The sequence below is a fragment of the Ekhidna sp. genome, from assembly GCF_965228795.1.
Classification (GTDB): Bacteria; Bacteroidota; Bacteroidia; order Cytophagales; family Cyclobacteriaceae; genus Ekhidna.
Genome location: NZ_OZ245839.1, coordinates 2,304,818 through 2,420,160, shown reverse-complemented (window position 1 = coordinate 2,420,160; position 115,343 = coordinate 2,304,818). Strand labels below are relative to the sequence as shown.

The 115,343-nt window shown below is 39.8% G+C and carries 109 protein-coding genes and 1 tRNA gene (2 of these 110 running past the window's edge); 47 read left to right on the top strand and 63 right to left on the bottom strand.

The annotated features are described in order from the left end of the window. The 11 genes from ACQK2H_RS10795 to ACQK2H_RS10745 all read right to left on the bottom strand — a co-directional run. A protein-coding gene (locus tag ACQK2H_RS10795) for a nitrate- and nitrite sensing domain-containing protein (RefSeq protein ID WP_425391452.1) crosses the window boundary here: on the bottom strand, positions 1-904 show its 5' portion. The gene continues 1,703 nt to the left of window position 1, outside the view; 904 of the gene's 2,607 nt are visible here — the first part of the coding sequence; it begins with the start codon at positions 902-904; its stop codon lies off the left edge, out of view. Positions 905-919: 15 nt separating this feature from the next. Further along, positions 920-1,282, bottom strand: coding sequence for a response regulator (locus tag ACQK2H_RS10790; protein ID WP_348277838.1), 363 nt, complete (start codon positions 1,280-1,282; stop codon positions 920-922). A gap of 79 nt (positions 1,283-1,361) precedes the next feature. Then, positions 1,362-1,958 (bottom strand): hypothetical protein, encoded by a 597-nt coding sequence (locus ACQK2H_RS10785; protein ID WP_425391451.1) that lies wholly within the window; start codon positions 1,956-1,958, stop codon positions 1,362-1,364. Between the two features lie 77 nt (positions 1,959-2,035). Beyond that, positions 2,036-2,398: a response regulator gene (locus ACQK2H_RS10780; RefSeq protein WP_425391450.1), complete on the bottom strand. Its 363-nt coding sequence runs from the start codon at positions 2,396-2,398 to the stop codon at positions 2,036-2,038. A gap of 6 nt (positions 2,399-2,404) precedes the next feature. Then, a complete protein-coding gene (locus ACQK2H_RS10775; protein WP_425391449.1) occupies positions 2,405-3,220 on the bottom strand; it encodes a CheR family methyltransferase in 816 nt (271 codons plus the stop codon). 17 nt (positions 3,221-3,237) lie between these two features. Further along, positions 3,238-4,944, bottom strand: a complete 1,707-nt coding sequence (locus ACQK2H_RS10770; RefSeq protein WP_425391448.1) for a chemotaxis protein CheA — start codon at positions 4,942-4,944, stop codon at positions 3,238-3,240. After that, positions 4,945-5,979, bottom strand: coding sequence for a chemotaxis-specific protein-glutamate methyltransferase CheB (cheB, locus tag ACQK2H_RS10765; protein WP_425391447.1), 1,035 nt, complete (start codon positions 5,977-5,979; stop codon positions 4,945-4,947). Next, positions 5,980-6,786 (bottom strand): chemotaxis protein CheW, encoded by an 807-nt coding sequence (locus ACQK2H_RS10760; protein ID WP_425391446.1) that lies wholly within the window; start codon positions 6,784-6,786, stop codon positions 5,980-5,982. Between the two features lie 4 nt (positions 6,787-6,790). Then, a complete protein-coding gene (locus tag ACQK2H_RS10755) occupies positions 6,791-7,537 on the bottom strand; it encodes a ParA family protein (RefSeq protein ID WP_425391445.1) in 747 nt (248 codons plus the stop codon). A 2-nt stretch (positions 7,538-7,539) separates the two neighbouring features. Further along, positions 7,540-10,065: a methyl-accepting chemotaxis protein gene (locus tag ACQK2H_RS10750; protein WP_425391444.1), complete on the bottom strand. Its 2,526-nt coding sequence runs from the start codon at positions 10,063-10,065 to the stop codon at positions 7,540-7,542. Between the two features lie 36 nt (positions 10,066-10,101). Beyond that, positions 10,102-10,704 carry a chemotaxis protein CheW gene (locus ACQK2H_RS10745; protein WP_425391443.1) on the bottom strand — a complete coding sequence of 201 codons (603 nt, stop codon included), beginning with the start codon at positions 10,702-10,704 and terminating at the stop codon, positions 10,102-10,104. 190 nt (positions 10,705-10,894) lie between these two features. Here ACQK2H_RS10745 and ACQK2H_RS10740 point away from each other — a divergent pair, with 190 nt between their 5' ends. From ACQK2H_RS10740 to ACQK2H_RS10725, 4 genes are all read left to right on the top strand, one after another. After that, on the top strand, positions 10,895-11,311 hold the full coding sequence (locus tag ACQK2H_RS10740) for a DUF2061 domain-containing protein (protein WP_425391442.1): 417 nt from the start codon (positions 10,895-10,897) through the stop codon (positions 11,309-11,311). A gap of 92 nt (positions 11,312-11,403) precedes the next feature. Further along, on the top strand, positions 11,404-12,219 hold the full coding sequence (locus ACQK2H_RS10735) for a hypothetical protein (RefSeq protein ID WP_425391441.1): 816 nt from the start codon (positions 11,404-11,406) through the stop codon (positions 12,217-12,219). Positions 12,220-12,289: 70 nt separating this feature from the next. Then, entirely contained in the window at positions 12,290-15,481 is a 3,192-nt protein-coding gene (locus ACQK2H_RS10730; protein WP_425391440.1) for an ATP-binding cassette domain-containing protein, read from the top strand. After that, positions 15,478-15,858 (top strand): DoxX family protein, encoded by a 381-nt coding sequence (locus ACQK2H_RS10725; RefSeq protein WP_425391439.1) that lies wholly within the window; start codon positions 15,478-15,480, stop codon positions 15,856-15,858. The genes ACQK2H_RS10730 and ACQK2H_RS10725 overlap by 4 nt, the downstream gene beginning before the upstream one ends. Here ACQK2H_RS10725 and ACQK2H_RS10720 read toward each other — a convergent pair. From ACQK2H_RS10720 to ACQK2H_RS10710, 3 genes are read right to left on the bottom strand one after another with little or no spacing between them, the layout of a single operon-like run. Next, positions 15,844-16,437 (bottom strand): pseudouridine synthase, encoded by a 594-nt coding sequence (locus tag ACQK2H_RS10720; RefSeq protein WP_425391438.1) that lies wholly within the window; start codon positions 16,435-16,437, stop codon positions 15,844-15,846. The genes ACQK2H_RS10725 and ACQK2H_RS10720 overlap by 15 nt on opposite strands. After that, positions 16,430-16,795: a VanZ family protein gene (locus tag ACQK2H_RS10715; protein WP_425391437.1), complete on the bottom strand. Its 366-nt coding sequence runs from the start codon at positions 16,793-16,795 to the stop codon at positions 16,430-16,432. Before ACQK2H_RS10715 ends, ACQK2H_RS10720 begins: the two co-directional genes overlap by 8 nt. Continuing rightward, positions 16,795-17,526: an MBL fold metallo-hydrolase gene (locus ACQK2H_RS10710; protein ID WP_425391436.1), complete on the bottom strand. Its 732-nt coding sequence runs from the start codon at positions 17,524-17,526 to the stop codon at positions 16,795-16,797. The genes ACQK2H_RS10715 and ACQK2H_RS10710 overlap by 1 nt, the downstream gene beginning before the upstream one ends. A 41-nt stretch (positions 17,527-17,567) precedes the next feature. Between ACQK2H_RS10710 and ACQK2H_RS10705 the strand changes: the two genes are divergently transcribed. Further along, positions 17,568-18,227 carry an alpha/beta family hydrolase gene (locus ACQK2H_RS10705; RefSeq protein WP_425391435.1) on the top strand — a complete coding sequence of 220 codons (660 nt, stop codon included), beginning with the start codon at positions 17,568-17,570 and terminating at the stop codon, positions 18,225-18,227. Here the strand turns inward: ACQK2H_RS10705 and ACQK2H_RS10700 are convergent. The 6 genes from ACQK2H_RS10700 to rimK all read right to left on the bottom strand — a co-directional run bounded on the left by ACQK2H_RS10700 (position 18,224) and on the right by rimK (position 23,249). Further along, complete coding sequence (locus ACQK2H_RS10700; RefSeq protein ID WP_425391434.1) at positions 18,224-19,588, bottom strand: hypothetical protein; 1,365 nt, start codon at positions 19,586-19,588, stop codon at positions 18,224-18,226. The genes ACQK2H_RS10705 and ACQK2H_RS10700 overlap by 4 nt on opposite strands. Before the next feature lie 6 nt (positions 19,589-19,594). Continuing rightward, entirely contained in the window at positions 19,595-20,326 is a 732-nt protein-coding gene (locus ACQK2H_RS10695) for a TIGR04283 family arsenosugar biosynthesis glycosyltransferase (protein WP_425391433.1), read from the bottom strand. Positions 20,327-20,382: 56 nt separating this feature from the next. Next, positions 20,383-20,751, bottom strand: coding sequence for a hypothetical protein (locus ACQK2H_RS10690; protein ID WP_425391432.1), 369 nt, complete (start codon positions 20,749-20,751; stop codon positions 20,383-20,385). After that, positions 20,748-21,356, bottom strand: a complete 609-nt coding sequence (locus ACQK2H_RS10685) for a tetratricopeptide repeat protein (protein WP_425391431.1) — start codon at positions 21,354-21,356, stop codon at positions 20,748-20,750. The genes ACQK2H_RS10690 and ACQK2H_RS10685 overlap by 4 nt, the downstream gene beginning before the upstream one ends. A 3-nt stretch (positions 21,357-21,359) precedes the next feature. Next, a complete protein-coding gene (locus ACQK2H_RS10680; RefSeq protein ID WP_425391430.1) occupies positions 21,360-22,205 on the bottom strand; it encodes a Ku protein in 846 nt (281 codons plus the stop codon). Positions 22,206-22,364: 159 nt separating this feature from the next. After that, a complete protein-coding gene (gene rimK, locus ACQK2H_RS10675; RefSeq protein ID WP_425391429.1) occupies positions 22,365-23,249 on the bottom strand; it encodes a 30S ribosomal protein S6--L-glutamate ligase in 885 nt (294 codons plus the stop codon). Positions 23,250-23,427: 178 nt separating this feature from the next. Here rimK and tyrS point away from each other — a divergent pair, with 178 nt between their 5' ends. The 5 genes from tyrS (at position 23,428) to ACQK2H_RS10650 (ending at position 27,433) form a co-directional block, all read left to right on the top strand. Next, on the top strand, positions 23,428-24,705 hold the full coding sequence (gene tyrS, locus ACQK2H_RS10670) for a tyrosine--tRNA ligase (protein ID WP_425391428.1): 1,278 nt from the start codon (positions 23,428-23,430) through the stop codon (positions 24,703-24,705). A 190-nt stretch (positions 24,706-24,895) separates the two neighbouring features. Beyond that, complete coding sequence (locus ACQK2H_RS10665; RefSeq protein ID WP_425391427.1) at positions 24,896-25,414, top strand: hypothetical protein; 519 nt, start codon at positions 24,896-24,898, stop codon at positions 25,412-25,414. Positions 25,415-25,651: 237 nt separating this feature from the next. Next, a complete protein-coding gene (locus tag ACQK2H_RS10660; RefSeq protein WP_425391426.1) occupies positions 25,652-26,050 on the top strand; it encodes a hypothetical protein in 399 nt (132 codons plus the stop codon). Continuing rightward, the gene (locus ACQK2H_RS10655; protein WP_425391425.1) at positions 26,047-26,925 is read left to right on the top strand and encodes an exonuclease domain-containing protein; all 879 of its coding nucleotides are present in this window, start codon (positions 26,047-26,049) and stop codon (positions 26,923-26,925) included. Before ACQK2H_RS10660 ends, ACQK2H_RS10655 begins: the two co-directional genes overlap by 4 nt. Positions 26,926-27,133: 208 nt before the next feature. Next, the gene (locus ACQK2H_RS10650) at positions 27,134-27,433 is read left to right on the top strand and encodes a transposase (RefSeq protein ID WP_425391424.1); all 300 of its coding nucleotides are present in this window, start codon (positions 27,134-27,136) and stop codon (positions 27,431-27,433) included. 205 nt (positions 27,434-27,638) lie between these two features. On the opposite strand, the gene ACQK2H_RS10645 is transcribed toward ACQK2H_RS10650, so the two are convergent. Then, a complete protein-coding gene (locus ACQK2H_RS10645; protein WP_425391423.1) occupies positions 27,639-28,715 on the bottom strand; it encodes an AI-2E family transporter in 1,077 nt (358 codons plus the stop codon). A gap of 63 nt (positions 28,716-28,778) precedes the next feature. Here ACQK2H_RS10645 and ACQK2H_RS10640 point away from each other — a divergent pair, with 63 nt between their 5' ends. Then, positions 28,779-29,354, top strand: coding sequence for a hypothetical protein (locus tag ACQK2H_RS10640; RefSeq protein WP_425391422.1), 576 nt, complete (start codon positions 28,779-28,781; stop codon positions 29,352-29,354). Positions 29,355-29,471: 117 nt separating this feature from the next. On the opposite strand, the gene ACQK2H_RS10635 is transcribed toward ACQK2H_RS10640, so the two are convergent. Further along, positions 29,472-29,885 carry an OmpA family protein gene (locus ACQK2H_RS10635; RefSeq protein ID WP_425391421.1) on the bottom strand — a complete coding sequence of 138 codons (414 nt, stop codon included), beginning with the start codon at positions 29,883-29,885 and terminating at the stop codon, positions 29,472-29,474. A 138-nt stretch (positions 29,886-30,023) separates the two neighbouring features. On the opposite strand from ACQK2H_RS10635, the gene ACQK2H_RS10630 reads away from it, so the two are divergent. The 4 genes from ACQK2H_RS10630 to ACQK2H_RS10615 all read left to right on the top strand — a co-directional run bounded on the left by ACQK2H_RS10630 (position 30,024) and on the right by ACQK2H_RS10615 (position 37,926). After that, positions 30,024-33,260 carry a WD40/YVTN/BNR-like repeat-containing protein gene (locus ACQK2H_RS10630; protein ID WP_425391420.1) on the top strand — a complete coding sequence of 1,079 codons (3,237 nt, stop codon included), beginning with the start codon at positions 30,024-30,026 and terminating at the stop codon, positions 33,258-33,260. Between the two features lie 58 nt (positions 33,261-33,318). Further along, a complete protein-coding gene (locus ACQK2H_RS10625; RefSeq protein WP_425391419.1) occupies positions 33,319-35,679 on the top strand; it encodes a penicillin acylase family protein in 2,361 nt (786 codons plus the stop codon). 64 nt (positions 35,680-35,743) lie between these two features. After that, entirely contained in the window at positions 35,744-36,568 is an 825-nt protein-coding gene (locus ACQK2H_RS10620; RefSeq protein ID WP_425391418.1) for a prohibitin family protein, read from the top strand. Positions 36,569-36,639: 71 nt separating this feature from the next. Then, complete coding sequence (locus tag ACQK2H_RS10615; protein WP_425391417.1) at positions 36,640-37,926, top strand: citrate synthase; 1,287 nt, start codon at positions 36,640-36,642, stop codon at positions 37,924-37,926. A 74-nt stretch (positions 37,927-38,000) separates the two neighbouring features. Here ACQK2H_RS10615 and ACQK2H_RS10610 read toward each other — a convergent pair whose 3' ends face one another. Continuing rightward, the gene (locus ACQK2H_RS10610) at positions 38,001-38,486 is read right to left on the bottom strand and encodes a nuclear transport factor 2 family protein (protein WP_425391416.1); all 486 of its coding nucleotides are present in this window, start codon (positions 38,484-38,486) and stop codon (positions 38,001-38,003) included. Between the two features lie 94 nt (positions 38,487-38,580). Here ACQK2H_RS10610 and ACQK2H_RS10605 point away from each other — a divergent pair, with 94 nt between their 5' ends. Continuing rightward, positions 38,581-38,970 (top strand): cytidine deaminase, encoded by a 390-nt coding sequence (locus tag ACQK2H_RS10605; RefSeq protein ID WP_425391415.1) that lies wholly within the window; start codon positions 38,581-38,583, stop codon positions 38,968-38,970. Here ACQK2H_RS10605 and ACQK2H_RS10600 read toward each other — a convergent pair. After that, positions 38,967-39,467, bottom strand: coding sequence for a hypothetical protein (locus tag ACQK2H_RS10600; RefSeq protein ID WP_425391414.1), 501 nt, complete (start codon positions 39,465-39,467; stop codon positions 38,967-38,969). The two genes, ACQK2H_RS10605 and ACQK2H_RS10600, sit on opposite strands and share 4 nt — an antisense overlap. A gap of 50 nt (positions 39,468-39,517) precedes the next feature. Beyond that, positions 39,518-39,886, bottom strand: coding sequence for a response regulator (locus tag ACQK2H_RS10595; protein ID WP_425391413.1), 369 nt, complete (start codon positions 39,884-39,886; stop codon positions 39,518-39,520). A 297-nt stretch (positions 39,887-40,183) separates the two neighbouring features. Here ACQK2H_RS10595 and smc point away from each other — a divergent pair, with 297 nt between their 5' ends. From smc to ACQK2H_RS10580, 3 genes are read left to right on the top strand one after another with little or no spacing between them, the layout of a single operon-like run. Further along, positions 40,184-43,705: a chromosome segregation protein SMC gene (gene smc, locus ACQK2H_RS10590; protein WP_425391412.1), complete on the top strand. Its 3,522-nt coding sequence runs from the start codon at positions 40,184-40,186 to the stop codon at positions 43,703-43,705. A gap of 17 nt (positions 43,706-43,722) precedes the next feature. Next, positions 43,723-44,649 (top strand): hypothetical protein, encoded by a 927-nt coding sequence (locus ACQK2H_RS10585; protein WP_425391411.1) that lies wholly within the window; start codon positions 43,723-43,725, stop codon positions 44,647-44,649. 58 nt (positions 44,650-44,707) lie between these two features. Beyond that, positions 44,708-45,310 carry a DinB family protein gene (locus ACQK2H_RS10580; RefSeq protein WP_425391410.1) on the top strand — a complete coding sequence of 201 codons (603 nt, stop codon included), beginning with the start codon at positions 44,708-44,710 and terminating at the stop codon, positions 45,308-45,310. A gap of 297 nt (positions 45,311-45,607) precedes the next feature. Here the strand turns inward: ACQK2H_RS10580 and ACQK2H_RS10575 are convergent, their stop codons facing one another. The 7 genes from ACQK2H_RS10575 to ACQK2H_RS10545 all read right to left on the bottom strand — a co-directional run bounded on the left by ACQK2H_RS10575 (position 45,608) and on the right by ACQK2H_RS10545 (position 53,228). After that, positions 45,608-46,084, bottom strand: a complete 477-nt coding sequence (locus ACQK2H_RS10575; RefSeq protein ID WP_425391409.1) for a hypothetical protein — start codon at positions 46,082-46,084, stop codon at positions 45,608-45,610. Beyond that, a complete protein-coding gene (locus ACQK2H_RS10570; protein WP_425391408.1) occupies positions 46,081-49,212 on the bottom strand; it encodes a T9SS type A sorting domain-containing protein in 3,132 nt (1,043 codons plus the stop codon). Before ACQK2H_RS10570 ends, ACQK2H_RS10575 begins: the two co-directional genes overlap by 4 nt. A 25-nt stretch (positions 49,213-49,237) precedes the next feature. Next, positions 49,238-49,822, bottom strand: coding sequence for a uracil-DNA glycosylase family protein (locus ACQK2H_RS10565; RefSeq protein WP_425391407.1), 585 nt, complete (start codon positions 49,820-49,822; stop codon positions 49,238-49,240). A gap of 2 nt (positions 49,823-49,824) precedes the next feature. Further along, positions 49,825-50,928 carry a fatty acid desaturase family protein gene (locus ACQK2H_RS10560; protein ID WP_425391406.1) on the bottom strand — a complete coding sequence of 368 codons (1,104 nt, stop codon included), beginning with the start codon at positions 50,926-50,928 and terminating at the stop codon, positions 49,825-49,827. An 81-nt stretch (positions 50,929-51,009) separates the two neighbouring features. Then, on the bottom strand, positions 51,010-51,771 hold the full coding sequence (locus tag ACQK2H_RS10555; protein WP_425391405.1) for a LytR/AlgR family response regulator transcription factor: 762 nt from the start codon (positions 51,769-51,771) through the stop codon (positions 51,010-51,012). Then, positions 51,772-52,815 carry a sensor histidine kinase gene (locus ACQK2H_RS10550; protein ID WP_425391404.1) on the bottom strand — a complete coding sequence of 348 codons (1,044 nt, stop codon included), beginning with the start codon at positions 52,813-52,815 and terminating at the stop codon, positions 51,772-51,774. Then, on the bottom strand, positions 52,812-53,228 hold the full coding sequence (locus tag ACQK2H_RS10545; protein ID WP_425391403.1) for a DUF2141 domain-containing protein: 417 nt from the start codon (positions 53,226-53,228) through the stop codon (positions 52,812-52,814). Before ACQK2H_RS10545 ends, ACQK2H_RS10550 begins: the two co-directional genes overlap by 4 nt. A 228-nt stretch (positions 53,229-53,456) precedes the next feature. On the opposite strand from ACQK2H_RS10545, the gene ACQK2H_RS10540 reads away from it, so the two are divergent. The 3 genes from ACQK2H_RS10540 (at position 53,457) to ACQK2H_RS10530 (ending at position 58,283) form a co-directional block, all read left to right on the top strand. Beyond that, positions 53,457-55,265 (top strand): acyl-CoA dehydrogenase family protein, encoded by a 1,809-nt coding sequence (locus ACQK2H_RS10540; protein WP_425391402.1) that lies wholly within the window; start codon positions 53,457-53,459, stop codon positions 55,263-55,265. 115 nt (positions 55,266-55,380) lie between these two features. Beyond that, positions 55,381-56,811 carry a TonB-dependent receptor gene (locus tag ACQK2H_RS10535; protein ID WP_425391401.1) on the top strand — a complete coding sequence of 477 codons (1,431 nt, stop codon included), beginning with the start codon at positions 55,381-55,383 and terminating at the stop codon, positions 56,809-56,811. Positions 56,812-56,891: 80 nt separating this feature from the next. Then, complete coding sequence (locus ACQK2H_RS10530; RefSeq protein ID WP_425391400.1) at positions 56,892-58,283, top strand: sodium-dependent transporter; 1,392 nt, start codon at positions 56,892-56,894, stop codon at positions 58,281-58,283. Here the strand turns inward: ACQK2H_RS10530 and ACQK2H_RS10525 are convergent, their stop codons facing one another. Next, positions 58,284-59,093, bottom strand: a complete 810-nt coding sequence (locus tag ACQK2H_RS10525; RefSeq protein WP_425391399.1) for a hypothetical protein — start codon at positions 59,091-59,093, stop codon at positions 58,284-58,286. A gap of 231 nt (positions 59,094-59,324) precedes the next feature. On the opposite strand from ACQK2H_RS10525, the gene ACQK2H_RS10520 reads away from it, so the two are divergent. After that, positions 59,325-59,861 carry a DUF4136 domain-containing protein gene (locus ACQK2H_RS10520; RefSeq protein WP_425391398.1) on the top strand — a complete coding sequence of 179 codons (537 nt, stop codon included), beginning with the start codon at positions 59,325-59,327 and terminating at the stop codon, positions 59,859-59,861. A 10-nt stretch (positions 59,862-59,871) separates the two neighbouring features. Further along, complete coding sequence (locus tag ACQK2H_RS10515; protein WP_425391397.1) at positions 59,872-61,290, top strand: Na+/H+ antiporter NhaC family protein; 1,419 nt, start codon at positions 59,872-59,874, stop codon at positions 61,288-61,290. Between the two features lie 10 nt (positions 61,291-61,300). On the opposite strand, the gene ACQK2H_RS10510 is transcribed toward ACQK2H_RS10515, so the two are convergent. From ACQK2H_RS10510 to ACQK2H_RS10500, 3 genes are read right to left on the bottom strand one after another with little or no spacing between them, the layout of a single operon-like run. Then, complete coding sequence (locus ACQK2H_RS10510) at positions 61,301-61,891, bottom strand: tetratricopeptide repeat protein (protein ID WP_425391396.1); 591 nt, start codon at positions 61,889-61,891, stop codon at positions 61,301-61,303. A 32-nt stretch (positions 61,892-61,923) separates the two neighbouring features. Further along, entirely contained in the window at positions 61,924-62,712 is a 789-nt protein-coding gene (locus ACQK2H_RS10505; protein WP_425391395.1) for a DUF3108 domain-containing protein, read from the bottom strand. Between the two features lie 50 nt (positions 62,713-62,762). Continuing rightward, positions 62,763-63,575, bottom strand: a complete 813-nt coding sequence (locus ACQK2H_RS10500) for a 2,3,4,5-tetrahydropyridine-2,6-dicarboxylate N-succinyltransferase (protein WP_425391394.1) — start codon at positions 63,573-63,575, stop codon at positions 62,763-62,765. A 24-nt stretch (positions 63,576-63,599) separates the two neighbouring features. Here ACQK2H_RS10500 and ACQK2H_RS10495 point away from each other — a divergent pair, with 24 nt between their 5' ends. The 8 genes from ACQK2H_RS10495 (at position 63,600) to ACQK2H_RS10460 (ending at position 70,165) form a co-directional block, all read left to right on the top strand. Beyond that, entirely contained in the window at positions 63,600-64,703 is a 1,104-nt protein-coding gene (locus tag ACQK2H_RS10495) for a hypothetical protein (protein WP_425391393.1), read from the top strand. 90 nt (positions 64,704-64,793) lie between these two features. After that, positions 64,794-65,471 (top strand): metal-dependent transcriptional regulator, encoded by a 678-nt coding sequence (locus ACQK2H_RS10490; RefSeq protein WP_425391392.1) that lies wholly within the window; start codon positions 64,794-64,796, stop codon positions 65,469-65,471. After that, positions 65,468-66,376: a metal ABC transporter solute-binding protein, Zn/Mn family gene (locus tag ACQK2H_RS10485; protein ID WP_425391391.1), complete on the top strand. Its 909-nt coding sequence runs from the start codon at positions 65,468-65,470 to the stop codon at positions 66,374-66,376. Before ACQK2H_RS10490 ends, ACQK2H_RS10485 begins: the two co-directional genes overlap by 4 nt. Positions 66,377-66,400: 24 nt before the next feature. Then, positions 66,401-66,763 (top strand): four helix bundle protein, encoded by a 363-nt coding sequence (locus ACQK2H_RS10480; RefSeq protein ID WP_425391390.1) that lies wholly within the window; start codon positions 66,401-66,403, stop codon positions 66,761-66,763. After that, positions 66,753-67,556, top strand: a complete 804-nt coding sequence (locus ACQK2H_RS10475) for a metal ABC transporter ATP-binding protein (RefSeq protein WP_425391389.1) — start codon at positions 66,753-66,755, stop codon at positions 67,554-67,556. The genes ACQK2H_RS10480 and ACQK2H_RS10475 overlap by 11 nt, the downstream gene beginning before the upstream one ends. Further along, positions 67,556-68,848, top strand: a complete 1,293-nt coding sequence (locus ACQK2H_RS10470) for an iron chelate uptake ABC transporter family permease subunit (protein ID WP_425391388.1) — start codon at positions 67,556-67,558, stop codon at positions 68,846-68,848. Before ACQK2H_RS10475 ends, ACQK2H_RS10470 begins: the two co-directional genes overlap by 1 nt. A gap of 100 nt (positions 68,849-68,948) precedes the next feature. Next, complete coding sequence (locus ACQK2H_RS10465) at positions 68,949-69,788, top strand: metal ABC transporter permease (protein WP_425391387.1); 840 nt, start codon at positions 68,949-68,951, stop codon at positions 69,786-69,788. After that, positions 69,785-70,165: a hypothetical protein gene (locus tag ACQK2H_RS10460; protein ID WP_425391386.1), complete on the top strand. Its 381-nt coding sequence runs from the start codon at positions 69,785-69,787 to the stop codon at positions 70,163-70,165. Before ACQK2H_RS10465 ends, ACQK2H_RS10460 begins: the two co-directional genes overlap by 4 nt. Here the strand turns inward: ACQK2H_RS10460 and ACQK2H_RS10455 are convergent. After that, positions 70,151-70,681, bottom strand: coding sequence for an adenine phosphoribosyltransferase (locus tag ACQK2H_RS10455; protein WP_425391385.1), 531 nt, complete (start codon positions 70,679-70,681; stop codon positions 70,151-70,153). The two genes, ACQK2H_RS10460 and ACQK2H_RS10455, sit on opposite strands and share 15 nt — an antisense overlap. A gap of 131 nt (positions 70,682-70,812) precedes the next feature. On the opposite strand from ACQK2H_RS10455, the gene ACQK2H_RS10450 reads away from it, so the two are divergent. The 3 genes from ACQK2H_RS10450 to ACQK2H_RS10440 all read left to right on the top strand — a co-directional run bounded on the left by ACQK2H_RS10450 (position 70,813) and on the right by ACQK2H_RS10440 (position 74,249). After that, positions 70,813-71,196, top strand: coding sequence for a hypothetical protein (locus ACQK2H_RS10450; RefSeq protein ID WP_425391384.1), 384 nt, complete (start codon positions 70,813-70,815; stop codon positions 71,194-71,196). A gap of 67 nt (positions 71,197-71,263) precedes the next feature. Beyond that, the gene (locus ACQK2H_RS10445; protein ID WP_425391383.1) at positions 71,264-72,925 is read left to right on the top strand and encodes a hypothetical protein; all 1,662 of its coding nucleotides are present in this window, start codon (positions 71,264-71,266) and stop codon (positions 72,923-72,925) included. Between the two features lie 91 nt (positions 72,926-73,016). Beyond that, a complete protein-coding gene (locus tag ACQK2H_RS10440) occupies positions 73,017-74,249 on the top strand; it encodes a pyridoxal phosphate-dependent decarboxylase family protein (RefSeq protein WP_425391382.1) in 1,233 nt (410 codons plus the stop codon). Here ACQK2H_RS10440 and ACQK2H_RS10435 read toward each other — a convergent pair whose 3' ends face one another. Next, positions 74,250-75,488: an ABC transporter permease gene (locus tag ACQK2H_RS10435; protein WP_425391381.1), complete on the bottom strand. Its 1,239-nt coding sequence runs from the start codon at positions 75,486-75,488 to the stop codon at positions 74,250-74,252. Positions 75,489-75,548: 60 nt separating this feature from the next. Here ACQK2H_RS10435 and ACQK2H_RS10430 point away from each other — a divergent pair, with 60 nt between their 5' ends. Then, positions 75,549-76,805: an asparagine synthetase B gene (locus tag ACQK2H_RS10430; protein ID WP_425391380.1), complete on the top strand. Its 1,257-nt coding sequence runs from the start codon at positions 75,549-75,551 to the stop codon at positions 76,803-76,805. A gap of 207 nt (positions 76,806-77,012) precedes the next feature. Then, positions 77,013-77,552, top strand: a complete 540-nt coding sequence (locus tag ACQK2H_RS10425; RefSeq protein ID WP_425391379.1) for a hypothetical protein — start codon at positions 77,013-77,015, stop codon at positions 77,550-77,552. A gap of 32 nt (positions 77,553-77,584) precedes the next feature. Here ACQK2H_RS10425 and ACQK2H_RS10420 read toward each other — a convergent pair whose 3' ends face one another. Next, positions 77,585-78,184, bottom strand: a complete 600-nt coding sequence (locus ACQK2H_RS10420) for a tRNA-(ms[2]io[6]A)-hydroxylase (protein WP_425391378.1) — start codon at positions 78,182-78,184, stop codon at positions 77,585-77,587. Then, positions 78,184-80,037 carry a putative porin gene (locus ACQK2H_RS10415; RefSeq protein WP_425391377.1) on the bottom strand — a complete coding sequence of 618 codons (1,854 nt, stop codon included), beginning with the start codon at positions 80,035-80,037 and terminating at the stop codon, positions 78,184-78,186. Before ACQK2H_RS10415 ends, ACQK2H_RS10420 begins: the two co-directional genes overlap by 1 nt. Before the next feature lie 145 nt (positions 80,038-80,182). On the opposite strand from ACQK2H_RS10415, the gene ACQK2H_RS10410 reads away from it, so the two are divergent. Next, on the top strand, positions 80,183-81,277 hold the full coding sequence (locus ACQK2H_RS10410) for a Nif3-like dinuclear metal center hexameric protein (protein ID WP_425391376.1): 1,095 nt from the start codon (positions 80,183-80,185) through the stop codon (positions 81,275-81,277). A gap of 8 nt (positions 81,278-81,285) precedes the next feature. After that, complete coding sequence (locus ACQK2H_RS10405; RefSeq protein WP_425391375.1) at positions 81,286-82,083, top strand: zinc ribbon domain-containing protein; 798 nt, start codon at positions 81,286-81,288, stop codon at positions 82,081-82,083. A gap of 52 nt (positions 82,084-82,135) precedes the next feature. Here the strand turns inward: ACQK2H_RS10405 and ACQK2H_RS10400 are convergent, their stop codons facing one another. Genes ACQK2H_RS10400 through ACQK2H_RS10390 form a run of 3 tightly spaced genes read right to left on the bottom strand, consistent with a single transcriptional unit; the run spans position 82,136 to position 84,293 of the window. Beyond that, positions 82,136-82,696: a 1-acyl-sn-glycerol-3-phosphate acyltransferase gene (locus tag ACQK2H_RS10400; RefSeq protein ID WP_425391374.1), complete on the bottom strand. Its 561-nt coding sequence runs from the start codon at positions 82,694-82,696 to the stop codon at positions 82,136-82,138. After that, positions 82,693-83,346: a hypothetical protein gene (locus tag ACQK2H_RS10395; RefSeq protein ID WP_425391373.1), complete on the bottom strand. Its 654-nt coding sequence runs from the start codon at positions 83,344-83,346 to the stop codon at positions 82,693-82,695. Before ACQK2H_RS10395 ends, ACQK2H_RS10400 begins: the two co-directional genes overlap by 4 nt. 2 nt (positions 83,347-83,348) lie before the next feature. Further along, entirely contained in the window at positions 83,349-84,293 is a 945-nt protein-coding gene (locus tag ACQK2H_RS10390; protein ID WP_425391372.1) for an acetyl-CoA carboxylase carboxyltransferase subunit alpha, read from the bottom strand. Positions 84,294-84,423: 130 nt separating this feature from the next. Here ACQK2H_RS10390 and ACQK2H_RS10385 point away from each other — a divergent pair. Together ACQK2H_RS10385 and ACQK2H_RS10380 are read left to right on the top strand one after the other, a co-directional pair. Continuing rightward, positions 84,424-84,497, top strand: a tRNA-Asp gene (locus ACQK2H_RS10385). Between the two features lie 1,056 nt (positions 84,498-85,553). Continuing rightward, on the top strand, positions 85,554-91,853 hold the full coding sequence (locus tag ACQK2H_RS10380) for a T9SS type A sorting domain-containing protein (RefSeq protein WP_425391371.1): 6,300 nt from the start codon (positions 85,554-85,556) through the stop codon (positions 91,851-91,853). 370 nt (positions 91,854-92,223) lie between these two features. Here ACQK2H_RS10380 and rplT read toward each other — a convergent pair whose 3' ends face one another. The 16 genes from rplT to ACQK2H_RS10300 all read right to left on the bottom strand — a co-directional run bounded on the left by rplT (position 92,224) and on the right by ACQK2H_RS10300 (position 103,967). After that, a complete protein-coding gene (gene rplT / locus ACQK2H_RS10375; protein WP_425391370.1) occupies positions 92,224-92,565 on the bottom strand; it encodes a 50S ribosomal protein L20 in 342 nt (113 codons plus the stop codon). 139 nt (positions 92,566-92,704) lie between these two features. Next, entirely contained in the window at positions 92,705-92,899 is a 195-nt protein-coding gene (rpmI, locus tag ACQK2H_RS10370) for a 50S ribosomal protein L35 (RefSeq protein ID WP_349567321.1), read from the bottom strand. A gap of 26 nt (positions 92,900-92,925) precedes the next feature. Beyond that, positions 92,926-93,480: a translation initiation factor IF-3 gene (infC, locus tag ACQK2H_RS10365; RefSeq protein WP_425393136.1), complete on the bottom strand. Its 555-nt coding sequence runs from the start codon at positions 93,478-93,480 to the stop codon at positions 92,926-92,928. A 71-nt stretch (positions 93,481-93,551) separates the two neighbouring features. After that, positions 93,552-95,495 (bottom strand): threonine--tRNA ligase, encoded by a 1,944-nt coding sequence (thrS, locus tag ACQK2H_RS10360; protein ID WP_425391369.1) that lies wholly within the window; start codon positions 95,493-95,495, stop codon positions 93,552-93,554. Next, positions 95,495-96,562 (bottom strand): tetratricopeptide repeat protein, encoded by a 1,068-nt coding sequence (locus tag ACQK2H_RS10355; protein ID WP_425391368.1) that lies wholly within the window; start codon positions 96,560-96,562, stop codon positions 95,495-95,497. The genes thrS and ACQK2H_RS10355 overlap by 1 nt, the downstream gene beginning before the upstream one ends. Positions 96,563-96,599: 37 nt before the next feature. Continuing rightward, on the bottom strand, positions 96,600-97,379 hold the full coding sequence (locus ACQK2H_RS10350; protein ID WP_425391367.1) for a helix-turn-helix domain-containing protein: 780 nt from the start codon (positions 97,377-97,379) through the stop codon (positions 96,600-96,602). Continuing rightward, positions 97,379-97,663 (bottom strand): hypothetical protein, encoded by a 285-nt coding sequence (locus ACQK2H_RS10345; protein ID WP_425391366.1) that lies wholly within the window; start codon positions 97,661-97,663, stop codon positions 97,379-97,381. Before ACQK2H_RS10345 ends, ACQK2H_RS10350 begins: the two co-directional genes overlap by 1 nt. Before the next feature lie 61 nt (positions 97,664-97,724). Next, entirely contained in the window at positions 97,725-98,723 is a 999-nt protein-coding gene (locus ACQK2H_RS10340) for a glycosyltransferase (RefSeq protein WP_425391365.1), read from the bottom strand. Further along, complete coding sequence (locus ACQK2H_RS10335) at positions 98,710-99,504, bottom strand: hypothetical protein (protein ID WP_425391364.1); 795 nt, start codon at positions 99,502-99,504, stop codon at positions 98,710-98,712. The genes ACQK2H_RS10340 and ACQK2H_RS10335 overlap by 14 nt, the downstream gene beginning before the upstream one ends. A gap of 95 nt (positions 99,505-99,599) precedes the next feature. Beyond that, positions 99,600-100,220: an SGNH/GDSL hydrolase family protein gene (locus ACQK2H_RS10330; protein WP_425391363.1), complete on the bottom strand. Its 621-nt coding sequence runs from the start codon at positions 100,218-100,220 to the stop codon at positions 99,600-99,602. Between the two features lie 249 nt (positions 100,221-100,469). After that, complete coding sequence (locus ACQK2H_RS10325; RefSeq protein ID WP_425391362.1) at positions 100,470-101,276, bottom strand: energy transducer TonB; 807 nt, start codon at positions 101,274-101,276, stop codon at positions 100,470-100,472. 94 nt (positions 101,277-101,370) lie between these two features. Further along, entirely contained in the window at positions 101,371-101,649 is a 279-nt protein-coding gene (locus ACQK2H_RS10320) for a GNAT family N-acetyltransferase (RefSeq protein WP_425391361.1), read from the bottom strand. 5 nt (positions 101,650-101,654) lie between these two features. Beyond that, positions 101,655-102,014 (bottom strand): MmcQ/YjbR family DNA-binding protein, encoded by a 360-nt coding sequence (locus tag ACQK2H_RS10315; RefSeq protein WP_425391360.1) that lies wholly within the window; start codon positions 102,012-102,014, stop codon positions 101,655-101,657. A 66-nt stretch (positions 102,015-102,080) separates the two neighbouring features. Next, complete coding sequence (locus tag ACQK2H_RS10310) at positions 102,081-102,329, bottom strand: hypothetical protein (RefSeq protein WP_425391359.1); 249 nt, start codon at positions 102,327-102,329, stop codon at positions 102,081-102,083. Between the two features lie 107 nt (positions 102,330-102,436). Continuing rightward, positions 102,437-102,613, bottom strand: coding sequence for a histone H1 (locus ACQK2H_RS10305; protein WP_425391358.1), 177 nt, complete (start codon positions 102,611-102,613; stop codon positions 102,437-102,439). Between the two features lie 91 nt (positions 102,614-102,704). Then, the gene (locus ACQK2H_RS10300; protein ID WP_425391357.1) at positions 102,705-103,967 is read right to left on the bottom strand and encodes an aminotransferase class I/II-fold pyridoxal phosphate-dependent enzyme; all 1,263 of its coding nucleotides are present in this window, start codon (positions 103,965-103,967) and stop codon (positions 102,705-102,707) included. Between the two features lie 95 nt (positions 103,968-104,062). Between ACQK2H_RS10300 and accC the strand changes: the two genes are divergently transcribed. The 3 genes from accC to ACQK2H_RS10285 are packed head-to-tail and all read left to right on the top strand — an operon-like array spanning position 104,063 to position 107,415. After that, positions 104,063-105,553 carry an acetyl-CoA carboxylase biotin carboxylase subunit gene (gene accC, locus ACQK2H_RS10295; protein WP_425393135.1) on the top strand — a complete coding sequence of 497 codons (1,491 nt, stop codon included), beginning with the start codon at positions 104,063-104,065 and terminating at the stop codon, positions 105,551-105,553. A gap of 7 nt (positions 105,554-105,560) precedes the next feature. Beyond that, positions 105,561-106,865, top strand: a complete 1,305-nt coding sequence (locus ACQK2H_RS10290; RefSeq protein WP_425391356.1) for a DUF1015 domain-containing protein — start codon at positions 105,561-105,563, stop codon at positions 106,863-106,865. Further along, on the top strand, positions 106,849-107,415 hold the full coding sequence (locus ACQK2H_RS10285) for a Maf family protein (protein ID WP_425391355.1): 567 nt from the start codon (positions 106,849-106,851) through the stop codon (positions 107,413-107,415). Before ACQK2H_RS10290 ends, ACQK2H_RS10285 begins: the two co-directional genes overlap by 17 nt. Here the strand turns inward: ACQK2H_RS10285 and ACQK2H_RS10280 are convergent. Beyond that, positions 107,412-108,257 carry a hypothetical protein gene (locus ACQK2H_RS10280; protein WP_425391354.1) on the bottom strand — a complete coding sequence of 282 codons (846 nt, stop codon included), beginning with the start codon at positions 108,255-108,257 and terminating at the stop codon, positions 107,412-107,414. The two genes, ACQK2H_RS10285 and ACQK2H_RS10280, sit on opposite strands and share 4 nt — an antisense overlap. A 76-nt stretch (positions 108,258-108,333) precedes the next feature. Between ACQK2H_RS10280 and ACQK2H_RS10275 the strand changes: the two genes are divergently transcribed. Further along, the gene (locus ACQK2H_RS10275) at positions 108,334-108,909 is read left to right on the top strand and encodes a hypothetical protein (protein WP_425391353.1); all 576 of its coding nucleotides are present in this window, start codon (positions 108,334-108,336) and stop codon (positions 108,907-108,909) included. On the opposite strand, the gene ACQK2H_RS10270 is transcribed toward ACQK2H_RS10275, so the two are convergent. Beyond that, positions 108,897-110,417 (bottom strand): GH3 family domain-containing protein, encoded by a 1,521-nt coding sequence (locus ACQK2H_RS10270; protein WP_425391352.1) that lies wholly within the window; start codon positions 110,415-110,417, stop codon positions 108,897-108,899. The two genes, ACQK2H_RS10275 and ACQK2H_RS10270, sit on opposite strands and share 13 nt — an antisense overlap. Positions 110,418-110,471: 54 nt before the next feature. On the opposite strand from ACQK2H_RS10270, the gene ACQK2H_RS10265 reads away from it, so the two are divergent. Next, the gene (locus tag ACQK2H_RS10265) at positions 110,472-110,834 is read left to right on the top strand and encodes a DUF5615 family PIN-like protein (RefSeq protein ID WP_425391351.1); all 363 of its coding nucleotides are present in this window, start codon (positions 110,472-110,474) and stop codon (positions 110,832-110,834) included. Here ACQK2H_RS10265 and ACQK2H_RS10260 read toward each other — a convergent pair. After that, positions 110,831-112,753: an OmpA family protein gene (locus ACQK2H_RS10260; protein ID WP_425391350.1), complete on the bottom strand. Its 1,923-nt coding sequence runs from the start codon at positions 112,751-112,753 to the stop codon at positions 110,831-110,833. The genes ACQK2H_RS10265 and ACQK2H_RS10260 overlap by 4 nt on opposite strands. A gap of 102 nt (positions 112,754-112,855) precedes the next feature. Between ACQK2H_RS10260 and ACQK2H_RS10255 the strand changes: the two genes are divergently transcribed. Beyond that, positions 112,856-113,416 (top strand): hypothetical protein, encoded by a 561-nt coding sequence (locus tag ACQK2H_RS10255; RefSeq protein WP_425391349.1) that lies wholly within the window; start codon positions 112,856-112,858, stop codon positions 113,414-113,416. A gap of 195 nt (positions 113,417-113,611) precedes the next feature. On the opposite strand, the gene ACQK2H_RS10250 is transcribed toward ACQK2H_RS10255, so the two are convergent. Next, positions 113,612-115,343 carry the 3' portion of a M16 family metallopeptidase gene (locus ACQK2H_RS10250; RefSeq protein ID WP_425391348.1) on the bottom strand. 1,097 nt of this gene lie beyond the right edge of the window, so the window shows 1,732 of its 2,829 coding nt (coding positions 1,098-2,829); its start codon lies beyond the right edge, outside the window; it ends in the stop codon at positions 113,612-113,614.

Here is a 115,343-nt window from a genome sequence, read left to right as displayed (position 1 = left end):
CTATCACCTCTGTTCGTTTCTGAATGTTGTCAGACATGTAGTCTTCAACCTTTTTCAGCAAATTGATTTTGGCAGTACTGGCTTCATACCAATCGGCCGGATCTTCAGCCAGGGTATCATTAGCAAACACCACTTCTCTCATTCGAGCAACTTCCTGTACTTCATCACCCGATACGATTTGATTATAGTATGCAATTGATTCTTCATTAGCAATGATTGCAAATGCATCTGTATATGAGTCCTGCTTTGAAACAAGAGTGGTAAATCGATTATAAAGGTCAAAACCTATGTGATTGTGAGAAAAAGCCTGCGTGCCAATCGCCCGTTCAATACTGGCGTACTCTTTTGACTTTAGGAAATAAATGATTGCATGAATTTGCTGTGCAATTTCCTTATCTCTGGTCTCATCAATCAGTTTAATGACCGTATTGAGTGCCTGATTATTTATCTCAGAAAATCGATCTATAGATTCCTCTGAGCTAATTCTATGCTGATCAATATTCTTTCTGAGAGCAGTAAGCTTATCAAAGAAAGAATTTAATTGATCTAAATCGGTACGGTGAAGCTCCATTAATTCACCAAGCTCACCGCTTGACAATTCGCCATAATATTGCTGGAGTGTACTGTCAGTCTTTTGACGTTGCTTATTCAGCTTAACTCCGAAATTATCTCCTTCATTGGCCAGGAAACCTGAGGAAATACTTCTTTCTTTCTGGATTTCATGTACGACATGGTTGATTTCTATTCCTACAGTGATGGCCTTATTTAGCCGTACACTATCAGAATAGTCCAGATAATGGTATCTAACCTGTAAATAATCGAACGCCAGAATAATTACTATCAGCGGTATAATGATTACCGCGAATTTTTGGCGTATAGGTAAATTCGTTAATCTTTTAATCATGAAGGTAAAGGCACTTTAAGCAAGTACTTTTTCTACAACTTTGAGCAAATCTTCCTCTGTGAATGGTTTTACAATATATTCTGAAGCACCAAGTGACAACCCTTTATTGACTACAGTCTGCTGTCCTACGGCACTTACCATGATTACTTTTGATGGTACTTCTTCATCCTTCAAAACTTTTAGGATTTCAAAGCCCATCATATCAGGCAAAATATTGTCTAATGTTATCAGATCAGGTTGAAGCTGAACTGCCAGATCAATGGCACTTTCACCATTTTGAGCCTCACCCACTACTTCAAAACCTGCTCCTTCCATCGCAGTTTTGATTAATGATCGCATATAAATGGAATCATCTACTATTAATACTGTTTTACTCATTTTTTCTTTTTATTACGGTTTATCGCTTTAATTAAATGTCAACGCATTAGGGTGCGATTGTGGTGATAACGAGTAGTAACTATACCAGGTCCTTAATTTTATCTACAAACTTATTGTGAAATACCCATATAAAATCAGGGCATATATCTAGTTCTTTTCCTTTAAAAACTGCCTTGAAATGAATGATTGATTCGAACTCATTAGAATCCTTCACAATAAAGTCATTTAGCTCTGAAGCTTTTAATATCTTTAGTGATGGCACATTGCCATAAATTTCTACACCTAAAAAATTTGAAAATTCAGTAATCACAGCAGCTGAAACCATATTGTCAATTTCAGTTAGAAAGCCAAGTTTCATTATGGTGCTTTCATTCGATGTGTCTTTAACAACCTTCTCAGGTAGACATGCTTCATACATTTTCGCTACTTCCTTCTCAGAGAATATCAGATGGCTGGTTCCTTTTAATTCACCCATCAATTCTGTTTTGATTAAGTGAACATCTTTATCCGCACCGCCAAATCTGTCTGTCTCCAGCTCTGCATTTACATAATCTATTTTTTCAATAGAGACAGGGCTTTGTAAAATCATCTCCATCGAAGATTTTGCCATGGATAGTCCATCAAAAATCAATTTGGTGGCTACCTTCATTTCCGAATCATTCAAATCTGCAATCATCTTTTAGAGTTTATACTTAAGTTGGAGGCTCAAAATACGGCTTTATTCTATATCTCTGGAATTTTTTAGGCGAACAATTAGAATCCTTCATCGAGTTCCTTTAAAATACCGACTAATTCTGAATCATCAAACGGTTTTACAAGATAATGTTTAGCTCCATTTTCCTTTGCTTCTACAATCGCTGACTGCTGTCCCACTGCACTAATCATAATAACATATGAATTAAAGTCATCCGTATTGATGGTTTTCAATACATCCAGACCTGTCATATCCGGTAAAATGTTATCTAACGTGATCACATCCGGTTTTAACTCCAGTGCCAGATCGATTGCCATTTCACCGTTTTTAGCCTCTCCTACTACTTCATATCCATTCTCCTGCATCAGTGTGCGCAGACTGGAACGTATGTATGTAGAGTCATCTACAATTAGAACTCGCATAGGCTTTTAGTTTGGTTGAGAAATTTTTTTATAAATCCGTGTCCTGACATCATAAATACTAAACTTGGTTTTACCATAGTCAGGCATAATATCATAATATCCAATAATCAGATATCCATCGTCTTTCAAGCAACTATGTAATAAATCCAACACTCTTCGCTTTAGCGTATCGTCAAAGTATATCATTACATTCCTGCAGAAAATGATATCAAACTTTTCATTGATTGGCTCCATCACCAAATTGTGTCTCTTGAAACTCACATTGGTGGTGTATTTCGATTTGATGGTGGCATGCTTATCGTGGAAATCGAAATAGTCACTCATCTCCCGGTTAGGAAAGAATTTTAAGAAAGGAACCAGGTATTGTTTTAAGGTCACCAGGGAGTAATCACCCTTTTTCGCTTTTCCTAACGCTGTTTTACTTAAGTCCGTCGCTAATAGCTTTGACTTGTTAAGTAGGTTGAGCGTTTCCAACACAATATTCATTGTATAGACCTCTTCTCCCGTGGAACATCCTGCATGCCAAATTTTGAGTGATTTATTTTGAATTTCAGGTATTACGGTCTCACGGAGCTTAATCCAAACATCAGGATTCCTGAACAGCTCAGTCAGATTCACGAGTAAATCATCTATCGCTCCTTGAAAAAATTCATTGTCCTTGAGAACCAAAGACCATAGTTCAATGATTGATTCGAGGTTATGCTTTAGCATTAGCCGGACAATCCCACGCTTTAGTGAAGTACGCTCGTAATTAGTGAAATCCAAGCCATACCGATTGTTGATTGCTTGCATTAGAGCTGTAAGCTCCTCGTCACTGATCATATCGGTTGTTATCGTGCCTATGATTGTACGGTTTTAGTTGCTGATTGAAATAATATATCCATAATAGAAGCTACATCCAACACCGGGCATACATTGCCTGATCCCAGAATAGTCGTTCCACTTAAAATTCGACTGCTGTCCAGAGGTTTAGGCAGGTTCTTTTCTATGATTTCTTTTTGTCTTTGTAGTTTATCTACCACAAGCCCAAGCAACCTGCCTGAATGAGTAGTTACGATAACATTTAACTGTTCATCCTTACCAATGCTTTCTAAGGGTTTGGCACCAAGTTCATCCTGATCGAGACTCTCGGTGTTTTGAACATCAAGTAACCCTTTTAGAAATACGATCGGCAAAGAACGCTCCTGATAATCCACCATTAAGCTATCTCCCACCTGGTGGATCTCGTCCTTCCTTAGATAAGTAACAGAATGTATGTAAGCCAATGGTATCGCGAATTCCTGTCCTTTTACTTCGAACAATAGTGCTCCCTTAAGAGCCAGAGAAGATGGTAATACCAAATGTATTGAAGTGCCCATACCTACCTCTGTGTCAACCAGCACCTGTCCGCCTATTGACTCTACTGCCTTCTTCACAACATCCATTCCCACTCCTCGACCGGAAATCTCTGTTACCTTCTCCGCACTGGAGAATCCAGGCTCAAAAATGTAGCGTATGATTTCCGCATCTGTCAATCTATCCGCCACATCCTGAGAAACCATTTCCTGACGAATGATTTTTTCTTTGATCTTTTCTGTGTTTATACCCTTTCCATCATCAGAAATTGTAATAACCACACTGTCTTTCTCTAATCGAGCATCTAAAGTAACCGTGGCAACCGGGGGCTTGCCTGAATCTCTTCTTTCATCAGCTGACTCAATTCCATGGCCCACAGCATTTCGTACCAAGTGAACCATGGAGTCACTGATAATCTTTAGGATATTTCGATCGATTTCAACCTCAGTGCCCTTTAATACAAGCTCCACAGATTTCTTTTCTGTTGCTGCAGCATCACGTAAGACCCGGTGAAACTTATTGAATAAAAAGCCCATTTGAACCATGCGTACATTCATGATTCCATAATGAAGGTTGGAAGATATTCGCTTTATTCTTTCCAGTTCCAGCGTGCTTTTTCCTTCATCTGCAAATAGAGCAATCAATCGGTCTCTCTCTATCACAAGTTCCCCTACCATGTTCAGAAGCTCGTCCATCTTCTTGACCGGAATTTGCACTACATCGGCAAATTGAATGTTGGTGCTTCCTGCAGATGATTCTTCTTGTTGCTCAGGTTCTTCTTGTTCTTGCTTTTGGTTTACAGGTGGAGGATTATTTTCGCTATCTTCTCTTGCGTTTTTGAGATAGACAGACAGCTTAGTTTTTATACCTAAATAACTTACTCTCTCTCCTGAGGTAATAGCATTGATAAGTCCGCCCAGCTTATCATTTGCACGGAATAAGCTATCGACAAGCTCTGTATCAAGAGCTATTTCGCCATTTTTGACAGCTCCAAAAACATCTTCCATGGTATGGGCAAGGTCTGCAATCTTTTCATAGCCCATTCCCATCGCATTTCCCTTGAGGGTATGCACGATTCTGAAAATATTGGTTATTGCCTTCTTACTGGACAGGTCTTTTTCAAGATCAACAAATAGCTTATTGAGCTCTTCAAAGTTCTCAAGTGCCTCTGTCAGAAATAATTGGCGATATTCTTCTTCCTTAGATGCCACTTATAAATTATTAACTAAATAATTACCTATATCCTTGATATCCAATACAGCTTCAACTGCCCCGGCTTCATTCGCTGCTTTTGGCATGCCGTAAATCACACTACTTTCTCTATTCTGCGCAATTGTTTTACCTCCAGATTCGCTTATTGCCTTCATGCCTTTCACGCCATCTTTACCCATTCCGGTAAGAATAACTCCCACAGCTTTGCTGCCATAAGCAGATGCAACGCTGAGCATCATCGCATTAATACTGGGATTATTATACTCCTGGTAAACTTCATCCGTGAAATCAACCTCTACCTTTTTACCCTCTTTTTTCAATATGAGGTTGGCATGTCCCGGACAAAACATAACCACTCCCGGCGATGGTGTCATTCCCTTAGTGGCAGATACTACTTCCAAAGCTGTTAATGCCCCTAGCCTTTGCACAAATTGAGGTATGAATCCCTGTGGCATGTGCTGACATATCAATATCGGAATATCAAAGTCTTCCGGTAGAGAACAGATCACTCGTTCGATTGCAGTGGGACCCCCGGTTGATGCCCCGATGGCAATAAGGTCGTAATCGGTTTTTCTTTTTCTTTTCCGTGTTACTTTTTTAACGCTTGCTTTATTAACAGATACTTGCTTTGGTTTAGCTCTTGAAGTGCTCTTAATCTTTTGAACCAGCTCCTTTTGTAGCTCGCGCATTTTGGATTTATTCCGATCGGGCTTGTTGATGTAATCAACCGCTCCACTTTTGAGTGCTTCGAATACTGGTTGAAGGTCCGTGTTACCAACTGAACTCAAAATCAGAATTGGAGTCGGGTTGTTTTTCATAATGCCTTTTACAGCATATAGTCCATCATACTCCGCCATATTTAAATCCAGCAGCACGATATCAGGCTTCAATTCTGCGGTCTTTTCGATTGCATCACGGCCATTTGTTGCCGTGCCAATCACTTCAATTTCCCGATCTTCTGAAAGTAAATCAGTAATGAGCAACCGCATAAATGCAGAATCATCGACAACTAATATTTTGAGTTTTATAGCCATCTAGTTCTTCAATTCATCAGGGATTACAACTGCTTTATCGTTCTTCAGCATTTCAATAATATCGAGGTAGTAAACGAGTTTTTCTTCTAAATGAATAATGCCTTTAATGTATGACAAATCAAGCGTGGCATCTTCGATCATTTGTATTTCAGAGGAGATACTTTTCCCTTCGACTTTAAGAGTAGTAGGTAAAGCCTCTAGCACAAGGCTGGCTTTAATCTCTTGATGATTAAAGATCATCAGATAGTGTGGATCTGAAATGTTTTCTATTGCAAATCGAGCAGCCAAATCAAAGACTACATATGATGTGCCTCTCACGTTCGCAAGACCTTTTATATGTTTCGGAGTATTTGGAGTTTTGGATAACTCTGGAATCTTTACAATCTCCTTTATAATATGTATATCAACCGCATATACCTCATCATTAATGATAAAACTAACCAGTTGAATACTTTTACCTTTAATCTCAGCAATTTCATCGGCGTACTGCTTTCTTAGTCTTGTTTTTCGTTCCCTTAGCTCATTAGCTATGTAGTTTGAAAGTACAGGATCGAACTGATAAGCAGGTTCTTGTTTTTTTTCAGTTTGCTTTTTTGAAACTTGCTTTGATGATTTTGGAGTAGATGTCTTTCTTTTTGTTTTGGTTGAAGAGCTCTTTGTTTTGGATGTTTTTTTTGACGCTTTGGTAGGCTTTTTAGTAGAATCTTCTTTCTTGATCAATGACTTCTTTTTCACCTTTTTAGGCTCCTTCTTCTCAGATTCATCTGAGATCAACTTCTTTCGTTTTAGATTCTTTCCCAGTGCCATTTTCCTATGTGTTTAACTCTAAGATTTCATCTCCGAAATGCATATAGTCTACTGCTGCGTTGGATGTTGGTTTATAGCTAACCACACTTTTACCAAATGAGGGAGCTTCCGAAGCTTTTACATTACTTCGAATCATCGATTCGAAAATCCTAAGCTCATAGTTTTCAAGAATGTAATCTTTCACCTCTTGACTTAATTTTCTACGCTTATCAACCATTACAGGTAGCACTCCTTCAATTACCAACTCCTTGGAAAAGGTGGAAGAAACTTTTTGAATGGTCTGCATGATCTGATCAAGCCCCTGAAGGCTCAAAACCTCCATTTGCATGGGTATGATAACTTTATCAGAGGCCAATAACGCATTGACAGTCAAGGTAGAAAGTGACGGAGGGCAATCGATTAATACATAATCATATCCGCTGATTTCTTTTAGAATGGAATCAAGCGCGTGCTCATGTCCACCTGATATCGCGAGTGAAAGCTCAGCATCAGCCAGGTCATTGTCAGATGGTGCAATATCCAGCCCTTCGCTTGATTGTATGGTATCACGTATCGTAGATTCTCCGAGTAGCACATCTGCCATTGAATGCTCAAAATCGTTTACTCCAAGGGAATAACTGAGATTCCCCTGTGCGTCAAGATCGATCAATAAAACATCCTTTGCACGCCTATTTAATGCCGCACCCAGATTTATGGCTGTGGTGGTCTTTCCGGTCCCTCCTTTTTGATTTATAATGGAATATATCACCATTATTAATCATTTTTATGCGTCAGCTTAAACATACCTACCTTCTCCTTGAGGTTTCTTGCAATCTCAGTAACCTCTTCAGATTTCTGAGTGTAGCTCTCCATTCCTGCAGAAAGCTCTGTCGCTGAACTAGCTACTTGCTCTGTTCCTGCGGCAGTTTCTTCCGCTATTACAACAATTCCTTCCGTTATGCTCACTACATTTTTGATGCTATCCATTTGTTCTTTGGTAGCCTCCAGTATCTGCTTTGATATTTCAAGGTTTTGATTCGAAGATGAAGCAATTTCTCTGAATGCCTCTGATGCGTCATTTGATGCACTTTCACCACCCAGGATACTTTCGTTCATAACCTCAATCACTTTAGCAGCAGCAGCTGTGTCATTCTGAACATCGGTTATGAGCTTTTCGATTTCTCTTGCAGAATTTCTCGAATCTTCTGCGAGCTTTCTGATCTCCTCGGCAACCACAGCAAACCCTCTACCTGCATCTCCGGCTTGTGCTGCCTCAATAGCTGCATTTAATGCAAGCAAGTTTGTTTGTGAGGCAATATCAGTGATGATTCCAAGTACTCTCGTGATCTCTTTAGATCTTTCAGTCAATACCTGAATCGATTGATTGGTGTCATTAGCGAAGGCTTTAATGTCCTTCATGCTAAAACCAACTTTATTGACCATAGTAAGTCCTTTTTCAGAACTTTCAGAAACCTTATGTGCTGCAGCATTGATGCCTTCGGCTTGATCACTCATACTGGTAGCTGCTCGCTGAATGCTTTCAACAAGGTTAGATGATTCATCCACTTTACTTACCTGTGTTTGAGCTCCACTACTCATTTCTGCTATTGCTGAGGCAATCTCGCCGGTGTTAGTATTCATTTCTTCACTGGCAGAAAGCATCTCCATCGATGAATCCCCAATGACATTGGCATTTTTAACTATTCCATTGAGCAGCTCATCTAAATTTTCAAGTGCTTTATTTAGATTCTCAGCAAGGTTTAGAATATCTCCTTTAGCTTCTTCTGTATATCTAACAGTCAGGTCGCCTTCTGCCATTCTATTTGCGATTTCATTTAGTACCACAAATGGCTTAGAAACAGATTCCAAAAGGTTGTTTATCGATTCACTAAGTTCTCTCCATGCACCTGACTTACCTTCTGAATTCATTCGGGACGCTAAATCTCCTTCCCCTTCAGCATGTTTAACCACATCATTCGTTTCATCAATTACAGCTCGAAGGTTGTTTCTCATCATAATAAGTGAGGCCCCCAAAACATCATTTTCTCCTGAGATTTCAAAATCTGCATTCAAATTTCCTTCTCCTACCTGTCTGGAGAATTCTGCCTTTTTGCGCAATTCATCTAACAATGTATTTACCGACTGGGCAATTTCTCCCAACTCATCTTTGGTAATGTTTGTGATTTTAAGTGAGTTATCCAGAACCCCCCTGGAAAGATTTTTTAACAAGCTGTTTGACTGGTCTAACGAGTCTGTGATTTGGTTTGCGAGTTTCCAAATGGTATATGTAAGTAATATCAAACCAATCAATCCTATGAGTAAAGTGTACCTGAAGGTCGCATTAAATGGAGCAGTAATTTCTGATACAGGAACTACAAAAACAGTCCACCATAGCTCTCCTGAACGCCCAATTTCGATACTAGCGAAGGATACGTACACATCATCCTCTAGAGATTCATCATAAGCCCGATAGGAAAAGGACTCTGAGGAACTCATCTTTTCTTTAAAATCTATTGAGCTATCTTTTATAATACTCAAAGTATCCATTTTGGAATTGAATAGCCCGGCATTTTTGTGAGCAGTTATGGTTCCATTACCCGTAAGTAGTAGTGCATATGCATTTTGATAGAAATCCACCTCTGAAACTCCCTGAAAATCATCTACAGACATATCGGTTCCAACAACTCCTGCGAATTTGCCATCGACTTCTATTCTAACTGTTGGTGAAATACCTAGCAATGAATCTCTTTTATTTGATGAATAGTCGTAATCAAGGTACCAATAGGGTTCGCTTAGTAATTCAATCAGATCGTCCTCGGCTTTGAATCTTTCATAGATTGAACTGGCCTTACTTCCATCTAATTCAGCTAATTCCATGGATGACTTTACTTCATTACCATCCATGTAGGAATTGAATCTTTCACGGCCATAGCTTTCATTCCAGTTAGGATCAATAAACTCAAGCTGCCAACTCATCCATGTGGCATCATATTTAGGATAAAGTAGTAATACCTTGTCCAGAAAGGTCTTTCTTAGTTCATTTCTCTGGTTATCAGGAAGTAAAGTATACTCTTCCACAGCTGCAGCCATTATTCTGGAAACAGCCATGTCTTCATCAATGATCACTTTTACTTCATTTGCTTTCAGTTTGGCGTAAGAATCTGCGAGTTTTTCAGCTTCTGATATTGCATTATTCCGGAGGTTGTAGCTAATATATGCCAGTGTGACTACATAAATAATGACTGTGACCCCAAGGATAAACAGCATCATTTTTCTTCGTATGGTAAAGTTCTTGAACATCTTAAGTAATGGTTAACTATTCTGAAATCTAAGCATTTAGGTAACGACGGTGAATTTATCGCTAGAAATCATTCCTAATATATCTAATAGGATGATCATACGACCATCTTTTTTAATAATTCCTTTTAAGTATTTCTGTCCAATAGCTGATTTAAGGCGTGAGGAGGATAGTTTTTCAATCATATCCTCCGATACCATCAAGGTATTCGGCACTTCGGGTATGGCTATTGCCATTTGGTACAAATCATGGTCTATCACCAACAAATATTTATGATCGACATCTTGAGCTACTTTTTTCTTAAAGAAGCTATTAAGATCTAACACTCCGTAGATATTTCCTCTTACGTTAGTCATGCCTTGAATATATCCGGGCATCTGAGGAATAAACGCCAGAGGAGGATATGGCACAACCTCTCTAACCAGGTTTATAGAAATTGCATATTCCTCATTTCCTGCACTGAATACACAGTATTGGTCATATGTGACATTTGATTTTTCTTCTTCGCCTTCAATTACAGCCTCCTGGGTGGAGGGTTTTTTTACTTCCTTATCCGATTTTTCATTAGGGTTTTTCTCACCTAATTCTTTCGGTGGATGCTCGGTGGTTGCGGATTTTGAAAGATTTGTCCCTAATGCCATGGTTAGTGGTGTAAAAATGAGTGTTCTAAGAAACAAAATTCAAATGACTTTTACCTAAATCTATATCAGTAAAATGACCATTGCATACCTAGTAGTTAAACCATGTTCAAATAATCCTATTCAAAACCCCATTAATAATACACGATTGTAGCAAAAGTTAACATTGCAAACATATTTTTGTGATCAGCTTATGGATAGCAGAAAAAGACATATCGCCAAGACCATTACCTGGAGAATAATAGCCACCGGAACAACCTTTCTGTTGACTATTTTCTTCTTTCGTGAAGATCCAAACGCAACAGCTAAAGCCTCTTGGGTAGCGCTGATAGAGACCATTTTCAAAATGGCTCTTTATTACTATCATGAGCGCATCTGGTTTAAAACAAAGCTACAGATACGAAGCAGTCTTAGACATTTATTTAAAACCATAACATGGAGAGTAATTGCCTCGTTGACTACTTTCGTTATAGCTTTTCTTATCTTTAAAGAAGACCCATTGGCAGTTGAAAAGGCAACAAGTATAGCTCTCATTGAAAGTATTCTGAAAATGCTCTTTTATTATTTACATGAAAGAGCCTGGCATTCTACTAAATTTGGGCTTAAATAAGATAGTTAAGGTAAATTGGCATCATAACTGTTTGATGAATGTAATTATTAAACTAATCTTGAATTTGAATTGACGATAAACAAACCAATCTCATGAAAAAGAAACTAATACACTTAAGTCTTTTCTCAGTCGCTATTCTAATGTCTGCATGTGGCGGAGGCAATAAAGCCTCAGAAGAGTCTAGCGCAGAAAAAAAGGAAGAAATAAAAAGCTTTGTTGAGAAAGAATTTACATATCCACTGCCTACTGCCTTCGAAGTATCACAAATGCTTGGCAATGCAAACACTTCATATTCACCAGAAATTGTGAATGACCCTGCAAAGGTTGATGAGTACGTTGCAACCTGGCAAAAAGCTGCCAATCTGGGTGTTTACGGTGCTGACCTTAGCTATGCTGCTACTTTTGACAAGACCCAGGCAACCATTGACTTCCTTGATGTATCGAAAAAGTTAATAGATGACTTGAACATTACCTCTGCATTCAATGAGTCTATGGCTCAGCGAATTGAGAATAACATGGACAATATTGATTCACTAATTTTTATTGTTTCAGAGTCGTTTTATGACACATACAACTACCTCAATGCTAATGGCGAAGAGAAAACTTCCATCCTGGTAATTGCAGGAAGTGTTATCGAAGGCTTGCACATCACATGTCAACTTGTAAAAATGAGTGAGAACAAAGGAGAGCTGATGGCCGTTCTAGCAAATCAAAAGGCTCAGGTTGTAAAACTTGTGGAGCTCATGGAAGATCATCAGGATGATGAAAATGTAAGCAAAGTCCTTCCTAACCTCAGATATATTAATTTGGTTTATGATCAGCTTGGAGAAGCTACCGAGATGACTGAAGGCCAGTTTAATGACATTGCTAACAGTGTACAAGAGATGAGAGACCACATCGTTGGATAATCAAAATCGAAACTATATTTTTAGAGCCTCGACCAATAGTTGAGGCTTTTTTTATACTTTAACCTCCAATATGACCGAATCCATCATTAATGCTTTAGTACATCTTTTCGCCATCATAGAGAGCGCAAAAGAGGATACAGGAGTAGTTGATTCAGGTGAATTGGTCATTCGCCCCTACCTTCAAAAAAATCTCAACAACGAAACGCTCACCGCAGAGTACATCAAATTATTCTATGATTACTTAAACTTCTACAAAGACCAGCCCGGGGCAAAAGATGCTGAAGGAATAACCATCGATAGTACGAGCATCCTACAAATTGCCAAGATTTGTAATCAGTTAAATAAAGAACTGCTTAGGTCAGAAAGGCTTATTGTATTCATGCAGCTGATGGAGCTCATCCGGGCAGACGAAAAAGTAACTGCTAAAGAAGAAGAGTTCGCTGCGCTTGTTGCACTCAATTTCAATCTGGATCAAGAGGATGTATTAAATCTAAAGAGCTTCATCCTAAAACCTGATGATAAGGAAATCAATAAAAACAAAATCCTGATCATCGACAATAAACAGACGGAATGGCCGGAAGAAATGGCCTGGATTATCCGAAAAAAGAAAAAAACCAATGAAGTAAGACATCTCTTCGTTCAAAATCTCTTCGGAAAAATTACGGTTCTCTACTTAAAAAGTGTAGACACGTTCGTATTTCGATACGATGGCCCTCTCAACCTGTTTTTGGAAGGTATAAAGATCATACCGGCAAAATCATACATCTTGAAGCCGGGCTCTATCATCAAAGGACCAAACATTTCATCGATCTATGAATCCGAGGTAACTCGCAAATTCATTCAGGATGAAACCAGCACAAGAGTAGTTCTTGCAGGAGATAACATCGAGTTTAAATTCAAGAATAGCAGCAATGGTCTAAAACCCTTTTCATTCTCAGAAGACTCGGGCAGGCTGGTCGGGATAATGGGTGGTAGTGGCACAGGAAAGACCACCCTGATGAACATACTAAATGGAAAAATTCCATTAGATAGCGGACGCCTTCATATCAATGGGTTTTCTCTGGAGCAAGCGACAACAGAAGGTGTGATTGGTTATGTGCCACAAGACGACCTCCTTTTTGAAGAACTTACCGTATATCAAAACCTGTACTTCAACGCAAAGACTTGTTTCAGTGACTTCTCAGAAGACCTAATTGACAAGACAGTACATAAAGTGCTGGACGATCTGGACCTGGAGGATATCAAAGACCTGAAAGTTGGAGATCCTTTAAACAAAACAATCTCAGGAGGCCAGCGAAAGAGACTAAACATCGCACTGGAGCTGATGAGGGAGCCTTCGGTCCTATTTGTAGATGAGCCTACATCCGGACTTTCTTCCATGGATTCTGAGAAGATGATGTTGCTCCTGAAAAACCTCACCCGAAAGGGCAAATTGGTAGTTGCTATTATTCATCAACCTTCATCCGAAATCTTTAAGTTATTTGACAGGCTTTGGATTATGGATAAGGGAGGCTACCCGATTTACAATGGAAACCCGATCGATGCAGTGGTGTACTTCAAGACATTGAACACACAGGTAAACGCTGCAGAAAGCGAATGTCCGAGGTGTGGCAATGTAATCCCTGAACAAATACTCCAGATCATTGAAGCAAGGGAGATTGACGAACGAGGCAGGAGCACCAAGAAACGGCGAGTTAACCCGTCTGTTTGGTATTCCAAATACAAGGAGAACATCCTGCCAAAGTTGGTTCGGTTGAAATATGAGTCTGTGCTGCCTCCTACTAATTTCCGCATTCCGGATGGATGGAAACAGTTCAAAATATTTAGTAGACGAAATCTATTGTCCAAAATATCGAATCGTCAATATGTGATGATCAATATGCTGGAGGCGCCCCTATTAGCATTTATCCTCGGTTATTTTTCAAAGTATTCTCCAGAAAAATCATACGCATTTTCTGAAAATATCAATCTGCCGATTTACCTGTTCATGTCCATAGTGGTGTCCCTCTTTATGGGATTAACTGTCAGTGCGCAAGAAATCTATAAAGACCGTCAAATCCTGGAGCGGGAATCATTTCTAAACCTGTCCAGGTTGAGCTACATTAATTCTAAAGTAGTTTACCTCTTTCTTCTATCCGCCATTCAAACCTTGACATTTGTTTTAATTGGAAATTCAATTTTGGAAATTCATGGCATGACGCTGTACTACTGGGCAGTATTATTTACCGTTTCTTGCTTTGCCAACCTGATTGGATTGAATATTTCATCTGCGCTTAATTCTGTAATTAATATCTATATTCTCATACCATTTATTTTGGTACCACAGCTTTTATTGGGAGGTGCTATGATCAAGTTCGATGAACTTCACCACTCGATCAACAATCAGAAAAATGTGCCCATTGTGGGTGATATGATGGCTTCCAGGTGGGCGTATGAAGCGCTGGCAGTCGCTCAATTCAGATATAATAATTATGAAAAGCATTTCTTTGATGTAAACATGGAGATCAGTAAAAACTCTGCTTATCGATCATATATGGTTCCTGAGATGAAAGGCATCAGTATGAGAATTCTGCGTGATAGTGCCGACTGGAGCGACAAGGAAAGGGAGTTTAGAATTCTAAAACATGAAATAAAGCAACTTTCAGAGGTTCACGGTTTGAGAGCATTTCCATACATGGATCAAATTACTCCTGACTTTTACTCTACTTCAATAGCCAGAAGGTTAAATGATTATTTAGGATATGCTAAGCAGCACTTTGCTGACGCTTACCTGGAATCTCAAAAAAGGCGCGATGAAATCATTGAGGAATTAATGGATAAACTAGGCAAAGAAGGATTCATTGAACTTGAAGAAAAATACCACAATGAATTTTTGGCTGCTTTATTGATGAATAGGACCCATTTTGATAAAGTTTACGTCGGTGATGATCAATTGATCCAAAAGAAAGACCCTATTTACCTGCGACCCTACTCTAATATTGGAAGGGCCCATTTTTACGCTCCATTTAAAATATTGGGCAGTTTGGAAATTCCGACCTTTTACTTCAACATCGCCTTTATTTGGTTTATGACCATTTTGCTCTACTTGACATTATTGGATAACTCATTGAAGAAGCTCATCAAATTTTTCGAAGCACGCGAGAAAGATGAAAGCAGGCCGAATAATTGGGTGAAATTCTGGGATACATTTATGATTGTAATTAGCTCGCCTAAAGTCTACAGAAGGGCACTTAAAATTAAGAATAGAACGGATAACCAATGATTTACAACAACTTAGCTTCTTTAATTCTAAGAGTCAGTTTTGGTGGTATGATGCTCACCCATGGTTGGGGAAAGTTCAACCGGTTGATCTCCGGTAATCTCTCTTTTGCCGATCCTATTGGAATAGGAGAAGCTCCTAGTCTGGTCTTGGCAGTCATCGGAGAGTTTGTATGCCCTATCCTACTAATGGTCGGCTTTAAAACAAAATTCAATGCGATAGCACCTGCTATTACGATGCTTGTTGCAGCCTTGATTGTTCACGCAGATGATCCGTGGGGAAAGAAGGAATTCCCACTACTTTATTTCTTTGGATTCCTGGTGATCTTTCTCCTTGGGAGTGGCAAATATTCGCTAGACTGGAAACTAAGAAAGCCTTAGTTTCTTATAAAGAACCTTTTCACTAATCTGAGTGATCTCACCTGACTTTAATGGCTCCAACCGCAGACCTTCAATTGCTACTCGAATAAGCCGCAGCGTTGGATGCCCCACCTTAGCGGTCATTCTACGCACCTGTCGGTTTTTACCTTCCGTCAATTCAATTTCCAGCCATGTCCTATTAGGATGCTTTTGATAGTTCACAGGAGGGTTTCTTTCCGGAATATCTGGTTTTATGATGGCAATTTTCGCGGGTTTTGTTCGATGCGTTTTCCCGCTTACATTGATATCTACTCCTTTTTGAAGTTTGCCCAATGCCTCTTGATTGGGAACACCATCTACCTCTACCCAGTAGTTCCGCACATGTTCATGCTTAGGATTTAACAACTTATGATTCAATGACTTATCATTGGTCAAAATCAGCAACCCCTCACTATCCAGATCCAGCCTGCCTACCGGATATACATCCTTCGGAAGGTCTTTATAAACCTCACCTAAACCAATATTATTTCCTTCGTTCGAGAACTGGCTCAGTACTTTGTAGGGCTTATGGATAATAAAATAAAGCTTCTTTCTAGCCACGTTTGAAAAACTTGAATACACCAAAACCAATCAGAGTTCCTAATACATTGGCACCTGCATCAAACCATTCAAAAAATCGGTTTGGAAACACACTGTATTGAATAAGCTCCAGAAATAGTCCATATAATGCGGTTAGAAATAACAACCAATATGATCTACGTACTGATAGCTTGCCTGATTTATGGTAAGCAATCAATAAACTTAAAGTAAGAACGAAGTATGCAAAACAGTGCTCTATTTTATCTAAATGACCAACACCTTCCACCTGAATGGGTATTGCTAAAAAGGTAGATAATAAAAAGATCCCCAACGCCACTAATATTGGTGGCACAAACCATATGGTAGCTTGATTGAACATTAAAATGTAATCACTTGACCGTCGCTCAACCTGTTTAAGGAGAAATTTTCTGAGTTAATCACTTCATCTGCCATATGTGTTAGCCACAATTGTTTTGTATTGAAAAGGTCTTTTTTCTCTAAAAGTTCAGTATAGCCCAAGTGTCCAAAACTCACCTTGTCCAGAAAGTTACATTCGCAAATGAAAACATCAGATCCATCTGCCAATGGAATTAGATTGTCAGTCCAAGAGGTATCACCCGAGAATGCAATTACTTTTCCTCCCCACTCTACCCGAACGCTATGAGGAATGGATGGTGGACTATGTTCTACTTTCCAGGTCTTAATGGTTTTATTTCCAATTACAAGCGGTTCTCCTTCCCTGTACTCAAGGTATGTCAGATCCATGTCCAGCGTTTTAGCAGCACTTCCGGCATACATTGCTTCCTGCAGGTCATACACTCGTTTGGCAACTCCCTCCGGGCCCACTATCGTTAGCGGGCTTTTTCTTGGGTTTTCAAACATACTACTGATGAGGAAAAACGGAATTCCTCCAAAATGATCTCCATGAAAATGCGTAATGATAATTGTGGAAATAGATTCCAAATCAATTTTTTCATGCTTTAGACGTATTAAGGTACTAGCACCACAGTCTAACAAGATCCGCTCATTTCCATCTGTCACGAGGAAAGAGGTATTATTTCTTCCACCATTTCCAAAGGCATCACCACAACCCAATACAGTCAATTCCATTAAAATTCGATTCTTTTTTATGTGCCTTGTAAATTTACCCTATGGAGCTATTCTTAAATGACAAACTTGGAAAAATCAATGTAGAAGTTGAAAAAGCATCTCGTCCTCAGGCGGTTCTTATCATAGCGCATGGTGCAGGAGCCGGCATGCATCATCCCTTTATGGGAAATTTGGCAAAAGGATTAGCCAATAAAGACATCCATGCCATCCGATTTAATTTTCCGTATATGGAGCAAGGGAGGAAGTCCCCGGGCTCCCCAAAAGCAAATATTGAAACCTGGAGATTGGTTGTCGAGCATATATCTACTATTTACGAAGGGCTGGACATATTTATTTCCGGTAAATCATATGGCGGCCGTATGGCCTCCCACCTGATGGCGGAAAATCCTACCTATAAAGTAAAGGGAGTCATATACTATGGATTCCCACTTCATGCTCCGGGAAGAGACTCCATTGATCGTGCTTCTCATCTTTCAGAGGTGAAAGTGCCACAGCTATTCCTGCAAGGATCAAAGGATAAGCTTGCTAACATAGACTTGATTAACGAAGTTATCGGGGGGTTATCTAATGTGAAACTGGAAGTGATTCAGGACGGTGATCACTCTTTCAACGTTCCTAAGAAAAGTGGTAAGACTAAAGAGGAAGTGATGGAATTTTTGATTGCTCAATCTGCTGATTGGATTAAATCAAAACTGGACTAATTTGGATTATACCAAAAAGGGATACTCACAAATGGGCTAGGTTTTGATACGCCTAAAGAGTCGACGCGAACTTTTTTTACATCCAATCTATTTTCTCCTACCACAAATCCATCGGTAGGTATAGTAGCCAATATACCTTTTTGCTTTTTGTCAGGGTGTATGTAGAAATGAAAACTTGGGGATGCATATACCGAATCATTTACACTGATTTGATACATGGATTTTTGACACTCCAGCAGCTTTTGAAAATCTTCCTTAGAAAAATCCATTCCCGTAATGACGAAGTTTGATCCGGAACTTTTGATTCGCAACTTCCAATTTAATCCATCATCTTTAATTGGCTCAAAATCAGGGCAATTGTTTCTTAACAACTCATTATCCTCAGGATTGTATCTGATAAATACTTGAAAATGTGGTTTATCAACAAAACTGGAAGGAATGCTTATGGTTTTGATGTTTTCATCATCGGGGCGCTGATCATCATAGGCATTGGTTGGAGCGAAATATTCATTTCCTTCACCCTCCGGAAAGAATTGATACTGATCAAATGAAAAAAGGATGGTTACCAATACCATAGAACCTACAATGGAGTAAACGATTCGTATTCGCTTCTTCGAGAACTTACTTATGAGGTAATAGTAGATACTTCTACTTAATCCTGAGAGGGTAATTACATTGTAAAACCGATAGAACGGATAATACACTTTTGAGAACCACTTGATCTTCTTAAAGAAACCCAAAGTGAAATAATCAATCATGTATATCAACCCGGTGATTATCAAGGTTAAAAAAGTAATCACTGAAAAAATCAAAACGACCATTGATAAACCTCCTGATAAAGAATTAATCAACGAACTTAATCCTACTCCTGTCACAGCTAAAACGATCAGATACATTCCGAAGGCGATCAAAATGGAGATCACCAGGAACGAAAAGGCGAATATTACACTACATATTTCATCAAGTTGGATAACAAGCTTATCAAGGCTTACAACCTTTTTCTTCAATTTTTCAGAGAAAAATGATGTGTAATTTAGTTTTTCAAAATCTATACTGGATTGCACAGATCTTAATCCAATGGTACCTATCCAAAAACCGCGAAGCATCAAGTGAATGATCAAACTGATGGTCAATGCCATGATTGATCGCTGAATGAGTACCAAAAAAATGTATACGACAGAAAGCGCTGAATTATTGAAGTTATACTGATAAATTAAATCAGTTACGAATACATCATATTCTGAATTTGCTCCGATCAACAGAAAAATTGTGAATGCTGAAACGAGGAGTTCTAGCTGCCAGCTTTCACGCTCAAGCTTCTTCAGCCAGCTTTCTATTTGATCTTCAGAGATATCGCTCATTGGGAATTAATTACCTAAAAATAAATGATCCTGCTTATACTTCCCATCAAGTGCGCCACAGTAGTATTCTCTGATTTTCTCAGGGTCTTCTCCCCGCTTATACATTTTCATCGCTTTTAGATTGGCTATCTGCACCTTCAGGTAAGAATTCTCGTTGTATTTTCTGGCAGACACCTTGACGCTTTTAGGTAGCACATTGAAGGGTATGTTGTGTTTTTCTAGTCGATCGAGCATATCATAATCCTCCATGATCACATACCGCTCATTAAAACCACCAATTGTATCAAAATCTGCTTTGGAAATAAATAATGTTTGATCTCCACCTCTACACCATTTAAAAGGAAAGCGAGTAAAAAAACCATTGATGTGCAATAACGGATTTTTAGGATCTTTGAATTTGAACCGATAGCATCCACTTTTTATGCCTTGCTCAATGGAACTTTGAATGTCGTTTACAAACGAGTCTACCAGCTGCGTGTCTGCATGAACAAAGTAGAGTATGTCACCACTTGCTAACCTGGCACCTTCATTCATCTGATGTGCCCTCGATGCTTTGTCTGCTTCATGCAGGGTAACGTTAAATGTCTTGACTATTTCTTTGGTTTGGTCAATGCTTCCTCCATCGACCACTATCACTTCAAAATGTGATTGCTGCGGGTGTTTTTGTAGGAATTGAAGCAAATGACCGATGTACTGCTCCTCGTTAAGGGTTGGTATGATTATGCTGATAAACACCATTGGGTTTTCAGCTAGTTACGAAAAAAAGACGGAAGATGTATTTCTGAAATCAAGAATTACATGGCTTTCCGATCCTGGCCCTCTTTCTTGGAGCTTCCTTTCGCCTTCTCCATGGGCTTTTTCGCTTTCATGATCATGAATTTGGCCGCCAGATTCAATAGCTCCGGCTGACCGGAATAGCTATATCCAAGCTCTTGAAGTTCTTCAATGATTTTGCTGTATTCTTCAGCCTTGGACAAAGAAAAATTATCACTATTCTGCAGGTAAACAGCCTCAATCACACCAAGTGAATGCTTCAGCATTCGAAATAGTTTTTGATTCTTTGTCTCACGCTCTTCCTTGAAATGCTTGGCATATACATCAGGCATGAGTTCCTTCAACCTTTCAAAATGCTCGCTGAGTACTGGGTGCTTGTCTTTGGTCATTTGGCTATGGCGTTTAAGGTTTTAATTAGTTCATTAGCTGTCTGATGCTCCGAACTGGGAGATAATTCTACGAATTTATTGATGCTTTGGATGGCTTCTTTGTATTTTTTTAATGAGATCAATACCAATCCAAGGTTGTAGTAACTGTTAGGATACTCCGGTTCTATCTGGGTAGAGAGTTCATAATGAACTTTTGCAAGTTCAAGATTTCCTAAATCAGAATATACGTTTCCAAGATTGTAATGTGCCTCAAAGTGTCTTGGGTTCTTTTTCAGGCATTGAGTAAGATAATCAATCGCTTTACTCAAATCACCCTGGCCAGACTTTAGAATTCCTAAATTGCAATACGAATCCTCTATTGATTGATCATTTTCTATCGCCAGTAAGTAGTACTTTTCTGCCGTATCTTTCCCTTCCTCATCCAGTGTCAAAGCCTCTTCAAAAAACGATCCTGCTTTAGGAAGAGAAACAATTGGTGCATCTGGCAATTGATCAAAAATATTGAGCTGTCCATAATCCTCCAGATTAGGCCGTCTCCTTCTCCTGGCCTTTTTAGGCCCGAGTTTTTGAGGGGGATTAACCGGAAATTGAACAACCTTGGTCATTTGCTAGCTTGCTTTTCTCTTTACTTCTTTTTCTTCTTCCTTGTCCTTTTTGTCGGCTTTCTTCATCGGCTTTTTGGTCTCCTTAGCCTGCTCAATACTGGCCTTAAGTGCTGTCATAATATCAACAACTTCCGGCTCTTCTTCCACATAAGAAACAACCTCATTTCCTTTGATCTTGTTATCGATCATATCCCGAAGCGCATCATTGTATTTATCCTCCAGCTCAATCTTCTTGAATTTCTTCGTCATCGATTTGATGAGCATATTGGCAAGTTTCAATTGCTCTTCATCTGCTTCCTCTTCTATTCGAACGTTTGGAACGTCTTTGATGCTTCTTACTTCATTGGGATAACGAAGTTTATGAATCATAATACCCCGATCATGTGGTGTAAGTAAAACAGCGCTTTCACGATCTCTTAAGACTACCTTCCCGACACCAACTTTTCCTGACTCTCTTAGAGCCTGACTCAACAATGCATAAGTCTTACTCGCTACATCTCCATCCGGACCGGCAAAATAAGGAGAATCATAAAGCATCTCGTGTACTTCGCTGGCATCCACAAATCCTTCAATCTCGATTACTTTGGTGCTTTTGAGTTTCACCTTTTCAAAGTCCTCCGGCTCAATGATCACAAACTGTCCGGGCTCATACTGATATCCTTTGACAATATCTTCCTGGCGAAGTACTTCACCTGTAACCTTATCTCTTTTCTCGTACTTGACAGGGTTGTTAGTCTCCTTTGAAAGCAGATTGAATTGTACTTTCTGAGCAGTATCAATGGCATTGTAAATCCTGATGGGGATAGTTACCATTGAAAATCGAATATGTCCTTTCCAGATTGCCCGCATAAGTATGAATTTACTGATTTAGGCAGAAAATTAAAAATCTTTAACTTTTAATCAAAGTAAAGCATCATAAGTTATTGATAAACAATTATTTATAACTTAATTATTTACTCACTAACCTTTTGCCTTATTACTTATAATCAACTATTAATCAAAGAGTTATCAATCTTCGTAATCAGCATTACGCTCTATGTATTTGATGATCTCACCTGCAATATCTTTCCCTGTTGCAGCTTCGATTCCCTCCAAACCGGGGGATGAATTGACTTCCAGAATTAATGGCCCCCTACTAGCCTGAAGCATATCGACACCTGCTACACCAAGACCCATTGCCTTTGCCGCTTTCAGGGCTGCACGTTCTTCAGCATCCGATAACTCAATGATTTCAGCAGATCCACCTCTGTGAAGGTTAGAGCGGAATTCGCCTTCTTTACCCTGACGTTTCATTGCTCCTACTACCCGATCACCGATGACAAACACCCGAATATCAGCACCGCCTGCCTCTTTGATAAACTCCTGAACAATCACTCGGGCTTTCAACCCATTGAATGCCTCAAGCACTGATTCTGCTGCTTTCTTTGTTTCTGCCAGTACCACACCAAGCCCCTGTGTGCCTTCGAGTAACTTGATAACACATGGAGCACCACCTACAGCATTAATTGGAGTTTCCACATCTTTCGAGTAATTAGTGAAAACCGTTTTAGGTAGACCCAGACCCGCTCGTGCTAATATTTGCAGACTTCTCAGTTTGTCTCTTGACCTGACAAGAGCGACGGATTCAGTAGTGGAAAACACATTCATCATTTCGAACTGCCGAACAACCGCAGTACCAAAAAATGTTACTGACGCTCCAATACGAGGAATAATAGCATGTACATCCTTGATTTGCTCTCCCTTAAAGTAAACCTTGGGCTTCTTCTTCTCAATTTCAATATTACACCTGGAGTGGTCTATTACGAGCATCTCATGCCCTTTCTGCTCGCCTGCCTCCACAAGCCTTTTGGTTGAGTAAAGATTCTGATTCCGTGATAATACAGCTATTCGCATGTGTAATAAATTCAATATTATGTACTTGACTCGGACAAATATATGAGGTCATAGTTGTGAATACCTTAGAAATAGACGCCTACTTTAAATTAATCTCAGTCAAAACGAACATATTCGGTCACTACGGTTGATCAGAATGCAGGAGCCGTCTATTTTTGCCGCCACATAAATGAACACAATGAAGGATTTTGTAGAAGAGCTAAAATGGAGAGGTATGGTTCACGACATCATGCCGGGAACGCAGGACGAACTGAACAAAGGCATGACAGCAGCCTACATTGGTTTTGATCCTACTGCAGACTCCCTTCATATTGGAAACATGGTCCAGATCATGACACTCGTTCATTTTCAAAAATGCGGACATAAACCCATCGCGTTAGTAGGTGGTGCCACCGGCATGGTAGGCGATCCTTCAGGAAAGTCATCGGAGCGTAATTTACTTGATGAAGACACGCTTAATCACAACCTATCATGCGTTAAAAAACAGCTTGAAAACTTCCTTTCATTCGAAGGAGACAATGCTGCAGAAGTGGTAAATAACTACGATTGGTTCAAAGATTTCAACTTCCTGGATTTTATCAGAGATGTAGGCAAGCACATCACTGTCAATTACATGATGGCTAAAGACTCTGTCAAATCCCGATTAGAAACCGGTTTATCATTCACCGAATTTTCATACCAGCTCGTTCAGGGGTATGACTTCTATTACTTATGGAAACATAAAGGAGCAAAACTGCAGTTGGGCGGTTCTGATCAGTGGGGGAACATTGTTACGGGTACTGAGCTGATCAGGCGAAAAGATCAAGGTGAAGCATTTGCAATGACAACACCCCTGATAACAAAAGCAGACGGATCCAAGTTTGGAAAGTCTGAAGGCGGCAATATCTGGTTGGATGCTGAGAAAACGTCTCCCTATAAATTCTACCAATACTGGATCAATTCTTCGGATGAGGATGTAGAAAAATACATCAAGATATTTAGCCTTAAAGGGCGTGAAGAAATTGAAGCATTGATTGCTGAGCATCAGGAAGCGCCACATCAACGATTACTTCAGCGGACGCTTGCGGAGGAATTAACCGAGCGTGTACATTCAAAAGCAGATCTGGATACCGCCATCAAAGCAAGCTCAATCCTGTTTGGTAAGTCCACAACTGAAGATCTTGCCAGTCTGGATGAAAAGACATTGTTGCAAGTATTTGAAGGAGTCCCGCAGACAGAAGTGAATCAAGGTGAATTAAAAGGTAGTGATGTAACTACGTTCCTGAGTGAGACTACAAAAAACATCATCTTTAAATCAAAAGGAGAAGCCCGTAAAATGATCCAGGGCGGTGGTGTAAGCATCAATAAAACAAAAATCACCGCACCGGACCAATCGATTGACTTTGAGCTTTTACAGGATAAGTATCTACTGGCGCAGCGAGGGAAAAAGAATTACTACCTGATCAGGGTGGTGTAAAGCTAAAGCATCTCCCCTCCTAATCTTACAGCTGACCCACTCAATTCCGATTCTAAAAATGTAAATCGTAAAAGCGATTAGGAGATTCCTATTATCACTCCTATTTGGATATAAACGTTCACTTTACGTTATTTGAAAGGTAGATAACAGGAATATTCCTGTTATTATGATGTTACATAGCATCTCAGCAATGATTAAAATCTGGCTAACAATAACAACTGTAGTTTTTTCTGCACAACTTAGTTGGGCTCAGTGTCTGAACAACAAAGACCAATTTTCTCTTAATATGGTCGACTTCAACAGTAGCTTACTTGAATTGAAAGAACTTTTTGGAAAACCAGAACTCGCAGTTTTTGAACAACCACCAAAGGGTGACACAACGATAACTGTATTTGGTCTCAAAAAGGAGAAGAGAAAGGGCAAAAAGAACTTCAAGTTTAAATATCCTAAGCTGATCGTAACTAGCTTATCAACCGAAATCCTCACACTTCAACTAATTGGGTATTCATGCAAAGAAGATCTGAACTTCTGTAGCCTAACTTTAGGAACGAACAAACAAGAGATGATAGACAAACTAGGAGAACCTGAAAGTTTTCAAGATGCGAACGAACTGGATGGCGTTTCCTACCAATATTTGAAAGGCCAAATATCCATTCTAGTTGGAGAGGATGAAATTAGAAGCATCAGAATTCGAAAGTACGCTATGTAACAGTTGCTAGCACGAATGCGCCAGCATGCTTTCTGCAAGTTTCATCTGATCTTTACCTCTCCGCTACCCATTCTGCAAGTTTCATCTCTCCTAGCATCTGTGGTGGTTCTGGATTTTGTCTTTCTAATTGCAGTGTTTCATAGAAGCCGTTGTAGGTGTTGGGCAGCTGCGCTATCTTAGTGTCTTTCTGCCAAGCTCGGGGCGCACTCCTGCTAGCGTGGCGTTAGCGAGAATATCATGACGGAGATACAGATACGAAATAAAGCAACTCAACTGGCTCTTGGTTACGCAGACGAGAGCGACATTCCAACTCGCTTCAAGAAACGAACGAACAAAAAATATGACCCAGATTCTAACATTGAAATTAGATTTCAGGAACAGATAGATAGATGGGAAGAAGTGGTGAACAGCATTCTAAATCATGTTGCTGATCCAGATCAGGCTCTAAGATTTATCAACTCCAACCCGATCATTGAAGATGGAACCCAGAGCGTAACTATGAACAAAGACTTTCTAGATTTTTTGGATTTTCTGATTCAACGAAGAAACATTAACGAATGTGGTAGTTCAGAACTAGGTAGCCTTTGTATGCTCCACGGTACAATGCAAAAGAAAATTGAGACAGAAATCAGATGAGCCACTACTTTGCCATTGACATTGAGACTTGCAACTGGTATGAACCAAGTATCTGCCAAGTAGGATTGGTTGAATTTAATGATGGTGAGGAAGTATCGAGATTCGGAACTCTCGTTAATCCTGAGTGCGAGTTTCATGACTACACAATCAAAATCCATGGAATATTACCGGAAGATGTTGTTGACGCTCCGATTTTCCCAGAAGTAATTCAAACCATCAAGGACAAAGTAGGTGACACGTTTTTGATTCATCACACTAACAAAGAACCTCATGACATCTATTGGATGTCGGAACGATACGGATTAAGCAAACCAAATTTCAAATATTTGGACTCTGCCAAGATTGCTAGAAGATCCTGGACTGAATGTGCGTATTCAGGATATAACCTCAAAGACCTAGCATCAAAATTTGGAATCATCTACAAAGCTCATGATGCGGTTGAGGATGCATACGCAGCTGGAATGATTGTACACCATGCAATAGTAGATCATGGATTATCATTGGACGAGTGGACTGAGATTGTATCCAAGAGATTGAACCATCTTCATAAAGTTGGTAACGATCTCGAACTAGTTACCCATGAAGGAAATCCAGAAGGTGATTTCTACGGAGAGCAAGTCGTTCTAACAGGTGATTTCAGTATGCGAAAGGCCGAAATTGAAGCTCTTGCCATTCCGCTTGGATTCAGTTTCAAGAAATCGGTTTCAAAAAAAACAACGATTCTTGTTTATGGTAAACAAGATGTCAGGAAATTCAAAGAGGGAGAAACAAAAAGCGAAAAATTCAGGAAGGCAGAAAATCTAGCAAACAAAGGACATAAGGTTCTCATACTTAATGAAAATGATTTCTTTGAGTACGCAGGACTGAACATCTAAACTCCTAAACCGCATCCGAAAAACATCTCGCTAACAGACGCTCATCCGCCATGTGTTTTAGTGCTATTTGAAACTGTATCGGGACTCGCCCGCTTCACCGCCCATTCTGGAAGTTCATCTCCTGCTCCTCTCTAGCGCGGAAGTTACCCCTCTCTAGCACGGAAGTTACTTCCGTGTATTCATGAATGTAAAACGTTACATTTGATACATGAGCGAAAAATATAAGATCAGAGATCAGGAACGGCTATATTTTGTCACGTTTTGCGTCGTTCAATGGTTCAATGTTTTTACACGACCAGTTTATAAAGATCTGCTTGTTGAAAGCTTCAAATATTGTCAAGAGAACAAAGGACTGAATATTTTCGCTTGGTGTATTATGACTAATCATATACACTTAATTATTGGTCGAAACTCAGAAAATAAAATTGAGGATATCTTTCGTGATTTTAAAAAGTACTCCCTGCTGGCGCGGAAGTTACTCCAATTGAGTTATCAAGCAATGATTTGATGCAGCAAAGGCTGGATTATATTCACAGCAATCCAATCGAGGAAGGAATTGTTCGAGACCCTCAAGATTATGTTTATAGTAGTGCAATTGATTATGCTGGAGGCAAAGGACTATTAAAAATCAATTTTATTGAATAATTGCACGGAAGTAACTTCCGCGCTAGGTCAAGTGGTGCCATCTACAAGCCCTCACATACCACTCCACATTACCTCTTCACTAAATGCTTCTTATCCATCAGCCTGACCACTACCCCGGCATCCGACATGTTCTCAAGAATAACCTTAAATAGGAAAGTCAATGGTACAGCAAGGAGCATTCCGGCAGTCCCCCACAGAAAAGCCCAGAATACAAATCCGAAAAGAACAGAAACAGTGTTCATTGAAAAGTTATCACCCATAAGTTTCGGTTCCACCACATTGCCCATGATCAGCTGCACGCCCTCCAGACAAACAAAAATCACCAGCACCTGAGATACAGAACTAGAATCTATGATGCCCAAAACCAACGGAGGAATAATGGCAATAAGCGATCCGATATACGGAATATAGTTCAACACAAACGCAAGGAATCCCCATAGAAGCGCATATTCGATTCCAAAAAACCAGCAGATTAAGCCAATGGCCGTACCCGTCATGATACTGACCAGTGTTTTTACCTTGATATAAGAACCCACCGAATCCTTTATTCGATTGAATACCTTCAGCGACTTTTCTTTGTTGCGATTATCATTCCCCACGATGTATGAGACCGTTTGATCATATTGAGTGATTGCTCCCAGTAATCCGGCGAAATAGAGTATTGTCATCAGAAGCTCAGCAGCCATTCCACTAATGGTATTGATGAATGAACCTGAAGCGGACCAGAACTGCCCCGTCTGTATCATTTCCACAATTAAGTCTCGTAATTCACCTTTTTTGAAGGTAATCCCAAGATAGACCGTGTAATCATTAATAAAAGGTCGCAAATCATTGGAAATACTATCCAGGATTGTTTCACTATTCTGTATCAATGCCTGAATCACATTATAAATACCGTATCCAATGAAGAAGAATATCGTCATCGTAAATAGCGTGGTTAGTGCTATACTTAAGGAAATAGGTAAAAACCGCTCAAATAAATGAACCAGCGGTTGAAAAAGAATCGCGAAAAAGAGTGCGAAAAATAGCGGCACCAAAAGATTCGATAACTCACGCATTAGGTACAGCGTTGCTATTCCTAAAAAAATCATCAGAATGATTTTAATGTGCCTCAGCGAGCGTTCCATTTCCATTTGTGAACTCATAGCTGCAAAATAATTGAATTCAATCAGGAAACATTTATCTTTAATGAGACAAATGACAGAACCATGAAAAACCTCACTTCACTTACCTCACTTTTTTTCATTTTGCTTAGCTGCACCGGTCAGGAAATTCCTAACAAAGGTTATCAATTGGAAACTGCGGTACTTGCCGCACCCGAACATCAACGGGCGGAAGCAACTGTAATGGGCTTCAATCAAGAAGGAGAAATGGTAAAGTTGAAAGAGGGCACCAATGATTTCATTTGCATAGCTGACGACCCGAATAAAGAAGGCTTTAGTGTGGCAGCCTACCACAAAAGTCTGGAGCCATTTATGGCAAGAGGCAGAGAATTGAAGGCACAAGGACTTGATTTCAAGCAAGTATTTGACAAACGTGAAGAAGAGGTAAAAGCTGGTTCACTGGAAATGCCGGACAAAGCAACACTGTATGTAACGACCGGGGAACCAAATGAAGAAACAGGAGAGATTGATAATCTATATACCAGATACGTCATTTATATTCCATACGCTACCGAAGAAAGTACAGGTATGCCTCTTAGCCCTCCTGCACCGGGCGCACCATGGATCATGGATCCGGGAACACACCGCGCGCATATCATGATTAATCCTCCGAAGAAGTAACACTGTTTAAAATTTAAAAAAATATCCCCTTGAGGGCGGTCCGACGATTCGGGATTATAGGGGTGTTTTTTTAAAAAACCTTCGAAGGATGCTAATTCCTTTTAAAACCCCATACAGCTACATCACCACCGGCCAGAAAATAATATCCACCCTTCTGTTTTTACGTCTGCCCTCCCATGTTTCATTGTCGTACACTGGGTTAAATTGACCAAAATCACGCTTCTCTATTTGGTTGGATTTAAAATTCAGAAAGAGGAGTTTACGAATGACCGCATCTCCACGCATCTCCGACAGCCATTCATTGTAGGCTGCACCACCGATATTATCGGTATGACTATGAATGGTGATGGTATAATCCCGAATATCTTCCACCGAATCGACCAGCAGTTTTAACTCCTCAAACTGATATTCATCCACGTAATAACTACCCCCACCAAAGTATATACTCTTCAGAATATACGCTTCCGGTTGATCCTGAGCATGTGAATGAGAGACCAGCGCTACTAAACAAATGACATAGATAAATCGCACGATAAGAAATAAACGAGCTTTACGGCACCTTGTTTCGCAATCTTATATCGTCTTTCTGCCACTCATCAATTTCAATCCCTGCCATCTGCTGGATACTTTTTAAATTACTGGCTAGCTAAAAATTCAAACCTAAACGATATGAAGTACAAATTACTCACTATGCTTCTCGCATTCAGTAGCGTCGCAATGGCGCAAAAGCTGGACATGGAAGCATTTGAAAACATGGCCCCACGAAATATTGGCCCTGCAGGAATGTCCGGAAGGGTTACAGCCATCGATGTTGTAACTGACGAACCGGATGTTATGTATGTTGGAACTGCCTCCGGTGGTGTATGGAAATCAACCAGTGGCGGAATCGACTGGAAACCAATCTTCAATGATCAAACGACTGCATCCATTGGAGCAGTCGCCATTCAGCAATCAAACCCATCAGTCGTATGGGTAGGAACGGGAGAAGGAAACCCAAGAAACTCGCTGAACGGTGGCGATGGTATTTACAGGACGCTGGACGGTGGTAAGACCTGGAAAAAGATGGGACTTGAAAAGACCCGTCACATCCACCGAATCATCATCCACCCGGATGATCCGAATACCATTTATGTAGGAGCAATCGGTTCCCCATGGGGTGAGCATGAAGAACGTGGTATATACAAAACCACGGATGGTGGTAAAACCTGGGATAGAATACTATTCACAAATATTCGATCTGGTGCGGCAGAGCTTGTAATGGATCCAACAAACCCAAACAAGTTGATTGCTGCTATGTGGGAACATAAGAGAGATCCTTGGTTTTTCAAATCAGGAGGTCCGGGATCCGGTCTTTATGTCACTTTTGATGGAGGCGAAACCTGGGAACAGCGAACGGATGAAGACGGATTACCGAAAGGAGAGCTAGGCAGAATTGGATTAGCCATTGCCCCTTCCCGACCGAACGTTATTTATGCATTAATCGAATCAAAAAAGAATGCACTTTACCGATCAGACGATGGTGGATTTAACTGGAAAAAGATCAATGATAATAGCGATATTGGAAATCGCCCATTCTACTATCATGAAATTTATGTTGACCCAATCAATGAAAATCGCGTTTACAGCATCTTCACATATGTAAACGTATCGGTCGATGGAGGTAAGTCATTCAACCAATTAATGGGCGCATATGGAGTGGACAATGGTGTTCACCCGGATCACCACGCATGGTATATCCACCCGAAAGATCCGAACTTCATGATGGATGGAAATGATGGCGGTCTCAATATCACCAGAGACAGGGGCGAAACGTGGAGATTTGTTGAGAATTTGCCGGTAGGCCAATTCTACCACATTGCCGTTGACAATGAGACACCTTACAATGTGTACGGTGGCATGCAGGACAATGGCTCTTGGGCGGGTCCTGCGTATGTATGGAAAGCTCAGGGAATAAGAAATCACTATTGGCAGGAAGTTTCTTTCGGTGATGGTTTCGACGTGTTGCCTGACCCACGAAATAGCAGGTATGGAATCTCTACCGCTCAGCAAGGTTACGCTTCCATCTACGATCGTAAAACCGGTTATAATGAGACGGTAAGACCAACGTATCCGGATGGTGATGTAGAGCTTCGTTTTAACTGGAATGTTGGGATGGCCAGGGATCCTCAAAACCCTTCAACCATCTACTTCGGCAGTCAGTTTGTTCACAAAAGCACAGACGGAGGCCAAAACTGGGAAATCATCTCCCCTGACCTAACGACCGACGATCCTGAAAAACAAAAACAAGGAGAAAGTGGTGGTTTAACTATGGATGCGACAGGTGCTGAAAACTACTGTACCGTAATTGTCATCGAGCCTTCTCCACTAAATTCTGAATTGCTTTGGGTAGGTACAGACGATGGAAATGTACAAATCACCCGAAATGGTGGAGACACCTGGACCAATGTTGGCAATAGATTGCCGGGTTTACCGAAAGGCACATGGGTTACGCAGATCAAAGCTTCAAACAAAAATGAAGGAGAAGCATTGCTTGTAGCCAATGATTACCGAAGGTTCAATTATACCCCTTACGCTTACCGTACGAGAGAATATGGACAGACCTGGGAACGAATTGTAGATAGCAACGATGTGGTTAGCTACACGCTATCCATCGTAGAAGATCCGGAAGAGTCAAGACTATTATTTCTTGGAACAGATGATGGACTTTACGTTTCTATTGACGCAGGCGCCAATTGGACCAAATGGGACGCTGAAGGTTTCCCTACCACAAACGCTTATGACTTAGTGATTCATCCTGAAGAGCATGATTTGGTAATTGGAACATTTGGTCGAGCTATTTGGGTGATGGATGATATCCGTCCGCTCAGAGAGATTGCTAAAAATGGGAGGTCTACCTTGGATAAGACACTCAATGTGTATGACCCTCCTGTTGCTTATGTTGCTTCCAACCAGCAGCCTAAAGGGTCTCGATTTGGAGGAGATGCACTTTATAACGGCGAAAACAGACCGTATGGAGCAATGCTGACCTACTCTATCAATCGCCCGGAAGAGAAAAAAGAAGAAGCAGAAGATGATAAAAAAGGGAAGAAAGGCAAGAAAAATCAGGAGCCGGATGAGACTGAAAAGAAAGATGAGGAGAAGGTGTCCTATGACTCACTTACCATTGAAATAATCAATGGAGATGAAGTTATTCGTACCCTTAAATCCAAAGCTCCAAAAGAGAATGGCATTCACCGTACATTCTGGTATATGGATGAAAAAGGTGTTGGCTTTATGAGCAGAAGAGATCGAAGAGGAAATCGAGAGCCGGGTGGCTCCACAGTACTCCCGGGATCATACAAAGTCAGATTCACTTTTGGTGATCAAAAAGATTCCACAAACATTGAGGTTAGATACGACCCACGCATAGAAATGTCCGATGCAGCCATCCGTGCTCAGTATAATGCGCTGAAAGACATGGAAAGTAAGTATGATTTGGGTATTCAGGCAGTGGATCGATTGAAAGAGAGCATAGACATTGCTAAAAGTATCCAGAGTGACCTGAAGGAGAAAGACAAAGAAGGATACAAGGAGCAGATCGAATTATGCAAAACAACGATCGATACTTTAAATAGTATGTTGGATGTATTCCTCGGAGAAGAGGATGATCGTCAAGGAATTACCCGAGGTACTCCTAACAGTGTTAACAATTCATACTTCTCTGCCAGAAGGTACACTTCCAATGCACTGCATGCACCGGGAGAGACTGAGCAAAAGCTGATTGACAAATTTGAAAAAGATCTGTCTGAAGCTATGGATATGGTAAATGGCTATTACAATGAGAAATGGCCGGAGTTTAGAGAGGCTGTAGAAAGCTTAGACACCTCTCCTTTTAAAGACTATGAAGAAATAAAAGAAGAAGAGTAATCTTAAAGCCGTCCTAAATTGGGGCGGCTTTTTTATTTTGCCCAAAATTCGTTGATACATGAAACTCATTAAAATAATAGGTGGTATCCTACTTGTGCTCATTCTCGCGATTGCAGGATATTATTTCTATCTAAAATCCACGCTTACACCCTCCTATTCAGGAAACGAAGTTCTGTCAGGATTAACAGGCGAAGCGGAAGTTTACTTCACAGCACATGGAATCCCACATGTTTATGCCGAATCAGATGGAGATGCATACCGGGCATTGGGTTACATTCATGCCAAGGAACGATTGTGGCAGATGGACCTGCTAAGACATGTTGGAAGTGGCACACTATCCGAGCTGTTTGGGTCTGACATGATTGAAAACGACAAATTCCTGAGAACGATGGGATTAAGCAAGTATGCTAGGGAGTCTGCATCTGAATATACCCAAAGGAATCATGAGAGTCTTCCACTCGTAAAAGCCTATCTGGAAGGCATCAACGACTATATAGCGAATAATCCCAAGCCCCTTGAACATACCATACTTGGTTTGGAAATCAAGCCTTTTGAGATTCAGAATATCTTTGAGATTCTGACCTATATGTCGTTCAGTTTTTCTAATGCGCACATTACCGATCCTGTATTGACAGAGCTTAATCAAAAGCTTGACTCTACCTACTTAAACGATTTAAATATCTACCACTATAGCGGAGAATCAACGCTCCCTTCCTTTGATGAGCGATACAGCATTCAATCTGAAAAAACGGTATCCGTCCTTCAATCGATTGGTGTTCCTGAATTTATTGGTAGTAATAGCTGGGTCCTATCTCCAACTAAATCAGCGTCGAGTAAGGTCTTACTATCAAACGACCCACACATTGCTTTTTCACAACCATCTGTGTGGTATGAGTCTCACATAATTGCTCCAAGCAAGGAATATTATGGGTACCATATTCCCGGAGCTCCATTCCCCTTACTCATGCATGCAACAGATCATGCAACCGGGCTGACAATGTTTGAAAATGATGACATGGACTTCTACGTGGAAGAAATCCATCCGGAAGATTCAATGAAATACATGCATAAAGGAGAATGGAAGCAAATTGGACTAAATGAGGAATTAATTCATGTAAAAGGAGAAGAACCAGTCACATTTAACATCAGGTACACTACACACGGTCCCATAGTGTCTGACATTCTAAAAGATGAACCACTGGATGATATCGTCAGCATGTATTGGGTCACCACTAACTTCCCAAACTACATGATGGAAGCCGTATATGGACTGACCTATGGAGCAAACCCGGAGGAGATTGAAATGGCTGCATCTCAGATTCACGGACCAGGATTAAATATCATGTATGGAGACTCATCTGGCAATATTGCCTGGTGGGCTGTAGGTAAACTTCTTAAAAGAAAAGATGAGCGTACAAGCAAAACATTCTATGATGGCTCATCCGGACACTATGATCCTGATAGTGTTTATGCATTTGAAAAAAATCCTCATGCCATTAACCCGCCCTGGGGCTATGTGCACAGCGCTAATAATCAACCGGATACCGTAGATGGTGTGCTATATTCAGGCTATTACCTCCCGGATGATCGAGGTGAACGAATCACACAGCTGCTTGATGACAATAACTCCGTCTCTGTCAATGATGTCAAATCCATGCTAATGGATGATCAATCCGTGATGATGACTGAAGTAAAAGGCATCATGCTTCACGCCATCAAAGACACAGAACAAGGAGAGGTTTTGAGGGATTTACTTAAGTGGGAAGGTAATTTCGACAGAGATGACTTTAGGCCACTCATTTTTCAAAAATGGGTGAATGAAACGTTAAAAGCAGCACAGCTAGATGAAATCGGTACAGATTTATGGCCCATGTACAAACGAACGCATACTTACAAGGTAGCTGCTGAGCATTTAATTAAAAATAAAAACTCCAAGTGGTGGGACATTGATTCTACGTCGGTAATTGAATCCCGAGGTGATATCATTCGAATGGCATTTGAAAAGACTATGGAAGATTTGACAAATCAATGGGGTAATGATTATACACTATGGAATTGGGGCGCTGCTCATTCCTTACGCCATAACCATGCCATGGGTGAAGTCATTAGTTTCTTAAATGTGGGTGATTTTCCGGTTTCCGGTGGAAATGAAGTACTCAATAACATGGGCTACACATACGAAGAGGACAAAAAGCAAACGATCCGTTTTGGGCCATCTACTCGGAGGATTGTAGACTTTTCAGACATTCGGAATAATAGTTGGAGCATCCTCCCTACCGGACAATCCGGAAACTATTTCAGTCCATATTATGATGATCAGGCAGAAATGTTTGCTAACGGAGAATTCCGGAAAATGATGATGGATCACGACGAAATAAAGCGGTCAGAAAATAAAATCGTTTTGACACCAGCTAATTGAACCGAGGGCAGAATTAGCATGTTACCTTTGTGTCACATCTGAAAGTAAACCTTAATCAATACATATGGACAACAGAAAATACTTACCGTTTTTAATTACGGGTATCATTGCCATCATCATTCTCTTCTCGGCAGCCAACAGAATCTTCTTTAGGATTGAGGCCTCAGAGCGAGCAGTACTTTTCAAAACGCTGAGCGGAACTCTTGAAAAGGATAATATCATTGGACCTGGGTGGAATGTAAAAGCCCCATGGAATGAAGTCTACATCTATGAAGTTTCTGAAAACAAAATCGAGGAAACAATGGATGTACTTGATAAGAATGGGTTGAATATTAGCGTAGACGTAACCGTTCGTTTTCATCCAAAATATGATGCCATCGGTACTATCCAGGAAAACTTTCGAGGAGACTATATTCAACGATTAGTGATTCCGGAAGCAAGATCTATTGTAAGACAAGTGATGGGTCGATACACTGCAGAAGAGATTTTCTCTACAAAACGACCTGAAGTTGAGGCTTCTATCAAGGAAGAAACCCGAGAGGTACTTGGAGCTCCTGGCAATGAAGTAGAAATGAAAAGCTTACTTATTCGATCCATTAAGCTACCAGATCAAATCAAACAAGCAATTGAAAACAAACTGAAGCAAGAACAAGAGGCGCTTGCGTATGAGTTTAGGCTGGATAGAGAGAAAAGTGAAGCTGAGCGAAAAAGAATCGCAGCTGAAGGAGAAGCTCAGGCAAATAAAATTATAAACAGTAGTTTGACTCCTGAGTTATTAAGAATGAGAGGAATTGAAGCGACAATGGAAATTGCCAATTCACCTAACTCGAAAGTGATTGTAATTGGAGGTGGAGATGATGGATTGCCTCTTATTCTGAATGGGAACTAACCCTTCAAAATCTGAATTATAATCATTAATTTCGAGGAAATTTTAAATCAGCAAAGAAGAATATTATAAACATGTCAAAAACCGCCCAAATAACCATTGATGGACAAACATATGAGCTGCCGGTTACAGAAGGTAGTGAGCAAGAGAAAGCCATTGATATCAGTTCATTCAGAGGTCAATCCGGAGTTATCACGCTAGACAGAGGATTCAAAAATACCGGCTCTTGTGAAAGTGCAATCACTTTCCTGGACGGTGAAAAGGGAATCTTAAGATATCGTGGATATCCGATCGAACAACTGGCGGATAAATCGACGTTTTTAGAAGTAGCCTATTTGTTGATTCACGGTGAACTGCCTAACAAGCAAACGTTTGAGAAATTTGCCGGAGATATCACTCACCACACATTAGTCAATGAGGATATCAAGAAAATATTGGATGGATTTCCATCTGTAGCCCACCCTATGGGAGTGCTTTCTTCTTTGATCACAGCTCAAACAGCCTTTTACCCAAGCAGTCTTGATCCAAACAGATCAAAAGAAGAAACGGAACTAAGCATCATTCGCCTATTAGCGAAAATGCCAACATTCGCTGCATGGGCTTATAAGAAAAAAGTAGGTCATCCGGTAATCTATCCAAACAACAAAATGGATTACTGTGGCAACTTCCTGAATATGATGTTTGCCCTTCCTGCTGAAGAATACGAAGTAGATCCGGTTGTTGCAAAAGCACTGGATAAACTATTAATTCTACACGCTGACCATGAGCAAAACTGTTCTGCTTCTACTGTACGTATTGTAGGTTCTTCACAAGCGAGTCTTTGGGCTTCTATCTCTGCCGGTATCAATGCGCTTTGGGGTCCGCTACACGGCGGTGCAAACCAGGCAGTAATTGAGATGCTCGAGAATATCAAGGCTGATGGTGGAGACACGAAGAAGTGGATGGCGAAAGCGAAAGACAAAGACGATCCATTTAGATTGATGGGCTTTGGTCACCGGGTTTATAAAAACTTTGATCCTAGAGCTAAGATCATTAAAAAAGCTGCTGACGATGTACTCGAGAAGCTTGGAGTACACGATCCGGTACTTGATATCGCAAAAGGTCTTGAAGAAGAAGCATTAAAAGATCAGTATTTCGTAGATCGTAAGCTTTATCCAAACGTAGACTTCTACTCAGGTATTATCTACAGAGCACTTGGAATTCCTACCGACATGTTCACGGTAATGTTCGCTCTAGGTAGACTGCCTGGATGGATTGCTCAGTGGAAAGAAATGAGAGAGATGGGTGAGCCAATTGGACGACCAAGACAGGTTTATACCGGAGAAAACGAAAGAGATTACGTAGAAGTGTCTGATAGATAATAGCAGTCAAAATATCAAAAAACCCTGACTTGATCACAAGTCAGGTTTTTTTATGTCCTAAGCTTTCTAATCAATTACTGTTCGGGAGCCATAGGAAATGTTTCTTCTTTCACACCACTAACATGGCTGCTAATTGCCTTCCATTGCCCATTTTCTTTTACCAATACATTACTCGATTTATACGTGGTGATATATGCTTCACCACCCTCAACTCCTTTCATAGTACCTGTTCCTGAAATCACGGCAGTGCCATTGTCAAATAAATCTAACCTGGTGATCTCATAGTTAAATTCATCATGACTAGGCGCATAATTGCTGATATAGTCTAATTCATCAGCTTTTGTAAAGCTGTCCCCATTATCGTCCATCATTTCAAACTTTGCATGCAGCAATTGATTCAATAAAGCAGTATCCTGCTCATTATAGGCTTTTGGCCACAGCACTGTTTTAAATTCACGCAATGTCTCTTCATCCTGATCTGTGATTACTACCGGGTTGGTAGATGGAGTGGTGCACTGTACCATTAGGAGCACCAGGCAAACAATAGAAAAGTACTTCATATTAACTATTTGAATTTTGATTTTTACGTAAGCTAATAAAAATAGCTTCAGCAGAAGAGGGATCAAATTATTTAGGATTTCATTAACATTGAGTATGTCAGAAAATATACTGAAGGAAAAAGCCAGGGAAGCTGCCTCAAGAGCCTATGCCCCTTATAGCAACTTTAAGGTAGGGTGTGCATTGCTCACTAAATCAGGCAATGTTTATACCGGATGCAATGTTGAAAACGCATCGTACGGACTTACGGTTTGCGCCGAAAGAAATGCAATTGCCAATGCTATTAATGCAGAGGGAGCTATTGAAATAGCTAAAATTGTTGTTTATACTCCTACATCTGAACCTACTCCACCATGTGGTGCCTGTAGGCAGGTTATACATGAGTTTGGTGATCCTGAGGTAATGAGTTATTGCGAAGAAGATCAATCCAATAAACACAAATTGAATGACCTCTTGCCTTATGCTTTTAAATTAAAAAGGGATTAATACTTCCTATTGAGTATTTCACTATAAATAACAGCCTTCTTTGCTTCAGTAGAATTAAGACCATCCCTGATTTCATCTGCAATCGTCCATTCCTCGTCCTCTTCCTCATGTTTGGATCCTTTAAAAAGGCTTGGACTATGGAAATTCTCATCCGGCTTAAATTCTAAATCAGCACCTTCAGCCATTTTTATTGACTCCTCGTAAATCTTCTTGCTTTCCTCATCCGCAAATGATCTTCTTTCGCCCTCTAGTCGAATGTTTTCTTCTTCTATATCCTTTTTCACAACCATCGGTTCCTGCTTCACAGGAGGTTGCTCTTCCTCAGTCCTTCCTTCGGTAATTTCCCTGAGTAAATCTTCAAAAGATTTTGGCTGACTTGGTTTTGGAGGATTATTCTCTGATCCCGGACGAGATGGTTGTTCCTTCTTTTTCTTACCTCTTGTAAGAAAATAGATTACTGCTGCTATGATATACCACCAAAAACTAAAATCGTCCATGAGGCTAATTTATAGCATAGCAATTATAAGACCGGCAGGTTTTGTAAGGTTTATTCGTTGATAGTGGATTTCAACGTAGTAATGATGTTCTCTTTATCAAAAGGCTTACTGAAGTAGCCCACAATGAGGTTTTGATCGATAGCATCCACTACTTCCTGTGCTCCACCGTATCCGGTTAGCAGGAAGCATGGCAAATCCTCTTTGGTTTCCTTTACCTTGGTAATGAATTCAATGCCATCCATTTCCGGCATTCGCACATCACTAACAATTGCTTTGATTTCTTCGTGATTCTGAATTAACTCCAGCGCCTCTGAACCAGAAGTAGCGTTTAGGATTTCAAACTCATTCTTAAAGTTGAATTCAAACAATGTGATATTGAATTGGTCATCATCTACGTAAAGAATGGTGGGTTTCTCCATATTGTTTTACTTGCTATCTGGTATATTAAAAATACAGGACTTTTATCAAAAAGTTAAGCTTCACTCCCATTTGCTTTTGGGATGTTACAATAATGCAACTAAGAATTGAAATTCCCTTAATTCATTCGATTAATCTTCTAAATAATTACATGAAAAATCAAACTTTGCATATTTAATACGAATCTGGGGATAAAAGGTGGATAAATCATTCAAACAAATTGCTTTTTAGAACTAGCAGTTGCCACTTAATCTTATATTTTTGTCGGCTTCCACCTTAATGAATCGATAGATTTATTCATGCAATTAACCAAGTTAGAGATAAAGGGCTTTAAAAGTTTCGCCGACCGGGTTGTCATCAATTTTAATGATGGCATTACGGGTATTGTAGGTCCCAATGGATGTGGGAAATCCAACGTGGTGGACTCTATTAGATGGGTGCTGGGTGAGCAAAAGTCACGAGTATTACGCTCCGATAAAATGGAGAACGTAATTTTCAATGGTACTAAAGCAAGAAAGCCCACTCAGCTTGCTGAAGTCTCTCTAACGTTTGACAACACAAAGAACCTCATTCCAACCGAATATTCTCAAGTTACCATTACCAGGAGATACTATCGTTCCGGTGAAAGCGAGTACCTGCTAAATGGTGTAACCTGTCGGTTGAAAGATATAACCAACCTGTTTTTAGATACCGGAATTGCCTCAAATAGTTATGCCATCATTGAGCTAAAGATGGTCGATGATATTCTAAACGATAAAGACAACTCGAGGAGGGCATTGTTCGAAGAAGCCGCGGGTATATCCAAATTTAAGATTCGTAAGAAAGAAACGCTCAAAAAACTAAGTGATACAGATGCGGATTTAGAGCGTGTGGAAGATCTGCTTTTTGAAATAGAGAAGAACCTAAAATCTCTCGAAAGGCAAGCTACTCAGGCTAAGAAATATTATGAGCTTAAGGATGATTATAAAAACTCTAGCATTGCCCTTGCTAAAAAAGCGATGGACAATCAGCAAAAACACTTTGATACCATCCAGACGCAGATAAAAGAAGAAAATGACAAGAGACTAGCTCTTAATTCTTTAGTAAGTGAAAAGGAAGCGGCGATTGAAAAAGCAAAAGCTGATCTAATTACTAAAGAAAAACTGTTATCCTCCAGACAAAAGACACTTAATGAGCACGTAAGTAAAATCAGACAGTACGAAAGCGACAAGAAGATTAAAAACGAGCGTCAGAAATTTCTTCATGATAAAATTGACTCTCTCAAGGAGCAAATCAGCCAGGATAAACAAAGCAGTGAGCGAGCCGCAGTATCATTGGAAGGCTTGAGAAATGAAGCCAGGGAGGCAGAAAAAGAAGTAACCACACTCCTCTCTAAAGTTGAGTCATTAAAAACTGACTATGAATCCCAGAAAGGGCTTACCACTGAGGCTCAGGAAAAACTTAACTCACTAAACGCGTATCTCTCAGAAAAGAAGGAAAAAAGATTTCAATTAAGTAAAGAGATTGAAATCAAAGACATTCAGCTCAAATCAATGATGCATGAGCTGAGCAAAACCAGTGAAGATACCAGTGAGAAAAGTGCCAACCTGGAGGAGTTCAAGCAACGACTTGAGGAGATAGCAAAAGAAAAGAATGAAAAGCAAGTTCAATATGATCGGCTAAAAGAAAGTGAAGAAGCATTAAAGGATCAAATTGCTGAGGCAGAAGAACAGCTTTCAAAAACCCGAGAAGAGCTTACGAACGTGAACCGAACGCTGGACGCTCGGCAAAATGAATTTAGCCTCACAAAATCACTGGTTGATAATTTAGAGGGTTTTCCTGAGGCTATTAAGTTTCTGAAAAAGAATCCACAGTGGAAAGACGCCCCACTCCTTTCTGATGTATTGAGCTGTCCGGAAGAATATCGGGTAGCTATCGAAAATTTCCTTGAGCCCTTTATGAACTACTACATTGTAGATAATAAAGAAGATGCACTCAAGGCAGTCAATCTATTAAGTGAATCTACTCGCGGAAAGGCTAATTTCTTTATCCTGGATCAACTGAAGAGCGTTTCTTCGGAAAGTGTAGCAGCACCTGCAGGCACAAAGCATGCACTGGAACTGATTGATTATGATTCCAGGTATGAAAACCTGATTAAACATCTGCTTTGGAATGTTTTCATAACACCAAACCCTAGCTATGAAGGCAATGAAAATGTAGTGCTTCTTGATAAAGAAGGTAAAGTCACTTTCAGAAAATATAGCATATCCGGTGGTTCTATCGGTCTTTTTGAAGGCAAGCGAATTGGACGTGCAAAAAACCTTGAAAAGCTTGAAAAAGAAATAAAGGAGCTTAAAAAGAAACAGGCAGAGTTTGAGAAGAAAATCGGAACTCATCAAAGCAAGCTGGAGGAGTTAAAGCAGTCTTCTAAAACACCACAACTTGAAGAAGTGAAAGAGGAGCTCGCGAAGATCAAAGAAATGGAGGTTTCTGTACTGACGAAGCAGGAACAGTTCATTGAGCTTCTCACTTCAAACAAAAACAGAAGAGAAGACATACAGCTTCAGATCAAAGAACTGGAAGAGTCCCTCCAATCACTCAGACCTCAGGCAGAAAAAGAGCAAAATGAGCTATCGGAACTTGAAAACAGCGTAGAAGCTAAAAAGGAAGAAACGCTTGAGCTACAGGAGGCTTTAGACCTAAAATCGGCAGCATACAATGAAGAGAATGTAGTCTTTCATCAAAAGCAAAATAAACTCAATAGTATACTGCAAGAGATTTCTTTCAAAGAAGAATCATATGAAGCCTCATTAGAGAGAATTGAGAAAAATCGTGAAGAGCTGGAAAATGCCACTGCCAACCTCAACGAACTGGTAAAAAAGAGCACTGCAAGTGATGACGAGCTAGTTTCAATGTATGAGGAAAAGGAAACGCTTGAATCAGGGGTAAATGAAGCCGAGAAAGAATACTATGAGGCTAGAGGTATTATTGATGAGGAAGAAAAGAATTTAAGAGAAACACAACGCAAACGAGAAGGGATTGATCATGCATTAATGGAGTGGCAAAACAAACTCAACGATGCTAAAATGGGGCTCAATTCAGTAAAAGATCGCTTGTCTGTAGAGTTCAACATAAACCTCGAAAACATCAAGGATGAGGATGTTGAAGACTACAAAAAATTCACTGAAGATGAGCTAAGAAACAAGGTTGATAAACTTCGAAACAGGCTCGATAACATGGGGCCGATAAACCCTATGGCAATGGAAGCGTTCGAAGAAATACAAGAAAGACACACCTTTATTACCGAGCAAAAAGAAGATCTTTTAAATGCAAAAGAATCATTGCTTACCACAATAGGCGAAATAGATGAGGTTGCAAAAGAAACCTTTATGAATGCCTTCCATGAGATTAAGGATAATTTCATAAAAGTTTTCCGCACACTATTTACCGAGGAAGATGACTGTGATTTGATCCTTACCAATCCGGATCAGCCGCTTGAAAGCTCAATCGATATCATTGCTAAACCAAAAGGTAAAAGACCACTAACCATTAATCAGTTGTCAGGAGGAGAAAAAACACTTACTGCCACCTCCCTCCTTTTCTCTATCTATCTATTGAAACCTGCTCCATTCTGTATATTTGATGAGGTAGATGCTCCACTAGATGATGCAAACATTGATAAATTCAATGAAATAATTCGTAAATTTTCAGAGGAGTCACAATTCATCATTGTTACACATAATAAGAGAACAATGGCTAGTACTGATGTAATATATGGTGTAACAATGCAGGAACAAGGAGTTTCTAAGGTGGTTCCAGTAGATTTGCGTGAGCTTGCTTAAAATAGGAATATAGAGATATGAAAATCTTCTCAAAAGCTGTCATTATTCTCATTGTACTGGTTGTCGCCTCCTGTGAAACACAAAAAGCGAATAACCAAACCCAGAGGCCTGCAGCAGAGAGTTCTATTACAAACAGTATCCGAGTCTTCGATTATCAACCCGAGAAACCTCAAAATGGTGAATTAAATGCCGTTATTGAGGTAGGCTCTTTAGGGCTTAACTATTTCATTATTGAAATTGATGATGAAGCACGCTGGGTCTTAAAAAAGCAAGAATTCGGAAGAAGTAACATCATTTATGGAGCAAATTCCACCACAGAAATTGAATCAAACATTAAAAAATACAAGCAGGATATTACAGCCTTTGGTGTTAGTCCTAAGAACATTTATTGTGTAGTAAGTTCAAGTGTTATTAAAGAAAATATCAATGACCTGACCTCCAGAATTTCTAATTTGGATATTACAACTGTTACGATGACACCAGAGAACGAAGCTAAATATGCGATGATCTCAACAATACCAAGGGAGTTTATGGAAGAGTCATTTATGGTAGATGTAGGCTCTGGAAACACAAAACTTGCATGGGTTAATAGTGCAGACACCTCAACAATTGAAATACATGGATCCAAATATTTTCTAGGAGACGTTCGGGATACTACCGTATTTCGGGAAGTAAGAGACGCACTACTTGAAGTGCCCAAAGAGAATAGGAACCTCTGTTTTATTCTGGGTGGTATCATTTATGAGTTCGCAAAAGAAAAAATCGACAATGAGGACCGTCGCTATTATGTACTTGAATCTCCAGGCGATTATCCAACCAACAACGAGAAACTGAAAGCAGGAAATGTGATTTACAGTGCGCTGTATTTAGAACCTACCTATTCTTACATATTTGATAGTGAATCTAATTTCTCAATTGGCTACCTGGTAAGTTTAAAAAAATAACTTTCTATTCCCGTCCAATTTTTCTTTTTCATTCGTCTTGCTAAAAACGAATGTAATTATGAAGAAAATCACAATCCCATTACTATGCTTGATTTGGAGCATTAGCTGTTTAGGACAAAATCCCATCAGTTCTGAGGAACGTAAATCAGCAATTAATCACCTTAAAACTTCACAAAATGAGTTACTTAACCTACTTGATGGGTTGAGCGAAGAACAAATCAACTACCGACCAGGTAACGGTGAATGGACTATCTATGAGTGTTTAGAGCATATAGCTATCTCCGAAAAGAACCTTATGGGTATGGTACAAATGAGTCTTAAAGAAAATCCAGACCCAAGAAAGCAAGACGATGTAGCAATGAGCGACGAACAGCTTTTAGCATTGATTACAAGCAGAGATCAAAAGGTTAAGACACGCGAGGAGTTTGAGCCTACCGATAGTTTTGGAGGCTTTAATGAAACACTGAAAACGTTTAAAGACCGGAGGAAAGCGAATATAAAGTTCGTAAAATCAACGGATAAAAGCCTCAGAAATTATTATATGCAATTCCCTTTCGGCATAATTGATTCATATCAGGGAGTTCTGTTTATGTCCGGACATACTCAAAGACATGCAGGACAAATAAAAGAGATAATTGAAAGTGAGGGCTTTCCGGGGTAAATCACTTAAAAATAGGCTCAGTTATGAAATCTGAGCCTATAGCTTATTAACCTTATTTCTTAATTTTTCAATTCCCTTTCTAGAAATTAAGTCACTGGATTCAGGTGAATTCAAATGAATCTCAGCTAATTCAAGAAGTACTCTTGAAATTTTGCTCTTGTTAAAGGTTTGAGACTTGTCGGTTCTGTAAGATGGTAGAATAGATAGGTTCATAGCAAATCGATTATTAATTGCTAATCTCACTGCTTTGAAAGTGAATATCAATACCAGTTTTTTGGTATTTTAAGTACCCTAATTCTATTCTTCAATTGAAAATCGTGCTTCCAGCTTAGTCGCTGAAGACTCATCTCCCTTCACTACATAAAGCACCCGAAATAGACCTGATGAAGCCTCATTCCTTTGAGTGATCATTCCATTATCAGAAGACACGCATTTTTCTAGCATTCTATCCCATGAAAAAATAAAAGAACCATTTTTTTCAATTGACCTCTCAGTTGGAGGCGCTGGACAAGGAGCACCACAATCACAATAAAGTAACTCTAGCTTTTCCCAGTTTTCTCCAGTCCACTTCTCAATAACCGGCTCAAGTGGCTTCAACAGAACAATTTCTCCATCACTTACATTCTTAAATTTGATTAATACTTCCTCGTCAGAAATATTCCGCTCTGCCTCAACTAGCAAATTTTGCTTGCTTATTTCTTCAGGTGCATTCACCGCTGATGTAGTGGCTTTGCACCCAAATAAAAGAGCTATAGATATTAGCAAGTATCTCATTTCTTAATTATTGTCTTAGTTATTTGCTGGCCCTGAACGTTCATGCTAACCATGTAAACACCGGTTGGTAGTGTGGAGATGTCAAACTTCACTTTTCCAGAAGTAAGCTCCGGCTCTAAATCAATTCTCTGCCCTGATACATTCACAATCTCAATAGTTGAATGAGAATCAATTCCTTCCAGTGTAAATTGGTTTGTTACAGGATTTGGATAAAGCCTTATTTCAGGGCTATCTATAGCCAACGGATCCAATGTAACCGTCCCTGCATCTGAATAGTCCGAAAGGCCGGCACTGTTTCTAGCAGCAACACGATAATAATAAGTACCGCTTAGTCTGTTAATAACTGTAATACTTAAATCAGATACGATTCGAGTTTGATATCCGGGTACAAAAGAGGTAAAGTCACTGTCTTCAGAAATATCTAACACAAACTGCTCTACCTCATCATCCACGGACCAGTTTATGGTAAACTGACTAGATGATACGTCTGTAGGATCTTCTAAGGTAGGTATACCGGGTAAACTCAGTAAGTCATATTCAACTACTCGAGAATCTCCTTTGATAAGGGAAGTAGCATAGACTCTATAAAATATCCTGGCATTTGTAGCTGGATTAGCATCAACAAATGATGTTGCGTCAGCTTCAAGTGTAGCGATCACAGAAAAAGAAGAATTATCACCAACCGATCGTTCTACAATGTAATTTTCCTCTGCTACGCTGTTATCAGTCCAAGTAAGGTTGATCACCTCTCCTTCTTGTTCAGCAATTAAACCTGAAGGAGTGGCCAGCCCATCGAATACATTAGAAGTGTAAACTCCTCGACCATGTGTCGCAACCACAACAAGCTTATCGCTTGATCTATATTGGAGCATATCGCAACGTACATTGGCCAGGTTATCTGAAGATTGTTCCCAACCCGGCTCATCGGCGGAAATGCTACTTGTAGACCAAACACCTAATTCAGTAGCTAGCAGAACTTCTTCAGTATTCTCAGGATTAAACAACGCCCATCTTACTGGCATATCAGGCAGACTACCGTCTGCATCCTTATCTTGCCATGTTTCACCACCATCAGTCGTATACCAAACGGACGAAACACCATAATTTGAGAAAGTAACAATCAATTCATCATCTGTAGATCCAATATCTATGCTTGACACATAGCCTGCAGTTGATATCCCTGAAGAAATAAGTGTTACTGATGCCATATCATGTGCTTCATCCACTCTATAAACTCCGCCATTTCCGGTTCCAATGAATATTCTATTTTCCTCTATTGCATCCGCTCTTATTGCAGATATAATTTCAGCATTTAGACTTAAAGAAACAGTCTCTTGAGCTTCAGGTGTTCCGGTTACATTAAGTACTCTTTTTAATTCATCCTCGTCTCCGGCTGAATAGAGAATATCAGCTGTATTATCATAGTCGGCAGGGTTAATAAACCTTCCTGAACTACTACTAGCCAAGGTTCCTATTTGTCCCCCAGATCCATTAAGTAAGTAATAATTATTTCTGATATATGAGGAAATCTGAAAGTTTGGATCATCTTGATCTATAAAGCAGAAAGCCCCATCACCACCGGTAACCTCTACAGTGGAAAGCCCACCTGAATTGCTGAATCTTTGCGTACCATTATCTTGAGCTCCTGCCAAATAATAGTTCTCATCAGCTTCATTTTTTGCTGCCACCGCGTAAAACTGTGTGACATTGTAATCTTTGTTCCGATCTTCAAAGGAAGGATTTGTGGAGATTCCTAAATCCGCTGTATAACTTACTCCTCCATCACTACCAATTACTGCCTGATTAGGATTTCCAGGTCTGAATACGATATTATGGATATCTGCATGAACATAAGGACCACATGAGTTACCCGGACCAGTCCAATACGAGACTTCAGACATATTTTCTCCTCCGTCTCCAGTTCGCAACACATTAATACCTCCTGCTGCCACTACATCAGGATTAGTTGGACTCACTGCTAAGGCTAAATCGTACCATGCCTGACCTCTAGTGAAATCATTGCCACTTTCAGAGCAATCCTGACCTCTATATTGTGGGACTGTTAAATCAGTCCAATTGCTTCCACCATCTTCAGATTTCTTAAACCAGGAAATATTGCTACCATTGGTTGCCACGGCATATAAAACCGTAGAAGATGTTTCGCTACTAGCAGAAGCTGCAACAGCAACCTCCACTCGCTCTTGACTCTCCCCTGTTGGTGAAATATCAGTCCAGGTATTTCCATCATCAATTGATCTGTAGATTCCTCCGGAAGAAAACAGACCAAGTGTTGCATAAATATCTCCATTCGAAGCGATATCAAGATCATTGGCCCTCGAACTCGACCCATTGCTGGTAGATGAGCTTAAAACTTCTGACCATGAAGAACCACCATCAATTGATCTTTGCACTCCGCCATCTCTAGTTGAAGCCAGTATCGTCCCATCAGCAGTCACTACTATTCGTTGGACATAATTGAATACGGAATTGCTGGTTGCTTCTAATTGGGTCCAGGTGTCTCCACCATCAGTGGATTTAAAAATACCTGCACCTCTTACCGCGTCACCATTAAAATACCCCTCTCCGGTTCCCGCATAAAAAGTCTCTGTATTTGTGGGATCATATGCTAGAGTAGTCACAGCCAAATTGGCCATGAAGTCATCTACATTTTGCCAGGATGAATTTTCGTCGATCACATCTTCATTAAACCAAATACCGCCAGCAACACCTGCTGCCCAAAGTTTTTTGTTTTCTGAATCATTTGGATCCCACATCAATGCCCTGGTTCTACCTCCGACATTATTAGGACCTCTTTCTGTCCAATTGACTCCTGGTATAGCTCCTCTCCCTCTATCTGCCTTCTGGAGTTTCATTTTATTAAATGCATTAACTAGCTTCTGAACAGGGACGGTTCTTGTTTTTGGATCCACTGTCATTAAGAAGTTTTGTTGCATGGCTAGATCAGGACGATCTTTTTTAGCTATTCCCTCCCATTCATCCATTTGCATTGGTGAATTATATGGATGGTTTTTAAGGAAATCAGAAAATGATTCTTGGGTAGAAGAATACTTGTTAATAGTAAGGCCCACGATTACAGCAAGGCCAGTAAGGATTAATGTTTTTCTCATAATAAATAATAAACCGCCAAGATAATCAACTTGATATATTGAGTTTTAAATTTTCGATGCGTCCTTTTAAACTTGGGAGTAAATCTCGCTCAAACCAAGGATTTTTCTTGATCCACAGTCGGTTTCTAGGTGAAGGATGAGGCAATGGTAAGTATCTAGGCAGGTATTCATCAAATGCTGTTACTGTTTTGGTGAGGTTTTCCTTCATTGCTTTACCTAGATAATACTTCTGGGCATACTGACCTACTAACAGCGTAAGTGATACTGATGAACATTCTTCAAGTATTCTATCATGCCAGAGTGGAGCACATTCAGGCCTGGGTGGTAAATCTCCTGATTTTCCTGAACCCGGATAACAAAAACCCATAGGGATCAAGGCTACCTTGTTTGAATCGTAAAACTCCTCTTTAGAGAGGCCCAACCAGGATCTCAAATTATTACCGCTTGCATCATCCCATGGAATACCGGAATCATGCACCTTTCTACCGGGAGCTTGACCTATTATAACTAATCGTGAGGATGGTGATGCTTGAACTATCGGGCGAGGATTATGAACAAAAAAGGAGCTACACACTGTGCAGCTCCTTATTTCTTCTAAAAGTTTTTTCATCCTTATCTTCCTAGCGAGTACAGCATTCTTCCATGAGAGACCAACGCTGACATAAAGGTTGGGTAAGATCGATATGGAACATTGTATTCCTCTGCTGTCTTTCTGACAATCTTTGATATTTTCCTATAGTGCACATGGCAAATATTCGGGAAAAGATGATGTTCAATTTGATAATTTAATCCTCCAACAAACCATGAGAGTGCTTTATTTCTTTGAGCAAAGTTGCATGTGGTTTTTAGCTGATGCACTGCCCAGTTCTCCTCTACTACATCTGTATTTTCTACATTTTCGAATGTATGATCCTCCATTACATGAGCAGGCTGGAAAATAATTGCTAAAGTAAACCCGGCAACATAGTGCATTAGGAAGAACCCTAAAACAATGTGATACCAAGCAATTGAAGTTAATAATATTGGTAAAGCAAGGATATACGTATAGTAAAATACCTTGGTAAGAATCAACCAAACCCATGCTCGTGAAATACTCTTAGTTTGCTTTTTCAACATTCCATCTTTTGTGTACTGAGAAAGTTGAATAATATCTTTAACAATGATCCAGCTCATTGTCATTAGACCGTATAGGAACCACGCATAAATATGTTGCCACTTATGATGCTTCTTAATCGGTGTATTGGGATCAAATCGAAGGATACCTCCTTTTGGAGCAATATCTTCGTCCATTCCTGTCACATTGGTGTATGTATGATGCTTCACATTATGCTGAATTTTCCAATTCGTCGCATTTCCACCTACAATATTTAATGAATATCCAACAAGGTTATTCACCCATTTCTTTCGTGAATATGCTCCGTGATTAGCGTCATGCATCACAGATAATCCAATTCCTGCCTTTCCTAGACCCATTAAAAACATCATCAGGTAATACACCCAGACACTTTGAACGATACCAAATAAAAACAGGAAGTACGGTACGAAATAAAGTAAAAACATGAAGATGGTCTTAGTGACCATTTCCATGTTGGCATACCTGCCATATTTAGAATTTTTGAAATACTGATTTACCCTACGGTTTAACGTCTTGTTAAACTCTTCGTGTAAATTATTTTTGAACCTCACTACTTTCTGGCTCATTGTAACTACTGACATTTATTATTATCTATAATTGATTATCTCAAAGATAAATAAGAAACGCTGGAAAAACGGAAATAATTTGACCAATGGCAGTAATTATCGGTCGAGCCAGGATTTAAAGTCTCCTACTCTTTCACGAGCAACAATGATTTGATCATCATCGAAATGGTCTATAACTATCTCAAGACGAGAGTTTGTAAAGGCAATAATGTCTTTTATGTAATGTATGCTCACAATAAACTTTCTCGATATTCTGAAAAACTGCTGAGGGTTCATTAGTTCTTCTACCTTATCTAAGGTATAATCCACCAAAAATCGCTTACCAGTTTTTGTAAATAAATAAGTCCCTTTATCCTGACTGTATATAAGCTGAATATCCGGAGTTTCAACCGTCTTAAGATGCTCACCTACTTTGACAACAAATCGTTCCTTACCGCTAGGCTGCAGCGCCTTCATTAGTTTATCTAAATCATTTGATATTGGTGCTGAAGTAGTTTTTGGTTTTTGGAAATTTGATTCAAACTTTTTTACTGCGCTGGCTAATTCCTCCTCTGCAATTGGTTTGAGTAAATAATCAACACTATTCGTTTTAAAAGCCTTTAATGCAAATTCATCATAAGCAGTAGTGAAAATAATTGGCTTTTGAATATCAATCTGGTCGAAAATGTCGAAAGACAATCCGTCTGCCAGTTGAATATCCATAAACAACAGATCATAGTTTAATGCAGGCAAGGAAATAGATGCAGACTCAACTGAATCAAATTTGGCAACAAACTCATAGTCAGATCGGATATCTTCTATTAAGGTTCTCAGCCTTTTAGCTGCCAGCTGTTCATCTTCAATTATTATATATCTCATTTACTCAATTGTTAGTAGCGGTAATTTCACTTTAAAAAAATCATCACCTTTTTCAACTTCGACTGGTGTATCTGTCAAATACTTATAACGCTCCACCAGATTATTTAATCCGATCCCTGTGGAATCCTTCACCTTTTTTTCTTTGAGGTTATTCCAAATTGTACAGCTATCCATGTCGAAATCAATTTTTACAGTAAGAGGATCTTTCTCACTAACCACATTGTGTTTAATGGCATTTTCAGCTAAGATTTGAATAGCTAATGGAGGTACGAACTTGTTGCTCTGGATTTCTCCAATTTTAAAATTCAAATTATCACCAAATCGAATCTTTTGTAGAAAGGCAAAATTCTGTACGAAATCCATTTCCTTCTGTATAGGAACTACCTCCTCATCCTTGCTCTCCAGTACGTAGCGATAAACTTGTGACAACTTTCTAATAAACTCAACTGCTTTATCCTGATTGTCATACACTAGCGTACTAAGTACATTAAGGGAATTAAATAAAAAGTGAGGATTCACCTGATTTTTAAGGCTGTTATACTGAGAGGCAACCTGCTCTGTTTTAAGACGCTCATTATCGATTGCTGATTGACGCCATGATAGCAAAAAAGCTCTGCCATGCATAAACACGTTGATACCCAAAGTGATCCATAACGTAGACCAAAAAGGCGCTCCAGTATCTTTAATCGTGTCTTCCCAGGATTTTTCAAGTACGATTAAATCGAAAAACAGGTCTAGACCCCATACTACCAGATAAACAAAAACTACTATTGAAAATAAGCTGAGAATAAAGCGCTTAATAGGTGCTTTAATCCATGGGATTTTACTATCCCAAAAATCAACCATCAGCTCGCTTCCTTTCCAAAAAGAAACCCAGGCTACCCCACTATAGGTAAAACTCAACCAGAAATTGTCAGAGAATAAAAAAGGCTCATCAAGACAATTATTACATAAAAATACCATGTTGATAGTGCCTCCCAGTGGTACTATCAGCAGACTACTGATTAAATGATACTTCCAGTGTTTTTTCCAGTAAGTACTCACAGTGATATAATTATTTGCTTAGCTCCTTCTTTTATTTCAAACTGGCAATCCTGAAAACTTGGTGGACCAAACATCCCCTTTGCATTATTGGAGAAAGCATATGGTTCGGAAGGAATACCCATGAAATTGGCATCCAGCTTACCGTTATCATTTTCATCCTGATAAATGGAAACAGCATAGGTTCCTTGCCCTAACCCTTTAAAAGAGAATTCCATGGTACTGGAATCAATAAGTTTTCCATCACTCATTACCTCCTTCGAAAGGAAATGATCCTCATGATTATAAAGGGCAACCTTCAAAGATCCTTTTACTTTTTTGATGTTTTCAATCTTGACTACCAGTTCACATTGATCTTGTGAGTAGGCTGATATAGCAACAAAACATGCTACAGATAAAAAGAGTAGTTTTTTCATTTTTAGTTTTTCTTTCAAAGCTGAACCCTGCACTGCTCAACATCAACTTAGTGTTACTCAACTGTCAATTTTATAGGCTGAATTGTCAATACTATTTGAGAGAGCAATAATAGTAAATACCATCCTTTAAATATTTTTTAAAATGTTATGCATGCAGAGTATTTTTTGGTATATTTGTTATGCATGCAGAGTATTTTTAATTAAAACAAAGAAAATAGATATCAACAAATGGAAGCAGTAGCAGAAAAAACCGCATTAAAAGGCGGTGAATTTTTGATCAAAGAAACTCACGCTCAGGATGTATTCATTCCTGAAGAATTCTCAGAAGAGCAAAAAATGATGGCAGCCGCCACATTAGACTTTATTGATAAAGAAATAAATCCTAATACCGAGAGGATTGAAAGTATGGAAGAAGGCCTGATGCCTTCTCTTATGGACAAAGCTGGTGAACTTGGCCTTTTAGGTGTCACTATCCCGGAAGAGTATGGTGGATTAGGGATGAGTTTTAATACAGGTATGTTGATTGCCGACATGATGGCTTCAGCGGGTTCATTCTCAACCGCATACGGTGCGCACACAGGAATTGGCACCTTACCTATCCTCTATTATGGAACAGAAGAACAAAAGAAAAAATATCTTCCAAAATTAGCATCAGGTGAGTGGAAAGCGTGCTACTGTCTTACCGAGCCGGATGCAGGGTCTGATGCAAACTCAGGAAAAACCAAAGCAGTGCTATCTGATGATGGTAAGCATTATGTGATCAATGGACAGAAGATGTGGATTTCCAATGCCGGTTTTGCTGACTTACTAATCGTATTTGCAAAAATCGATGATGATAAAAAGCTGTCAGCATTTATTGCAGAAAGAACCTGGGATGGTATCAGCATGAATGATGAGGAAAAGAAGCTTGGTATCAAAGGATCTTCTACACGTCAGGTATTCTTTAATGATCTCAAAGTACCTGTTGAGAATCTATTATCAGAAAGAGAGAACGGTTTCAAAATAGCTGTAAATGTGCTAAATGTTGGCCGTATAAAGCTTGGAGCTGGTTGTATCAATGGCTGTAAAGATGTTGCTACACAATCAACACAATATGCGAATGAAAGAAAGCAGTTTGGTGTGCCAATTTCAAGCTTTGGTGCCATTAAGCAAAAACTTGCCAAAATGGCTACCAAAACATATGCTACCGAGTCTGCTTCATATCGTGCGGGTCAGAATATTGAGGACTTAATCGCAAAGCTACAATCTGACGGACTTGATCCAATCAAGGCCAAGCTTAAAGGTGTAGAGCAATATGCCATTGAGTGTGCAATGATTAAGATTCACGGGTCAGAAATACTTGATTTCTGTGTAGATGAAGGTGTGCAAGTGTATGGTGGTATGGGATTCTCAGAAGAAGCGCCTATGGCCAGAGCATACAGAGATGCAAGAATCACGCGAATTTATGAGGGGACCAACGAGATTAACCGAATGCTCATTGTTGGCATGATGTTCAAGAAAGCCATGAAAGGTGAAATTGATTTACTTGGACCTGCTACGGAAGTAGGAAAAGAGTTGACCGGAGTTCCTTCATTTGAAACGCCTGACCTATCAGTTCCTTTGGCAAAAGAAAAAGAAGTAATTAAAAACCTTAAGAAAGCAGTATTGATGGCAGCCGGTAAAGCTGCAGAGAAATTTGGGCCGAAGCTAGATCAGGAGCAAGAAGTATTAATGAGTCTTGCTGACATGTTGATTGAAGTTTACGTAGCAGAGTCTACCCTATTGAGAACAGAGAAGCTAATGGAAAAATATGGTGATGAGGGAAGCTCACTATACCAAAACATGGCTAAACTTTATCTGAATGAAGCAGTGATTAAAATCAAAAACGCAGGAGATGAGGCGGTTGCATGCTTTGCAGAAGGTGACGAACTCCGCGTCATGTTGATGGGAATGAAACGATTTACAAAATTGGATCCAATCAACACCAAGGAATTAAGACAAGCTGTTGCTGATGTAATGATTAAGGAAAATAGGTTTCCATATTCATTATACAACTAAGCAAACTCATTCTACGTAACTAACAAAACCGGCCTTTGGTCGGTTTTTTTGTTTACAAGTTTGTTTTAGACACAATTCAAAATAGCTTTGTAATGGACGCAAGAGCATCCAACACATGGAAGAATTCGACAAGAAGTTAACCACGAAAGAGAAAGCTTTACAGCTGAATCTTGATACCCGAATTTACGGCACAGTTGCTGAGATTGGTGGAGGACAGGAAGTAGCCGCATACTTCTTTAAAGCCGGAGCTGCATCCGGCACCATTGCTAAAACCATGTCTGCTTATGACATGACATTTAGTGATGCCATTTATGGAAAATGTGACAGGTACGTCTCCCAGGAAAAACTCCTGCGTATGCTCGATCGTGAGTACTCTTTGCTCGATCAGCGGTTGACACAGCGAGCTAAGAAGAGTAACTTCTTCGCATTTGCCAATACTGTAGAGACAATTAACTACAATCGAAGCAATGTTGGACATGGGTGGCTAGGCATCAGGTTTCAAAAGCATGCAATGACCAAACCCAATGAGTGTATCATTCATGTTACGTTAAAGGATCGTGATGCAGAATGGCAGCAGCAGGTTTTAGGAATCGTAGGTGTCAATCTTATTCATTCGTGTTATACATTCAATACACCAGAAGAAATCATTGACTCTCTAGTTGACAATGTCAGAAAAGACAGATTAGAGATCGACATGTTTAGTATCTCAGGCCCTGACTTTCACCATGTTGATAACCGATTGATGACTCTCAAGCTTGTCAAAAATGGATTGACCAAGGTGGCAATGTTTGGTCCGGATAAGAATGTCATTCTTCCTTCGGATATTATTTACAGGAAAAACGCAATTGTCCTAAGGGGAAGGTTCAGACCCGTTACTCACGTTAACGTAGACATGATGATTACCGGAATGAGAGCTTTCAAAAAAGAATTGGGACATGCCAAGGACATTGTGTCGGTAGTAGAAATCACGCTTAAAGACCTCACCCTTGCAGGAGAACTTGATGAACAAGACTATCTGGATCGAGTAGATCTTCTCTGCTCCCTTGGACAGAATGTGATGATATCAAACTATCAAGAGCACTACAAGCTGGCAGGATACTTATCACAGTTTATAAAGGATAAGACCTTAGGTATCATCATCGGATTAAATAACCTTAGTCAGATATTTGACGAGAAATATTATAAGAGTCTGGATGGTGGTATTCTTGAATCCTTTGCCCGCTTATTTGGTAGCAACGTTAAGTTATTCGTCTACCCTATCATCGACTCCAAGTCTGGTGAAATAAGGACAGGAAATGATTTTGAGCCTGAAAGACACCTACAGAGCTTATTCTACTATTTCATAGAAAATCAAAAAATCCTCAGCATTCCTGATGCTAAAACTGACAATCTTCATATCATCTCTGATCAGGTGTTAGAAATGATTCAAAATGATGAGGATGGTTGGGAAGATCATGTTCCAAACAGAGTGGCTGAATCAATAAAAGCGAACCATCTATTCAACTATCCTTATGAGATAGAAGTGGATGAAGAAGATATGATGTAGCCGAATATATAAATGCCCTTTGTGGGTACCTTCCTTTTGCTATATTTGGCGCTTTAACCTAAATCTTAAGCATCATATATATGAGTTCTCGAGGAAACTTTTCCAGCAAACTTGGTTTCATTCTGGCAGCTGCCGGATCTGCCGTAGGTCTTGGTAATATTTGGAAATTCCCTTTTGAAGTTGCAGATGGTGGTGGTGCCGCCTTCGTTCTCATATATCTTGCATTTGCTTTTATCCTATGCTTCCCCGTAATGGTAACTGAAATTGCCATTGGTAGAAAAACTCAGAAAAACCCGGTAGGTGCTTACGCTGCTTTGGGTTTTAAAAACTGGAAGTTTCTGGGTCTAATGGGTATTTTAAGTGGGGTCCTTATCCTTTCCTTTTACAATGTAGTGGCCGGTTGGGCATTTGGTTACTTTCTTGAAATGGTGAAAGGAAATTTTGGCATTGGCCAGAATTTTTCTCAATTCACCAATGATGTAATCAACGTAGGCTTGTATGGACTTGTTTTTATGGCCATAACAGCATTTATCGTTTCTAAAGGAATTTCCGGAGGAATTGAAAAAGCAGCCAAGTTCTTAATGCCTTCGCTTGTAATTATGATTCTATTGCTAACATTCTATGCTTCTTCGCTACCGAATGCTATGAAAGGAATTTCATATTACCTGATCCCTGAATTTAGTGAGGTTACACCGGAAGTTATTTACAATGCACTCGGTCAAGCATTCTTTTCTCTTTCACTCGGAATGGGAGCGTTGATTACTTATGGCAGTTACATCTCAAGAGGAGATAATATCGTATCATCAGCCGCATATATCACATTAACAGATGTTGGCATAGCTTTTCTGGCAGGATTGATGATGTTTCCATTTGTTGCCTACCTGACCGATGGAACCATGGAAGGATTTTCAGGGGGTCCCGGACTTATATTCGTGACACTTCCGGGCGTTTTTGAGTCCTTAGGTTCTACATTGGGAATAGTAGTTGGTGCTTTGTTCTTCCTCCTACTTTCATTCGCGGCGTTGACGTCTACAGTGTCCTTACTCGAGGTACCAGTCACCTATGTGGTTGACGAATTTAAAGCCTCCAGAAAAACATCTGTTTGGTTAATCGCCACATTAATATTTTTACTGGGTATACCGTCTCTTGTCTCTAACGGATATTCTGAATTGTTTACCAGTTTTATCACATATGTTGGGGCATCATCCCCTGCTAGCTTTATGACGTTTGTTGAGCATGTTGGATCAGACACCCTGCTGCCATTAGGCGGAGTTTTGATCACAATTTTTGCTGCTTATGTGTGGAAAAAGCATAATTTAATTGAAGAATTGAGAGTGGGTAACCCGAATTTGGAAGGTACTTGGAAAGAGAAATACATTGATTTTGCAGTAAGCTATCTGTGTCCTATCCTATTGACACTTGTATTCATCTTTACTTTTCTAGGGCGATTCTTCGGAGTAAACTTCTTTTAGTCATTCTTTTATAAACGTACCGGGATCTTTTCCATTGAAATAGATCACGTATGTTCCTGCACGAAGGACGGTTACGTCGATTTCATTTCCTTGTCCCTCATGCACCAGTCTGCGGGCCTGATCATAGATTTCGTAGTGAGTAGACCGTGATAAGTACAGTCTTGTCTTCGCTGATTTTGGTTTGAACTCAACAGGCTCTGGATAGAAATCGAAATCTACCTCTCTTGAATAGAGATACCTTGTTCGGCTTCCACGTGGGAAAATGTATTTAATACGATATTTATTTGCTCCTTCTTCAAGATTAGGAAAATAGGTGTATCGCGCACCCTCATACCTCCCTCTTGAAGGCATGCTTTCCTTTTCTATCCATATTCCATTGTTCAAACGTTCTATTTCGAATGTTCCAACTCCGGTCTCTCCTTTGGTTTCCCAAACCAAAGCTGAATCTGTCAATGAAATTTCTGAAAACCTGAATATCGTATGAAAGAGAATTGCCTCAGGATTTATAATCACCGGCACGCAAAGTGTGTCTCTGTGCTCTAGCCTGATTTTTACAGGGGTATACATATCAAACCCGTCAAAATCAATTTTAAGTGCACTCAGCCTGTAATTAAGATTCAACCTTCTTTCGTTCACATACACAGACTCAACGCAAAACTCTTTGCTTTGCTTATCATATGGGTTTTGAACGAAAAGCGTCTTTCCCTGGTAAACTCCAGCAAGTTTTGTTTCAGTCTTAACAGGTTCTTGAGCTAGAACTGAGCAAAAACCAACAAGGGTAAGTGTGAAGTAAAATAGTCTTTTCGCCATGACAGGTTTTTGATACCCAATATCAAACATGATGCTATCACTATGAAAAGTATAAATAATTTCGATGAGTACACGTAATAACCCCTTTAAAAATATAATTAATTGAATAAATCGAAGAATTATTATGGCTATTTGCCAAATAAAGGGATGATTATGCTTAGGAAGTCAATTAAATATTGAGATAAATAAATTAAACTTTTAAGTCACCCTAAATTGATAATTTAGCCGCTAATGAAAAAGTGGCTTTTATTAATACTGATAGCCTCGACTGCCTGCAGTCCGAAAATTGTTTCCTATCTAAATGATCAGGCACCCTTTCAAACCTATGAAACCTATCGGCTAGTCAGTGCCCGGTCAGATTCTAAAAACGTAACACCTGAGAATACATTGATTTTTGATCTTATAAAGGAGAACATTCATCAGGAAATGAAAGAAAGATCATATGTGCAATCAAACATTTCTCCTGACCTGACGCTACGATATGAGGTGTCATCAAATACCCGCACGGAAACGAATGCCAGTCGAGATCTCTTTTATCCAATAATGCGTGTCAACACTCGAACCATCTATGAGTCTATTATTCTCCTTGAAATAAAAGATGATAGAAAGAAGCTCGTATGGCAAGGGAGCTTTGATATGAGACAAGAGAGAAAAGAAAAGAGAGCTACTAAGGCAATCGAAAAGGCCATTAGCTACATATTTACATCGTACCCCTATCATGCAATGTCTGCTGAACCAGATGAATCATTAACAAAAGTTAAAAAATAACCTACGATACATGACTGATTATGGATTTTGGTCCCTTATACCTCCTATTCTAGCTATTGGATTAGCCATACGTACCAAACAGGTGGTTTTTTCCCTTTCCCTGGGGATATTTGTTGGTTACCTTATTATTCAAGAAGGCAACCTTTTTGAAGGTATGCTCGCTACCATCACAGCTTTTGTAGATGTATTCCAAAGCAAAGGCAACACTCGAACCATCATCCTTACACTTATCATTGGAGCGTTGATTCAGCTGATTAAATACTCAGGCGGTATCAACGGATTTATTGGGTGGGTGCAGAAAAGGTTAGCAGGACAAAGCAACTTCAAAGGTAAGATTCAAGCTACCTCAGCTCTTACAGGCTTCCTAATCTTTGTTGAATCCAACATTTCAATCTTAACAGTAGGCACCATCTTCAGACCTCTATTTGATAAGCATAAAATACCTAGAGAAAAGCTCGCATACTTGGCTGATTCAAGTTCAGCTCCTTCGTGTGTTTTGTTCCCGTTAAATGCGTGGGGAGCATATGTCATGGGTTTGTTATTGGCGTTTCCCAACGTAGATCCATTCACTACCCTCATCTACTCTATTCCATTCAACTTTTATGCGATTCTGACACTTGCCTTTGTATTCTGGCTTTCGCTATCAGGAAAAGAATACGGGGAGATGAAGCGTGTTACAGAATTGAAGGCTGAAGCTGATGAGGAAAAAATCGAGGAATCTTCAGAAAAAACATCCTCTCCGCTTAACATGGTCATTCCAATCGCAATGATGGTGCTAACCATGCCCTTTTTCTTAATCTACGGCGGATGGGATGCTACACTTGAAGGAGCGTTTACTGATAAAGTTTGGAGTAGTATTAGCAATGGGTCAGGGTCAGAAGCTGTTTTGAATGCGTGCTTTGCTGGATTCTTAACGGCTGCCATTATGTATGGATTTCAAAAAATGATTACGATCAAGTCCTTCATTGAGGAATCATTTAAAGGAATGAATGATATGGTAGTAATGGCTGTATTGATGGTGCTGGCATTCGCAATCGGAAATCTTTGTAACGAGCTAGGCACTGGAATCTACGTTTCAAGGGTAACTTCTTCGTGGTTGATCCCTGAAGTTGCTCCCGCACTCATATTCCTCATCAGTAGCTTTATTGCATTTGCAACAGGTACATCATGGGGCACTTTTGCGATAATGATTTCAATAGGCGTTCCGCTAAGTTTTGCGGTGGATGCCAACCTATACTTAGTGATAGCTGCTGTACTGGGTGGCGGAGTTTTCGGAGATCATTGTTCACCTATATCAGATACAACACTGATTGCTTCGGTGGCTTCAGGCTGTGACCATATTGATCATGTAAGAACTCAATTACCCTATGCCCTCTTTACAGGTGGGCTAGCAATCATCTGCTACCTGATATTCGGATTTATTATGTGATTTATACTGATTACTTACAGTATTCGTCGATGGCATTATCTGCTTCTGCTACGTTCAAGGACTTTGCGAATTTAAAGTCTTCACATGCAGAGTTTATACGTTCTTTACCAACTTTGACGGCCCCTCGGTATAAATAGGCTTCACCAAAATCCCTATTAATAGAGATGGCGTTGTTGTAGGATTCGAGGGCCTGATCTAAATACCCAAGTTGATGCTCTGCTCTTCCTGCCAGGAAATGAGCCTGAGCTAGGTTTTCATTCAAATCAATCACTGATCCGGTATAGATCAACACTTTGTTGAAGTCTTTGTTGTTATATGAAATCTTTGCAAGGCTTAAATAAGAAGAAACATGCTTGGGATCAATTTCAATGATTTTTTCAAAATCTTCAATCGCCTTGTCTATTTCACCTATCTCCTCATAAGATCTACCTCTGTTGTATAGACTTTTTACATGATCCGGGTGAGTAGCTAAGTAAGATGTATAAGCTTCAGCTGCCTTACGATATTCACCATCATCAAAGTAATCATCTCCACTGATCGAGTCTTGACTATTACATGCAATCAATAGCGATGCAAGAAAAATTTGGAGTACGTGTTTCATGAAATTTCTTAAAGTCCGCAAAAGTAGACCTATTATTGAAAATCGATACCGCTTTTTACGTTTTTGTATCCGGTGAGTTCACAATAAGCCGTACCAAACTTCATATTAGCAGAAACCTTGAGAGGTAAACGATTGGCATCTGCAGATACCCAGAAGGTTACAGCGTCTCTCCCTACAAACACACTATTCTTCTCCATGATCGGGACTACTTTGTGACAATTGATCTCTCCTACTTTTGATTTGATCATTTCTATACCATGATAGATCATTTTGAAATCGTAAAACTTTTTGTCAAAAAATGCATCTAGCTGTACTGTATCGCCTTTATTGAGTTTTCTGTAATCAATACTTCTGGCATACATTAAGCCTCCCATCATATCGAATACGCCTTCTTCTTCAATATCAAAATATCGGGTTGGACGAGGTTGCTCCTCGTTGGCAGATTCCTGTTCAAACTGAATGTGCATCGAGTCATAATCGAAATACACCTCTTCTTCCAGCTCGTAATCACCCTCAGAAAGGTCTCTGTAAGAATAATAGGGTAAAAACGAATCACTATCAATCAATGCTCCCCATCTATCATCAACCCTTGAAAATACACCAGCCAGTCCAGCGGTTTTTCCCTCGACATCAATTTTCAGACATTTCTTTCCATCCCTCATCACATAGTCGTCAGAGACTTTAAACGAGCCTCTACCTATTGTAAACCAGCCATAAGCCAATCTGAATTGAAGCACTTCACCTTTACTCACAGGCTTTTCCTTCATCATTGGTTGTGCTTGTGTCAGCACTCCCAAAAGCATGAACATTAGGATTTTCATAGTCTTTAAAGTTGGTACGCCCATAGTAGCTACAACTAAAATGCCATGAATTAAACGGAAACGTTATTTTCTCTTAAAGCTTCGTTCAATGAGGTCTTTTTATCGGTACTTTCCTTTCTTTGACCGATAATCAAGGCGCAGGGTACTTGAAACTCTCCTGCAGGGAATTTTTTGGGAATTGTACCTGGTATCACCACAGAACGTGGTGGGACAAATCCTTTATATTCTTTTGGTTCAGATCCTGTGACATCAATGATCTTTGAGCTAGCAGTCAATACCACATTAGCGCCAAGAACGGCTTCTTTACCTATTCTTACCCCTTCCACAACTATACATCTGGAGCCAATGAATGCATTATTTTCTATAATAACAGGAGCTGCTTGTACAGGTTCTAAGACACCACCAATACCAACACCTCCGCTTAAATGTACGTTCTTACCTATTTGAGCACAACTACCTACAGTCGCCCAGGTATCAACCATGGTACCCTCATCTACATATGCCCCGATATTTACATAGCTTGGCATTAGTACGGTATTCTTTTGAATAAATGCGCCGTATCTTGCAATCGCATGAGGAACCACACGAACACCCAATTGATCGTAATTTGATTTTAGTTTTATTTTATCATGAAACTGAAACGGTCCTACTTCTATGAGCTGCATCTTCATTAACGGAAAATATAAGATGACTGCCTTTTTAAGCCACTCATTAACGATCCATTCATCTCCTGATGGCTCTGCAATGCGCCGTTTGCCATTATCAAGCTCTTCAATCACTGTTTTAATAGCAACAGCAACGTCCTTTTTGTTTACCAGAGATCGATCTTCCCAGGCCGCCTCTATGAGGTTTTTTAATTCCATGTAATATTCAATATTTACAGTGATATGAAGAAAAGGATTGTGATTGCATCAATATTAAAACCTGCAGATGATGTGCGGGCATATTGGAAACTCTCCCAATCAATTGCGAAAACAAATAAATATGAAGTTAATATCATAGGAAATGCTCCGAAAAAAGATATTAGTGACAAGAATATTCATTTACATCCTCACCAGGTCAATAGAAACCAATGGCTGAAACGTCTGATCATCCGTGAGAAAATCTTATTTCAAACCCTCAAATTAAATCCCTCAATTCTAATAATAACAACGCATGAATTATTAAATGTCGCCTTAATTGTAAAGCTGATTACCCGTTGTAAGATCATATATGATGTACAAGAAAACTATTATGCCAATCTCAATTCTATAAACACATCATTTTTCAAGCGTATATATGCATCATTGATCAGATTTAAAGAAACCTTCTCAAGACATTTTATAGATGAGTATTGGCTCGCCGAATCATGCTATCAGAATGAGCTTTCTTTTGTGAAAACAAAATGTGTTGTCTTAGAAAACAAGGCTTCCTTCCACCCTATTTCGGAAAGACAAACTAGACCAGTCCGTATGTTATTTTCCGGAACACTATCCTATTATTCTGGGATTGATATAGCTCTGGCATGCTATCATTCCGTTCAGTCGAATTTTCCCGATTCTTCTCTGCATATAATTGGTCAGATTCACGATGATGAATTAAAAAAGAAACTGAAATCGGAAGCTAAAATGCATCAGGGAATAACATTAAGAATCTCAAAATATCCAATACCTCACCGGGAGATATTGGATGCGATAATGAATTCAAATCTTGGACTGATTACCTATTCTCCGACTGATGTAAATCAAGATAAAATCCCAACTAAACTATATGAATACTCCAGGTATCAGCTGCCTTATATTGTTCAGGAAAACACTAAATGGAGTAGTGTTGGCGAGCAGCTTGGCGGAGCTATTTCTGTCGATTTTTCCAATTTAGATGTTCAGGTTATTACTAAGACACTTCAAAATCCGAGTTACCTATTCCCAGATGAATATCCAGATGAAGCAACTTGGGAATATGAAAGTAGTAAAATTAAGGATTCATTAAATAGATTAGTTAATAAGCAATAACATATCTGATTAATAAATACTTATAATTTTCATTAATTGTATTTCTAAATTAATTTTTAGATTAATCTAAATTAATTCTACCTTTGCTCTATGGTTTCAGAATTAAGTTTTACTGAAGAAAACTACCTTAAGGCAATTTATCATTTGTCTGAAGAAGGTGGCTCTAATGTGAATACCAATTCACTTGCTGAAAGCATGAGCACCACTCCTGCATCAGCCAATGATATGGTGAAAAGGTTGTCACAAAAAAAATTGATCGGTTATCAGAAATATAAAGGTGCTACTCTCCTATCCAAAGGAAAAAAAGTTGCGCTAACCATCATTAGAAAGCACCGTCTTTGGGAAGTGTTTCTTGTAGAGAAGCTGGGATTCAAATGGGATGAAGTTCATGAAATCGCAGAACAATTAGAGCACATAAAATCACCAGCTTTAATTAAACGACTGGATAAATTTTTAGGGTATCCGACCATGGATCCTCATGGTGACCCAATCCCTAACGAAGATGGTGTCATGAAAGAAACAGTCAGAGCTTCCATATCCAATGTATCTGTAGATTCAAGAGGAATAGTAGTTGCTGTAAACAATGACGACACCCTCCTATTGCAGCACCTTGACTCCCTTGGGATCAAGTTAGGGTCTCGCATACACGTTCAGGAAAGAATGGATTTTGATGGGTCTGTCTCAATCACCATAGACGATGGCCCCAAACAGTTTATCTCAAAAGCTGTAGCTGAGAATTTAATGATCACACTAACAGAAACGAAATGAGATTACTGAGTCTTTTTATTATATCATCCATCATTTTACTTGGCTGTAAAAAGCAAGAAAAACCAAATGGAAAGCCTCATGTGGTGGCAACAACCGGAATGCTATATGATGCTGTGGTCAATATTGCAGGTGATAAAGTAACTGCGGAAGCAATCATGGGGCCCGGTGTAGATCCACACCTCTATAAAGCCACCCAAGGCGATTTGGCCAAATTCAATAAAGCAAATCTTATCGTCTACAATGGCATTTTGCTGGAAGGAAAAATGAGTGAAATACTCAAGAAGTTAGGAAGGCAGAAACCTGTGGTTGCCGCAGCAGAGTCAGTTCCAAAGGAAATGTTAAAATCAGCGATTGGTTATGAAGATGCCTTTGACCCTCACATTTGGTTTGATGTAAAACGCTGGAAGTATGCGGTTAAGGCTATTTCGCATGCGCTTATTAAGTTGGATTCTAGCAACCAGCAATTTTATGAGAAAAACACTCAATCTTATTTCAATAAGCTTGATAGTCTGGATGCATATGTAAAAAGCAGAATAAGTGAGATACCGGAAAAACAGCGCATTTTGGTAACTGCACATGATGCGTTTGTCTACTTCGGAGATGCATATGACATTCAGGTCGAAGCGCTTCAAGGCATTTCAACAGTAGCTGATTTTGGATTGAAGGATATTGCTGAAATCATTGATTTGATAATTGAGAATGATGTCAAGGCAATTTTTGTTGAAACCAGTGTTTCTGAAAAATCAATCAATGCAGTTGTAACTGGATGTAAGGAAAAAGGTCACGATGTGAAAATCGGTGGATACCTTTATTCTGATGCCATGGGAGAGCTGGGCACTGAAGAAGGAACCTACATTGGAATGTTCAGAAGCAATGTAGAAACGATCGTAAATGCATTAAAGTAGCTTTTGGCTATTTAGCTGTTAAATATGAGAGATTTTAAAAATTTAGAAGTTTGGAAAGAAGCCCATCAAATAGCTTTAGATTGCTATAGGGTATCCTCATACTTCCCGTCAGACGAAAAATTTGGCTTAACGAGCCAGTTAAGACGAAGTGCATTATCAATACCAACCAATTTAGCGGAGGGATGTGGAAGAGGCAGCCAAAAAGACCTGAAAAGATTCTGCGACATTGCTATGGGTTCAGCTTCAGAAGTAGAATACCTACTTTTTTTCATAAATGAAATAGGCATTCTCCAAAATGGAGATTACGAATCATTAAGTGGGTCACTAGTCAGGATGAAAAAGAGACTTAATGCATTCATCCAAAAACTAAAGTCCAATGTCCAATAGCTATATAAAACAAGTAGAAAATCCGGTTCTGGAAATACATGACCTGACAGTCAGCTATGATAAAAAGCCGGTTTTATGGGGCATAGACCTCTCACTTCCAAAGGGTGCACTTTGTGGAATCATTGGCCCAAATGGCGCGGGGAAATCAACGCTGATAAAAGCCATCATGGATCTGGTAGAAATGAATTCCGGATATGTCAAACTTTTTGATCAGGAGCTGGACGAGGTAAGAAAACGAGTAAGTTATGTTCCCCAGAGAGAATCGGTAGATTGGGACTTCCCTGCTTCCGTATTGGATGTAGTATTAATGGGCCGCTATGCAAGCCTTGGGCTTTTTAAGAACCCTAGAAAAGCCGACAAAGAGGCCGCTTTAAAAGCCCTTGAAATGGTCGGCATGGAAAAATATTCCAAGCGTCAGATTTCTCAACTTTCAGGAGGACAACAACAACGGGTATTTCTTGCACGAGCACTTACTCAAAATGCGGATATTTATTTTCTGGATGAGCCATTTGCAGGAGTGGATGCTGCCACTGAAAAAGCCATTTTCAAAATACTTCAGGATCTTTCAAAAGAGGGTAAAACAATCATTGTTGTACATCATGATCTGCAATCTGTTGAGACGTATTTTGAATGGGTGATACTTTTGAATTTACGATTAGTGGCCTCAGGACCCACAAAGCAGGTGTTTACGCCACAACTTCTGGAAGAAACATACGGTGGTAAGCTAACACTATTGACAGAAGTCGGAGAACTGGTTCAAAAAGGAGAATTTAAAGCAAGAGAAAAGCAATAATGGAAACATTGATTGAATTCTTTTCTTTCAAGTATCCTAACATCAAATATGTGGTGTTTGGCACCATCCTGCTTTCTATAAGTTCCGCTGTAGTAGGCTGCTTCACTTTTATCAAAAAGAAATCACTCGTCGGGGATGTGATTTCCCATGCGGTATTACCAGGGATATGTATTGCGTTTATTGCATCCGGAAGTAAGGATCCATTTCTATTAATCATTGGTGCTTTTATATCCGGATGGATTTCCAATATCGTAATGGATGGAATCACTCAAAACACCAAAATCAAAGAAGATGCAGCGACCGGATTATCATTATCGGTCTTTTTCGGAGTGGGTATTTTACTAATGACTTATATCCAACATTCAGGCAATGCCTCGCAAAGTGGGCTGGATACTTTCCTGTTTGGAAAAGCAGCAGCACTGGTCGGTAAAGACTTGATGGCCTTTAGCATCATTGCTGTAATTGTCTTACTGACTGTATTCTTGTTCTACAAAGAATTTAAACTGATCAGTTTCGACCCTCAATTTGCCAAAGTAATAGGGCTTCCTATCAAACGACTGGAAATGATCCTAACATCTATCACGGTTTTGGCCGTAGTTACAGGCATCCAAGCAGTCGGAGTTGTACTTATGGCAGCCATGTTAATTACTCCGGCGGCTGCATCCAGGTATTGGACAAACAGACTATCCAGAATGATCTTACTGGCTTCCATATTTGGAGCTTTTTCAGGTATTAGCGGAGCTTTTATCTCTTACAGTGCGCCCTCCATGCCTACCGGACCTTGGATGGTGATGATCCTATCCATAATCGCGTTGATTTCGTTCTTTTTCGCACCCAGCAAAGGAATTGTTATCAGACAGTGGCGAAGATTTTCTATTAGAAAACAACTGCTAGAAGAGAACCTGCTAAAAGCATTCTACCGAATAGGTGAAAACAGTGGTGATCATTTCAGCAAAGTAGCTGTAAATGATCTTCAATTAATACGGAACTTCTCTCCCGCCCAGCTAGCCAAAGGATTACGAAAACTTCGTGTAAACGGATATGTTGAGAGAAACAATGGCACCTGGTTTCTTACCAATGAGGGCTTTGAGAAAGGAAAACGCATCACCAGGCTACATAGACTATGGGAACTTTACCTTACGAAGTATCTAAGAATAGCACCAGATCATGTGCATGAAGATGCAGACACCATCGAACATGTGATTACCCCTGAACTGGAAGCAAGATTGGAAAAACTGTTAGAGTATCCAACCTCCGACCCTCATGAATCAAAGATTCCAAGAAACAATTAGCAATGATGAATACAATAACCAATAGGCATTGGGCAGTAATCAATAGGCAATGGGTAGTAACCAATTGCCTAATGCCTATTACTAATTGTCTACTGAAATAATGGACGCTTTTTGGATCATATTGACCGGATCACTCGTGGCAGTTAGTTGTGCCATTCTAGGCTCTTTCCTGGTGCTGAGAAAGATGTCTATGGTGGGTGATGCTATTTCACATTCGGTGCTTCCAGGGATCGTTATTGCGTTTTTAATTGCAGGAAGTATGCAATCTATATGGATGTTGGTCGGTGCAGGAATATTAGGTGTACTTACCACCTTTCTGATTGAATTTTTCCACGAAAAAGGCAAACTACAAACCGATGCATCTATTGGAGTTACTTTCACCTGGCTATTTGCTTTGGGAGTAATTCTGGTTACCTACTACGCAGGAAATGCTCATATTGATCAGGACTGTATTCTTCATGGTGAGATTGCGTACGTACCAATTGACCTTATTTACGACAGTAGCGGCAATCCTATTGGCCCTAAAGCAGTCATTATACTTTCATTTGTCCTATCGATAATCTTACTATTCGTCACACTTTTCTATAAGGAGCTATTTATTACAACATTTGATGCGTCTTTTGCAACTGCTATTGGAATGTCTACCTCAAAATGGCATTATGCGCTGATGGGACTAGTATCTCTAACCACTGTAGCATCTTTTGAGTCTGTAGGAGCTATTCTGGTAGTTGCTCTACTTATTGCGCCAGCTGCGGCCGCTTATCTTATAACCAATCAGCTCAAAACGATGTTAATACTAAGCTCCCTTTTTGGAGTGATCAGTTCCTTCTTAGGCTATTGGCTTAGCTATGTGTTAGATGGATCCATTGCAGGTGCTATGGTGACTGTTTCAGGCTTTATATTCGCGACCTGTTACGTAATCGTTAGATTAAAAAAATGAAGAAATTCTATTTTGTCGTTCTCTTATTCTCGCTGAGTTCATGCTACAAGGACTTGTCACTTGATGGATTTGATAAGGATCAGTGGGAAGCTGCTATTGAAAATTGTAGTAATTACAGACTTGACATTGTTGATCTCATCATTGAAAATGAGGATGTCATACTCGAAGGGACACAAAACGAAGTGGAGAGTTTATTAGGAAAAGCAAGAGAGCACGAATTATACGAACGAAATCAGAAGTTTTTTCATTATAGACTGACTCCACCAGCATCATGCGGAGAAGCGGAAACTGTCAAATATCTATCTGTTCGTTTCAATGCTATAGGTCGTGCTAATTTGGTACAAGTCATGCTTCGAGAATCTTCAGTAGCTGACTAACGAATGAATGTTTTCGCTGAATTTATCCAAAGCTTCTATTCCATTCAAAAACCGCAGCTCCACTAGAAATGAAAATCCAACCACATTTCCGCCAGCCATTTTGATCAGCTCTGCTGCAGCTATTGCGGTTCCTCCTGTAGCCAGGAGATCGTCATGAATCAGTACATTATGACCTTTGATGATGGCATCCTTATGTAGCTCTACTTCTGCACTTCCATACTCCAGGTCGTATTCGTAAGAATACGTATCTGCGGGAAGCTTTCCTTTCTTTCGTACAGGAACAAATGGAATTCCCATTTTCTGTGCCAGTGAATTACCCCATATGAATCCCCTGGACTCTATTCCCACCACCACATCAATACCTTGATTAATCCATCTTTCTGCAAAAGCATCTGTAATATCCGCACTTAGCGTAACATCCATCAGAAGAGGTGTAATGTCTTTAAAAATGATGCCTGGCTTAGGAAAATCAGGTATATCTCTGATGCTGTCGACGATTCGTTTTTGAAGATTCATGTATCAATGGATGTAGTGAATGCAATTAAGGCACAGTATTTGAATTTGACACTAAAAAACTCAATGCAAACGAGACGAGCAAAGATTTAAGGCTTGAATGATCCAAGCTCGCTCACTAAAAGACTATAACTATGAAAAAGCTGATTTTACTTGTAACCATAGGACTTATATCCTTTTCTTCTATTGCTCAGAAACCTTCTAAAATAGAGCGGATTCTTAATACCAAGCAAAAGTGGACAGCCATTGATGTAAAAAGTAAACGCCCCTATTTTGAAGTTGGCGAGACCTTTACAATTCGAATTGACCGTTCGTTTTACCATGATCGGAATAATTATGCAAAAATGGGCGGCAACTGGACACTTGATGGTAAACGATTGATTTTGACGTACGATTCATTTACTGAAGAACGTAGAAGAATTCCATATATCTACAAAATCAAAAAATGGGGTAAGAATGGATTTAAGCTGACTTATCGAAATAAATACAATAAAAAAGAAAAAGTATTCTTTAAATAATTCAATTCCTTTTAGGGGTTTTAATTTCGCGCGTGACATCTATACGTACGTACTTATTTAACCATTTATGAACTTAAGATCAGCTATTCTTCTGATGATGCTAATTTCGGCACCATTCCTTCAAACCTATGCGCAAGAAACATCTGACGAATATTCGGATTATTCTTATTTATGGGAAGAGGATGATAAAAAGAAGAAGAAAAAGAAAAAACGCAAAAAGAAAGAGCAGCCTGTATTAGCTGACTCTTCCATCCTTGCTAGTGATTCTCTACTCTTACACACTGATAGTCTTCAGCAAGAGACACTTCTTCAGTTAGACACCTTGAGACCAGATACCGCAGTTAATGCAACTGTAGCAGTCGATACATTGAAGGAAGAAAGCCTTAAAAATGAGCCCAAACAGAAAAGAGAAAAAGCAGAACGCCCCCCTATCAGTGATTTTAGAGAGCCAATGGTGCTGCCCAATGAAGATGGAAGTATCAACGGAGGTATGACGTATACCCAAATTGATGGGAAGGATTATGTAGGTCTGGTATTATCCCCAGAATTTAAGATAGGAAAAGTAGGCGTTGGACTGAACGTACCCATACTTTATGGGTTGGATGATCAATCCATTCGAACTGAAATTTTTGAAGATGGAGTAGGTGTGGCCAGGCTTATTCGATATGTTAGGTACGGTGTACAGCGAAAGGATCCATTCTATATCAAAGCTGGTGAAATGTCAGGGATGATGCTTGGATATGGTAGTTTAATGAATAATTACACTAACTCCACCAGCTACGAAAAACGTAAAGTAGGAATCCATACGGATTTCAATTACGACAGATTTATGGGGTTAGAGCTATTCTACAGTGACTTAAACCCTCAATCATTCAATTTATTTGGTGCCAGGCCTTACATACGTCCGTTATCTTCTTTTCCAATTCCAATATTAAACACCTTAGAAGTTGGTGCTTCGTATTTGCTTGATAAAGACCAAACGGATATTATCACAAGTGATTCAACCAGCACGACCTATGCTTTCACCAAATCAGGTGCTAAAGCTTTTGGAATAGATATGGGTGTAACGCTTTTGAGCTCCCCATTTATCCAAATTGACATGTTTGGTTCATACTCCAGGTTGAACATAGCAAGCGACACATTAACTCAACTTGCAAATGCTATCGGAGAAAATGATTTCAAAACCGGATCAGGAGCTTCTTTTGGCATGAATTTCAGAATGCACTTCATTGCTGATGTATTTAGCACAGACGTGCGTATCGAGCGACTCAACAACTCTGATCATTACATCCCGCAATTCTTTAACGCATCTTATGAGATCAATAAAGATGCTCGAATTGCTTCTTTGATTACTACTGAAGGCAAGAATGGAATTTACGGATCGCTGAGAGGCCACATTTTGAAAAAGGTTTCTTTAGGTGGTAGCTTGATGATTCCGGATGATATTTCGGCATCCTCACCTGCTTTTGTAGAGCTAACTGCTGAAATGGAGCGACTAGCCAATAAATTCTCATTTTATGGAAACTACGTAAAGGGCGACCTGGATGATTTGGGAGACACTTTCAAGTTTGATGAACGATCACTAGCCAAGATGCGATTCATTTATCACATGAATAAATTCCTCGCTACCGGAGTAGATTACTATTGGTTATTTACTCCAACTGCCGAAGGGGGTTATGAAGCTACCAAATATGTGATGCCATACTTTGGGGTAAGTATCTCAATTTAAAATATTGAAAGAGCTCGGCGAAAGTCGAGCTTTTATTCAATCATTTTTATTTAGTTGCATAAACAACTAATTTTGCGGAAAAATTAAGAATATGTACTGGGAATCATATAATCATTCAAAGATCAAAGAAGTAATATTCAATGCATTGGAGCAAAACCTGGATTATAGAAATAAGCCTGTTCTTGGTTTACCTGCCTCCTACCTTGACACTGAGGTATTCTATCATGATGCACCGTTTTTAAAGGATGCTCCCTTCCTTTCAGCAATGATTGCAAACCCTAATCATATTGGATGCCATACGCTAAATGAATCAGAAGCTGCATTTGAGGGAACCCAGAGAATAGAAGCTGAACTAATTAATATTTGTGCCAAAGAGATTTTTAATGGACAGGATGATCATTATGATGGCTATGTAGCTTCAGGTGGTACGGAAGCGAATATCCAGGCAATTTGGATTTTGAAAAAATACTATGAGAAAGAATTCAATGCCAACCCGGAAGAAATTGCGCTTGTTTACACAGAAGACGCTCACTATTCAATGCCAAAAGCGGGTTCTCTTTTAAGTCTTGACAGAATAGTGCTCCCAGTAGATCAGGGAACCAGAGCCATATCTTCTAAAAGTATTGAAATACTTAAAAAGGCTAAGGCAACCGGTAAGAAGTATTTCATCGTGGTTCTGAATATGGGAACTACCATGTTTGGTTCAGTTGATGAGGTAGATGTTGTGTGCCAATGGATGGATGAACTTGAAATTCATTATAAAGTACATATTGACGGTGCTTTTGGTGGATACATTTACCCTTTTGCTAATCCAACATCAAGCATGACTTTTCAGCATCCTAAAATCAACTCTTTTACCCTGGATGGTCATAAAATGCTGCAATCACCATATGGAACGGGTATATACATTACCCGGGAAGGGTTTATGGAGTATGGCCTCACTGAGGAAGCCAATTACGTGAAAGGCAAAGACTACACGCTTATTGGAAGCAGATCAGGTGCTAATGCGATCGCAGTTTGGATGATCATGCGAACGTATGGTTCTGAGGGATGGAAAATGAAAATCAACAGGCTATTAGATAAAACACAGCGACTATGTGATCAGCTTGACGAGATGGACATATCCTATTATCGTAACCCATCGATGAATATTGTAACTATAAAGGCAGCATACATAGATCCACAAATTGCAAAGGACTACATGTTAGTGCCAGACACGCATGATGGTCATCCTAATTGGTATAAAATCGTAGTGATGGATCACGTGACCCAGGGATTACTCGATCGATTTATTATGGATATTAGACCTGCAGTTGAGGTTTGATTATTCAAACCTCAATGATTCAATTGGATCTAGTTTGGATGCTTTATAAGCAGGAATATAACCGGATATCAGTCCTACTACAATTCCAATAACCACTGCTACAATCATCCACAGCCATGGCACCACAAAACCGGAATCAAAGATTAGTTGGGACGTTAGGTTACCAATGGTCATTCCCAGAACGATTCCTCCGATTCCTCCCATCTGACAAATCACGATGGCCTCAATAAGAAACTGTTGTCTGATCTTTAATGGCGTAGCTCCAAGTGCTTTTCTAACCCCGATCTCACGTGTACGCTCAGTTACTGAAACAAGCATAATATTCATCAGTCCAATAGATGCGCCTATCAATGTTACAAAGCCAATGGTAAATCCTCCGGCACGCAAATAGCCCGTAATCTCCCCCATCCGTTCGGCTAAAGATTTACTGGCGGAAAGCTCAAACGAATCTTCCTCCCCTGGTCTGTCACCACGAATGGCTCGCATCAACCCCCTGGCAATTCCCATGGCATTTTCCATCTGCGTTGGATCAGTTACTGCCACAGCTACCTCATATCCAAAATTCCTTTCGGGTGCTATGATCCTGGCTGTTTGCATCGGGATAATGATGGTTCTGTCAATATTAGAGTTACCACTGGCACCCCCTTGCTCTGCTATTGTACCAACGATTCTGAATTTTGACCCCATCAAGCTTATTTTTTTCCCAACAGGACTTTCATTCTCATCAAACAAGTCTTTGATTACATCATTACCTACCAAAGCCACATAACTTCCGTTAACACTCTCGTTTACTGAAAAAGGCCTCCCCTTATCTACATCGTATCCATCTACAGTCAGGTAGTTTTCATCTCCACCCCTTACGATTTGATTGGGATTTGTCACCTTGGAGCCATATTTTACTTCAGCTTGCCCGGTAATAACTGTGTATATTGACACTACACCTGGGCCTTCATACTTCTCTTTGAACATCATAAGGTCATGATAGGTAACCTTCGGGTAGGTTTTAGCTTTCTTCCCATCAGATGATCCCCGATCTCTGCGCTTATCTTCAATATCAAACGTATTGGCCCCTAAACTGGAGAAGCTACTATTGATCGAATTTTGAATTCCGTCTATGGCCGTGAGTATTCCCACCAATGATGTAATTCCAATGGAAATAATTGCAGCAGTAAGGAATGTTCTCAGCTTATTGGCTTTGATGGACTTGACGCCCTCTTTGATGTTTTCGCGAATGTTCATCGATTGGCTTTAGTAAAACACAAGGTTTTGATTAACGTTGTATATACAAAAGTGATGCATATGAGGGGAATATTGTTACTAATTTTCTTAAATGTCTGCATAGCCAGCCAGGCGGCATATATCCTTATCCCAATGGATAAGACCCAGTCCAATCACCTGAAGGCATACGGCATTGCCTATTGGATACTTACGAAGGAAGTGGAGGTGGATTGGATGCTCAATTATAAAGGTGGCAGCTTTATGGTCAAACACCTGCAGGTATTTGAAAATGAATGCATTATTAGGGGTGTTTCTTATCAAGTCATTTCCGATGCTGAAGCCAACGACATTCTTAATACTATAGCCAGTCCGTCTTCCAACATGGACGTGATGAAATTAGAAAAGTATCCTAAGATTGCGGTCTACTCTCCAAAAAGTAAGCAACCCTGGGATGATGCCGTAACACTGGTTCTGACCTATGCGGAAATTCCCTATGATGTCATTTTTGATGATGAAATCATGGGCGATGAGCTCCCGAAATATGATTGGCTTCATTTGCACCATGAAGATTTTACCGGTCAATACGGAAAATTTTATCGAGCATACCATCACTTTCCGTGGTACCAACAGCAGCAGCGGGAATATGAAGAATCTGCCAGAAAGCACGGTTTTGCTAAAGTATCTCAATTAAAACTTGCCACCGTCCAAAGGATCAAATCGTATGTGGCAAGTGGTGGGTTCCTGTTTGCCATGTGCTCTGCTACTGATACGTATGATATAGCCCTTGCTGCCGAGGGAATAGACATTGTAGAAAGTATTTATGATGGTGATCCGGCAGACCCACGTGCTCAATCTAAGTTGGATTATTCTAAAACAATGGCTTTTGAGAATTTCACCATTGAGCGTGATCCGATGCGGTATGAATACTCCAACATTGATAATCAAGCGAATGAGCGTGGATTAGTTGAGAAGAATGATTATTTCACTTTGTTTGAGTTTTCTGCTAAATGGGATCCTATTCCTACCATGCTTACACAAAATCATCAACAGATCATTCATGGATTTATGGGGCAGACGACAGGATTTAAAAAGCAATTGGTAAAAGGTGATGTAATTGTAATGGGACAAACGCCCAGTATAAGTGAAGCTAAGTACATCCATGGCATTTTAGGTAGAGGGTTTTGGACCTTTTACGGAGGGCATGATCCTGAAGATTATCAGCATTTTGTAAATGAGCCTCCAACAGACCTGAACCTTCACCCAAATTCTCCGGGATATCGGCTAATCTTGAATAACATCTTATTTCCGGCAGCCAAAAAGAAGAAACAGAAGACTTAAAAGAGATTTAATCTGTTAGGGTTATCAACCCCAACAGAGCTATGCGGTTTTTAATGCATCCTATCTGCTCTTTGCTTGAGGTCTTTCATTATTTTGATCAACAGAATATTACCATTAAATCAATATTAAGTGTTTAATAAAAATACCCTTAACAAGGTATTGATAATACTTGCTTTTCTGAGTTCCTTTACCAGAAAATTATCACTAATGAAAAACTTACTATCCCTAGCACTTATCCTTTCCATCGCATTACTATTTAGTTGTGGCGATGATGACGGACCATCTGTTAACTCTGAAGGGCAGTTATCATTTGATGGAGAAACTGCTGCTCTTACTCATGCATACATTGAAGACTATGGTGAGAATGACAATGGATCATTTGATGTGGATATTACACTTACATCAAAAGCAGTGGATTTAGGATCAGAGAGTATTAGCAATGTAAGTGTAGTCTACCTGGATCTAAACACTTCCATTCAAAATGTTCTAGAAGCTGGCACTTATACATATACAGATGGGGACCGTGATGAGTTTAAGATGGTAGATGGGTTTGTTGCTATTAATGCGTCATTTGATAGCGAGGGCAACACATCTGGCAAGATCTTCGAAGTTACAGGAGGAACTGTGACAGTAACTAGATCATCTGGTGTCTATAACATTTCGTTTACCTTAACTGGGGATAATGACGAAAGAGCAACCGGATCATACAATGGAGCACTTACTCCATATGAAGATACTGATGACTAATTAAACTAAATGCATTGATTGAATAAATTCAATCAATGCATTCTATCTGCTCTAGGCTTCAAGTCTTTCATGATCTTAGCCTCTTCTTTTAAAAATGCTTTCCATCGCTCCTCTACTCTATCCTCTGGCAAATATTCCTTTGCCAATTCAATGAAGTTGTGATAATGCCCTGCCTCCGAAACCATTAGGTCATAATAAAATCGCTGCAGTTCCTCATCCCCAATATTTTTGCATAAAAGCTTAAACCGCTCACAGCTGCGTGCTTCTATTAAAGCGTTCATTAAGAGTCGTTCTACGAGTTGTTCATCTCGGGTTCCTCCCTTTTTCATGATCCCGTTTAATCGAGATACATACTCATCCTTTCTAGGCTTCCCTAGTTTAAATCCACGCTTCTTCAGGTGCTCGATGACTAATTCAAAATGTGCCCATTCTTCCGCAACTACCGGTGTTAATACATCTACCACCTTTTCTTTTTCAGGAAACATGATGATTAGAGAGATACAGGAAGAAGCTGCTTTCTGCTCACAAAAGGCATGATCCACTAAAATATCTTCAATGTTTTTTTCCGCAATATTTACCCAGCGTGGATCGGTAGGTAACTCAAGTCCTAGTGTTGTTTTATTTGGTTCCATCAATCAAAAAACATCCATCTAATAATCAAATCAATCGCTTTTGGCTGTCCCGGATAATTAGGGGTCACAAAATACCCATCATTGCGAGGCTGGTTTAAGTGTGTCCACTTCAGTGAAAAGAAAAACTTATCCACTTTCATATTAACAAAAAGATCTGCTGCCATATAACCAAAGATCTCCTGATCATCCTGTAAATAGAACTGTTGAATTTCAGGCGCGTACCCATTAGCGAAATATGAAGTACGTGCATGAGCATCTATACCTACTTCTACCGGCACCAAATCATTAAACCAATTTCCTCGCCAAAAGTATCTGCCATTATACCAGATATCCGGTATCCTAATGAAGGTGGCGGCATTGCCGGAAACATTAGTAGCTAATACTTCATTCTGTATATGCCACCCTTCCTTTTTGTTATTTAGAAAACGTAAGTTAAAATCCCCTCCAATGGAAGAAATAACCGCATCTGAAGCCTGAACAGGCTCGATGTTTTGATCGAAGTAAATGAAATTATTGTAGGCAGTCAGGCTTGCTTTCGGCCTTAATTCTAAAACTTTAAAATTCAAATTCAGGCTTCCTTCTAATCTATTAGCAAAGACTGATTCAAAACTGTTGTGCCATTCATGATGATTTCCGAAATAGTTTGAAAAAACAAACGGCACATTGTACTTCATCGATTTGTAACTCACATTTAAAAGGTCACTTGAAAGTGATCCTCCAATCTGATATTGCCCACCGACAAGAAACTCTGCATTAGCCGTCACAGCAAATTTTTCCTTCCAATTGAAACGTGCATATCCTCCTAAGTACTTTTCTACTGTCTTTTTATTGGGATCATAAAACAGATATTGCCAATCCAATGATCTTAATCTCGCATAAAAACGATAAAAAACGGATGATAGATCTCCCTTTAGACCAACCTCGTTTGATAAAGTTGTGAGGGTGGAACGTTCATGCGTGGAGTCAGCATCTATTAAGAACTGACCATAAAAATCAGTGTATGGGTTATAACCACCAACTCCATCAGTATCAGCATTGTCCAGATAAATATTAGTTTCCTTGCGATGATTAAAGATGTGGTATAGTTGAAATTGATCAGCAACCTGATAATCTTGATACAAATGCCATTGAGTCGTTTTTACGATGCTCTGAGCCTCTTCAAGTCTTGTAAGCGCATTATCAAAAAGGAAAAAATCCGTACGTAAAGAATCACCTGTTGGTCTGGCTCCTCCCAGCTCAAAAGCATTATGGTTCATACTTGAGTAATTTGCCAGCACCTGGTATGGTGCTGTTGCATGCTTATAGTGCGTATATCCTGTAAATGATGATCCAACTACCTGACGATCCGTCTGGTTCTCAGGAGCTAATTGTTTATTGGCAGTGATTTTCCTAAGGTCAAATCCCAAATTCCAATTCTCATTTACATTTCTGGAAAACCTCAGATCAACAATATTGCGGTTCCCACCGCCCAGGTACGCAAACACCTCTATATAGGGCGATTTGGTGTCATAGTATTTCACATCTTCCGGTTGATAAGCGTAAGGTTGATAAGCATTAAAACCAGAAGTGCGACCAATTATACCCGGAGGAGCATAGAATATTGGGAAAAGTGCGGTTCCAAAATTTCCAAGATTCTGAAATGTTCTGCCAGAAGCATCGACAAACGATTGTCTTTCAAATAAGTAAATAGAAGTATCGACTCGTTGATACGCTTCGATATTATTTAAAATATTTGCTTCAGTGGTGTATTCGGTGGTTTTTGGCCCATACACCAGCTTGGTAGAATCATCAACTATCTGAGCCTTGAGGGCTAGAGTTAATAATACCGCTATAAGAAATAAATAATTCCGCACGCGCAAATTTAATGATTGATAAACAGGGATAAATGTCAAAAGTGGACGATTTACAAAAAGCGTTCCGAATAATTGATATATTTTGTCTTTATCAGAAAAAGCATCTTTAAGTTTAGCTCTATTATTGCATAAAGGAGTATTATCAATGCGAATAAAAGATATTACAAACTACCTGGAATCCTGGGCCCCATCGACACTACAAGAATCATATGATAACTCAGGGTTATTACTAGGAGAAAGGGATGAAGAGATAAACCAAGTCCTGATCTCCCTTGATATTACCGAGGAGGTATTAGACGAAGCGATCGAAACAAAATCAGATTTCATTATCGCACATCATCCTTTCATTTTTAAAGGCATCAAACGCATCGGAAATTCACATTGGATTGATAGATGCATACGCAAGGCGATAAAGCATGATATTGCAATTTATGCCATCCATACAAATCTGGATAATGTTCAAACGGGCGTCAATAAGAAAATTGCTGAGAAGATCGAACTATTGAATACTTCTATTCTGGAACCCAAGCCTAATACCCTTTCTAAGTTGACGGTATTTGCACCTACTGAAAACAAGGATGAGGTATTACAAGCTATGTATCATGCTGGAGCAGGAAATATTGGCAACTATGATCATTGTAGTTTTCAAGTAGAGGGTACCGGAACTTTTAGGGGAAATGATGAAAGCAACCCAACTATCGGAACACAGGGAGAAGATGAAACGGTTAATGAAACTCGTTGCGAAGTGATTGTTCCCAATTATCGCTTGTCAGCAGTGCTTGCCGCAATGATAAATGCTCACCCATATGAAGAAGTTGCACATTACGTTTCACCGCTCACAAATATTAATCAGGAAGTGGGTGCAGGAATGATTGGGGAACTGAAGCAAGCAATGAAACCCGATGATTTCCTACACTATTTGAAGGAAAACATGAATTTGCAAGTAATAAGACACACTGATTTGGTGAAAGATAAAATTAGGTCTGTAGCGATTTGTGGTGGCTCAGGCAGCTTTTTATTAAACACTGCAATCAAAAAGAAGGCAGACATCTTCATTACCGGGGATTTTAAATATCACGACTTTTTTGAGGCAAATGGATCGATCATTATTGCTGATATTGGGCACTATGAAAGTGAAGTTTATACTAAAGAATTATTACTAGATGCATTAACTAAAAATTTCACTAAGTTTGCGTTCCGTTTGTCGAAGGTAGACACGAATCCAATCAAATATCTATAGAAAACTGAATGGAAAATACAGTAGCTAAAAAGCTGGAAGCTTTAGAAAAACTACAAGCACTAGACTCAAAAATAGATGAGATAAAGAAAATCCGAGGTGCGCTCCCGGAAGAGGTCCAAGACCTTGAAGACGAGATAGCCGGATATCAAACCCGAACCGAAAAACAAGGTGAGGAACTTAAAGCTTTAGAAGATTCAATCTCTGCAAACAAAGCTGCGATCAAAGACGCTGAAAAGCTGATCAAAAAATACGAAGAGCAGCAGATGAACGTACGAAACAACCGTGAGTACGACGCAATCACTAAGGAGATGGAATTGCAACAATTAGAGATTCAAATCCTTGAAAAAAGGATTAAAGAAGCTCACGAAAAAATTGATGCGAAGAAAGAGGAGATTGAGGAGACTAAAGGTATTCTTTCTGAAAGAGAAAAAGATCTCAAAAGCAAGAAAGAAGAGCTTGAAAACATCGTCAAGGAGTCAGAGACTGACGAACAAAAAATTGAAAAAGACCGTGCCAAGGCAACTAAGAACGTCGAAGATCGCTTACTTAAGTCTTACGAGAAGGTAAGAACAAACATGCGAAACGGTCTTGCAGTTGTACCGGTGAAAAGAGGTGCTTGTGGCGGTTGTTTCAATGTGGTTCCGCCTCAAAAACAAGCAGAAATCAGAGAAAAGAAGAAGATTATTGTTTGTGAGCATTGCGGTCGAATTCTTTCTGACGTTGAGGACGTTATAGAAGAAGAAAAGCCAAAAAGAAGAACAACAAGAAAGAAAACAACTACGAAGAAAGCTGCGGCTAAGAAATAGTAGGTTTGATTTAACGATAAATTTTTAAGGGCTACCATATAGGTAGCCTTTTTTATTTCACACCATCCTCAGGATTCTTTCCTGTGAATTTTCTGAAGTAGTCTTTAATCTTTTCGATCTCGGTATCCATATCTGCACCTGCAGGGGGATTATACGGCTCATCTATAAATACCGTCTTGGTGGCATAATCAAACCCAATTTTTACAATAGGCACTTCAGCTTTTACTGCTATTCTATAAAAACCGGTCTTCCATCTTGGAGAATAGCTTCGTGTACCTTCAGGCGTAATCGTCATCACAAACTCTTCTCTCGTTTTAAATAGATCAACTACCTGATCAACGAGCTGCGTACTCTTGCGCTTATTCTTCCTATCTACCGGAACACCTCCAATTGATTTGAGAAATAAACCAACCAATGGGATTTTGAAAAGCTCCTTTTTTGCTAAAAAATTAGGGTGAAAACCAATCACATTTCTTGCTCCCCAGCCAACAAAGAAGTCCCAATTGCTGGTATGTGGCGCAACGATGATTACATACTTCTTAAGATCCGGCTTTTTACCGTCAACCTTCCACCCAAAAAACTTATATAAACGTGCTAATATGAAACTAATCATTTCTCAGGATATTCAGCGTAAGCGACTAATGCAGAATCTAATTTACTTCCTTTTTCCACGATCAACTCATACTGACTTACCTTACTGTTGATTAGCATTTTATAAACAATCAGCATATTGATGAATTCCTGAGTGACCTGAGGTGTGCCGGATGGATCATTAAAACTTGAATTTTTAATCAGCCACGGTAAGATATTGGAATTGTAAAACTCAACCTGCCCCTCTCCTCTTAGTTTAGCCTCCTGAACATAGACTGTATGATATTGTGAAAGACTTTTTCGTAAATCAAAATCTTCGATTAAGTCAAGCTTACCTGATGAAACCACAGAATTAAAAGTGACATTCTGAGGCGTATAATTGGTATAACCTAATCCTCTTCGTACATAGTAGGCCATACTGTCCAAATTAGTTTCTGAGGCATTTACAGCTTTCTCTAAAAATGAGGCTCTGGATTTATTATTTGGTATTTGATAATCTGTAAAGACCGCTCTATCATTCCTCAATTCTTCCAGAAAAGAGTTGATCATATCGTTTCTCTCACTTTGCAACCTTTTGGTTTCGGAGTATTCATTGATATAGAATGCCAACGAAACACCAATAATCACAGCGAGAAAATTCAGGATATGATCAGACCAGTTGATGTTTTTCATGCTTACTTATAAGCGCCCATGGAAGAGAATTTCTCTATCCTATCGTTGATTCGCTCTTGTGGCTTTTTAGCTGATAAAGCTTTGATTTCTTTAAGGATGACTTTCTTTAATTCGCTTGACGCTTTATTTAAGTCTGAATGTGCACCACCTAAAGGCTCTTTAATAATCCCATCAATGAGTTTATTTTTCAGCATATCATCAGCCGTAAGCTTTAGAGCCTCTGCAGCCTGCTCCTTGTAGTCCCAGCTTCTCCAAAGAATCGAAGAACATGATTCAGGGGAAATAACAGAATACCAGGTATTTTCCATCATAAATACTTTGTCACCAATTGCGATTCCCAGCGCACCACCTGATGCACCTTCACCTATAATGATGCAAATAACCGGTACTTTAAGCATGGTCATCTCCTTCAGGTTTCTTGCAATCGCCTCACCCTGTCCTCTTTCCTCCGCTTCCAAACCTGGAAATGCTCCGGGGGTATCTATTAATGTTACGATTGGTTTATTAAACTTTTCCGCCATTTTCATCAGGCGAAGGGCTTTACGGTATCCTTCCGGATTTGCCATACCGAAGTTTCTCATCTGGCGTTGCTTGGTGGATCTCCCCTTCTGCTGACCAATAAACATGACTGTCTGATCGCCAATTGTACCAAAGCCACCAACCATTGCTTTATCATCTTTCACCGTTCTATCGCCATGAAGCTCGATGAAATCGTCAGTTATTTCATAGATGTAATCCAGCGTATAAGGTCGATCCGGATGACGTGAAAGCTGCACCCTCTGCCACCTGGTGAGGTTGCCATACGTCTCCTTTTTCAATTTCACTATTTTCTTTTCAAGTTGATTTACCGCATCTGATACATCCACGTCACTGGTCTTAGCCAGTTCTTTCATGTCGGCAAGCTTAGATTCTAATTCAGAAATTGGTTTTTCAAAGTCTAATAACATAGGATTGAATTTGCTAGGACAAACTTACTGTGAAAGGACTAAACAGTTTGAAAATATTCTTAAGAAAAATTGTCAATCGGTATTGCGTAGGAAAAGATAAGCTCTTACTTTTGCAACGCTTTTGTAGCACGGTCCGGTAGTTCAGTTGGTTAGAATGCCTGCCTGTCACGCAGGAGGTCGCGAGTTCGAGTCTCGTCCGGACCGCTAGAAGCACAAACCCATCTCTTTTTGAGGTGGGTTTTTTTGTTAGAAATTTATGGAGGTCACTAGTTCGACAAAACGTTTGCCGGTCTCATCCGGACCGCTAGAAGCACAAACCCATCTCTTTTTGAGGTGGGTTTTTTTGTTAGAAATTTATGGAGGTCACTAGTTCGACAAAACGTTTGCCGGTCTCATCCGGACCGCTAGAAGCACAAACCCATCTCCTTTGAGCTGGGTTTTTTTGTTAGAAATTTATGGAGGTCACTAGTTCGACAAAACGTTTGCCGGTCTCATCCGGACCGCTAGAAGCACAAACCCATCTCTTTTTGAGGTGGGTTTTTTGTTAGAAATTTATGGAGGTCACTAGTTCGACAAAACGTTTGCCGGTCTCATCCGGACCGCTAGAAGCACAAACCCATCTCCTTTGAGGTGGGTTTTTTTGTTAGAAATTTATGGAGATCACTAGTTCGACAAAACGTTTGCCGGTCTCATCCGGACCGCTAGAAGCACAAACCCATCTCCTTTGAGGTGGGTTTTTTTGTTAGAAATTTATGGAGATCACTAGTTCGACAAAACGTTTGCCGGTCTCATCCGGACCGCTAGAAGCACAAACCCATCTCCTTTGAGGTGGGTTTTTTTGTTAGAAATTTATGGAGATCACTAGTTCGACAAAACGTTTGCCGGTCTCATCCAGACCGCTAGAAGCACAAACCCATCTCCTTTGAGGTGGGTTTTATTAGAAACCATGAATGATGTAAATGATCAGCCGTAACAGTTCGTCACCGCATGCCGTTCTGGGGCAGATATCAAAAAACTCTCTTTTGAAAGAAAATCATTGATGCTTATTCACTGTGATGATAAAAAGGTGCATAAGCAACTAATCACATCAACTTTATCTAAGAATCAGTCCAGACACCCCCCTTTCGATACATTTCATCGAAAAAATTATCAAATGCTAATTTATAAAAGTTATTTTCGCAATATATAATCTAGGGTAAATCCAATTAATCTGGACACACCGTAAATGATTGTTAATTGAGCGAAACCTGATACTTGCAAATGAGACACCTTTACACCGCATGTCTTTCACTGACACTTCTTTTTTTATTTAACATTTCTTTTTCTCAAGATCGATGCGCGGCACGTGCTGATTTTGACTGGGATGATCATACAGGCACCCCTACTGGAAATACATATTCTGACGAATCTGTTGATTTTACTTTTTCTGTGGCAGGAGACGGTGGCATAACCAATAATACTACAGGTGCAAATTTTCCCTCTGGATTTGCAGAGTTTAACACCGCTTGGGAAATCACCCAAAATGATAACAACATCAACACTTTCACGATTGACTTTAATGGTGATTTTTTATATGATTTTTGTTTCACATTGCTGGATGTAGATGATGCTGGCAGCATCGATCTTGTGACTGTAAATGGATACGATGCTTCCAATGGCCTAATCACGCTCGCCGCAGGAGACCTGAGCAACCAGGGCGGTAGTATTCAATATAATGGAAATAACGAGTTTGAAGGTACCGGTGCATCTCCAAACTTTTTCGGTTTAAACCCAGTATCTAATGTAACTATTTGTTTTCCATCCCCTGTGCAGCGAATTGAAATTGTTTTTGATAGCAATAATGGAGGCGGTGCTCAAGATTTTGGAATAGGCGATTTTGATTATTGTGCACAGGATTTTGATAATGATGGTATCCAAAATGATGTTGATACGGACTCTGATGGTGATGGAATTCCTGATTCTACTGAAGGGGACTCAGCTGGAGACGCAGACGGTGACGGCATTCCTAACTTTGCCGATACTGACTTCACCACTTTCACTGATGCCAATGGTGATAATGTAAATGATAACCTAGATACAGACCTTGATCAAGCTCCAGATGCACTAGATCTTGATTCTGATGGTGATGGAATACCTGACTTTACAGAAAATCTTCCACTTGATGGAGGCAACCCTGCTGATACCGACGGTGATGGAACGGATGATTACCTGGATAGTGATTCGGATGAAGATGGTGTGAGTGACTTCATCGAGGGAAATGATATCGATTTTAACGGAGTGGCAGATATTGCTACAGCTGCAGGAACAGATGCAGATGGAGACGGCATTGACGATAATTTTGATACAGTTAATGGACGAGACCAAGCAGGCAATGTGACAGGTTCAGGGGCCATAGTCGCAGCAAATCTGGTTGACGATGACACAACCCCTGACTACAGAGATACGGACGATGACGGAGATGGGGTACTTACAAGTGCCGAAATCCCAGACGGAAATGGAGACGGAATTCCAGACTACATCTCAGCATGTGAGGATGGGTCAGTTTTAAATTTTGATGGATTTGGTATAGGCACAACACCTGGACCTACGTTTAATATTGATGCTGTAAATATTGAATTTGACTTTACGGATCCAACTAATTCCAATCAAGCTTACGAAATAGATAATGGAATTCAATCCGAAAATTATGTGCTCATTGAACAAACGACTAGTGCAGCAACTGCTATCTCGCTTTTAAAAGTGAAGTTCGACCGACCATTGGAAGGCTTTTGCTTTGATCTTCTTGAGATAGATAAGATTTCAGGAAACCATGTCGACTCTATGAATGTCAGTGTATTTAGAGATGGTGATGTGATAGTGTTGGATGGAACTAACCTAATAAATGGTGCTTCGACACAACTAAACGCAAACAACTTTGTAGTAGGGACAGCTAATAGCGATGCAGACGAGTATTTTGGAAATGTGAGGTTTTGCTTGCTACAGTCCGTTGACTCACTCGTTATTAGATATAGTAACGCAATAGCACCTGCAGGAAATCAAATAATTGGTCTTGATGACTTCTCCTGGTGTGGTATCGACCATGATTACGATGAAATTTTAGACTTTGACGATCCGGATGATAACAATAATGGTATTGCCGACATTGTTGAAGGCGGTGGCGTTGATCACTCGCTAGATACCGATGGCGATAAAATACCTGACTTTCTAGATCCCGATTTTCCTGGTTTTACCGACAGCAATGCTGATGGAATTAACGACAATGCAGACCTTGACTTGGATGGTATTCCCGATCATGTAGATAAGGATACAGATAATGACGGAATACCTGATGCTGTTGAAGTAAACAACGGCACCCTTCCTGTCAATATGGATCCGGATGGTGCCTATCCCCCGTCCTACGCACTTGCAAATGACTCAGATGGAGATGGTATCGTTGATGATGTGGATACCTCAACTGGAGGAACAGCCTTGGCAAACCCTGATACGGATGGCGATGGAGTTGATGATTTCAGGGATTTGGATTCGGATAATGACGGAATACCAGATCTAGTGGAAGCAGGTGGTGAAGATACAGATGGAGATGCAATGATTGACAGTTTTGCTGATGCTACAGGTGATGGATTGCATGATGATTATGACCCGGATGTATTTGGAACAACCTTATTGACAGGTAGCATAACTAAACGTGCACGAAATACAGATGGTGACTCACTTCCTGACTACCTAGATATTGATACTGACGGAGATGGAATAACAGATGATGTAGAAGCACAAACCATTGCTGGCTATGTTGCTCCGAGTGGAACTGATACTGACGGAGATGGTTGGGATGATAGTTATGATTCTGACAATGGAGGAACCGCACTGGTATTAATAAACTCAGACTCTGATTCAAACAATGATTATCGTGATACCGATTCAGATGGTGATGGCGTGCCTGATAGAATTGAGAGTAGAGACAGTGACTCTGACGGTGTGGCGGATCAACTAGCTTCTGGCTCAGATACAGACGGAGACGGACTTGACGACAACTATGACCCTGACGATGGTGGATCAGCAGCAGCAAATCAAGATACGGATGCTGATGGAGGGGCAGATTTCAGGGATATTGACGATGATGGTGATGGTGTCACCACAGCAGCTGAAGACTACAACACCAATGGTAATTTTGCAGATGACTTTACACAAGGAGGATCTCCGACCCCAGATTATTTATTCTTCACAAATGATCCTGATGGTGATGGAATAATCAATGCTTTAGATTTTGATGATAATAATGATGGCATACCGGATTCCGATTTAGCCACATGTTCAAATGTCAATGGAAATGGTATGACAGCTACAGAAACAGGTGGTGTTACGAATGCAACAAATGCTGAAGGTGTCGCAGACGATGTATTTGCAGTGGTTGGAAATGGTGACGTATTGACGGTCCAACTAGATGACGTAGTTCCTAATGGAGTAACATTAACGCTTAGGATGGCAAGAAGTCAAGGTGGTGGAGCAAATTCTACTTTACAAGTGTCACAATCTTTTGATAACGTCTCGTATGTTAACGCAGTAGATTACGATTTTTCTACCAATGTACTTGCTGATTATAATTATACCCTATCTGCCGATGCAGAATACATTCGCTTCACGCGAATAGCTCGCGATAATCGTGTCGATGCAATTACGTATACTTTCCAGGATTGTGTTGATTCCGATACGGATGGCGATGGCATTGTGGACCGACTTGATTTGGATAGTGATGGTGATAATATCCCTAATGCCTATGAAGCGAATGACGGAGTGTTACCCGCAAACATGGATGAAAATGGGCAGTATACAGCCGCATACGCCTCAGCAAATGATACCGATGGCGATGGTATTGTAAATGATTTAGATTCAGATGACGGTGGTACCCCACTGGCGAACGCAGATTTCGATGGGGATGGATTGAGTGATGCAATAGATGCGGACGCTGATGGGGATGGAATTCCTGATGCTATTGAGTCAATTGGTACAGATACCAATGCAAACGGAATCCCTGATTCCTTTACTGATACAGACAGTGACGGTAACCTTGACTATCGAGACGGTGACTCTGACAATGATGGAGTGCTTGATTTGAGAGAAGGTCAAACTACCGCAAGCTATAATGGTTCACCGACTGCCACAGACACTGATGGGGATGGTATATCGGACGATTTTGATGCTGATAACGGAGGCACAGCAATTACAGGTAATGACCATGACGGAGATGGAACACCTGATTTTCAAGACGATGATAGTGATAACGACGGAGTTTCGGACCTTATCGATGCAAATGACAACAATGCAGATGGTACTGCTGATGTAGCGTTAGCATCTAATGACAATGACGGTGATGGAATTGATGATTCATTTGATCCTGATGATGGCGGTTCGGCAGTTTCATTGCAAAATACAGATGGAGATGCAGAACCTGACTGGAGAGACAATGATGACGATGATGATGGTACTCCTACTGCTGATGAAAACGTAGATATCAACCCCACTAATGGAACACCGGATTATCTCGAATCTAATGGTAATACATGTGGGCCGGGTAAAATCAATAATGGAACCGGTCATGCCGTAGCTATCCAAGAAAACAATGGTGGTATTAGAGAAGATCAGGCATTGGGTGCACCGGACTATGCTGGCAGTGGAGACGATAATTCACTTCTTGCTTATATCGATGCTGCCGGAGAATATATTTCACTCGATCTTGGTGAGGTTGTGGCAGAAGGAGAAGACATATCAATAGTGACTACATCCTGGGATGGTCAGCCAGCGGCGAGTATGGATGTGAGTTCATCTTTAGATGGTGTGACTTTTGGAAATACTACTTCATTTACAGGTATTGTGTTGAGGCCAAATTCTGAAACTCGTATTTATACGGTACCAGCAGGAGGAATCAGGTATTTAAGATTTACCTGGGTTGCAAATACGCCTTATATAGATGGCGTCTCTTTCAACAGCTGTGCTGACGATTCAGATAATGATGGAGTTCAGGATGATTCAGATAATGATAGCGACAATGATGGATTGACCGATTTGCAAGAAGGAAATGGTACAGATCCTTCTGCTGATGCTGATGCTGATGGATTGGCTAATTATCTTGATCCTGATTTTGCAGGATATGAAGACCTCAACAATGATGGTATCAATGATAACTTCGATCAAGACCTTGATGGCGTACCTAATCATCAAGATCTAGATTCTGACAATGATGGACTTCCTGATGCTGTAGAAGCAAACGGTGGCTCTTTACCTGCAAATATGACTGCTGAAGGGTCATATCTTGCTTCATACGTGAGAGCAAACGATACCGATAACGATGGCCATGCAAACGATGTTGATACCGATGATGGAGGAACTGCACTAGTAAATCCTGATTCAGATAATGGCACTGGTTACGATGATGGTCTTCCTGACTTCTTGGATAGAGATTCTGACAATGATGGAATAACTGACACAGCTGAAAATAACGGTACCGATTCAAATAGAGATGGAGTCTTAGATAGCTTTGTTGATACAGATGGAGATGGATTAAATGATAGCGTTGATCCGGATAACGGCGGGTCTGCCCTATCCATTATCAACACCGATGGTGATGGGAATCCTGATTATCTGGATACAGATTCTGATAATGATAGCGCGGGAAGCCCGGGGTTAGGCGATCTGTTTGAAGGACATGATTCCAACTTTGATGGAACACCATCCTGGGATGATGACGGTGACCTGGTATTGGACACCAATGAAGGAAACATTGACCTGGATGGAGATGGTATTGTAGATGCGTTTGATCCTGATCAAGGAGGAATTGGAGCTGCACTACCAAATGCTGATGGAGACGGCCTGCCAAACTTCCGAGATGATGACGATGACGATGATGGAAACTTAACCATAACAGAGGACACGAATGGTGATGGTAATTACTTCAATGACTTCAATGAAGGTCAGTCGGGTGAATTCGCAAGTGTACCGGACTACTTGTATAATAACGTAGAACCTTTACCTGTAGAGCTCATCAGTTTTAAGGTGGAGTTATCTAATAACCAGGCGAAGCTTCTCTGGGTTACTGCACAAGAAATAAACAATGATTACTTTGAAATTGAACATTCAAACGATGGATTAATCTTTGAGGTAATTGGAAGTGTAGATGGAAATGGAACAGTAAGTACTGTGTCTAATTATTCATTCACACACAGAACTCTAAAAACAGGCTTTAACTACTATCGTTTGAAGCAGGTAGATTATGATGGCCAATTTGAATACTCTGAGATTAAAAGAATTAGTCTGGGAGCGTTTGAAGATGTATCTGTTAATATCTATCCGAATCCTACCACGAATCAGACTAACATCACCATTAATGATGGGATGGCAACATCCATAGAGCTGATCACATTGAATGGAACAATTCTAAAATCAATTAGATACGAAGAAGGAATAAACCATCACACCTTTGATGTTTCAAAGTTGAATCCGGGCATGTATCTAATTAGAGTACAAGGGCCTGATGTCAACACGATCAAAAGATTAGTTGTGGAATAAAACATTCATGATCTAGGGGACATCAGCAGGCATGAAAGCAAACCTGACAGGGTTTGGAATCCTGTCAGGTTTGTTCAGATTTGAAAAGGATTACCCTACGATCAAAATGAGACTTTCAGAAAAAAAGCTTGTGATTGAAATTGATAAATCCTGACAGAAAATATCTGTCAGGATTTTTTATTTTATGAGTCTGTTGACCTGTACCTAACAGTAACCATATACCGTGTATCGGAATAGAAAATACAAATCATAAATATCTTCCTCTTATTAATGACCTTTACTTATAAGGAGCGTGCCTGACGTTATTTATGCAACAAAAAAACCCTCACGTTTCTGCGAGGGTTCATTACTTTTTGAATGAGTAATCTTATTACTTCACTGCATCAACCACAGCTTTGAAAGCTTTTGGTTCGTTCATCGCTAGCTCTGCGAGTGCTTTTCTGTTAATTTCAATGCCTTTTGCATTTAATTTACCCATGAAAACTGAGTAAGACATTCCATGCTCTCTTGCACCTGCATTGATACGCTGAATCCATAGCGATCTGAATTCTCTTTTCTTAGCTTTTCTATCTCTGTAAGCATAAGACCATCCTTTCTCGATGGCGTTTTTGGACACTGTCCATACATTTTTTCTTCTACCAAAGTATCCTTTGGCATGCTTCATCATCTTTTTACGACGAGCTCTTGAAGCTACATGATTTACTGATCTCATTTTGTTTTGTTTTTGACGATTGGCGCTCTGTCTTTTACAGAAACTTTCAGTGTTACACGCTGGACACACCTGCCGGCCAATAATCGGGTTTTACATTTAACCTATAACCTACTTTTCAGGTCATAATTCATTAAAAAAATTACAGATTCAAAAGACGTTTGATGTTTGGTTCATCCGCCTTATCCACTACTGCCATATATCGAAGATTTCGCTTTTGCTTTGTCTCCTTCTTAGTCAGAATGTGGTTTTTGAATGCATGCTTTCTTTTAATCTTTCCAGTACCAGTTAGCTTAAATCGCTTCTTCGCACTGGAGTTTGTTTTAAGTTTCGGCATTTCTAACTCTATTCTATTTTACTTAATTATTTTTTTGCTTGCTTAGGTGCTACGAACAATATCATTCGTTTTCCCTCCATTTTTGGAAGCTGTTCTACTTTACCATACTCTTCAAGTGCCTGAGCAAACTTCAAGAGTAAGATTTCCCCTCTGTCCTTGAAAACAATCGTTCTTCCGTAGAAGTGGACGTATGCTTTCACCTTAGCTCCATCTTTCAAAAACTTGATGGCATGATTCAATTTAAAGTTGAAATCATGATCATCTGTATTAGGACCAAAACGGATCTCTTTGATCACCGTTTTTTGTGCTTTGGCCTTAATCTCTTTTTGTTTCTTCTTCTGTTCGTACTTGAACTTTGAGTAATCAATCACCTTACATACAGGCGGGTCGGCGTTCGGTGAAATCTCCACCAAATCAAGATTTTGCTCTTGTGCGATTTTGACAGCCTGCTCAATTGGGTAAACATCAACCTTCACATTGTCTCCAACCACTCTTACCTTACGTGCAGTGATTTTCTCATTTACCTTGTAGGGCTCTTCTTTTCTGATTCTGGAAGGGCCTCTTCTTCTTAGTTTAGCGATTGTACTCCTTTTTTTTAGTTGAACATTAAAACAAAACGCAAATATCGCGATTATTTACTCTTAACAAAAACTCATTTGATAAGTTCAGCCACTTTATTGTGGAAAAAACCAACAAATTCGTCTTTTTTCATAGATCCGATATCTCCAGCACCATGCTGTCTAACGGAAACTGCTCCATCTGCTGCTTCTTTTTCCCCCACGATAAGCATATACGGAATCTTTTTCACTTCTGAATCACGGATTTTTTTTCCAATTTTTTCATCTCGTTCATCAATAAATCCGCGTATATCCTGCTCCTGCATTTCCAGATAAAGTTGCTTCGCATAGTCGTGATACTTTTCTGAAATTGGAAGTATTGCAATTTGCTCTGGTGCTAACCATAGCGGAAAATCTCCTGCGCAATTTTCAATCAGAATTGCAATGAAACGCTCCATTGAACCAAAAGGTGCTCGGTGAATCATCACCGGTCGATGCTTTTGATTATCACTTCCTACATATTCCAATTCAAACCTTTCAGGCAAAGTGTAATCTACCTGAATGGTTCCTAACTGCCATTTTCTTCCAAGTGCATCTTTGACCATAAAATCAAGTTTAGGACCATAGAATGCCGCTTCACCTAACTCAACTACTGTACTCAAGCCCTTCTCTTCAGCGACCTCCTGAATTCCTCTCTCTGCTTTCTCCCACGCCTGATCGCTACCGATGTATTTATCCGGATTTTCTGGGTCACGCAGGGATATTTGGGCGGTAAAATCTTCAAACCCAAGAGATTTAAAGACATAAAGCACCAAATCAATCACTTTGGCAAATTCGCTTTTTACCTGATCGTCCGTACAGAAAATATGTGCATCATCTTGAGTGAAGCCTCTCACCCGGGTAAGTCCATGTAACTCCCCACTTTGTTCATATCGATACACTGTTCCAAATTCTGCATAGCGAATAGGAAGATCTTTGTATGACCTTGGTCTTGATTTATAAATTTCGCAGTGATGTGGGCAGTTCATTGGCTTTAGCAAGAACTCCTCATCTTCCGCGGGTGTCTTAATCGGTTGAAAGGAATCTTCACCATACTTTGCATAATGCCCGGAAGTGACGTACAGCTCCTTCCCTCCTATGTGCGGTGATACTACCGGATCATATCCTGCCTTTAGCTGGGCTTTACGCATGAAGTTCTCAAGTCGTTCGCGCAGAACTGCTCCTTTAGGCAACCACAATGGAAGTCCTTTTCCTACTTTATCTGAAAATGTAAATAGATCTAACTCTTTACCGATTTTTCTATGATCTCGCTGCTTTGCCTGCTCTAGTAATTCTAGATACTCTTTGAGTTCTTTCTGTTTTGGAAAAGAAATAGCATAAAGACGTGTCAGTTGCTTATTATTCTCATCTCCTCTCCAATACGCACCCGCCACATTTAAGATTTTTACAGCTTTGATGTATCCGGTATGAGGAATATGTGGTCCTCTGCAGAGATCCGTGAAATTTCCCTGATTGTAAAAGGTTATACTGCCATCTTCCAGGCCGTCTATTAGCTCAAGCTTATACTGATCCCCCTTCTCTTTGTAATACTTGATTGCATCAGCCTTGGAAATTTCTTTACGAGTGAATTCATTCTTTTCCCTCGCCAGTTCCAACATTTTCTGTTCGATGGCCTCTAAATTGTCAGCATCAAATTCCTGATCTCCAAAATCTATATCATAGTAGAAACCATTCTCAATCGGAGGTCCAATACCCAATTTGATCCCCGGATAAAGGGCTTCCATTGCTTCAGCAAGCAAATGAGCAGAAGAGTGCCACATAGTTGATTTCCCCTCCTCATCATTCCATGTAAGCAGTTGCAGATTAGAGTCTTCCACAATTGGACGAAAAGAGTCTCTTACTTCTCCATTTACTTTGGCTGCCAGGACATTCCGAGCTAAGCCTTCACTGATACTTTGTGCAATATCCAATGCGGTACTTCCTTTATCGTAAGTACGTTTGGATCCATCGGGTAGCGTAATGGTGATTTGATCACTCATTAATTTTCAATTTTTTTAGGTTCTAATTCTAATGCAGGAATTTTATTTTCCTCAAATTTTAAGCGCTGCAAATATGCAATTTTTCGCTGTATAAGCTCGATTCTTTGACTAGCTAATGTATCATCCGGATGCAATTCTTCCAATTGCTCAAGGTACCGCATAGCATACAGCAGCCAGCCCCTGTCTTCATATAACCTACCAATCCTCCACAAAGCCTTCCTGTCGCTTGAATCTCTTTCAATTAACCTTTCAAGAATCAGTGCGGCTGAATCCCATTGTTGATCTTCTACATACAAGTCAGCTACTAAATAGGTCGCGGTATCTTTATCTAACTCAGCCATCAATATATTTCTGGCTTCCTGCTTTTTATCAATACCTCTAAGAACAGAAGCGTAGACTAGCTTCCTGTCAAATTGCAATGGATAATTCTGCGTATAGTCTTTAAGTACGGCAACCCCTAAATCATTATAGCCCAGCTTAATGAGAAGCATACCATACTCCCACATCAGTTCATCATTGGGGTTTAATTTATAAAGCTTACTCAGATTATACACTGCCATTGCTGTATCATCTAGCATCAGATATTTGCTCGACGCGAAAGCCAGATCATCTGCAGATTGATTGCTAATTAAGTAAGAACGTAACTCTCTTTTGGCTCTATTCTGTTTTCTGCTTTTAACCAGGCAATCAATATATAGTGAAGGGTATTCCGTTTTAATACCGTATTCTTCATCCCAACTATCAAACAAATCCAGCAATGCTCTAAAATGATCATGTATTTGATAGTAAGCCATGTATTGACGAACCAATTGATTGCTCATTCCAAACATTTCCTTTTGAGCATCAAGTGCCGAAATGCAAGTCGTGGGCCAGTTCAGCTGTTCACAGTAGAATATCTTTTGATCGACCAACCGATCGTTTTCAGGATCTGACTTCAACTTATCATTAATTTCCTCTAGCGCAGCTGAATAGAATCCTGCATGAAGTTTGGGTACTTCAATTTTATCCTTGTGAGGAGACACACAAGAAATCAGAATTATGAATACGATTAAGAAAGACCCTTTCATTTCAGGGTCAAAGTTAACCTGAAAGGAACGCAAAAAGCTATTGGTCTGTGCTCTTCTTTAAGCGTTCTACATCATTTCTTAAATTACCTATCATACCCATTAACTGATCCATTGAAAGATCATCTGTTGAGTTAGGATCTGGAAATTCAACGGAGATATACGCCTTAGCTTCCCATATCTCCATTACCTCAGATGGATCCAGTTCATAAGCACTGAATGATTTATTATCAGAGACCAGAAATAGCTTGCCTTCTTCTTCAATGTAATTAAAGACTCGTTTATATACCACACCTTCAGATTGTGTGACCAACACATATGTATTTCCATTGCGGATGTGATCCAGCTGCTCAATATATTTCCCAACAATAATGCTTCCTGAAACAATTGGCAACATGGAATCCCCGGCTATTTCAAAGGCTCTGTACGTGCCTCCCTTCGGTAATACAGGAAGATGGAACCTTGGCAAATCTGTCAAATACTCAGGATCCGAATAACCATTGGTATATCCGGCGGCTGCTTTGGTTGGTACCAATTGGATGTATTCTTCGTCAGCATCTTCATCTACTGTTACGGCCAACACTTTCACATTCTGTTTAGGAATCCTGTTTTCTTTTGTCAGGTCTTCGCTAATCAATTCATCTACAGTGACTTCAAAAAGCTCCGCCATCTTAGACAATGTAGTTAAACGAGGATCAGCGCGACCCTCTTCATACGCACCAACAGATGGTCGGTTAATCCCCAATGCCTGAGCGAATGTTTCTTGGGTATACCCTTTCTTCTTTCGGAGATACTTGATGTTATTGGGAATTCGTGCCATTATTCGAAGATCATTAAGTTAGAGGGTTGTTGTTCACGTCCGACATTAAATAGATGGAAATGACGATACTCGATGCTTTTATCCAATTCTTTCAGTTTTCTCCGTATACGGGTTATAACGGACTTTAAGGTTTCCTCGGCTTCTACCAACACATATCCGTAGAGTTCTTTTTCACCTCTTATAGTTGCGAAGAATTTCACTTGATATCGACCTGACTGAAGCTTTTTGGAAGAAATCCTCAGCTTGTAGTAGTCATCTAATATCAAATCCTTTGCTAATTGCATCAATCTGGTTTTGATGTTAAAATTAGTAAAATATTTTAAATACTAAAATTTTTAGAATTATTTAAGAGGCAATTATGAAGTTTACTTCCTCTTGGTAGCCTTTTTCTACTAAATATGATCGTATTTCATCTCTGGCGCCACGATTAGCCACATAGGATACTATAAACGCTTCATCCTTGGATGGAATTGATTTATAGTGAAGTGTCCTTCCCCCCTCTTTTACGTCAATGTATTGAGCCGCTTCAATTCCTTCGTTTAATAAATAATCACTTCTCCGGCGTGATAAGCGGCCTGCGCCCCATAAATAAATCGTAGGATGAAAAGGATTATGCGCTTTTAACCACTTTGTCAGGTATTTAGCTTTTATTAGAAAGAAAGCATCTTGTGAATAACGATCATCCGTTCGTGTAAGTCGACCGGGGCTATCTCTCCATTTTAATACAGGATGACTAACCTTACCCATTTTTACCTCTTCTGCCATTAATCGCAAGAAAAACTCGTAATCTTCAGGAAAATCACCTTCCCGATATGACCCATAAAGATCAAAAAGCGCTTTACGAATCATTAATGATGGGTTTACCAGAGGAAACTCCACAAACTGATTGATTCGAATTTCATCAAATGACTGAATAGCATTCAGCCAATCAACATAATGAATGAATCCTTCATTTTTATCGGAACCCAGATACTCGACATGACCAGATACCACTCCCATTTCAGGATTACTTAAAAGCCATTCAACCTGATATTCCAAACGGAATTTGTCTGAAACATCGTCAGCATCCATTCGAGCTATTAAGCTTCCTTTTGAAGCCTTGAGGCCGGCATTAAAGGCATGAACAACTCCTTTATGTGGCTCTCTAAGGTATCGAATCTGTGGGTGGTCATGGAAATGTTGATCTAAACTATTACTCGAATTGGAATCATTGTTATCCACCAAAATCAATTCAAAATGCCTATAGGTTTGATCCAATATGCTTTGAATGGCTTCTGATAAATAGTGTGCATTGCGAAAAGGAAGAATTACAGATACTAACGGTGTTTTTTTACCGGTTTCCATTTCCTTCATCAGGTTCTTGTCCCTCCTCTACAGATTCAGCATCTGTGGCTCCTTCAGAAGGTTCTTCCGGTGTGATTTCAGCATCTTTCTTTTTACGTTTTTTAAACAACCCTTTTAATCCTTTACTCTCATTTGACTGTACTGAATCCGGTGCTGAGGTAGCCAAAGAGTCAATTGGGGCTGGTTTTGGTTCCGGTCGATTGTCGATGAACTTCTGACCATAGTATTTATTATAGTATTCCTGTTCAACATTGAAGTTATCACTAGGATCATATCCGTAAAGGAATTTTGGTCCCTTTTCTTCTTCTTTGGCTACAGGTTGTGATGCAAGAGAGTCCAATGAAAGTGAATCAGAAGCTAGTGATAAGGAATCTACTGCAAAATCAGAAGCCACAAAGTCATTCGAAACAGGATCAGGTGCAGTTACATTTTCCATCGGAGCTGTACGCAGGCGATATTTTTTGATTGGGTACGGTGTATTCTTTACAATTCCGTACTTTGTCTGCTTTTGGATTCTCCAAGGCACTACTTTTTCTCCTGCGTATGCATAGTAGTCAGTTTTTGGTTGGGCTACTACAGCTAACGAATCACTGGCATCCTGACCATTTTGTTGGGCCAAATACTGGGTTCTAGTATTTTCATCTAACTGCCACACATATGAAAAATAGGCATATCGAGTAGAGTCATCGAGTATGTAGGTACTTTGAAATGCAGGGCATATCACCTTGTCTTGACACGAAATCAAGGATACATAACACACAAGAATGATCAGCCTCTTCATAGAGATGGTTGTGACAAAGCAGTGATTTGGATCAAAAATAGGTGTATTTTCTGTTATACCTATAAATGAACGACGAAATTGAACTTTTAGTAGATTTATCTGGATGAAAGGTTGTTAAACACATGATCGTACATGTGATCCACCCACATTTTATACATCTCACCTGATGGATGCAATCCATCTGAAGCGATGAGGGAAGTGTCATCTTTGGCTTTTCTGGAAATAGGTGTGATATCAATAAACTTGACATCACGCAGCTTTGATATTTTTTCAGCTATCGCATTGTAGTTGTCCAGTTCACTGGCAATCTTGTCAGGGTCTAGCATTTTTTTCTGAGCAAAAGTTGTCACACCATAGTCAGGTATAGAAACAACCATCACATGATAAGGGTTGCCTCCGGCAAACTTGATGGCTTGATCCAAAAGTTCTTTGAATTCACGCTCATATTGATCAATTGGGTATCCTCTGTATTGATTATTAACGCCGATAAGCAATGATACAAAATCATAAGTGCCTTCTACATCGGCTTTAACAATACCGGACATAAGTTCATCAGTTGTCCATCCGGTAGTAGCAACAATCACAGGATCTATTTTAATGGAGTCTTGTCTCAGTCGGTGGGCCAATTGTACCGGCCATCTTTCATCTACATTGACAGCCTCCCCTATGGTGTAAGAATCTCCAAGAGCAAGATGGACAAAACCTTCATTACTCATAGGTTCGCTTTTTTGAGTGGCACATGAAAGCAAGAATAAACTGCATAAAATAATTGTCAAACGCATGATCAGGGATTTTATGCAAAATAAAGAAGCTGTCTCAAAAGTGTGTCGTCATTGCGAACAAAGTGAAGCAATCTCTTTAAAAGCACCGTAAATTATGCTGAGATCGCCGACAGGCGGCCCTGTTCGTTTCCTTGCGAAGACGAGCTTTGATGCTTTTGAGACACCCTCTTTAGTTACTGATGATCACTTTTTAGCAAGAATAAATCTTACAGGTATGATTTTCTTTACTCTGACAGGAACACCACGCTGTTTCCCTGGCACCCATTTAGGGGCTTTTTCAATAACTCTGACTGCTTCTTCATCGCAACCTGCACCAATACCTTTAACTACCTGTGCTTGAGTGATGGTACCATCTTTTTCAATGATAAACTGCACATATACAGCTCCTGTTATTCCCAATCGTAGCGCTTGCCCCGGATATTTAAGTTCATCAGCTAAATAAGCATAAAAGGCTTCTAATCCACCCTCCGGCAGGGGCTCCTGCTCAACAATGACAAATATTTCCTCTACCTCCTCCTTGTCTTCTACTGGTGCTTCTATCTCAATAACCTCAACGGCTTCATCTTCTGTTACATCCACATCCAAGCTGACCTGAATATCTTCAATAATTTCTGTGTCTTTTACTTCCGCAATCTTGAATAGCTCCTGTTTAGGAGGAGGTGGTGGCGGTGGCTGAGTGCTTGGAGGTATTTCGATGATCTCGTTCATATCGGCTTCAACCATCCCTAAATCTACCAAATCTCCTTCGTTGTAGGTCTTCCAATTGATTGCCACAATAGCAAATAAAATACTAACAGCCATTCCAATGTTGAGAAACATCGGCCTCATAGCTTTTTCTTTCGCCTTTCTTTCTTCTTTAACAGCTAATAAATCTTCGTATATCGCAACTGCTTTTTGTCTTTCGTTGATTTTGTTATTTATATCAGAAAGTTGGCGAATGGTTTCTTCGGGTAGACCTGTGGGTGGGTTAATGGTTCTTGGAGTTTTCATGATCGCAAGATTTAAATGGATGATAAGTAAACCTATTGATAATGAAGGGCTTTGCTAATGACCTAAGTTATGAAACTGAATGATTTAAGTCACGCTAAAGAACATCTTTCAGATCCTCATTTTTATCAAAAACCGAACGAGCAAATGGGCATAAAGGAACAATACTAATCTTTTTATTGCGGGCATCTTTCACGGCTTTTCGCACTAGTTTTTCCCCTAGCCCGGTTCCACGGTAAGCTTCATTCACTTCAGTATGATCTATAATGATACGGTCTGTACCAGCAACAGAATAAGTCATTTCTGCCACCTTCTCTCCTTCTACTAATGCCTGGTATGATCCCTTAGATTCCTGCTCTTTATTTACAATTTCCATATCCATTAGCTTAACTGTTTGAGTTCATCTTTTAGTTTTCCGGGGAGCTTGCTAACCACAAGATCATAACTATGGTTGATGAGGTGCTTGATCGTTTTATCAGGAACGGCTCCATCTGTATATACAGAATTCCACTGCTTCTTATGCATGTGATATCCCGGACGTATTGAACCATCGTACTTTTGCCTTAGCTCAATGGCATATTCCGGATCACATTTAAGATTGATAAATTCAAATGAATCGATACCGGTTAAAGCATACATTTTACCCATTACTTTGAAGACCAATGTATCCGGTCCAAAGGGTGTTTCCTCTGTAGTTCCCGGCTTGGCCATGCAATAATCACGGAATTCTTCTATATGCATGGAAGAAAGTTAGGGATGAAAAAGGATGAGGGCAAGTATTGGTCAATAATGAGTGCAATTAACCTATCACAACACCTCGATTGCATCTATAGCATCAACATCGATTCTAAAATTCCCAAATCGTGAACCTCCATTTACAGTAATAGCAGGTGGCAATGCAGGCACTACTGTACCTCCGTTATCAATTTTGGGTGTTCCATCCACTTTATTACTTGATAGCTGTACTTCAATAGTATCACCGTTTGTTTTGGCGAGACGGATTTTTGAGCCCAATGGTATATCTTTTATTAAGGCTTCTGCTTCTTTTTGAGTCATTCTATATTAACCCAACATACACGTTTTTGTTGGCCTATGGGCCATAAACAAAAAAAGGGAGTCAAATAGACTCCCTAATTTCTTTATCGGTTCGATTAGTAAATCGATTATCCTTTGTTCTTGATATCTTGAACTTCTAGTCTGATTTCCTGAGCAAGATTTTTCATGTCCTGCATACCTTTTCTTACTCTAGTTCCAGCAGCGTTGTTTCCTTTATCGTAGAACTTTTCGAAATCAGATTCCATTGATTCTACCATAGACTTTAGTTGTTCAAATCTTTTCATTGTTATAAGGTAATTAAGGTTATCGATAAAATTTAAAGTTGAGGCAATATAGCCTAAAATCGCAAACTAAACAGCTTTAACAGCAGAAATATTAAGATTTTGCCACCATGGCACCTTCAACTCCTGCTTCTTTATATACTCCACTGTCTAACTTCTTCTTGATTGCTTCAAAAGCATTCAATGTTTCTTCCACGTCTTCCAAAGTATGCATGGCAGTAGGAATGATTCGTAAAATCACCATTCCCTTAGGAATTACCGGATAAACTACCATAGAGCAGAATATCTTGTAATTTTCACGCAAATCCACTACCATATTACATGCTTCAAACACATCCCCGTTCATTACCACAGGTGTTACCGGAGAATTAGTAGTACCAATATTGAAGCCTCTTTCCTTGAACCCGTTTTGTATTGCATTTACAATCGTCCAAAGCTTCTCACGAAGCTCCGGCATGGTTCTCAGCATATCCAATCGTTTCAATGCACCGATTACTAACGGCATTGGAAGCGACTTTGCGAAAATCTGGGATCTTACTTTATATCTTAGATGATTAATAATTTCAGTCGGTCCGGCTATAAAAGCTCCGATACTGGCCATGGATTTAGCAAATGTGGAAAAGTAAATATCCACTCCATCCTGAACGCCATAATACTCTGCTGTACCAGCACCTGTATCTCCCATTGTTCCGAAACCATGAGCATCATCAACCAAGAGTTTGAAATCGAACTGTTCTTTGAGTTTTACAATGTCATCCAGCTTTCCGGTATTTCCGGTCATTCCGAACACACCCTCAGTGATTAGCAAAACACCCCCACCCTGCTCATTAGCAAGTTTGGTTGCTCTTTTCAGCTGAGTTGCACAGTTTTCAATGTCATTATGAGGAAATACGAATCGCTTACCAATATGCATTCTAAGCGCGTCAATGATACAGGCGTGGCATTCCGCATCATAAACAATAACGTCTTTTCTGTCCACTAAGGCATCAATCACAGACATGATTCCCTGATAGCCATAGTTAAGCAACATGCCTGTTGGTTTACCCACAAAGTCAGCCAGCTCTTGCTCCAATTGATCATGATAATCAGAGTTTCCTGTCATCATTCTGGCACCCATTGGATACCCTAGCCCCCACTCTGCTGTTGCGTCTGTATCTGCTTTCCTGATGTCCGGGTGATTTGCCAGTCCCAGATAGTTATTTAAGCTCCAAGCCAATACCTCATTCCCTTTGAAAGTCATTCGAGGCTTAATTTCACCCTCCAACTTTGGGAAGAAATAATAATTCAGATCCTGATCTAAATATGAATACTGACCTAACGCTCCTTTATCACTGAGTAATTTCTCAAATAAATCCATTTACTTGTGTTCTCTTTTTCAAACAAGTTGCAAATTTAGCAGAATGCACATATAATGAATGTAGCCTTTTCAATAAACTTGCGCTAACGATTGAAATTATGTCTATAAAGAAAATATTAGTCGCCAATAGAGGCGAAATCGCCATTCGAGTAATGAGATCAGCCAAAGAGCTGGGTATCAAGACAGTAGCCGTCTACAGTGAGGCTGATAAACTGCTTCCACATGCTGCATATGCAGATGAAGCAGTAAATATCGGTCCTGCTGCTGCTTCAGAATCCTACCTGGTTCAGGATAAAATCATAGAAGCATGTAAGCAAACTGGTGCTGATGCCATACATCCGGGTTATGGGTTTCTTTCTGAGAATGCAACTTTCGCAGAAAGAGTTGAGAAAGAAGGACTCATATTCATTGGCCCCTCACCGGAAGCTATTCGCATCATGGGCGATAAGCTCACATCTAAGCAAACCGTTCAAAAATTCAATGTGCCATTGGTACCAGGAATGGATGAACCCATCAATGATGTAGAGAAAGCCAAGAAAGTCGCTGATGATATCGGGTACCCTGTGATGATCAAAGCCAGTGCCGGTGGAGGTGGTAAGGGAATGCGTATTGTACATGACCCAAAAGACTTTGAGGAACAAATGGATCGGGCTATGAGTGAAGCCCGTAATTCGTTTGGCAATGATGAAGTGTTTATTGAGAAGTTTATTTCATCCCCAAAGCACATTGAAGTACAAATACTTGGTGATCAGCATGGTAACATCATTCATCTATTTGAACGTGAATGTAGTATCCAACGAAGGCATCAAAAAGTGATTGAAGAAGCTCCATCAGCTCTGCTAACTCCGGAACGTAGAAAGCAAATTGGCGAAGCTGCAGTAAATGTGGCAAAATCATGTAGCTATTTTGGGGCTGGCACTGTGGAATTCATCGCGGATGAGAATCTAGATTTCTATTTTCTGGAAATGAACACTCGCTTGCAGGTAGAGCACCCTGTTACAGAGCTCATCACAGGCATAGATCTGGTAAAGGAACAGATTGCAATCGCAAATGGTAAGAAGCTTAGCTTCAACCAGGACGACCTTTCAATCAATGGTCATAGTCTTGAGGTACGGGTGTATGCTGAAGATCCTGAAAACAATTTCCTTCCCGATACGGGTAAATTAACCACCTACATTAGGCCTCAGGGTGCTGGTGTGAGAGTGGATGACGGTTATGAACAAGGGCAAGAAGTATCCATTTACTACGATCCAATGATTGCCAAACTCATCACTTACGGAAAAGATCGTTCGGAAGCCATCGACCGCATGCGAAGAGCAATAGCAGAATATCAGATTACAGGGGTTAAGACCACCCTTTCGTTCTGTGATTTCGTTTTGGGTCATAAAGAGTTTGTAGATGGTTCATTCACAACCAAGTTTGTAGAGTCTCATTTTACTCCTGATATACTTAAAAGAGCAGAAACGGATGAAGAAGCAGAAATCGCAGCATTGATTGCCAATGAGTTGGTGAATAAGCAAGTCCGAAAAATCTCTAAAGCTGAAACAAAAGTGAGCAAGAGCAAGTGGAAAGAACGATTGAAATGAGATCCTAATGGCAGAAATCAAACCTTTTCGAGCATGGCGATATAATAATGATCTTATTAAAAACATTGACAAGCTCGTTTCTCCGCTTTTCGATGTAGTCTCCAAAAGCCAGCGAGAAGCATTATACGAAGAAGAACACAATAGCATTCATCTTTCAGTACCTCGTGGTGATGATTCATCGGATGGAGCGCAAAAACGATTAGAAGCCTGGAAAGCCGATGGTATCATCAAGCAAGACGAGCTTCCAGCTATTTATGTTTATTATCAGTATTTCACGCTTCCGGGATCGGATAGAGAGCGAATCAGAAAAGGATTCATTGCTAATCTGAGAGTCTACGATTGGCCGGATAAAGTGCTGTTGAGGCACGAAAACACCATGCCCTATTCGGTTAGTGATCGTATGGAAATCCTGGATAAGACACAGTTAAATGTAAGTCCTACACATGGACTCTACACCGACCCAACGCATGAGATCGAAAAGTACCTGGATGAAGCAATGATGGACCCACTTTACGAAACGGAGGACTATCAAGGCGTTCGGGATGTGTTCAGTGTAATTCATGACGTGAAGATCATAAAGCGGATCATGGAGATCATTGAGGATAAACAAATCATTCTGGCGGATGGTCATCACCGATATGAAGGGTCCCTCCTATATCAAAAAGAGCGAGCCAAAAACAATCCTGAACATACCGGGAATGAAGGATATAATTATCACCTCATGTATTTCACAAATACAGAAGCTGATGACCTTCGAATACTCCCCACTCATCGTGTAATCAAAGACCTCCCTGATTTCAATAAAGAGGAATTGCTAAAAAGGCTGGATGAATATTTTTTTATCAAACCAATTGAAGAGGCATACGATGTAAATGAAGTAATTCTAGGTAAACAATGGGCCTTTGGTCTACTGATTGGCGATGAGGCCTATAAAATCAGACTTAAGCCTGAAATGATCGATACCATTTCTTGGGACTTTCCGCGCACTATCAAGGAGCTGGATTTGACGGTCATGCACTACTTCGTTTTCGAAAAATGTCTGGGGATTAAGGGTGAAGATCAGCGTGGAAGCAAGAATCTGACATTCGAACGAAATTTTACCAAGTGCCTTCAGTCAGTTATCAAAGAGGAAGCTCAGTGTGCAATCATAACAAAAGACATTTCAATTGAAACAGTAAAAGAAGTATGCTATAGCGGATATACATTACCGCAAAAAAGTACCTACTTCTACCCTAAGGTCATTTGTGGCTTCCTTTTTGGATCGATAAAGGAGGACGAATTCAATTCATTTTTTGATGAAGCATTTCAATAACCTAATACTGGCTTCAAAATCGCCTAGAAGAAAGAAGCTTTTGGAGCAAGCAGGCTTTGAGTTTGAAGTAAAGACTATCGAATTTGATGAAGTATTTCCTAAAGAAATGGAAGCTTCTAAAGTAGCCGAATATCTGGCCATTGAGAAAAACAAAGCTCATCGGGAAGCCTTTCAAAAAGAAACGATCATTACAGCTGATACGGTGGTGATCTTCTCCGATACCATTCTTGGTAAACCAAAGGACAAAGAAGAAGCAAAACGAATTCTGAAGATATTATCCGGAAAGATCCACATGGTAATGACTGGTGTATGTGTCAGTAATGAAGAGAAACAAGTATCCTTTGCTAACCTGACAGAAGTTAAATTTCATGAGCTTACCGAAGAGGAGATTGATCATTATGTGGAAACAGCCCAGCCATTAGACAAAGCGGGGAGTTACGGTATCCAGGAGTGGATTGGACTAATTGGTGTAGAGTGGATAAAGGGGTCTTACTTTAACGTGGTAGGCTTACCAGTAGATCAGGTCTATCATACTTTAAAGGAATTCTAATTTGGATTGTAATCCAAGATTTCAGGAATACCATTTCCATCTAAATCTTTCCAACCAAATAACTGTGGACTGGCTATAAAACCTTCATGATGTTCATAGGGGTCCGACCAATCGTGCTCCCACCCCCAAACATGACCAATCTCATGATGATAAGCTGCAAATGCTAATCCCTCAATTCGTTCCTTTGTAACTAAATCATCATCATAGAACCATCCTACTTTGGCAAATTGTCCTTCCCATGAACCTATTCCGCCGCTAGGATTCTTTAGGTCTAAATCCATATAAAGTAAGATATCGAACTGATCAATATCGATATCATTTTGTGATGCAAAGGCTTCAAAATCCTCCACAGAATTGCGATCTACACTCCATGCTGGAAATTCATCTTGTTCCAAATAAAAATTCAAGTTATCGAAAACTACCAATGCACTATCGTAATTATTTTCTACTGCAAATCCTATGTGCTGATCATTAATACTTGCCTGAGCTTCTTCCCAATCCTGGATGAATTGCAATTTCCGTTCCATCAGAGCAGGTGACATTCTTATAATACACATTACCTTCTGCTTCCCTAAGGGGAACAAGGGGAATATTCTTCGAGATTGAATCGCTCCGTTTTCTGAAACATATATTCGGTTAAGGGCTTTTCCCTTGTAAATAGTGCTCACATATGTTGAAGTAAATTCATTGTACACTATTGGAGCTGATAGAATGTCAATACTGAAACGCTTATTAAACTCCGAAATCATCCATGGTTCTGACGGAGGAATCGGCACACTATCACTATCTCGACAAGAAAATAATGAAAGAAACATGAGAGCAACTACAAAGAACATTCTCATGAGTAGTGATTCGAATTTTAAATCATAAAGTTTCAAAAAAGTCGAACTGTAGCTCTGTAGACTTGTTGTTTAACTTATGGCAACCGTAGTATTCCAAAATGTGAAGCATGAACATATTCGAAAAGCATTTCTCAACGTGCTCAACCAATATGATAGTCTTGACGGATACAAACTCATCTTGAAGCAACGTAAGGTTAAGGGCACAACGATGCAAGCGCAACCAGTCATCAACATCACTAAACTCTTTGGAGGTCCTGACAGGTACAAAATCAAGCTTGCCAGGTATGTACGGGATAGTGAGTCGATCAAAGTTTCAGAACTACCTGATATTGTACTCAAAGGATGGTTTGCCCATGAGTTAGGTCATGTAGTTGACTATGCTCCACACTCAACGATTGGAATGATAAAATATGGTATCAAATACCTTGTATCTTCAAACTTCCGAAAGGAAGTAGAGCATCGCGCAGATAAAATTGCCATAGATGCCGGCTTTCATGAAGAAATACTTGCTACCAAACGATTCGTTTTTGAGCATGACCTGATTGATGATAGCTACAAAAATCAGATGAGGAAATACTATATGTCAATTGATGATGTAGAGATGTGTGTTAGTGATAAGACACCTTTAGGCCCTGTGGTTCAGGAGGTGTAATCCAGGAAAGCCCTCATCCGCTCCTCTCCCATTACTTTGGGTGTTTTCACCTGACCTCCTTTTTTCTTATTCGCTTCTAAAAATCCATGATATTGATCTTTGCTAATGGCCCTGACCCTAATGCCCTGTAAAGCTTTGCTTCTTGCCACTCCATAGTTTTTGTTAGCCTCTTTCAATGCCTCATCCAACCTCTCTGTGAATGATTTTTCATCTATTTCATTTTCAGAAACAACAATCCATTGATGTAGGTAATCATCGTCCTCATTTTGCATGGCTGCAACACAATATTCATTCACCGTGATTCCTAAATCTTTAGAGACTATTAAGATTGCCTCATCCATTTTCTCTTCTGACAATTGTGATCCTACTACATTTAAGAAAAACTTCGTTCGTCCGGTAATTTTAATCTCCGCAGGTTCCAAGCTTGTGAACTTAATGGTATCTCCGATCATATACCTCCACGCTCCAGCACAAGTACTAATGATCAACACATAATCCTGATCAGTCTCTACCTGATCGATGGTCATAGTCAATGGATCATCAATCAACTGACCAAAATCATCGACTCCACGTTCATCAAAAGGTATGAATTCATAGAAATACCCATGAGAAAGTGCAAGCCGCATATCCATTGAATCCGGATTTGTACTGTAAGAAAAGAAGCCTTCTGATGCCAGGTATGTATCCATAATCGTCAGAGGTTGCTTACATATTTTTTCAAAATCTCTTCTGTAAGTTTCGAAGGCTACCCCACCGCTTGCGTATACTGTTAGATTTGGCCAAATGTCATGAATTGTTTCAAGTTTATGACCTTTGATTACCTCCTGAAGCATCAATAATACCCAGGATGGAATCCCGGCAATCGCTCCAATATTCCAATTTGGAGCTTCCTTTACAATCCTGGCTACACGCTCATCCCAATTAGAAATACTCGCTATCTCTTTTCCGGGTCGATAAAACAGATCGTACCACTCAGGAAAATTGCTAACATTAATACCACTGATTTCACCTTCTAGATGACCATAGTCGTGTTTGCTAAGGTTAGCACTGCTGCTGAGCATTAGAATTTCACTTTCAAAGAGCTTCTCCGGAAAATCGTAATTCGGCAAAGACCTTATCATGGAAGTTCCTACATCTCTCATGCTTTGCAGAAAGTCATCCGTAATCGGAATTCGCTTACTTGACTTACCAGTAGTGCCGCTGCTAAGTGCAAAGAATGATGGTTTTCCAGGCCATGTGATGTCTTCCATTGACTGTTGTTGGTGCCACCACCTTTCATGGATGCTGTTATAATCATGGATTGGGACTGTCGACTGATAGGCTTTAACTGGATTGTTGGATTTCAGTATTTCCTTAAAGCCATAAAACTTACCGAAGGCAGTATCCTTGGCTTTATCCAGCAGATCGATCAGTTGATCTTCTTGTTGCTTTTCGCTACTCTTCAGATCAAAGCTAAGCTTCTGATTTAACTCAATTCCTTTTTTAATTAGGTTGCCAAGTAAAGCCATAGTTGATTAGGTTTAGGTAGGTAACTGGAACTAACGGTAAAGTGTTCTTGCTAAGTGAAATTTATTATTGATGAAAATATTTCTCCGCAGGTAGCGATCATTTTTCGATCATGCGGATTACAAGCATTTCATATCAATGAGATGAAATCCCATAAAAATCAACGGGTAGTTGATGATCAACTGAGACGCCTTGCTATCCAAAAAGGGTATGTGAATGTAACCAAGGATGATGATTTTGTCAAGAGCTACGTTAGCAGAAAAGTACCTGAACAAATGATTTTCATTTATGGTATCAATGAAAAAGAGCCACTTCTTACCCGAATGGAAGAAGTGGCTCCTCAGCTCAGTACTTTATTGGAATCTCACGACTTCATTGAAGTGAATGATCGAGAGATTCGTTTTCCGTTTTCAGACTAAAACTCTACAATCACAAACTCGGTTCGCCTGTTCTTGGCTCTCCCCTCCTTGGTGCTATTATCAGCGATAGGCACACTCTCTCCGTATCCTTTCGCTATTAGCCGATCACGATCTATCCCAGCTAGCACCATATACTCCACAACCGACTGTGCCCTTTTCTGAGACAGGCTTTGATTGGTGGCTTCAGCGCCGACATTGTCGGTATGCCCACCAACCTCGATCTTCATTGATTTATTGTTCTTCATCAGTGTTACCGCTTTATTTAGCTCTACATAACTGATAGGCTTCAATTCAGCTTTTCCTACCTCAAAAAAGATATTGTTCAATACCACCTTAGTCCCTTTCTTGATCGGCTCAAGTGGAATATCATTGGTAATCTCTGCATAGGTAGTGTCCTTGGGTAGCTCAAAGCTTTGGGAATAGAAGAAAAATCCTTTGGCATTTGCGGACACACTGTAATCTCGTCCGGCAGGAAGTACTACAAGATATTCACCTGTTGCTTCGTTACTCTTATTGGTTGCAATCAGTTCCCCTGTATTTAGATCTTCAACCAACACCAATGCACTCAATGGTTGCTTATCTTCAGAATTGGATACGATTCCTTGTACAACAATGGTAGGTTTTGGCTTCAATTCATCTGGCAGTTCTGCTTTGAAAATATCAAAGTTATTTTCATCCAATCTGGATGAAGCTAAATACGCATTCCCAGAAGCTGAGATACTGAAATTGGTGTCATTTCCTTCCGAATTTATCGGCTTACCCAGATTCTTAGGCGTGGACCATTTTCCATTTTCAAAAACGGTATAAAAAACATCGGCCCCTCCCATTCCCGGATGGCCGGTTGAGGAGAAATAGAGTGTTTTACCGTCAGCGGCAAGGAATGGACTATTTTCAGTTAATGGTGTATTAACGATACTTCCCAGGTTTTGAGGAATGCCCCATAGCCCCAGATGATTCTTTTCTACCATATAAAGGTCTGAGTTTCCATATCCACCCGGTCGCCTGGAGGTAAAGATGATGCGGTTACCATCCGCATTGATAGTCGGTTGACTGTCCCATTCTTCATCGTTTACCACATTTCCCATATTTTCAGGATCGCTCCAGGTGTTTCCATTCAACTGCGTGATGTAGAGATCACAACTACCGATTGCTCCATTTTCATCACATCGAACGAATACCATGTTTTGGCCATCTCCTGTGAAAGCAGAACCAAAGTCATTGGCTTTTGAATTAATTGGCTCAGGAAGTAGCTCCGGTTCGCTCCACTCTCCATTTAGGAGTTTTGAATAGTAGATATCCTCACCAAAATCAAGCTCAGCACTATTTTCATCTTTAAAGTCAAACCCGCCCTTTCTCACACTGGTAAAGTACAATCGTGTACCTGTTGGATTCACTGATGGCATATAATCACCTGAGATGCTATTCACCGAAGCGATTGGTTCTGGTTCTGTCGTATTAGGAGGCATTGCCCTTAGCTCTTGGCTGATATCAATGTAGTTCAATCGATTCATAGCCAGGTGAATCAGTCTGGCTGCTTTTGGGCTCTTTGGGGCCTTTTCTAAGTATCTTTTGATATAAATACGTGCACCACGTAAATTATCGAGTTCGATATAAGATCTGGCAATGTCATAGTAAATACTGATATTATAATCCGGATCAACCTTTTCAAGGTTTCGATATGCATTGATCGTCTCTTCTGTTCTATTTAAGAAGTCGTATGTTTTCCCAAGATAAAACCACGCATCAGAGTACTGAGGATTGAGTTTAATGGCTTCCTGAAATTTTTCTATGGCTGTTTCATATTTTTGAAACTTGATGGCTTGCATTCCCTGATTGTATGCATCGCGATGTGCTTGAGCAAACGTGAAATAGCCTAAAAGCAAGAGAATGAGAGAATAGCTGATTCTTCTGTATTGCATGGTTGTTTAAGTTGATAATTGGACGAAATTTAGAAAAATAATGATAGAAATAAGATTCTTTCGTTAGACATACGTATTTTAAATGCATCAAATTGTAACCTCATGAAAAAAATATCTCTTGTATTCGTAGTTGTATTAGCTTCATATTTCAACGCATTTAGTCAGGTTGGTGAGTCGTTTCCGGAAATGGAAGCTGAGACGCTTACGAATGAGTTTGTGGACATCCCTAAAGATATCTCTGGTAAGTATAGCTTAATAGGCATTGCCTTCTCAAAAAAGGCAGAGGATTATCTAAAAGGCTGGTTTGAACCCGTTTATAATCAATTCATCTATAAAAACCCGAACCCTGGACCATTTGACTTTTCATTCGATATAAATACCTACTTCATTCCCATGTTTACGGGAGCGAAAAGACCTGCTTATCAGAAGGTTATGAAAAAAATGAAGAAAACGATAGATCTGCGACTACAGCCGAATGTTGTTTTTTATAAAGGAACGCTGAAGGAATATAAAGATGCACTCAACTTTGACGGTAAGGACATCCCATATTTTTACGTAATAGACCCCAATGGTAAAATCGTTTACGCTACATCCGGTAGATACACCAAACAAAAGATGCAAGAAATTACCGATGCGGTAGATAGTGCTATGGAGATGGAGTAAAAAACAAGAGGCCGTCTCAAAAGGTTGGTATTCCTGAACTACCTTCCACAGGTAGGTTTAGAAAAGATTTCTTCTTAATTAAACGGCATTAAATGCGGTTTCAATGTCTTTAAGCATCAATTAGTAAAGAGATTCTCCCTACGTCAGAAAGTCATTCAACCATTGATAAGACGTCTGAGACAGCCTTAAAAATGTTTACTGCGTAAGTATATTTCCTTTTATATCCAGAAGTATTGGGTCACCCATTCCTAGTTTCTTTACTTCTTCAAGCTGAGTGGCTCCATCACCTACGACTAAATAAATCATTTTGCTCTCATCCATATACTGATTGATGAGGCGCTTGTAATCTTCAAGAGTCATTGATGTAAGCTCTTCCTGCTCTAGCTCCATGAATTCAGGACGTTTACCAAACTTGGTCATTTCGTGCAGCATATTCAGCTTAGCTCCAAGACTTTCAAAAGCTCTTGTGTTCGCTTTTAATATTTTGGTTTTTGTTACTTCTACATCCTCTTCAGTAAAGTTCTCAGCGTAATTCGCAATCATATCACTCATGATTTCCAATGATGGTAATGTTGCATTTGCTCTTACGCTGGTAGTGGCTGTAAATGGAGCTATCACTGTTCGTTGGGGAATGTATGCATAAGCACCATACGTATATCCCTTCTCGATTCTTAAGGTCTGGAACAACTGACCACTTGATCCTCCGCCCAATTTTTCATTTGCATAAGTCAACTCATTGTACTCCGGGTTCATGCCAGACATTGCAAGCTGCCCGATATAAATTACTGACTGTTTAGCACCAGGAAAGTCAATAAAATAAAGATTTCCTGCGTTGTTCAAAGCTGGATCGGGATAGCTAACTATTTCCACATCTATTGAGGACCAATTTAATTTGCTAAGTTCATTGACTACTTCTTCCTGCGTTAGGTTTCCGGCAACATGAAAACTTGCCACTGCTGGTGAGAGGTTAGCAGCATAATAGTCTTTGAGATCCTGCAGGGTAATATTCTCTACCGACTCAATTGTTCCAAAAGTAGAATATCCCATTATGTGATCATCTCCGTAGATAAGCTTATTGAAAACTGTTGATGCCACAGAAGTAGGACTTGCCTCTCTACCTTTCAGTCGTGTAAGCAACGACTGTTTTAATCTATCAAACTCTTTTTCATCCCATCTGGGCTCTAACAGGACTTCTTTTACAAGATCGAATGTTTCATCAAAATTACGTGCCAGACAAGATGCTGATATTGTCAATTCTTCTGTTCCAGCATAGACATTGATTGAGGCACCTAGCAACCCTATCGCCTCTTCTAGTTCTGCCGGGGTTTTAGTTGCAGTACCCTCAGTCATCATATCAGCTAAAAGAGCAGCTGTCCCTGACTTATCAATTGGATCATGATAATGCCCGCCCTTGATCACAATATCAAAATAAACAAGAGGAAGCTCATTGTTTTCAATGCCAAAAACCTGCATTCCATTGTCTAAATAAGCCGACCACACTTCAGGTGACTTAAGTAATGGAAGCTCTCCAAAGTCAGGTTCAGAACGATCAAATTTTGAAGGGGTTTTTTCGTACTCGGCTACCTCCCCTCTTGTTACATTTTCAGCTGCTACATCAGCAACAATTTCCTCAACAAAAACTTCTGCTTCTTCAGAGCCAGACACAGTCAGGTCTAGTTGACCGGCTGGCACAAAGCTTGTCATCACATAATTCCGGCCTTTTATGTACTCATTATAAACGCGCATGACATCCTCCGAGGTAACTGCCTGAGTCAACTTTGCGGTTTTGGTGATGTAGCTAGGGTCTCCACCAAATTCATTATCAGTGACTAACTGAAATGCCTTATTTAAAACAGTACTGATCCCTTGATAAAGATTAGTTTCCAGCTCCGCTTTAATTCTTTTCAGGTCTTTTTCGTCAATTCCG

Bases quoted from the DNA above. Each gene is read 5' to 3' on its own strand.
- ACQK2H_RS10790 (WP_348277838.1), bottom strand. From the start codon at position 1,282: ATGAGTAAAACAGTATTAATAGTAGATGATTCCATTTATATGCGATCA.
- ACQK2H_RS10785 (WP_425391451.1), bottom strand. From the start codon at position 1,958: ATGATTGCAGATTTGAATGATTCGGAAATGAAGGTAGCCACCAAATTG.
- ACQK2H_RS10780 (WP_425391450.1), bottom strand. From the start codon at position 2,398: ATGCGAGTTCTAATTGTAGATGACTCTACATACATACGTTCCAGTCTG.
- ACQK2H_RS10775 (WP_425391449.1), bottom strand. From the start codon at position 3,220: ATGATCAGTGACGAGGAGCTTACAGCTCTAATGCAAGCAATCAACAAT.
- cheB (WP_425391447.1), bottom strand. From the start codon at position 5,979: ATGGCTATAAAACTCAAAATATTAGTTGTCGATGATTCTGCATTTATG.
- ACQK2H_RS10760 (WP_425391446.1), bottom strand. From the start codon at position 6,786: ATGGCACTGGGAAAGAATCTAAAACGAAAGAAGTTGATCTCAGATGAA.
- ACQK2H_RS10755 (WP_425391445.1), bottom strand. From the start codon at position 7,537: ATGGTGATATATTCCATTATAAATCAAAAAGGAGGGACCGGAAAGACC.
- ACQK2H_RS10750 (WP_425391444.1), bottom strand. From the start codon at position 10,065: ATGTTCAAGAACTTTACCATACGAAGAAAAATGATGCTGTTTATCCTT.
- ACQK2H_RS10745 (WP_425391443.1), bottom strand. From the start codon at position 10,704: ATGGCATTAGGGACAAATCTTTCAAAATCCGCAACCACCGAGCATCCA.
- ACQK2H_RS10740 (WP_425391442.1), top strand. From the start codon at position 10,895: ATGGATAGCAGAAAAAGACATATCGCCAAGACCATTACCTGGAGAATA.
- ACQK2H_RS10735 (WP_425391441.1), top strand. From the start codon at position 11,404: ATGAAAAAGAAACTAATACACTTAAGTCTTTTCTCAGTCGCTATTCTA.
- ACQK2H_RS10730 (WP_425391440.1), top strand. From the start codon at position 12,290: ATGACCGAATCCATCATTAATGCTTTAGTACATCTTTTCGCCATCATA.
- ACQK2H_RS10725 (WP_425391439.1), top strand. From the start codon at position 15,478: ATGATTTACAACAACTTAGCTTCTTTAATTCTAAGAGTCAGTTTTGGT.
- ACQK2H_RS10715 (WP_425391437.1), bottom strand. From the start codon at position 16,795: ATGTTCAATCAAGCTACCATATGGTTTGTGCCACCAATATTAGTGGCG.
- ACQK2H_RS10710 (WP_425391436.1), bottom strand. From the start codon at position 17,526: ATGGAATTGACTGTATTGGGTTGTGGTGATGCCTTTGGAAATGGTGGA.
- ACQK2H_RS10705 (WP_425391435.1), top strand. From the start codon at position 17,568: ATGGAGCTATTCTTAAATGACAAACTTGGAAAAATCAATGTAGAAGTT.
- ACQK2H_RS10700 (WP_425391434.1), bottom strand. From the start codon at position 19,588: ATGAGCGATATCTCTGAAGATCAAATAGAAAGCTGGCTGAAGAAGCTT.
- ACQK2H_RS10695 (WP_425391433.1), bottom strand. From the start codon at position 20,326: ATGGTGTTTATCAGCATAATCATACCAACCCTTAACGAGGAGCAGTAC.
- ACQK2H_RS10690 (WP_425391432.1), bottom strand. From the start codon at position 20,751: ATGACCAAAGACAAGCACCCAGTACTCAGCGAGCATTTTGAAAGGTTG.
- ACQK2H_RS10685 (WP_425391431.1), bottom strand. From the start codon at position 21,356: ATGACCAAGGTTGTTCAATTTCCGGTTAATCCCCCTCAAAAACTCGGG.
- ACQK2H_RS10680 (WP_425391430.1), bottom strand. From the start codon at position 22,205: ATGCGGGCAATCTGGAAAGGACATATTCGATTTTCAATGGTAACTATC.
- rimK (WP_425391429.1), bottom strand. From the start codon at position 23,249: ATGCGAATAGCTGTATTATCACGGAATCAGAATCTTTACTCAACCAAA.
- tyrS (WP_425391428.1), top strand. From the start codon at position 23,428: ATGAAGGATTTTGTAGAAGAGCTAAAATGGAGAGGTATGGTTCACGAC.
- ACQK2H_RS10665 (WP_425391427.1), top strand. From the start codon at position 24,896: ATGATTAAAATCTGGCTAACAATAACAACTGTAGTTTTTTCTGCACAA.
- ACQK2H_RS10660 (WP_425391426.1), top strand. From the start codon at position 25,652: ATGACGGAGATACAGATACGAAATAAAGCAACTCAACTGGCTCTTGGT.
- ACQK2H_RS10655 (WP_425391425.1), top strand. From the start codon at position 26,047: ATGAGCCACTACTTTGCCATTGACATTGAGACTTGCAACTGGTATGAA.
- ACQK2H_RS10650 (WP_425391424.1), top strand. From the start codon at position 27,134: ATGAGCGAAAAATATAAGATCAGAGATCAGGAACGGCTATATTTTGTC.
- ACQK2H_RS10645 (WP_425391423.1), bottom strand. From the start codon at position 28,715: ATGAGTTCACAAATGGAAATGGAACGCTCGCTGAGGCACATTAAAATC.
- ACQK2H_RS10640 (WP_425391422.1), top strand. From the start codon at position 28,779: ATGAAAAACCTCACTTCACTTACCTCACTTTTTTTCATTTTGCTTAGC.
- ACQK2H_RS10630 (WP_425391420.1), top strand. From the start codon at position 30,024: ATGAAGTACAAATTACTCACTATGCTTCTCGCATTCAGTAGCGTCGCA.
- ACQK2H_RS10625 (WP_425391419.1), top strand. From the start codon at position 33,319: ATGAAACTCATTAAAATAATAGGTGGTATCCTACTTGTGCTCATTCTC.
- ACQK2H_RS10620 (WP_425391418.1), top strand. From the start codon at position 35,744: ATGGACAACAGAAAATACTTACCGTTTTTAATTACGGGTATCATTGCC.
- ACQK2H_RS10615 (WP_425391417.1), top strand. From the start codon at position 36,640: ATGTCAAAAACCGCCCAAATAACCATTGATGGACAAACATATGAGCTG.
- ACQK2H_RS10610 (WP_425391416.1), bottom strand. From the start codon at position 38,486: ATGAAGTACTTTTCTATTGTTTGCCTGGTGCTCCTAATGGTACAGTGC.
- ACQK2H_RS10605 (WP_425391415.1), top strand. From the start codon at position 38,581: ATGTCAGAAAATATACTGAAGGAAAAAGCCAGGGAAGCTGCCTCAAGA.
- ACQK2H_RS10600 (WP_425391414.1), bottom strand. From the start codon at position 39,467: ATGGACGATTTTAGTTTTTGGTGGTATATCATAGCAGCAGTAATCTAT.
- ACQK2H_RS10595 (WP_425391413.1), bottom strand. From the start codon at position 39,886: ATGGAGAAACCCACCATTCTTTACGTAGATGATGACCAATTCAATATC.
- smc (WP_425391412.1), top strand. From the start codon at position 40,184: ATGCAATTAACCAAGTTAGAGATAAAGGGCTTTAAAAGTTTCGCCGAC.
- ACQK2H_RS10585 (WP_425391411.1), top strand. From the start codon at position 43,723: ATGAAAATCTTCTCAAAAGCTGTCATTATTCTCATTGTACTGGTTGTC.
- ACQK2H_RS10580 (WP_425391410.1), top strand. From the start codon at position 44,708: ATGAAGAAAATCACAATCCCATTACTATGCTTGATTTGGAGCATTAGC.
- ACQK2H_RS10575 (WP_425391409.1), bottom strand. From the start codon at position 46,084: ATGAGATACTTGCTAATATCTATAGCTCTTTTATTTGGGTGCAAAGCC.
- ACQK2H_RS10570 (WP_425391408.1), bottom strand. From the start codon at position 49,212: ATGAGAAAAACATTAATCCTTACTGGCCTTGCTGTAATCGTGGGCCTT.
- ACQK2H_RS10565 (WP_425391407.1), bottom strand. From the start codon at position 49,822: ATGAAAAAACTTTTAGAAGAAATAAGGAGCTGCACAGTGTGTAGCTCC.
- ACQK2H_RS10560 (WP_425391406.1), bottom strand. From the start codon at position 50,928: ATGTCAGTAGTTACAATGAGCCAGAAAGTAGTGAGGTTCAAAAATAAT.
- ACQK2H_RS10555 (WP_425391405.1), bottom strand. From the start codon at position 51,771: ATGAGATATATAATAATTGAAGATGAACAGCTGGCAGCTAAAAGGCTG.
- ACQK2H_RS10545 (WP_425391403.1), bottom strand. From the start codon at position 53,228: ATGAAAAAACTACTCTTTTTATCTGTAGCATGTTTTGTTGCTATATCA.
- ACQK2H_RS10540 (WP_425391402.1), top strand. From the start codon at position 53,457: ATGGAAGCAGTAGCAGAAAAAACCGCATTAAAAGGCGGTGAATTTTTG.
- ACQK2H_RS10535 (WP_425391401.1), top strand. From the start codon at position 55,381: ATGGAAGAATTCGACAAGAAGTTAACCACGAAAGAGAAAGCTTTACAG.
- ACQK2H_RS10530 (WP_425391400.1), top strand. From the start codon at position 56,892: ATGAGTTCTCGAGGAAACTTTTCCAGCAAACTTGGTTTCATTCTGGCA.
- ACQK2H_RS10525 (WP_425391399.1), bottom strand. From the start codon at position 59,093: ATGGCGAAAAGACTATTTTACTTCACACTTACCCTTGTTGGTTTTTGC.
- ACQK2H_RS10520 (WP_425391398.1), top strand. From the start codon at position 59,325: ATGAAAAAGTGGCTTTTATTAATACTGATAGCCTCGACTGCCTGCAGT.
- ACQK2H_RS10515 (WP_425391397.1), top strand. From the start codon at position 59,872: ATGACTGATTATGGATTTTGGTCCCTTATACCTCCTATTCTAGCTATT.
- ACQK2H_RS10510 (WP_425391396.1), bottom strand. From the start codon at position 61,891: ATGAAACACGTACTCCAAATTTTTCTTGCATCGCTATTGATTGCATGT.
- ACQK2H_RS10505 (WP_425391395.1), bottom strand. From the start codon at position 62,712: ATGAAAATCCTAATGTTCATGCTTTTGGGAGTGCTGACACAAGCACAA.
- ACQK2H_RS10500 (WP_425391394.1), bottom strand. From the start codon at position 63,575: ATGGAATTAAAAAACCTCATAGAGGCGGCCTGGGAAGATCGATCTCTG.
- ACQK2H_RS10495 (WP_425391393.1), top strand. From the start codon at position 63,600: ATGAAGAAAAGGATTGTGATTGCATCAATATTAAAACCTGCAGATGAT.
- ACQK2H_RS10490 (WP_425391392.1), top strand. From the start codon at position 64,794: ATGGTTTCAGAATTAAGTTTTACTGAAGAAAACTACCTTAAGGCAATT.
- ACQK2H_RS10485 (WP_425391391.1), top strand. From the start codon at position 65,468: ATGAGATTACTGAGTCTTTTTATTATATCATCCATCATTTTACTTGGC.
- ACQK2H_RS10480 (WP_425391390.1), top strand. From the start codon at position 66,401: ATGAGAGATTTTAAAAATTTAGAAGTTTGGAAAGAAGCCCATCAAATA.
- ACQK2H_RS10475 (WP_425391389.1), top strand. From the start codon at position 66,753: ATGTCCAATAGCTATATAAAACAAGTAGAAAATCCGGTTCTGGAAATA.
- ACQK2H_RS10470 (WP_425391388.1), top strand. From the start codon at position 67,556: ATGGAAACATTGATTGAATTCTTTTCTTTCAAGTATCCTAACATCAAA.
- ACQK2H_RS10465 (WP_425391387.1), top strand. From the start codon at position 68,949: ATGGACGCTTTTTGGATCATATTGACCGGATCACTCGTGGCAGTTAGT.
- ACQK2H_RS10460 (WP_425391386.1), top strand. From the start codon at position 69,785: ATGAAGAAATTCTATTTTGTCGTTCTCTTATTCTCGCTGAGTTCATGC.
- ACQK2H_RS10455 (WP_425391385.1), bottom strand. From the start codon at position 70,681: ATGAATCTTCAAAAACGAATCGTCGACAGCATCAGAGATATACCTGAT.
- ACQK2H_RS10450 (WP_425391384.1), top strand. From the start codon at position 70,813: ATGAAAAAGCTGATTTTACTTGTAACCATAGGACTTATATCCTTTTCT.
- ACQK2H_RS10445 (WP_425391383.1), top strand. From the start codon at position 71,264: ATGAACTTAAGATCAGCTATTCTTCTGATGATGCTAATTTCGGCACCA.
- ACQK2H_RS10440 (WP_425391382.1), top strand. From the start codon at position 73,017: ATGTACTGGGAATCATATAATCATTCAAAGATCAAAGAAGTAATATTC.
- ACQK2H_RS10435 (WP_425391381.1), bottom strand. From the start codon at position 75,488: ATGAACATTCGCGAAAACATCAAAGAGGGCGTCAAGTCCATCAAAGCC.
- ACQK2H_RS10430 (WP_425391380.1), top strand. From the start codon at position 75,549: ATGAGGGGAATATTGTTACTAATTTTCTTAAATGTCTGCATAGCCAGC.
- ACQK2H_RS10425 (WP_425391379.1), top strand. From the start codon at position 77,013: ATGAAAAACTTACTATCCCTAGCACTTATCCTTTCCATCGCATTACTA.
- ACQK2H_RS10420 (WP_425391378.1), bottom strand. From the start codon at position 78,184: ATGGAACCAAATAAAACAACACTAGGACTTGAGTTACCTACCGATCCA.
- ACQK2H_RS10410 (WP_425391376.1), top strand. From the start codon at position 80,183: ATGCGAATAAAAGATATTACAAACTACCTGGAATCCTGGGCCCCATCG.
- ACQK2H_RS10405 (WP_425391375.1), top strand. From the start codon at position 81,286: ATGGAAAATACAGTAGCTAAAAAGCTGGAAGCTTTAGAAAAACTACAA.
- ACQK2H_RS10400 (WP_425391374.1), bottom strand. From the start codon at position 82,696: ATGATTAGTTTCATATTAGCACGTTTATATAAGTTTTTTGGGTGGAAG.
- ACQK2H_RS10395 (WP_425391373.1), bottom strand. From the start codon at position 83,346: ATGAAAAACATCAACTGGTCTGATCATATCCTGAATTTTCTCGCTGTG.
- ACQK2H_RS10390 (WP_425391372.1), bottom strand. From the start codon at position 84,293: ATGTTATTAGACTTTGAAAAACCAATTTCTGAATTAGAATCTAAGCTT.
- ACQK2H_RS10380 (WP_425391371.1), top strand. From the start codon at position 85,554: ATGAGACACCTTTACACCGCATGTCTTTCACTGACACTTCTTTTTTTA.
- rplT (WP_425391370.1), bottom strand. From the start codon at position 92,565: ATGAGATCAGTAAATCATGTAGCTTCAAGAGCTCGTCGTAAAAAGATG.
- rpmI (WP_349567321.1), bottom strand. From the start codon at position 92,899: ATGCCGAAACTTAAAACAAACTCCAGTGCGAAGAAGCGATTTAAGCTA.
- thrS (WP_425391369.1), bottom strand. From the start codon at position 95,495: ATGAGTGATCAAATCACCATTACGCTACCCGATGGATCCAAACGTACT.
- ACQK2H_RS10355 (WP_425391368.1), bottom strand. From the start codon at position 96,562: ATGAAAGGGTCTTTCTTAATCGTATTCATAATTCTGATTTCTTGTGTG.
- ACQK2H_RS10350 (WP_425391367.1), bottom strand. From the start codon at position 97,379: ATGGCACGAATTCCCAATAACATCAAGTATCTCCGAAAGAAGAAAGGG.
- ACQK2H_RS10345 (WP_425391366.1), bottom strand. From the start codon at position 97,663: ATGCAATTAGCAAAGGATTTGATATTAGATGACTACTACAAGCTGAGG.
- ACQK2H_RS10340 (WP_425391365.1), bottom strand. From the start codon at position 98,723: ATGGAAACCGGTAAAAAAACACCGTTAGTATCTGTAATTCTTCCTTTT.
- ACQK2H_RS10335 (WP_425391364.1), bottom strand. From the start codon at position 99,504: ATGAAGAGGCTGATCATTCTTGTGTGTTATGTATCCTTGATTTCGTGT.
- ACQK2H_RS10330 (WP_425391363.1), bottom strand. From the start codon at position 100,220: ATGAGTAATGAAGGTTTTGTCCATCTTGCTCTTGGAGATTCTTACACC.
- ACQK2H_RS10325 (WP_425391362.1), bottom strand. From the start codon at position 101,276: ATGAAAACTCCAAGAACCATTAACCCACCCACAGGTCTACCCGAAGAA.
- ACQK2H_RS10320 (WP_425391361.1), bottom strand. From the start codon at position 101,649: ATGGAAATTGTAAATAAAGAGCAGGAATCTAAGGGATCATACCAGGCA.
- ACQK2H_RS10315 (WP_425391360.1), bottom strand. From the start codon at position 102,014: ATGCATATAGAAGAATTCCGTGATTATTGCATGGCCAAGCCGGGAACT.
- ACQK2H_RS10310 (WP_425391359.1), bottom strand. From the start codon at position 102,329: ATGACTCAAAAAGAAGCAGAAGCCTTAATAAAAGATATACCATTGGGC.
- ACQK2H_RS10305 (WP_425391358.1), bottom strand. From the start codon at position 102,613: ATGAAAAGATTTGAACAACTAAAGTCTATGGTAGAATCAATGGAATCT.
- ACQK2H_RS10300 (WP_425391357.1), bottom strand. From the start codon at position 103,967: ATGGATTTATTTGAGAAATTACTCAGTGATAAAGGAGCGTTAGGTCAG.
- ACQK2H_RS10290 (WP_425391356.1), top strand. From the start codon at position 105,561: ATGGCAGAAATCAAACCTTTTCGAGCATGGCGATATAATAATGATCTT.
- ACQK2H_RS10285 (WP_425391355.1), top strand. From the start codon at position 106,849: ATGAAGCATTTCAATAACCTAATACTGGCTTCAAAATCGCCTAGAAGA.
- ACQK2H_RS10280 (WP_425391354.1), bottom strand. From the start codon at position 108,257: ATGAGAATGTTCTTTGTAGTTGCTCTCATGTTTCTTTCATTATTTTCT.
- ACQK2H_RS10275 (WP_425391353.1), top strand. From the start codon at position 108,334: ATGGCAACCGTAGTATTCCAAAATGTGAAGCATGAACATATTCGAAAA.
- ACQK2H_RS10270 (WP_425391352.1), bottom strand. From the start codon at position 110,417: ATGGCTTTACTTGGCAACCTAATTAAAAAAGGAATTGAGTTAAATCAG.
- ACQK2H_RS10260 (WP_425391350.1), bottom strand. From the start codon at position 112,753: ATGCAATACAGAAGAATCAGCTATTCTCTCATTCTCTTGCTTTTAGGC.
- ACQK2H_RS10255 (WP_425391349.1), top strand. From the start codon at position 112,856: ATGAAAAAAATATCTCTTGTATTCGTAGTTGTATTAGCTTCATATTTC.